This window comes from Novipirellula galeiformis, assembly GCF_007860095.1.
Classification (GTDB): Bacteria; Planctomycetota; Planctomycetia; order Pirellulales; family Pirellulaceae; genus Novipirellula; species Novipirellula galeiformis.
Genome location: NZ_SJPT01000001.1, coordinates 200,212 through 315,554 on the forward strand (window position 1 = coordinate 200,212; position 115,343 = coordinate 315,554).

Here is a 115,343-nt window from a genome sequence, read left to right on the forward strand (position 1 = left end):
CTGCCGATGTACCACCGGTGCTCAGGCGTTTGGGACTGGACACCAAGACATGGTGCGAACTGGTCGGCGACTTTGGCCGGTTATTTTGCCTGGTCGCGGGGCGCCCCGAGTCTGTCGATCCGCTGCGTAGCCACCGGACGCACCGCCGCTATCACTTGCGGCGACGAGCTCGAGAGCTGCTCACCCGCGCGGATTAGCTTGCCCGCGTCCCTCTTTTTAGCTCTCGAGCGTCGCAAAGAGTCGCCGATAGATGAACATGCGCGGCATTGGCTCGATTTCGCTCGATCTCCGGCGGAATGACTCGCGATCGGCGATGGTTTCGGTCGCGGCAACCGTGAAGCTGTGCCGAGCGTCCACAGCTAGTCCGCTCTCGCTAGTCTCACGTGCCCGTACAAAATGCTCTGTCCCCGCTGGATACGTTGGATAGTTGGCTTGCAAGGTGCTCTGTCCCCGTTGGATGCTCCTCTGTCCCCGTTGGCCGCAACATCGGCCCGATTTCGCTTGATCTCGAGCGAGATCCCCCGCGATCGACGATGGTTTCGGTCGTAGCAACCGTGAAGCTGTGCCGAGCGTCCACAGCTAGTCCGCTCTCGCTAGTCTCACGTGCCCGTACAAAATGCTCTGTCCCCGTTGGATACTACTCACGCGTACCCGCACAAGGTGCTCTGTCCCCGTTGGCTACTCACGCGTACCCGCACAAGGTGCTCTGTCCCCGTTGGCTCCGTTGGCTCAAGGTGCTCTGTCCCCGTTGGCTCTCTCAAGGTGCTCTGTCCCCGTTGGCTGCTCCGTTGGCTGTTGGCTCCGTTGGCTTGCTCGCTGCGCTGCCAGCACTCTCGCGTTTAGCAGTACGGGGACGTAAAGCCGTCAGCGGGCCGGCTCCACCACTGCGAACCGAGCCAAGCGAAGTTTTTTCTCGAGACGTGATGGATCCGAGTTAACGTCGCTGGGTGAATGCGGTTTAGATCGGGATCAGCAACCGGCGATAGAGCGAATGAGCGGTTGCCGTGAGACATCGCCCCCGCTGCGGCGGGAAGCCTGAAGTATCGCCTGGAATGCGGTTTGCATCCGCTCCGGTTTGTCGATCCGCTTCTGTTTTTGTGATCCGATCGCCCTCGCGGAAGTCAGCGGCGAAGAGGTCATTGCGGAGGAGCTGGTCGTTTGAGTGAATTGAATAAAGCAAAGGGTTTTGATGGATGTCCGCGCCAAATTGGCCATTCTTGCCGATGCCGCCAAATACGATGCGTCCTGCGCCAGCAGCGGTGCGAAGAGTACCCGTGCGGGCAGCCAGATCGGTAGCACCGAAGGCATGGGGATCTGTCATAGCTATAGCCCCGACGGAAGATGCATCTCGCTGCTGAAGATTCTGCTGACAAACTACTGCATCTACGATTGCCAGTACTGCATTAACCGCATTTCAAGCGACACCCCGCGTGCTCGATTTACGGTCGATGAAGTGGTCTCGCTGACGATGGAATTCTACAAACGCAACTATGTCGAAGGATTGTTTCTCAGCTCGGGGATCATTCAGAATTCAGACTACACGATGGAGCAATTGATCGCGGTCGCGAAGCAATTGCGCACTGTGCATGGTTACGGCGGCTACCTCCATTTGAAAACGATTCCCAATGCAGCCCAGTCCTTGATCGAAGAAGCGGGTAAGTGGGCTGATCGGTTGAGCGTTAATATTGAATTGCCCAGCGAAGGGGATCTGTATCAATTGGCGCCGGAGAAAAAGAAGCCGCAAATCGTGGGCGCAATGCAGGGCATTCGGCAAAAAATCGACGAAGCCCAACAGGAACAGGCCGCCGGTTACAAGCCGCCGCGGTTTGCGCCGGCCGGTCAGAGCACGCAAATGATCGTGGGGGCAACGCCGACATCGGACGTCGAAGTTTTGAAGACCGCGAGCGAACTGTATACGGGGCAACGTCTGCGCCGAGTCTATTATTCGGCGTACAGTCCGATTCCTCACGCTGATGCCCGGTTGCCCGGTCAAGCACCGCCGTTGATCCGCGAACATCGACTGTATCAAGCGGATTGGCTGATGCGATTCTACGGTTTCGAGGCCGATGAGATCGTCACCGAACCTGATCGAAATCTGTCCTTGGACATCGACCCCAAATTGGCGTGGGCGTTGGCCAACCGGCACTTCTTTCCCGTCGATGTCAATCGAGCGAGCCGAGAGGAATTGCTGCGGATTCCCGGCATCGGTGTTCGCAACGTGAAACGGTTGTTGGCGATCCGAAAGCATAAGAATTTACGCAGCGAAGATTTGAAGAAGCTGCGTGTGGCTTGGAACCGAGCCAAGGTGTTTGTGTTGACCGCGGATCACAATCCGAATTTAAGTGATTTGGACAAGTTAGATCTAGGCAAGCGGATGCGTCCAAAGTCGCAGCAATTGATGTTGTTCGATGCAGCCGGTTCCGCACGGTCGGGAGAAGTTTGAATGCACTTTGTTCGGATCGATACTTTTGATCAATGGCGCAGTGAAGCGAGGAGATTGTTGCTGGCGGAAACGGCGCCTAGCGAGGTGAGTTTTTCTACTACCGATGATCAACTCTCTCTCTTCGCGTCGGAACCCAATGTGCCGACGAGCTCCGGCCAGCGTGGTGCAGCTGCGGCGAGCGTTTTGAAAGTGCCGCGAGAGTTTTTGGCGTTGGCCGAAACGGTGGCATGCCACCGCGGAACGCATCGCTGGGAATTGCTGTATCGAACCGTGTGGCGATTGACGCATGGTGAGCCGCAATTGCTGCAGATTAGCATGGATGACGATGTCCACTCGCTACAGCAAATGCTCAAAGCGGTGACTCGTGACGTCCACAAGATGAAGGCATTCGTTCGTTTCCGCAAGCTTGAAGAGGCGTCGTCACCGCAAGCCTCCTACGTCGCTTGGCACCGTCCCGATCACAGAATCGTGCGGTTAGCGGCACCCTTCTTCGCTCGCCGTTTCAAGGCGATGCACTGGACGATCCTGACCCCCGATGAATCGGCGACTTGGGATCAAACACAGCTGCGGTATGGTGCGGGCGTACCGGCAAGCGAATCGCCCGACGGCGATGCTTTGGAAGCACTTTGGAAAACCTATTACGCATCGATCTTCAATCCCGCACGCGTCAACGTCGCGATGATGAAACGAGAGATGCCCGTGCGACACTGGCAAACCCTGCCCGAGACCGAGTTGATCCCGGAATTGTTGGCTGCCGCGCCCGCTCGCGTCGCGGAAATGATCGAAAACAACGAAGGGTTTGCTCAGACCGCAGCCCACTACATGCCGGCCGACACCGGGTTGGACTCGTTGCGAGCGGCAGCAGCCAGTTGCCGTGCGTGTGATTTGCATCACTGTGCAACTCAAACGGTGTTCGGCGAAGGACCGCCTCGTGCCCGCATCGTGATCGTCGGTGAACAACCGGGCGATAACGAAGACATTGCCGGAAAACCGTTCGTCGGTCCGGCCGGCCAACTGCTGGACCAATCCTTGGCTCGAGCCGGGATCCAGCGTGATGAGGTGTATGTCACAAACGTGGTCAAGCACTTCAAATTCACGACCCGTGGTAAACGTCGCTTGCATCGCAAGCCCGACTCTCGTGAAATCTTTGCCTGTCGCCCTTGGTTGGAAGCGGAACTTGCGGCCGTGAAGCCTAGTTCGATCCTCTGTTTAGGAGCAACGTCGTCCCAGGCTTTGTTTGGACGTGATTTTCGCATCACCCTCAGTCGCGGACAAACATTCGAAACGGAGTGGAGTCGGCGAACGATCGCGACGTGGCATCCCGCCGCCATTTTGCGAATGCCCGACGCGGCAAGATCTCAACAGATGGAACAACAATTGGTAGACGATTTAGTCTTGGCTGCTGCGAGACCGGGCAAGACGTGATGCAAGAACTGCTTCAGACGACCGATCGCGGATTGTACTGCGCAGCCGGCGACTTCTACATCGATCCCCAGCGGCCGGTGGATCGTGCGGTGGTCACGCATGCGCATAGCGACCACGCACGATGGGGATGCCGGCGGTACTTGGCGGTCAGCGAAAGCGAACATTTATTGCGGATGAGGATGAGCAGCGATGCGGAGTTTCAATTTCTCCGTTACGGTGAATCGGTCACCATCGGCGGCGTGAACCTTCGTTTTCATCCGGCGGGACACATGCTGGGCTCCGCCCAAGTCCGGCTGGAGTATCGCGGTAAAGTGGCCGTGGCGATGGGCGATCATAAGTTGGGTCGCGATCCAACCTGCAAGAGCTGGGAACCGGTCAAGTGTCATTTGTTGGTGACCGAGTCGACGTTTGGGTTACCGGTGTATCGTTGGCAGCCCGAGCAAGTCACGACGGACGTGATTAACCAATGGTGGCGAGAGAGCCGGGACGACGGAAAATGCAGTGTGCTTTACGGTTACGCGGTGGGAAAGAGTCAGCGATTGCTGGCGGGACTTGATCCTAGCATCGGTCCGATCTTTACTCACGGTGCTGTGGAAAAGGGGACGGAGGCTTATCGCAAGACAGGCGTCGATCTGCCCAACACGACTTACGTTGGCTCGGTAACCGGTAAACGTGATTGGAGTGGCGCGATGGTCGTCGCGGTGCCGAGCGCCCACGGTTCGACTTGGATGCGAAAATTCGGCCGGATCAGTACCGCGATGGCTAGCGGTTGGATGGCCGTCCGCGGGGCCCGTCGACGACGCTCGGTCGATCGGGGCTTTGTTGTCAGCGACCATGTCGATTGGCCCACCTTGATTGAAGCCGTCGAGGCTTGCGATCCCGACACATTGTGGGTCACTCATGGCTACTCGGCGGTGGTCGCTCGTTACTTTCAAGAACGTGGGCGTGATGCTCATGTGGTCAACTCACCGGTTCGTGGAGAAGCCGAAGCCGACGCGGCGGCAGATCAGGACTCTGGCGATGAACAGGCATCCGATGATCAGAGCACTGGGGGTACTGAATCATGATGCGTTTTGCCGCCCTGTACCACTCGCTTGACTCGACGACCAAGACCAATGCAAAGATCGTCGCCATGGCGGACTACTTCTCGGCCGTTGCCGCCTCCGACGCGGCCTGGGCGACGTACTTTTTATCGGGTAATAAACTGCGCCGCTTGGTGCCCACCAAGTTGCTGCGAAGCTGGGCCGCCGAGGAAGCCGGGATCGCCTCGTGGTTGTTTGAAGAGTCGTACCATGCGGTCGGGGATTTAGCGGAAACCCTTTCGCTGATCGTGCCGCCTGGGCAAGTCGTAGACGACCTTTCGCTGACTCAGTGGGTCGAAGAGCGGCTGTTGCCGCTGCGCGGGTGTGATGAGGACGAGCTGCGGACGGCCGTCGTGGACATTTGGCGTCAGACGTCCACACCGGTGCGGTTTGTGATCATGAAGTTGATCACCGGAGCGTTTCGCGTGGGAGTTAGCAAGCGATTGGTGACGCGTGCGATCGCCGAACAATCGGCGGTCACCGCCGACGTGGTTTCGCATCGCTTGATGGGAAATTGGGAGCCAACGAGCACGTTTTTTCAACAGCTAATCGACCCCGACACACGCGACACGCAGGCCAGCCAGCCGTATCCGTTCTGTTTGGCCCATCCGATTGAGATTGAGCACGGCCCCGCGGTGCTTGGCGATGCAGCGGACTATGTGGCGGAATGGAAATGGGATGGCATTCGCGGACAAGTGATTCGTCGTCAACAGCAGTCCTTCATATGGTCGCGTGGGGAAGAGTTGATGGAAAACCGCTGGCCTGAGATCGAAGCGGCCGCCGCGGCGCTGCCCAACGGCACCGTTTTGGACGGCGAGATATTGGCCTGTCGCTCCAGCGGGGAGGTGTTGCCGTTCGCACAGCTACAGCGCCGAATCGGCCGCAAGTCGGTGGGCAAAAAATTGAGACGCGAAGTGCCAGTGGTGTTCCACGCCTTTGACTTGTTGGAGCACGCTGGGGTCGACATCCGCGAGTTGCCGCTAATCGATCGCCGAGCGCGTCTAGAAAACTTGTTGGCGTCCCTAGAGCATCCCAATCTAGCCATTAGCGACCGGATTGCCGGAGCATCCTGGGATGACTGGGCCGCGATTCGTGAACACAGCCGCGAACACCGTGCCGAAGGGTTGATGCTCAAACGCAATGACTCGGTCTACGACGTCGGCCGAGTGCGCGGAACGTGGTGGAAATGGAAGGTCGCCCCGTACACGATCGATGCGGTGTTGATCTATGCGCAAAAAGGGCACGGCCGGCGAGCCAGTTTGTTCACCGATTATACGTTCGCCTTGTGGGACGAAGGTGTGCTGGTCCCGTTTGCCAAGGCCTATAGTGGTTTGCAAGACAAAGAGATCCGCGAGGTCGATCGATTTGTGCGGAAGAACACCAAGGACTCGTTTGGTCCGGTCCGTAGTGTGACCCCGGCGTTGGTGATGGAATTGGCGTTTGAGGGTTTGCAGCGCTCGCCGCGTCACAAGAGCGGCGTCGCGACGAGATTCCCGCGAATCCTCCGCTGGCGTCACGACAAACGACCGCAAGACGCCAACCAGTTGAGCGACTTGCTAAAACTAGCGCCTCCGGAGTCGTGATGCGGCAAGTCTCTATCAAACCTCCCACGCCGTCCGCTCGCGTCGATGGTTACTTCGCTAATATCGGTTGGAAGCCGTTCCGTTTTCAGCGGTCGGTTTGGAAGGCCTACATGCAAGGTTGCAGCGGCTTGGTGCACTCGGCGACGGGAACCGGCAAGACGTTGGCCGTTTGGATGGGACCGATTCAAAAATGGCTGAAAGAGAACCCCGATGACGCGTGCTGGAATCCGAAACGCCCACCATCCCTCCGCGTGCTTTGGATCACTCCGCTGCGGGCGCTTGCCGGTGACACCGAAGCATCGTTGCGGGCACCACTCGACTCGCTCGGCTTGCCTTGGCGATTGGAGTCGCGGACCGGGGACAGCAAATCGAGTGCGAAGGCACGCCAATTGAAACGTTTGCCAACCGCGCTGGTCACCACTCCGGAAAGCCTCTCGTTGATGTTGACTCACGAGAGACTGCTAGAACAACTGGCGGGCCTCGAAGCCGTAATCGTCGATGAATGGCACGAACTCTTAGGTACTAAACGTGGCATTCAAACGGAGCTCGCACTCGCTCGCCTACGCAAATTGAATCCACAATTACGCACCTGGGGTGTCTCGGCGACGCTGGGAAATCTTGAGCAGGCCGAGTCCTCGCTGCTGGGGGTCGACCCGGCCGGTGAAGCGCGCATGATTCAGGGCTATCGCAAGAAGCGACTGAAATTTCAATCGTTGATTCCTGCTCAAATGGAACGCTTTCCCTGGTCCGGCCACATCGGTACCAAAATGGTGCCTCAGGTAGCCTCGCTGCTGGACCAAGTGACCAGTGCGTTGGTGTTCGCCAACACTCGCTCTCAAACGGAACGGTGGTACCAACATTTATTAAAACAGCGACCGGATTGGGCCGGCAAGGTTGCACTGCATCACGGCTCGTTGGACACGTCGGTTCGTCGCTGGGTCGAAGACGCACTGCGCGATGGAAAGCTGCGTGCGGTGGTCTGCACGAGCAGCTTGGATCTCGGAGTCGACTTTACCGCCGTTGACCTCGTCATCCAGATCGGCAGCCCCAAGGGGGCCGCTCGTTTGCTGCAGCGTGCCGGTCGTAGCGGACATCAACCGGACGCGGAGAGTCGTTTGGCCTTTGTCCCGACCAACGCGATCGAATTGATCGAGCTGGCCGCGGCGCAGGATGCGATCCGCAGCGGACGTCTCGAAGCCCGCCCGTTGCTGAACAAACCGCTCGACGTTTTAGCGCAACATGCGGTGACGATCGCGGTAGGCGGTGGTTTTGATCCCGACGAACTCCTGCAAGAGATCCGTTCGAGTCACGCCTATCAATCGTTAACTCAACGTGAATGGCAATGGGTGTTGGACTTCGTTGTCCGCGGTGGCAGTTCACTCGCAGCCTATCCCGATTTTCACCGTGTCGAGATCGTCGATGGTCGATACCAGGTGACGCAGCGGCGAACGATCTCGCTGCATCGCATGAACATCGGCACGATCGTGTCCGATGCATCGATGCAAGTGAAGTACTTGAAAGGCAAAACGCTAGGGACTGCGGAAGAGCATTTCTTGTCAAAGCTGCAGCCCGGCGATCGTTTTCTGTTTGCGGGGAGATTGGTTTCGTTGTCACGAATCAAAGAGAATGTGGCTTACGTGCGAAGGGCCACGGGGCAACCCGACAGCGTGCCGCGGTGGACGGGAGGACGCATGCCATTGTCGAGCGAATTGAGCGCTGCGCTGCGGGAAAAGATGGAACAGGCTGCCGATGGACAGCTTGTCGGAGCGGAGATGAAGTCGCTCAAACGGTTGTTTGCGATTCAGCAGCGTTGGAGCGTGTTGCCACGTCGCGAGCAACTATTGATCGAGCGGATCGAAACACGCCGCGGCCATCAATTGTTTGTTTTCCCGTTCGAAGGTCGGCTGGTTCATGAAGGCTTGGCAGCGCTTTTGGCGTATCGTATCTCACGCGTCCAGAAAACCACATTCACGATGGCCTGCAATGATTATGGTTTGGTGTTGCAGAGCCCCCACAAGATCGCGATCAAGCAGTGGATTGCGGACGGCTTGTTCAATACCGAGGCACTTGTTCCGGACATCCTCCGCAGTATGAATTCGACGGAAATGGCAAAACGCCAATTTCGCCAGATCGCGCGTGTCGCAGGCTTGATTCATCCCGGTTACCCAGGGCAACGCAAGAACACCAGCCACGTACAAGCCAGTTCCAATTTGTTCTTTGATGTGTTCTGTCAATACGATCCTGATAACCTGCTGTTGGAACAGGCACGTCGTGAGGTCTTGGAACTGCAGTTGGAATCGTCACGCATGATCACTGCGTTAGACCGACTTGAGGACAGTGAAATCATCGTCACCGATCCACCCAAAGTGACGCCGCTTGCGTTTCCTTTGTTGGTGGACAAGCTACGAGAACGGGTGAGCAGCGAAACGCTGGCCGACCGCATTCGGCGAATGCAAACGCAACTCGAAAAAGCGGCGGACCAATAGAGATGCATGTCGATATCACGGTCGGTCAAACCCGTTTGCGTCTGCTTGCTCGGCGCGCCATTTATTGGTCGCAACTACAAACCTTGTTCGTCGCCGATACGCACTTCGGCAAAGATGCGACCTTTCGGCGTCATGGGATTCCGGTTCCCACTGGCAGCACGGCGGCAACGCTGAGTATCCTTTCGCAGATGCTCGCCACGACGTCGGCTAAACACCTCGTCATCTTGGGCGACATGTTCCATGCTCGGTCGTCGCTTTCGGAGGAGGTGTGTGACGCGCTGTCATCGTTCTTTGCTCGACATGCGGAGCTGCGGCGTACCTTGGTTCGGGGAAACCATGATGCGCATCTGGGGCCGTTGCCGGAAGCTTGGTCCTTGGAAGTGGTTGAGCCAGGCACGCGAATGGGCAACGTGGCCCTCGGTCACCAACCGACTACGGTTCCCGAAGACGCGGATCTGTTGCTCTGTGGGCATCTCCATCCAGCACTTTCGATCGGCCGGGGAAAGGACAAACTCGGGAAACTGCCCTGTTTTTGGCTTTCAAAACGCTGCCTTGTGTTACCCGCGCTGGGGCAATTCACCGGAACCTATGCTATTGAGATGGCCGCGAATGATCGTGCTTGGGTCGTCGCCGACGAGCAACTGATCGAACTGGCTCCGCCACTCGATGACATTCGCTGATCGCGTTGGGGCGAATCGGTCGGATCGAAATGGGAAGCCGTACCGAAATGGAAGTTGCCAAACGATGGCGGCACGAGAGTTGCGTGAATGAGCTAGAAATAAGAGTCGCAAACAAGGGTGGTCGCTAAGGTGGCTTGCTGCCGAAGAATGATCGCGGCGTTTTGACAATGCAGGAATTTGAATGCGCAGGTCACAGCTAGAAGCTTGGATGAGTGTCGCGGTTTCCGAGTGCCGCAAGGGCCTCGAGCAAGGCGAAAGCCCCTTTGGTGCCGCGATCTTTGATCCCGGCGGCGAGTTGGTGGCAGCGCAGTTCAATGTGGTCAATACCCAGCAGGATCCCACGGCCCACGCCGAAGTGATGGCGATCCGTGCGGCGTGTCAAACGCTGGGCGTCATGACACTGGAGGAACACTGGTTGGTTTCCACGGGGGAGCCCTGTTTGATGTGTGCGTCGGTCGCCGTGACAGCGGGCATCCGCAAATTGGCGTACGGCGCAGATTGCCGGTTTATCGACGCGGTCGGGTTCGAGACATGGGGTGTCACCAGTGAGCACATTTTTCGAGACGCTGGTATCGAGGTTGAAGTCGAAGGTGGGATTCTTAAGGACCAGTGCGAAACGCTGCTGCGTGAATCGCAAGCAAGTCGGTCGATTTGACTTCACGTCTAGAACCATTCGGAGACGCGATTCGTTCGTCCTTCGTCGCCTGACCGATCGGAATTCGCACACGTAATGAACGTAACGAAGCTTAGGGAACTACGAATCAGGATATTTTAACTTGATTGAAAAATGGCTTGCTGCCGAGTGGAGCTCAATCGCACTGGTGGGACTGTCGTCTCTCGTTTGCTATGCGGCAATCTTGCTGTACACGCGAATCGTCGGCCTTCGCAGTTTTTCCAAATTGTCTGCTGCCGATTTTGCCATGACGATCGCGGTGGGCTCGTTGTTCGCATCGACAATCTCCGCCCCCAGCCCGACACTCGTCTTAGGCATCGTAGCGATTGGCTGTTTGTACGCGATGCAGTGGGGAGTGGCGGTGGCGCGACGCCAGTCCAAGATGTTCGGCAAGGCGTTGGACAACCAGCCCTTGCTATTGATGCGTGGCCCGGTTTTCCTGGACGACAATTTAAAGCAAGCGAATGTCACACGTGAGGACGTCTACGGCAAGCTTCGGGCTGCGAACGTGTTTAGCTATGACCAAATATTGGCCGTGGTGTTCGAAACCACCGGAGACATTTCAGTGATCCACTCCAGCGACGATGCAGCCAAACTGGATCCCGATTTTTTTCACGATGTCATCGGCGCGGAGCACCTGAGCGAACCAATTCGGTAACCAACTCACTAGCTCCTATTTTGAAACTCGACCAGAACGACCGATATGTCGAAGCGACTCTTCCGGGGGCTTACCAGTCCCAGCAGAGTTCGTGCTGGCACGTCGGGCGTCTGCCCTCCACGCTGCAATCCCTTTAGCAACTCCAGGAGGAGCGTCGATTTTGCGTTTGCTAACCCATCGAGAGATTGAACGCCTTTATCGGATCTTGTCACAATCCATGCCGGGGCGCAGTTCGTCGGCCAAGGGGCCCAAGGGCCAACCCGATCCGTTTCGAACCTGCCTTGCTTGCATCCTTTCGGCTCAATCATTGGACCAAAACACCGCAGTCGCCACGAAGGCTCTGTTCAAGTTGGCACGCACCCCGAGGACGATGCTAAAACTCTCGGTGGAGCAAGTTGCTGCCGCGATCAAGCCATGTGGCCTTTACAACGTGAAGGCTCGGAGCATTCAAGGATTCTGTGCGACGTTGATCGACGAATTCGACGGGATCGTTCCACAAACTCGCGACGAGTTATTGCGTTTGCCGGGGATTGGACGCAAGTGTGCAGACATCGTGTTGCAGTTCGCGTTTGGGCAACCCACGATTGCGGTCGACACCCACGTCTTTCGAGTCTGCAATCGCACCGGACTCGCGCCCGGAAAGACGGCCGATAAAACCGCCGACGCCTTGTTAGCCCGAACGCCCGAGTGGGCAGTGGAGCAAGCCCATTTTTGGCTGATTCAATTCGGCAAACGCATCTGTGTGGCTCGCACACCACGTTGCGATGTCTGTCCGCTCAATCAGATGTGCCGAGATTACATCGATCGTCAGCCGGTCCCGATGATCCGGTGACGATGCCCCATCGTCACCGGACAACGGCTCTTACCTCTAGGTTTTGTAGTTCAAAAAAACGCCTCAGCCTCGCTCGAGAGCATTTTGGAAAATCGAGTTTGATTTGCAGGGTTTCTTCAAGTCGTCGACTCGATCGCACGCCCCGCATCAATCCGTACAAAACGATCCCACTGACGATTCATAGGTGCATCGGCGGTCGGCCAGTTCCGTCGTGTTTGTGCTTAACTTCCCTGCTTTCCGGTTGGGTTGATCAAGGATTTCAACCATGCGTCTGAGCAAATGGTCCGCAGGTAAGACGTCGTCCAACCGCTCCGAGAAGAGAACGAGTTGATCACGTTGAATTTGGGGTGGGTCCCGCGGCATATCAAGACTCCTGACCGCGAACAGCCCCAACTTAGCGCGAGCCAGCCTCCAAAGCAATCCGCAAAACAACCAACATCAAGTGACAAGTTCGCCGAAGCCCGGTTGCCACCAAAATCTCCCACCGCACGCTCTCTTTGCGCCGCTCCCACCGCTCCAGCGATTCCGGTGGATGGAAGGGGAAGTAACTGTTCAAATTCTTCAGCGGTTGATGCCGGACATCTTCGGCAAAAGCTGTCAGAGAGAAGCATCGTAAAACGGCAGTCGTGACAATATGTTGCGCAATATTATGTTTCGTGGGCTGCGGCGCAGAGAACGAACGCGTCATGAGGGGATCCATTGGTCGAGAGGGGGCTCCCTCGCGCTCGTGTCCGCAAGTCAATCGGCGTCCGCTATTCGCGGCTCTAGCAAACTTCGCTTCGTAATCAAGGTGCCCGGCCCAGTGCTGCGTTGAGTTCTCGCAAGCTCGTTCCCTTTGCTTACGGATCTGTAGTCGTCTTTAAGATTCGAGCTGGGAATTCGGCTCGTTGCGAGCCGGATGGGTTGCGCTGGTTCGCACCATGGCCGCGTTTGAAGCCTAAGGGAATCGCCAATCCGCCAGTGCTTTGTAATCGTTCGTGCAGTTGTTTCCGCATGCGGCGAACGCGTTGTTGGTGATCGGGGTTGTGGATCAGATTCGCCGTTTCCTGAGGGTCAGCAACGATGTCATAGAGCTCGTCGGTGTCCCAGATGCCGTGATACTGGATCAGTTTGTAATGCTTCGTTCGTAGGGCGTACGTGGTTGGCGTTTGGGGAAAACTGGGCTCCCAATAATATTCGTAAAGAAGGCTGCTGCGAGTCGATTTCGTGGCGTCGGGACGCTGCAGTAGCGGGGCGAAACTTTGCCCATCGATGTCGTTCGGTACGCTCACGCCGGCCAATTCCAGGAGCGTGGGCGCCACATCAATGTTAGCCACTAACGCATCACATCGTGATGATGCTTGAGTCCGGCCGGGACCGTAGACCAACAACGGAATTCGCATCGACTCCTCGTAGGCACAACGTTTGTCGATCAATCCATGCTCACCCCATAGATGCCCACCATCACTGGTGAAAATTACGAGCGTATCTTTTTCAAGCCCACTGGTGCGCAGTGCCTGCATGACCCGGCCCACGCTGTCGTCAATTGAGAGGATCATTTCGCAGTAATGCCGATACATCTCTGCGACGGTTTGCTCGGCTCGTCCGTGGTAGGGAAATTCAATTCCGTGCCAACTGTTGCGTTGATCGTGGACCCACATCGGCTTGTTGCCATCGTCCTCGTTGCTGATCGGCGGTTGATGCGGTAGCGGTTCGTCCTTATAGCGGTCCAGATGCCGTGTTGCTGGATCATACAAGCCGTGCACGCCCTTGTGCGACAGATACATCAGGAACGGCTTGTCGCCGCGGCGTGTCTGTAGCCACTCGGTGGCGTAGTCGGTCAACTCATCGGTCATGTACTTTTTCCGCGGCACCTGACGACCGTCGATGTTGAGCGTTTGTTGATCGGGCCAGTAGGTACCCTGCCCACGGAAGCTGATCCAGTGGTCGAACCCTGGTCTGATCGCATCACTGGAGCCGCCCATGTGCCATTTCCCTATGAACGCCGTTTCATAGCCGGCTGACTGAAGCTGTTGGGGGAAGGTGACGGTATCGGCCGGCATCAAGTCTTGGTTGTCGACGACCTTGTGATTGTGCGTATATTTTCCGGTCAGAAACGAAGCCCTTGCCGGCGAACAGAGCGAAGTTGTGACGAATGCGTTGGTGAACTGCATGCCGTCCTTGGCCAGTCGATCGATGTGAGGCGTTTCCAGGAACGGATGGCCCATAAAGCCGAAGGTATCGTGTCGAAGGTCGTCGATCAAAATGAAAACGACGTTCGGCTTCTCATCCGCGACCGCTTGAGGGATGAGGCCCAACAACCCCAAGCTGAAGGCCAGCAACGGAATGTAGCGATGAGCAAACGTTGTCATGTCGTCTCCAATGAAAGGCTTAAAAAATGGGGCGAAGCCCAATCGTAAAGGGTGTCAGCGGGACGGGGAATCGGGGACGGAGTCCTCGTCTCGCCGTTGCAAAACTTTCCGGTCATGGGCTGCTTGATCTGTTGCCCTGGTGGTCGAATTTTGATCAACGAGATCAGCAAATGATGAGCACGCGTGCCCCGCTGGTTTGCCGGCTGTATAGCGTTGCTATGGTCAAAGCAGCAGAATTCCAATTCAAAGGAGGGTTTTCGTCGAGGGGGAACGCCAATTGCTTAAACGCTTGTCTCATTCCGATCGCCGTGAGTTCCCTGTCAAACGTGGGAGGGCGTGCTAGCAGAACGCGTCCCCACACGCCCCTGCTCATTTCTTTCGGTCACGGCGACGGCAACTTTTTTCGTTTTCCTCCGAAGCCAAATATCACTTTTTTGAGATTGCTGTGACCTCCATCAAACACCTCCGCAATCGTCTTCGTGAGGATTTCGGGTTTCAAACGTTTCGTCCTGGGCAATCCGAAGCATGCCGAGCTGCGATGGAGGGACGCGACACGCTAATTTTGATGCCCACCGGCTCCGGCAAAAGCTTGTGCTACCAGCTTCCTGGACTTGCGCTCGAGGGGGTGACCGTGGTGGTCAGCCCGCTCATCTCGTTGGCCGAAGACCAAGCGAAACACATTCGCGAACTCGGATGCCAAGCCGCCATTCTCAATAGTTCCAAGTCAGCCAAACAGCTTCGCGAGTTTCATCAAGACATCCAGTCAGGAAAAGCGGAGTTTGTCTTCACGACTCCCGAGCGTCTTCAGCAATCGGATTTATGCCAATTGTTAAGCGAGGTAGGAGTTGATCTGTTTGTGATCGACGAGGCGCATTGCGTTTGCCAATGGGGGCACGACTTCCGGCCGGACTACCTGTGTTTGCATTATGCTCGCGAACGACTTGGCAATCCGCCGACACTCGCGATGACGGCCACCGCCTCGCCCCAAGCGATCGACCAGATCGTCCGTAGCCTCAAACTTTGCGACCCGGCGATTGTCGCGACCGGAACGCTCCGGCCAAATTTGCGTTTGTCGGTGATGCCGTCTTCGGGAGACGTGGAAAAGGAACGTCAGCTCCGTGCATTGCTTTGTGACGGATCCGATTTGATCGCCAATGAACCCGCGATCGTTTATTGTGCCACCATCAATACCGTCGAACGTCTTCACAGCCAACTCGCCAACCTTCGTATGCCGACGCTAGCCTATCATGGCAGGATGAAAAAGGCCGCCCGAATCGCCTCTCAAGAGGCGTTTACAAATGGTCCACCTGCGGTAATGTTCGCGACCAATGCGTTCGGATTGGGCATCGATAAACCCAACATCCGCCGAGTGATTCACCATGACATCCCCGGCTCGCTCGAAGCTTATTACCAAGAGTTCGGTAGGGCCGGTCGCGATGGAGAGCTCGCTGCATGCACGTTGTTGTACGATCGTGAAGACTTGCGATTACAGAAACTATTCGCTGGCGGCAGCCTCGATTCCTCCCAATTGCGAACGGCCCATCACACGTTGATTCAAGGCGCCCACCGCTATGGTGACGAGACCGGATCGGTCGCACTGAAGGACTTAAAGCCGATCAGTCCACTCGGGACGCAAACGTTAAAAAACTGCTTTCAACATTTGGCGTCAGCCGGTTTGATGGCGCCTTCGGGACGTGGTCGATGGACCTGTCTTGCCGACAAAATCGACCACGAAGCGACCGACCGCTTGGCGGACGAGTCTCGTTTGCGGAGCGAGCACCGCCGCATCGCTTTGGACCAAATTGTTCAATACGCTGAGTCGACAGAATGTCGCTGGTGGCGAATTGCGAATCATTTCGCGACGCAGGATGAGCAAGTTGCATCGGCTTGCTGTTGTGACAATTGCCAAACCCATGCAATCAATGTGGCGTGAAAATCGCTTTGCTCGTTTGACTACGTCGCTGCAGTGGCTGCTTTTAACGTTCGCGGAGCGTCCTGAAATGCTTGAACCGTCGCGTTGCATCCGCTTCACGCGGAGCGGATGTAACCGGCGATTCGGAGAGGAGCCGTCACTCCCGTGCTCATGGCTATCGCATGAGCATGGGGACCGAACGCTCTCTATAGTTTATCGGCCATTTCGCGTGCTTTTGCCTGGATGGCGGCAGTGTCCGAGAGTGAGGTTAACTGCTCGTATTCGCCTAGCAGTTCTTGCGACATCTCTGGATCGCTCTCTCCAAGTCCTTGCAACTCATCGTGAAGCTGGGTTTTGTGGGCGGACAGATTTCCTGTGTCCGCCACCTTTTCCAGAGTAAACTTCGCGTCGGGCGGAGGCGGTTGGACCACCTGTCCCGTTTCACGTCCCCCGCCACAGCCGATGACTGCAACCACAAACAACATCACCCCAACGAACCGCACTGCCGACGTCATGCGTCACTCCTAGAAAGGAAACCTGTCAACTTAGATTTTAGCGAACTTGATTTGACCAATTGCGATACCCGCAACTGGTAACGTCCAAGGCTTACGGAGCTGTGACGGATTCTCCGCCGTTTCTACTTCCTAAGCCGTGGTAGAGTTGCAGGTCAATGCTGTCGGAAATGAAACGCACCGATGCATCCGCTAGTGCGTGGTTAACTCCGCCGGGGTGACGGCTGCGTGAAGGATAAATGCCGCGGCTACTGCCGTGATCCCCGCTGGAAGTACTGGTGAAGCAACCGGGGTATTTCCAGTTTGGCGTCGCGACGGTGTTAAACACGGTGTACATGAAAATACCCCGACTATAGCGTGAGCCCGACACGCTGCTGTGGTTGCTAGGATTAGCGTCACAGGCCGCTCCGGCAGTGTCAACTTGCGATTGGGTGATCACGCCTTGCTGAGTCGAATCGTTGCCGCTCCACGAAAGGCCACGAACGACATCCGTCTCGCGGCGATAAGTTCCGTTGTCATTGTCACCGGTCAACTGCTCTGCGAGCATGATCGTATTCGAGGTGCCATCGATAATGAACGCCATGTTCGTTTCCGCGGAGGGCTGGAAGACACCGTTGTGTCGGGACTCCGAAAGATTCCATCCGAGGTTGGAACCCGCAGACACAGGATAGTTGCAGTAGCCCAGGCGACCGGCGGTGGGGTACGGCACATCCGACGGACAGACAAAGGCAGGCACCTGAACGCCTTGCGTCACGCTATCCGCACCGGCATTAATGTAGAAATCGCGAGTGGTTGTCTTGATCTGGTCGTACAGCGCGGTTTGCTCCATGAAAGGCAGGAGCTTGATTTGTACGGGGTAGCTGTACATCGAAATCACGCTACTGGCGCCAGGAATTTGCGAGTAGCGGGGAAAGTTCAGGTACGTGTCGTGGTAGTTGTGCAGGGACAGGGCAAGTTGCTTTAAGTTGTTCGTGCATTGCATGCGGCGGGCCGCTTCACGGGCCGCTTGCACCGCGGGCAATAACAGCCCAACCAAAACCCCGATGATGGCAATCACAACTAAAAGTTCCACGAGGGTAAAACCTCGTTTTGTACGCAGCGTTTTCATTTCGTTACACCATGACGTGTCATGCCGACCACAACAACTCATTGCAGACGCGTAGCCCGGTGAAGACTACGTCGGGTCGGGAAGAGGTGGGAAGTAGAAGGTGGGAAGTAAAAAGGTAGGCCCGCGGTCTGAATCGATAATTCGCTTCGTCGACCAATCGGGTAGTAAGGGGGCTAGAATACCAGGAGGATTTTAGATGTCAACGCTCGGGCTAACGCTGGGTAGCCCTGGTCGTTTTTGGAGAAGCGATGTCGCAAATCCCTTCGCATTCCGAGGGAATTACTGCCAGTCTCAAGTCGATCGATCTCGCAAAAAAAGAGAAGTCAGGGACGAGTAGTCAAGAAGTCGGGGACAGTCATCGCGAGAGAAGGGGTATCGCGAGAGAAGGGGGGACAGTCATCGAAAGTCGGTGGCCCAACGTTGGGCCACAGAGCATTCACCCTCGCATTATTTTCTTGCCGTTTTGGATCTTGCTAAAAATCCTTCGAGCGATGCTGCCTTTGGGCGTGCTCGTTGCGACGGGGCGTGAAGCCACGCCCACTACCGGGATCGACTCAATGTAGGGGCGATGGATCGGCTCTTTAGGTGGGGGAGTGAAGACGCAGGAGTGAAGCGACTCCGAGAAGTTTTGCAATCTTACGTCCGCACTAGGACTCGTCTTTGTCACGCCAAGAGGGGCGTTTCTTTCGCGCATTGGGGTGGTGTTTGACGATCAGATGGGGGGCGTCGCGTCCGGAGAGTCGCTTACCCTCGGGGCGATTACTGCGGCGGACCAGTTTAGCGCGTAAGCGATTTTCTTTGTCGTAATACTCGTCGTCCAACTCGTACTCGACCCACATGTACTCGTAAGGGAGGACTTCACGCTCGTAGGGGCGGCGTGGAGGGGCTCCTTCGATGGTGCCGTCGAACACGCTGCGGTGAAAGAAGACGTCCTCGCGGAAATCTTCCGCATCTATAAATCCAAACTCACCATCGGGACTGACGAAGCGAATGGCACCGAGGCGCCGCTTCTGGATCCGATAGGGGCGTTTGATTTCCTCGTCGTCGTCGTGTCGCCCCATGCGATTGCAATCTCTAAATACGTTAGTGGTGAATGAACATGGCACCGATCGGTGCACAATGGTGGCGGAAGCTTGCGTCAATGAAAACAAGCGGGTCGGCAATGATACGAATTATCGTTTCCGTTGGAAGTCCATGATACAAACAACCGCTTCGACGCGACACTTAGTTTAGTTCCGCGTTTCCAACGAAGTCAGGGAATCCGATCCAGCGTGCGACGGACTGGGAGGTCGCGCGACGAATCAGCCGTGGCCACATTTCGTCGGCGTTTTCAAAGACGATGTCCGCTGTGGCGGGAACAAGGTGCCAGAGCCCCGATTCCAGCTCGGCGTTGAGCCGCTCGGTTTCCCAGCCAAGGTGCCCGATGATCAAGCGATAGGGGCCTGGTTGTTTATTGACTAATCCCTCGAGGTGCTGCTTTTGAGCGGCAACGTAGATGCCGTGCCCCGTTTCTGCCTCGGCGTATTCGCTAAGCTGATGAATCGCGACCACGGGGCCCGAGAGGGGGCCTCCGAAATGCACCATGCCAACGGGTGAATAGGCCGTTGAAGGCCCCTGAATCGCCGCTGCGGCGTTGTGTGGAATGAGTCCCGGCAAGCGGTGCTTGGTTTCGTCATCGGCGTCATCGGTCGCCGACTCGTCCGACGCGTCGATTTGCTCGCCGAGCAACGCCATCAATGCTTGCGGATTGGGGTGCATCGGACGGTTCAGCATCACTCCAATCACATTTTCCTGGTCATCATGCACAAGTAGACAAACCCCTCGAGCTAGGATTGGGTCGGTCGTTAAGGTGGAAGCGACAAGAAGGTTACCGGTCAATGATTCCATCGTGATTATTCCGAAACAGGAGTGAGATGTCTGTCATCTTGGCAGTAGGCGTGTGACGGCCTTAAATGGAGGCAAGCGGCGCGCCAAAGCGAGTGTTTCTCGCTGAAAGCAACTTTTTGATGGCGTATTCCCCGAAATCGCTTCAAAATTGCCATTTTTGAACGGTAGTGAACCACCACGTATTGAAACATCACGTTTGTGAACTTGGAGAGCCCCCCGTATGTCGATCGAAAAGATGCGACGAACTTACTCGCTTAGCGGCCTCGATAAAAAGGACGTTGATCCCGACCCGATGGTTCAGTTCGACCGCTGGTTTAAGCAAGCCACCGAGTCACGTCCGGCGGAGTGGTTCGAGCCCAACGCGATGACACTCTCTACGGCTGATCCCAGCGGAAGGGTGAGTTCGCGAATTGTGCTGCTGAAACAAGTGAAGGAAGGTGAGTTCTATTTTTTCACGAACTACGACTCAATCAAGGGAAAACAATTAGCGAGCAATCCCCATGCCGCCCTCTGTTTCTTTTGGCCCCACTTGGAACGCCAAGTCCGCCTGGAGGGTTCGGTTCGCAAAGCGCATCGTGACGAAGCCGTTGAGTATTTCCACAGTCGGCCGCGCGCGAGCCAATTGGGGGCGCTCGTTAGCCAGCAATCGAGTGAGGTCGCTTCGCGTATGGAATTGGAAACACGAATGGAAGCCTTGGTCGTCGAGCACGAAGGACGCGAAATTCCTTGTCCCGAGAATTGGGGCGGGTACGCGGTGAAGCCGACTTGGATCGAGTTTTGGCAAGGGCGTCCCAGCCGCCTGCATGACCGCATCGCCTACCAGCCACAAAGCGATCTTGGCTGGCAAGTGATACGGTTATCGCCGTAATGCTGGGCTGCTAAACGTTTGGAGTTGACATTGAATTTGGCGGGCTGTTTTGCACCCAGCTCATTCCGCAGTTACCGTCCGCCCGGCTTGTGGGGTGAGCGATGGCAGAGCTGATTGCAACAAACATACACGACTAATCCCAACGATTTAGCAGCCTAGGCTACAGCATATCGATGGGGTCGATATCCACGACAAATTGCACGTCATCTTTCTCAGGGATCGTGAACGAGTCGGTGGCCCGGCGAATTGTTTCGCCCAATTGGGCGCTGTCGGTGGATTGCAACAGCAGGTGAAAACGATATTTGCCACGCAATTTGGGGATCGGTGGTGGAGCCGGGCCGAGGATGCGGACCTCTGATCCGAGCGCTTGCCGCGATGCTTCAAGGCGGCCTAGTAATGCATCGGCAACGGCTTCGGTCACCTCTTCGACAACCCCGCGGATGATGATACGAGCAACCGAGCCGAGCGGTGGGTAATTGAACTTGCGTCGATTGACCATTTCATCGGTTGCGAATTGCAGGTAATCGTGCCGCGATGCCGCTTGGATCGCGGGATGCTCGGGCGAGAAAGTTTGCACGACAACGCGGCCGCCTCGATCGCCACGACCGGTTCGGCCGGCGACTTGAGTCACCAATTGGAAGGTTCGCTCGGCCGCACGGAAATCGGGGAAGTGAAGCGCGCTATCCGCGTTGATGACGCCGACCAGCAAGACATTGGGGAAATCGAGCCCTTTGGCAATCATTTGTGTACCGAGCAGGATGTTCACTTCGCCGTTACGAAAAGCTGAAAGCACGCGTTGGTGGCTGCCCGGTCGTTTCATGGTGTCGCTATCCATCCGCGCGATCGTTGCGCTGGGGAAGCGGGCTTTGACTTCGACTTCCAACCGTTGAGTTCCCAGCCCGCCATAACGAATTCCATCGAAGCGGCACGCCGGGCACCAGGGCGGGGTCGCGATCGTATAGTCGCAATAGTGACAACATGCTTTGCCTCCATCGCGATGATGCGTTAGCGGCATGTCACAGTCCGGGCATGCGACCACATGGCCACACGAAGGGCATTGGATCGTGGTGGCAAAACCACGGCGATTTAACAGCAGGATGACTTGCCCTTGGTCTCTCAGCGTTTCTTGAACGGCGAGATGCAATGGGCGGCTTATCGCGCCACGCGTTCGGTCGTCGCGAATTCGCAGGTCAACCAATTCCACGCTCGGCATCGGACGGTTATTGATTCGCTCGTGCATCGGAATTAATTCGGCGTGCCCGGTGGAGGTGGCGTGCCATGTCTCCATCGACGGCGTCGCACTTCCGAGGATCAAGGGAATGCCAAGTGACATCGCTCGTGCGTGGGCGACCTTGCGCGCGTGGTAACGAGGTTGTTCGTTTTGTTTGAAGGACGCATCGTGTTCTTCGTCCATCACGATCAGCCCCAGACGCGGCATCGGCGCAAAGACGGCGCTGCGCGGTCCGACGACGACTTGGACTTCACCCCGGCGAATCCGTTGCCATTGAAAATGACGTTCCGCCGGGGTCATTTGGCTGTGCAGCACGGCGACCGAATCAAATCGACGTTCGAAGCGGCCTCGCGTTTGCGGGGTCAAGCTGATCTCAGGCACCATCACGATTGCGCTGCGACCAAACTGAACGATGTACTCAATCGCTTTGATGTAGACTTCCGTTTTTCCACTGCCGGTGACGCCGTGTAGCAGCAATGTTTTTCCTGTGCCCGAGTCGATCGCGTTTTCGATTCGCTCGAGTGCGTGAGTTTGCTCGTCGTTGAGGGTGTGTGTGTGCTGGCTTTCGCCGTCATTTTTTTGCCAACGCATCGGTGTGCCCGTCGTCATTTCGCGGCGGCGTGTGACTTCGATGTAGCCTTTCGACTGTAATCCGCTAATGGGACCGCGCGTGCACTGGGCGTGGACCATCAATTCGGACGCGGTCATCGGGCGTGCCGCTGCGATCAGAAATCGAAATACCGCCTGCTGTTTCTTGGGCAGTAATTCAATCGATTTTTCGTCCGTGCGATGCGGATCCGGCGTCAGGTAGGCTCGCTCTCGCGTACCCGCGTTGGAACGCACACTCGAGGGAATCAAGGTGTCGAAGACTTGCCCGGTCGGGGCCTGGTAGTAATGGCTGATCCACAGCACCAAGCGGACCAGAGCGGCATCACAGAGAGGTTCGTCGTCAAGGATTTCGACAATGGGACGAAGGGAACCACGTCGTCCTTTGAAGCCAATGCGGGTCTCAATACACCATCCGGTCATCGGATGACGTCGTTTACCCAAGGGGACACGCACCCGCATTCCCGGTTTTAAATGTTCGCGTTCCTCTTCGGGGATCTGGTAATCATAGGGGCCGTAGGGAGCTTCGCTAAACACGATTCGGCCGACCGCGATGTCGTCCTCGACGGCGAGTTCCCAAGGCGGAGGTTCGGTTTCGAACAGTTCGGCTTGTTGAGCTCCCGAGCGTTCTTCCGGTTTCTCGTCAGCGGTGTCCACGGGTAGGCCGATGCTCAATTCCGCCGAGAGGTCGAAGGCCTCGGATTTTGGCGGCGGGTCGAGCCGCTTGCCTTCGTCGACTCGCTCGCTTGGGGCATCCGCGGAGGCTGCACGAGCGTTTGGATTTGTCTCGGCATCGCGATTCGATGGGAGTCGGGAATCGGGCTTGGACATGGTCGGGGGGCCGACAATTGGTGGAATTGGATTGGATGGTGTGCTGGTTAGCATAGTGTATGTTGGGAGAAATGAAGATGAGGGAGTTCACGTCCAGGCACAACGAGCACACGCCAGCAGACGTCACTCCTCTATCCTCGCGATTCGCTGGACAAGTCTGGTCCATCGTGAGCGTCTGGTCTCCCAACGACTCGGAAATTGCCCGCGTTTGGCACTGCAGAAAACAAGGTTTTATTGATGAGAATTGGACTTTTCGGTGGCTCGTTCGACCCCGTCCACCTGGGCCATTTGTGGATTGCCGAGGCGGCGCGAGAATCGCTTGAGTTGGATCAGGTGCGTTGGATCCCGACGGCAACTTCGCCGCTAAAGCTCCACGGTGCGATTGCCTCGGATCAAGACCGTGTGCAGATGTTGAAATTGGCTCTTTCTGGGGACACGCATCACGAAGTGGACGAACGTGAAATCGAGCGCGCGGATGTCAGCTATACGGTGGAGACCGTTTCACAATTTTTAGCGGAGATGCCCGGCACGCAATTCTTTCTGATCATCGGCAGCGATTCGTTGGCAACCATTCGCAAATGGCGCGAGCCACAGCGGTTGCTCGAATTGATTACGCTTGCGGTGGTTCAGCGAGGAGGAGAAGCCGAGATCGACTTTTCCGTGCTACAGGGCTTGGTAGATTCCGATCGAATCGATGCGATTGCCTCGCAGGTGATCAAGATGCCCGTCATTGAACTTTCGAGCAGTGAGCTTCGCGACCGCATCGCTGCGGGACGAAGTATTCGTTATCGAACCCCACGGAGCGTCGAAGCATTGATTCGAGCTCGCGGATTGTATCGCGGTGAAGGGAATCGAAAATCGCAGCGGCGTTAGGCTGCGGCTAATCGGGATGACACCGAATCATTCTTGCCGATGGGCTTAGAGCGTTCGGTTCAGGGCGTCGGCAAGTTTCATGGTTTCGCTGACCAGCGTGGTGACGCGTCCCTGGATTTCTTCATCGGCGAGCCCGTCGCCTTCGAATGCATCCCCGGTCGCGTAAATGAAGCGGGGAACGATGATACAGCGAAAGTCGAGCATCAAACTGTTGGCCAAGCCCATCGCGGACATGTAGCTTCCTTGGCCGCCAGCCGCCAGCATCAGACTGACCACTTTGCCCGTCCAAGCTCGACCGGTCAATTCCACGGCATTTTTGACTGCGGCATTGACGTCATAGTTATAGACGGGCGAGGCGACGAAAATGCCTTCGGCCGCATGGATCAACCCCGACAATTCCTTGACGTTCGCGTCCGCGTAAGCCGAAGCCCCGTCGCAGGCCGGGAGTATTTTTATCGCGAGATCAAATAGCGTTACTTCACGGCCGATTTCTTGGAGCTGTTCCGTGCATGCACGAGCCAGGATACGGCTACGGCTATTGGGATGAAGGCTTGAGCTGATCACGAGAAACATTGAATTGAGCTATCGTTGGCGACACGTTCGTAGAGTGTGAGACCAAGAATACTCTCAGACCGGCGGCCATTTGTCGAGTCAGAAAAGCGTGCTGCGTTTGAATCATCGAAGGTTCGCTTGCGAAGGTGAACGCTCGATAGGACTTGCGATCGCCGTGCCATTGGGGATGACCGCCCCTTTGGGAACGCCGAAATTTCGCCTGCGCTCGTTCGCTGCGGGGGGGCGGAAACTCCATCACCCCCGCCCGTTCGCTTGAGCCTACGCTTAGGCGTATTCTTCGAAGTCGTCCGAATAGATTTCGCCGTCCATCCCAAGACGATGCTTGAGTTGCTGGAATTGGTTGGCGAATCGTTCGCTACTGCTATGGACGTGTTCGGCTTCGGTAATGAATCGAATTTCATCGTCCGGGTAGACATCGCCCCGGATTAGGGTTTGCGAGAACGAGTCAAGTGGATCGCCATAGGCGATCAGCAGCTTGTGTTCGTCGAGTTGGACTTCTTGGCGTTTGGCCGGATTGATCACCGCGATGCCGGTGCAACCGTCATTGAGCAGCAGGTCTTCAAACTCCCACAGCATGCTTTTCAACACCGGGGCGTCGATATGTTCGCGGTACAGGTCTTCGGGATGCGGGTTGCCCTGGTGGCTTGTTTCCAAAACCACATCGACCACGGGACCGAGTTGATCGACCAATTCAATGAACAGGTCCATCAGTCGATGGCGGGTCGCCGACGCCAGGATCACGGGTGTGCTTGAACCCGTTCTCTCGTCGACATATTGGTCGTAGCGGAAGCCTTGTTGAGGCATGATTTGAAGGTCATAGGAAGGCCGAATCGCATCGGTGAGTTCGAACACTCCGTAGGAACGAATGCCCATGTGAGCTTGTAGTTCGTCGTCGGTGAGGGTTTCGAAGCTTCCGTTGGAAGCGGCTCGATTTGCCTCGTCGCTAATGCTGTTTCGAAGAATGCGTTTGAGAAAACCCATGTCGGTTTCCGAGCCCGTTCGCTACGAGAAATTATAAATGTGAAATGACGGAGGACGCACCTACCTCGTTGTGAGATCAGTACACCCAACGCTAGGTCACGTTCTTACCGGGATCATGCAAAGACGACCTAAGCGGAAAAGACGACGAGCATTTGCGACCCCATATTCAGCAATACCCCGCGATTCGTTACAACCGGCACCTTGGTGGTTGACTAGACCGGTCCCCGCATGGGTGGCATTGCCTGCTGTTCTCCGCCGCCGGTTGGCCAAACATTGTGATGCAACGGTCTGTTGCCAATCCAACAAATGAATTCCAGTGACCTCAGCGAATGCTTGAGTATGGCGCGGAGCGTTTGCGTATAATGTGCGGAGCTTGGCCGCAGCGGGACGCGTTACCCTCCGGTGAGAGCGTTTCCGGAGTCCCGCAGCGAGTCCTCAAGTTCCTGTGTTCCATCTTCTGTTCCATCATCGTCCGTTGCCTTGGTAGACAAATTCATGCACCGATCGAAAGCGCTCTGTGTCGAATCGACCCATTCCCTCGTGAACGTTTGCTCACCGAGTCGACGGCCTGGGGTAATCGGTCTGCGAGGGGTGATCGGTTTGCGAGGCCCTTGGGGCCGAGGAAGCATCGTGTTGCTGATTGGGTTGGTGGTTTGCAGCGGATGCGATATTCCCGAGCGAGCGCCGAGAGATCCTGGCTCGAGTGGCTACCAGGCTCCGAATGCGGGAGGCGATCAGGAGGGGAAAAAAGACGGTAACCCGGCGGTTGCCGCGAATCAAAAAGCGGAAAATCGAGAATTCCAAAGTGATTTCGAAGCGTGGGATGCTTATTTTGTCGGTGACAAGCATGTGGGGTATCGGCACACGACCGCAAAGGGCCAAGGAGATCCCGCAGAGCGGCGGGTGGAGGTTGCGGTCGAAGATTGTTTTCTGATTGAGCGTGGACCGTCGTCCGCCTTCGTACAGCGTCATTCGCATCAGTTGGTCGAGCAAACCGACGGGCAATTGTTGCATTTCAAGAGCCGCTTGAATGTGGGGCCGTTGATGACGACCTCCGAGGGAACGGTGGATGAGACCGAGCTTGCGATCGTCAAGACTCGCGGGGTTGCGGCGACGACGCAAACGTTGGCATGGTCCGACGAGCATCGTAGCTTGCTCGCGGTTGAGGAGTCGATTCGTCGATCTCCGCTGCAGCTTGGTGAGGTGCGCACGTTCCCCTCGGTTGCGCCCATCCAGCAAATTGCTACGACGGTACGTTTGACGGCGGTTGCGAAAGCGACCGTTCCGTTATTGGACGGAAAACCGCATGAGTTGTTGGAGATCGAGGTCGAAACCGAAATGGGCGAGGGGCGTACGAGCCATTATGTGATTTGGGCCGAATCCGATGGCTCCATTCGCCGCGTGTTGGATCCCTTGTCGAAGCTTCTGATCTATCGAACGGACAAGCCGGACGCCACCAAAGGAATCGAAGCGGAAGCGAAGGGAATCGCGATTGCGTCCATTTTGACGAAGGGCAAACTCGAGCGTTCCGAAGAGTGCCGACGTGTCGGTTTTAAGTTGGTCCGCACGTCATTGCCGGTGGCGAAAGACAAATTGATTCTTCAGCCGCACCCCACTCAGTTTCTACGAACGTTGAGCGAATCGTCACTGTTGGTGTTGGTGTCGACGTTGGGCCAGTCGCCTCCGGATGGTTTCTTGCAAGGCCGTTTTCCGGTTACCGATGAAGATCGTAAGCCAAGTGCAATCATCGACTCGGGAGAGGCAATGGTACGGCGAATCGCCCAAGCTGCTGTCGGCGCGGCGAAGCCCGAAGGCCGCGAACTCGCACTCGAACTTGCTCGCTCGGTCAATCGGTTGACGCAACTGAATCCCGAGAGTGTGGTATTCCAACGGGCTTCGGAAGTGGCTCAGAGCGCTCAAGGCGATGCGGCGGCTTATGCTGTTTTCTTGGCCGCGTTGTTGCGTGCCAAGGGAGTCGCCTCGCGAGTCGCGTTCGGTTTTCGTTATCAGGAAACGCCAGAGCCGCGGATGGTCTACCACGCCTGGACGCTTGCCCATGTCGATGATCATTGGTTGCCGCTCGATGCGACAACCGGAGGAGTGGCCGCCGCGGACCGTTTGACGATGTCGACCAGTAGTTTAAGCGAGGAGGATATTCACGACGCGGTGATGCCGGTGCTCGATTTCCTTGGCGCCTACGAAATCGAGATCGTCGCGTCAACCATTCGCTATTAAGCGGCCCAATATAATCGGGGGGCCGAAACGTGATGCGAGATCGATCGCGACGGATCATCCAACGCAGTCGAGGTGGCTTTGGACGGCGGCCAGCAGCGGATCAATCGTTTGCGATTGAATGCAGTGGGGAGGAGCCCAAGCGAACCACTGTGCCGATTCATGCTCGGTTAACACCAGCAACGGTTTTTTGCTTAGGTAGCCCAGAAAATACTGGACCGTTTTCTCAAAGATCTGGTCCCCCGTATTCTTGTACGACACCGGATAACGAATCTCGAAGCAAAAGGCTTCGTCGAGTTGAATTTCAGCAGCGGCGATGCCGGTTTCTTCCTCTGTCTCGCGAAGGGCCGTTTCGCGGAACGACTCGTTCGCTTCACAGTGTCCCTTGGGGAGATCCCAACGCTGGGGATGTCGCATGAGCAGGAACTCAGGTGCGGGATCTTGGGTCATCAGTAGGATGCCCGCAGCGCGAACGCTTCCGTCGGTGGGCACTTGCATCACGTCTTCCATTGCTTTGGCTACTTTCGATTCTTCATCGTAATCTTATCTCTTTATCCTAATCTTCTCTGGTTGTCTCGGGGCGAACGCGGTTGCGCAGACGGGACATCCGATGATCAGTAGGATGAAGATGATAAGTTGGTGGTGCGTGACGGGGGCTCAAACAAGTGAGTCTTTTGAAGAAAAAGGGCTCGGAGCCTGTGATGCACAGGGTATGTTGTTGATTTGCCTACGTCATTGTTTGGGGGGAGTCTAGCAAAATGAAGATCTACACGCGTACCGGGGATGCTGGTAGCACTGGTTTATTTGGGGGACCTCGAGTCGCCAAGGATGATGACCGCATTGAAGCGTATGGAACGGTCGACGAGGTCAATGCGTGCATCGGGATGGTGCGTTCGGCGGGAGTTTCCGATGAGATCGATGCTCAATTGTGCGAAATTCAACATGCGTTGTTTTCCATCGGAGCGGAGTTGGCGACACCGAACCCCGACGAGCATGGCATGCGGATCATTGATTCCGCGGCGGTGAAGCGACTCGAGGATTGGATCGATACTCATGAAGCCCAACTCACGCCGCTGAAAAACTTTATACTTCCCGCTGGGGGGGCTGCGGCAACACATTTACATTTAGCGCGGGCGATTTGTCGACGTGCCGAACGGCGTGTGGTCACACTTGTACGACGTCACGAAGTGAGTGTTTCGGAAGCGTTGATCGTCTACCTCAATCGTTTAAGCGATTTGTTGTTCGTACTCTCGCGGGTGGCGAATTTGGATGCGAATGTGGACGACGATCACTGGCAACGGCCGAGCTAACGTGCCGTGGTCGAGATGGCGAGCAGTGGTTCGGCAAACCGGTTGCGGGCCTCACTTTCTTGCCTCGTCAGACCGCTGGTGGGGTGTGTTTGCCAGTGTACAATGGGGCCAGAGCGCTCGGAGGCCGTTGTAGGTTCGGGATTCAAGTATTTGCGAGGTAGCATTGTGAAAAAAGTCGAAGCAATCGTCCGTCACTTCAAGCTCGAGGACGTTAAAAACGCCTTAACTGACCATGGCGTTCACGGCATGACCGTGAGTGAGGTGCGCGGATTTGGACGCCAGAAAGGGCATACCGAGATTTACCGTGGTACGGAGTATGCAATCGACTTTGTACCGAAGGTAAAGATCGAAGTGATTTGCACCGACGAGAATCTACAAATGGTGGTTGACACCATTTTGCAGACCGCTCAAACGGGACAAATTGGGGATGGGAAAATCTTCGTCACCAATCTTGAAGAGTCGATTCGAATTCGTACCGGTGAACGGGGCGAAGACGCGCTGTAGTTTCCCAACCGCCCGCTCAAGGGCAAGACTCGATGGTCGACACCGAGGCGGAAGGTGTGCGACACGATCGGTCTTTTAAGATGCCGACTTTAATAACGCCGGCATTGCGTCGCAGCGTCGATCGAGGTCGCACCGCGATCTTGAATATTTCTTCATTGGATTTTGTAATCCATGACGAAGGGGGCGAATTCCGTCGCAGCGATCCCAGACACGTTTTGCTCGGGAAGTCGCTTCGTTTCTTTGGCTGCTATGTCTGCAAGTACTTCATTACGCCCGGTTGTCATTCGCTCTCGCCAACGTCTTCGTGAGGGGCGAGCGAAGGCTCAGGTGCAACACGAATCCGGTTCGCAGGGGATTCTTGTCTCGGCCAAGCTTGCCGACCTCTATGATGACATCGTGCTAGATGTCTGGAGCGATGCGATTGAGCCCTGGGAAAATGATCGCGCCGTAAGCGGATTAGCGCTCGTCGCCCATGGTGGGTTTGGACGACGTGATTTGGCGCCCTACTCGGACGCGGACTTGATGTTGCTCGCCACGCGGGGTTCGGAACACCTTGCCAAGCGAGTCGCGGCGGATTTGACTCGCGATCTTGTGGACGCAGGCATCGTCGTCGGATTTTCGATTCGGTTGATCAACGAAGCGTGCCAGTTGGCGTGGCAGGATCCCGTCATTTTTACCTCCTTGACGGAATCGCGATTGTTGTCGGGAAGCTTGCATGTCTACAGCAAGTATTTCAATGCGCTGCGTCATGGAGCGATGCGGCGCCAGAATCGATTGATCCGTGATTGTGTGGCAGCTCGCCGAGAGGAACGGCGAAAATGGGGCGAAACAAACTATTTGTTGCGCCCCAATGTCAAACGCTCACGCGGCGGGTTACGCGACATTCAACTGATCCGCTGGATGGGCTTTGCACGCTACGGCGAGACTGATTTGGAAAAATTGGTCAAGCTTGGAGGGTTGCCTGAAGAGGATTATCGGGTGCTACGGAAGGCGGCGGAGTTCCTGATGCGCGTGCGTAACGAGTTGCACTTTCGTGAAAAGAAGAGCCAAGATGTCTTGGATCGTTCGCTGCAGATGGAGATTGCCAAAGCGTGGGGGTATCCCGGCGAAGAAGGCAAGTTGCCGGTCGAGCAGTTCATGCAAGACTATTTTGAAAACACGCGTAGCGTTCGCTATGCCTCGGCGTTTTTCGCCGAAGATTCTCTTACGCAACCATGGATCCATCATCTCTTAGAACGAGTTTTTTCTCGTACGATCTCCGAGCAAATTCGCATGGGGCCGACCCACATCTGGGTTCCCGATGCTCATTTGGAGACATTTGTTTCGAGTCTAGCCGATGTGTTGCGTTTGATGTTTTTGGCGAATCAGCATCGACGTCGGATCACTCATCGCACTTGGCAAGCGATTCGCCAAGCGATGCAGGAGCGTCCGCCGTCGATCCCGAGCGCCAATTCGATTGGTGCGTTTTTGTCACTCATGAGTTCACCGGGACGGCTCGCTGAATTGCTCCGTCGGCTGCATGAACTGAAAATCATCGAGCAGTTCATTCCGGCATTTGAGCGGACGCGTGGCTTGCTTCAATTCAACGCTTATCATAAGTATACGGTCGATGTGCATTGCATTCGGTCGGTCGAAGCGGCAACCGATTTAGAAGAGCAACCGACCGCGATGGGGCGGCGTTATCGACGTTTGAAAGATAAGGGGTTGTTGCATCTTGCGCTGCTGATTCATGACGTTGGCAAAGGCTACGAAGAGGATCATTGTGTTGTCGGCGCACGCATTGCGTTGGAAACGGCCGAGCGTCTCGGCCTGGATCGCGCCTCGACTGAGACGCTTCATTGGCTTGTGCAACAACATTTGCTTGTCAATGTCATTGCGTTCCGACATGACCTGAGTGATCCGCAGATCGTGTTGTCGTTTGCCGCCGAAGTCGGTTCGATTCGGCGGCTCGAATTGTTGATCGTGCACGCGGTCGCAGACCTGCAAGCGGTCGGCCCCGATGTGTTGACGGATTGGAAGCTCAATTTGATCGAAGAATTATACGTGCGGACTCGCCGTTACTTCGACACTGGGAATTTGCCTGGCAGCGAAGATGATCCCGAAATTGACCTGATTCGAGCGGATGTGCAAAAGCGATTGAGGAAGAAGAAGGCTCCGGAGAGTTGTTTTGATTTACTGCAGTCGTTGCCGCTATCGCTAATGACGCGAAGTGAGCCCGAACCGCTTGCCGATCAGTTGCGCGATGTCATTGAGCAGCTGAGTTCGAAGAACGAGTCGATTTGTTTGGCTTGTTTTGATCCCGTGTTCTCGGCGATGCGTTATACCGTCGTGCGTCGAGAATCTCATCAATCGATTGGCACGTTTGCGCGTGCCACGGGCGCGTTTACCACCGCGGGGCTTTCGATTCTGCGCGCTCAAATCGAAACGGTGGGCGAGGATTTAGCCTGGGATGACTTTTGGGTCAGCGATCCCCTCTATCCCGAGTGCCCTCCGGCCGGCCGTGTGGAAGAGATTCGAGAACGCGTTCGCACGCTGCTGGATTCGCCCGATCAACCTTTGCCGGCCCATCCGCGAAGATGGTCGACGCGAAATCGTGAGGGAGATCAAGTCAATGTGTTGCCCACGAAGGTGAGGTTCGACAATGATACGGTGGACCGGTTTACCATCGTTTCGGTGTTTGCCTATGACGAAGTGGGATTGCTGTACCGTGTGGCATCCGCGTTCGCGGATCAGAACGTTGTTTTGCATTTTGCCAAGATTGATACCCATCTCGATCAAGTGGCAGATGTCTTTTATGTTTCGGAACGCGATGGCAGCAAGGTGCTCGATCCCGATCGAATGGCCCGGATCGAAAACGCGTTGCTCACCGAAACTCGCTAAATCCACTCTGGAAACGACCCGCGAGTGAGGTGTGGCTTGTTAACTTGTTGCCATTAGGCAGACTTCGCTGCTTGGGAAAACACTTTGTTCTCTAGCGAATAAAGTACCCCTCTCGAGTTCTTTTACAGCGAAAACAAAGCGTTGCATTTGCAAACCTCTTGACGCGCGGTCATGGTTGTTTAAGTCACCGCATGCCCAGGATGCATGGCGGTAGCTCGCAACTCGGATCGACTCACTTTGATGGGTGTGAACGGGATGCGAATCGTTTGCGGAAGAGGATTTCTCTTCGTTGCTTCCCTTTCCCTTCAACATGGAAGTTTATTCTATGCAAAAGCGTACCCCCATCGCATTGTTCGCGGCCGTTGTGATTGCTTGTTCAAATGGTTACGTTGCGACCGTGAGTGCTGAAAGCGATTTAGATTTTTTACTTGACCGCATGACGTTTGCCGATGCGCCGAAAGAGATCGATAAATTTGGTAAAGATCGGTCCACGCAACTGGTTTCGGACGTTGACGAGGACGCCGTCAAGAGTCTGAGCGATGTGGACGCGCCCGCTCCCCTTGCGGACGCTCCCGCTGCAAAATCAGCGGGAAAACCTCAACCGGCTGCTCCGCTCGTCGACGCTCCGATTGATCGCGAGTTTGCCGATCCGTTGGAGCGTTCTGTTCCCATGGCTTCGACCGAACCGCCGCCACCACTTCATTTCCAGCCGGTCGATCAACATCAACCTAGCGGCATCTCACCGGCATGCGACTGTGCTCAGCACGGATGCCGCAATGGATGTGCGGCGGGGGCGGCATGTGATCCAGGCTACATTTGCCAACCCCATGTGACGCCAAACTTGCCTTCGTCGACGCTTCGCCAATACTTCCGCGGCAATCCCTGTAACGCCCACCTGTGGGACGGGTATGCTCAAGAACGCCAGCAGTATTGTGACAAGTATCACAAGCACATTCACGACCGTTGTGAGTGCGGTCATCGCGGCCAATGCGAAAGTTGTGTCTTAGGGCGGCGCCCTCTCGATTCCGCGCTGCTAAGAGCATCGGGGCGTCACGCTTGCAAAAGCGGTGATGGCGGGTGCGATGGACATCGTCGCTAGGGCAGGGCGGTGATGCACGCAGAATCGCTGATGTTTTGTGCTGCCAAGGGGACTACTCTCTTGGCGGCTCCCTTAGCTTGAGTGCCAAGCTCCACAAAAAAAATCGTGATCGACGATGAATCGGGTTTAGTTCCGCCCTCTCGGCTGCCGATAGTATTAGCACCATGGATTGGGAGGGTGGAACGATCGGTGTCATCGTTCCATTTTTGATGGGCCATGGTGAGGCAGGGAGGGCTTCACCATGGCCCTTCTTTTGCGCGCTACGAGAACAGCTTCTCGATCACGGTTCCGTTGCGAACGAGCGTAATCGGACGCCCCGTGCTGGTGTCATATTCGAGCGTCGGATCAATCCCCAGGTTGTAATAGAAGCTAGCGGCTACATCGTCGGGCGAAATCGCTTCGTGACGAGGCCCCGCCGCGGTGTCATCGCTCTCGCCGATGACTTGGCCCCCACGCACCGCTCCTCCGGCCATCAGCATGAACATGCATCGTGGATAATGGTCTCGTCCCCCTTCGGCGCTGCGCTCGTTGATCTTCGGGGTGCGGCCAAATTCCCCCGTCACAAAGACCGCGGTTCGCTCCAGCAATCCACGTTGCTCCAAGCCCACAAGCAACCCGCTTAAACCGGCATCGAGCTTGGGCAGGTTATTCTCTTTGAGTCTGGTGAAGTTGTCTTGGTGGGTGTCCCAGCCGCCGAGTTGAAGATTCACCAGTCGGACGCCCGATTCCACCAACCGCAGGGCTAATAGGCAGCTTTGACCAAACGATTCTTCGCCGAATTGTTTAGAGAAACTCGCCGGTTCTTGGCTGATGTCAAACGCCTCACGGGCACGCGAGGAGGTGATCATTGTGTAGGCTTGTTCACCAAACTGGTCGAGTCCTTCGAGCAATTGGTCATTCGCTTCCAGTTCCGAGAAGCGACGGTCGAGTTTTTTGAGCAGTAATTGGCGACGTTTGACTTCGTCGACATGGATGCCGGCGGTGAGCGAGATGCCGCGCACGGAATAAGGTTGACCAAACACGGGGGTCGAGTTGGTTTCCAAAGCGGCATAGCGAATTCCGAGGAAGCCAGGACCATGGCTGCCGCGTGGGATCGCGACTTGGCTGGGGATGTCCGCGTCGGCGGGGTTCTCTTTACTCACCACCGCGCCGTAGCTTGGGTAGTCGAGCGATGGAATCGGTTTGCTACCGGTGTTGACGTATTTGCGACCGAGTTCATGAGCCGCCAAAGTGTGGCTGACCCCACGCAGGATTGCGTACTTGTCGGCACAATTTGCCAGTTTGGGTAAGTGTTCCGAAATATGGATCCCCGGCACGTTGGTGGCAATCGGCTTGAAACTTCCCCGCACGGTGTCGGGGGCCTCGGGTTTGAGATCAAAGGTATCCAGATGTGAGGGACCGCCATTGAGTTCGATAAAGATCGCTCGATCGGCCCGCCCCGAATCCACTTGCCCCGCACTCGCCATCCGCATGTAGTTTGCCAGCGTGAAGCCGCCGAGTGAAAGCACCCCTGCTTTGAGCATGTCACGACGCTGCATGCCATCACAGGTAGAATGAATTTCCATGATTATCGACTCAACGAAGGGAGAAATAAGTAAACAGGTGAAACGGTCACTTTGTCGCGTTGGAGATCAGTGGGTGATGATGAATTCTTTGGTGTTGACCAAGGCCCATAGGATCGATTCCATGCCGGCGGCTGGTGTGGGAGAATCGTGGATGAACGCTTCGGAAATTTCGCGTTCTTGGTCATCGGGGAACCGGCTTAACGTCCGTAGGTAAGCGTCTTCAACGAGCCCAGCGACGGTCATGGTTGACGTTCCCGAGGCCTGGGGTTTTGGGTCCAGCTCTTGCCATGATTTGGGATTTTCGATCAGTACATCGAGTGCGGGGATCTGAAAATCATATTGCTTGAACCGGTTGGCCATCCGGCGGTATTCACGCTCGAGTTGGCTGCGAGTCTTGGTTTGTCGATTGACCGATTGAGCATTGAATTGGGTGACGCGTTGAATCATTTGTTTGCGAAAACTGTCGGCAGCACGCGCTGCGGCAACCTGTTTGGGATCGACGCGTTTGTTCGGTCCGGGAACTCCTAGGGATTCACACGCTTGGGCGACCCAACCGTCTTTGTCGGCGAGTCGCTTGTGCATGTCGGCATCATTGCGCAGGTAGATGGATTGCAGCAGGCTCGGTGAGTCGCTGCGGTCACAATCGCAATTCGATTCACGTGAGGATTGTCCAAATACCTCCAGTGCAAAGTTTTTCTGATTGCGGTTTTGCACAATGCCTTCGCCAATCGCCATTTCGCTGACCTCGCCGCGAAGTCGACTCACTTTTTCATCTGAGCCCGTGGCCAAGACGACGGCGTCATAAACCACTTCGGCGGGAAGTCGACGCGGCACGTGACGTGAGAAATTGACGCGGTCCAAAGCGTTCGTCGTGTTGGTTTCGGATGATCGGGCGTAGGTTTCGCTGCGGGTGATCTCGCGATGTAGCCACTTTAGATCGAAGTCGTGGGCGATAAATTCCGTAGCCAAGTACTCGAGCAGCGGTGCGTTGCTCGGTGGATTCGCCAGGTTCATGTCGTCCGCGGGATCCACAATCCCGCTGCCGAAGTAGTTGCTCCAAATCCGGTTGACGATCGCTTTGGCAAAGTAGGGGTTGTTTTGATCACGCAGCCACTGCATCAGCGCGGTCCGGGGGTCTTTGTCGAGCGTCGTGGGTTCGGCTTGGCCCAGGATCGTACCCGAGGGGATTTGAATCGCGGGGATTTGGCGTCCCTTCTTCTTAGCAGCGGCCCGAGCCTTTTTCGCTTTGTCGGAAATGCCTCGCGTGTTGACGATCAGCTCGCCAAAGGGAACCACCTCTCCCTTTCGTGCCGCGCTGTAGACGGCTTTGCGAAGATCGCCGTTGGCAAGTTTCTTGCCCTGCGTGATCTCTTTCAACAACGCGTCACGAACCTCCTTGGCATCCGCTCGGACGAGGTTCTGGTTCATTCGGATCGGAGTGAACAACCGCGAGAATTTTTCAAAGTCATCCTTGGACCATTGGTCAAATGGGTGTTTGTGGCACTGGGCACACTCGATACGAACGCCGAGAAATGCGTAGGCGAACCCAATCGCTCGCTCTTCGGGCTTTTGAAAGTTGCGGCGTCCCCAGAACAGTGGCATGCCATCGCGTTTGGCAAAGATCGCTTCATTGCCGGGCGTACACGCTTTCGTCATTTGTTCACAATAATCACGATAGCTTTCGCCTTCCTGGCGATTGTTGGCTTCAACCATTCCCGCCACGATCTCGTCATAAGGAACATTGGCTTCGAGCCGGTGACGCAGCCATTCGTGCCACAGCCGCGAGCCCGCGTTGCGGATCGGAAGGACGTTGTTGAGTTGGGTTTCGCTGTTTCCGGTCCAATCGGACATGCGCGTTGCCCACCACGCAGCATAGGCGGGAGAGTCGAGCAAATCTTCGATCAATTTTTCCCGTTTATCGGTCGCCGTGTCGGCTAAGAATTCGCGGACCGTGTCGCCGGCTGGAAGCATGCCGGTCATGTCGAGTGAAACGCGGCGAATGAACTCAGCGTCCGTACAGGGGCCCGAGGGAACCACGCCCAGCTTATCAAGCTTCGCTTGAACAAGCCGGTCAATCGGTTGAGCCATTGGGGCTGCGGAGGGACGTGGCTCGCCAAGCGGACGAATGACGGGGACGGGAACGACCGCATTGTCGTAATAGACCACGATGTGTGTGTCTCCGGGGTCCCCCGAATCGATGTGCCCGTGTTCGTTGATCGTGGCGATCGCATCGTTATTGGAGCTAAAACGGCACAGTTCTGTGACCTCTTCGATGCTGCCGTCCTGCCAATGAGCAAACGCTTTCACGTCAACGGATTCGCCCGCTTGATGGAACTGGATTTCGGTGGGAGTGACCTCGAGACGTTGCAATAATTGCACCCTTTTCGAATTGAATTTGGCTCCGGATTCGATCCAGCGACGGAGCACGTGGTGTTCCCAGCTGCCTTTTTCAAATCGTTTACCCCCTTCGTGCATTTCGGCATCGAGTGGTTTCGTTAGGATCAGACTCTCGTCCACCTCCGCGGTATCGACACGTCCCCTATGCTCAGCTAACAACGCGTCATGATCCGCTTTAAAGTCATAGCCAAACAATGACAATGCAAAGCCCCCGCGACCTTGGAACGACCCGTGGCAGGCGCGTCCGTTGCATCCGAGTCGGCCCAGCAGCGGCGTGATATGTTTTTGAAAGTCGGGGGCCTCTGGCGTATCGGCGCTCGCAAATCGCTCACTCAGCGGGGCGATCGTTTTCGCAGGGGAGGTTGGTTGTGGCTTCCCGATTGCGGGCTCGGCAATTCCGATCATGGGCCATCCGCCTAGCAAACAGGCCAATGCAGCGGACGCGATCCAGGGAGACGTTTTCACGGGGATTCGATTCATCGAAAATACCAAAGGCCCAAGGAAGGGAGGAAGCGGACGTTTCAGGAAACTGCGATGAGATTGCCTCACGCGTTACTTGGTCTCTTTTCGCTTCTCGCTGTTTTGGCCTGCGCCACGGAGAAGCTGCTGATAGGTTTTTTTGAGATGGTTGTCGAGGTTTTGTTGTTTCTCCTTCAGTCTCTCTTCGGCGGTATTCAATTGCCGTTGAGCACGTTCGATTCGTTGTTTCGTGAAGTGAATTTCGGCTTCGCTTCGTTTGATTTCCGCTTGGACGAGCTTGCGGATCGCGTCACGAAGCGCTTCGCGATCCTCGTCCCGCTTTCGGACTTTAAACTTTGCGGCAAGCAATTTTGCCTGCATTTGTGCTCGCAGTAGCTCCGATTCGATCTGGTAGATTTCTTCGTTTCGATTTTTCGCCGTTTCAAGTCGTTTCGCGGACTTGGCGAGATCTCGGATCGCATCTTTGTATTGATGCGGTTTTTTCAAGCGGAGTTGATCGAGTACCGGTTTAAGCTCAGGCAGGTGAGTGGCAACCAATTCCATCGCCTTGGATTCAAGTTTGGGATCCACTTCGTTGGCTGTCTTGGACTGTGCGTTTTTGGCTGGCGAGGGCATCTCCTCAGCAAATAAAGACGCGGGCGTGCAAGGCGTTGCCCACAACACGGTGATCGTGAACAGCAGGCCAACGAAGGCAGTCCGCCCGTGAAACTTAACCATCAATTTGTTCTCCTGCGTCGATGCCCGCGACGAGCCATGCGAGTGTCGAATCATCCTCGACCCCATCGGCTTCCGCACTGAAAATCTCTTCACTTGATTCGAGTGCAAAATCCCCTGTTGCGAATTCGGGTAAGCGGTCATTGTTAAATTCGAACGTCGATTCCGATTGCACCCAAGCTTGAGCGACAAGCGTTACTTCGTTCGAGAGCGGTTGGGGGTTGGATGCGTCGTCCGAGCGATCGCGGAGCGGATTGCCGATGATGAATGCAAACATGACTGACGCTGCCAACGTCATTGCCGCCAATCCCCATCGCCACCCATTGGAAGGGCGTGAGAGGGACACGTGGTTGGGTTGCCGTAGTGTGACCGAAGGCAGATCGGTTTTGACTTCGGCAACCCGATGAAGCATCTCGGCCATCAATGCCAACTCGTCTCCCAGCGATTCATGCTCGCGGAGTTGGTTTTGAAATTCGGGCAATTCATCGGCGGGGAGCTCACCGAGCAGATACAGGAGGCATTGGTCGCTCCAAGCAGTGTTGGGGTGGCGGTTCATGGTTGTTTGCCTTTTTTGCGGTCGCGCTGAACGGTATCACGCTGAACGCAATCACTCATTTCGCTGTCGTTCTTTTCAATCTCGCCCTTATCGATCTCGCCGCGCAGCCGTTGTAGTGCTCGTCTCATGTGGGTCAGCGCAGTTCCGAGTGGGATTTCGAGATGGTCAGCGATTTGTTGAAACGTGAGGTTTTCGTTGATTCGAAGCCGGATGATTTGCTGCCAGTTCGTAGGCAGATTTTTGATCGCTTGGCCGAGTTGTTGGGCGGTTTCATCGGCGACGAGGTGTTCGAGATGGTTAGGGGCCGGGGCGTGGGGGAGCGAGGTGGCTTGCTTTTCGAGGATTCGCTTGGTGGTGGATTGATCGCGCCAATGGCGTGCGGACTCATTTGCAGCGACCCGAAACAACCATGCTCGGCGAGCGATCCGAGGGACCTCGTCTCGCTGTTGAACCGTCTTGATAAAGATCGTTTGCAGGCAATCCTCGACATCGGCTTCTTGAGCGAGTCGGCGGCGCAAGAAGGCGCGAAGCGTCGGCTCGGATTCCAAGAAAACCCGTTGCCACGCTCCGTCGGAGTCCTCGCTTTCCGCGTTGTCGGGAGTCTTCGTGCTCATAGTTCCGTCGTTACGCTAAACAAGATGCGCCACGCGGACCGATTATTTCACGTCCGACAGAATTTTAGCGAAAAACTATTTCCAGCATTCGACAATCGCGTATTGCTTGCCTGGCGTGACGGTGATGTCGTGCCATTGGGTGACAAGGTTTTCCTCGTACCAAGAGGCTTGTTTGGTGACGACAAATAGTCGTCCCCCCGGCCGCAGGGCCTGTTTCGCTGCCTCGACAAACAGGCGTGCGATACGAAAGTTGGCGTAGTACGGCGGGTTGCATACCGCAACATCGTAGCTACCCGGCGCATCGCACTGGCCGTCACAGGTCAGCCGAGCGTGGAAGTCGTTGAGCTCGTTCTTCAACGCCCCTCGTCGTGTGCACTGAATCGCCCGAGCGTTGCTGTCGATTGCCAACGTATGGATTCCCTTGGCTTGTTTGGCTAACGAGAGTGAAACCGATCCACAGCCACATCCAATGTCGATCACGCGTTCGCCCGCCTCGATTGTGACCGCTTCCATTAACGCTTTGGCGCCCCCGTCGAGTCGTCGATGCGAGAAGACTCCGGGACGAGTGGTTGCAGTGATCGATACTCCGCGACTGCGAAAGCTGAATTCACAATCGAACTGGCGTTGTCGTTTCAATTCACCCTCTTTACGAAGCACGTAGACGACCGCCGCATCAGATCGGATCACGGTCACCTTGGTTCCGAAGGCTTTGAGTTGATCGTGCAGCCAGGTATCGTTGGGATTGTCCACCGATGTAACCAATCGTCCTCCCATGACGAGATTCGAATAGGCTTGCTGAAGCAAATCGCGTTGCAGTTCGGCTTCACCTCGAATCGAACAGGGGATCAACGCGAGGTCGAATTCTTCGTTTGGTAAATCGGTGTCGCACAGGATCGCCAGTTGATGATCGGCTTTGGGCGTGGTCGTCGGAGTCCATGAGGGTTCATCCGCGTGATGATCGGCGATCGCCAAATGCTGTTGAAATTGATCGAGATACCACAGGGATACCGAGGCATCGCTGCGTTCTCGGTAGAGCGTACGGGCGGCTTGTCCGCGGCCCATCGATGTGCTGAGGATGCGTTTGCCGGGTAAGTCCTTGGCCACGTCCAACAGTGCGGATTCGGCGATTCTCGCTGGTAAGCGTGGCGGAGTTGCGTTGGGGGTGTCGTTCATTATCTTATTAGCCAAGGAATTTTTCCACGACGGTCCATGTCCCGGTGACCAGCATTGCGGTGGCGGAGAGCCACAGCATGATGTCCCACAGGGTTCCCGGCGTCAGTTCGGGTCGAGAGCGATGGTAGCGAAAGTACAGTGCCGCACCGGCCAGCATGGGAAGCATGATGCCTTGAGCCACACCGCTAAGTAAAACCAATTGAGCCGGTGCGGGGAACGCGAGGTAAATCAAGAGGCATAAGATCGGAAAGCCTCCGCTAAGCCAGCGGATCCACTTTTCTCGTGTTTGCGGATCGTCAGCGATTAGCCCGACGACGCACATTGCGTCGGAGAAGGTTCTCGCGTGGCTGGCGTTGGCAACAAAGAACGTCGAGTAGAGGACCGCGAAGGCACCAAACAAGAAGATTGCCGATGCCCATTGGGAAAACACCGGGACGAACATCACTGCCAACGTTCGGACCATGTTGTCTTTTTCAGGGTTCAGTCCCACGCGATGCAAGATCGCCGCGCCAAGCAAATAAAAGGTGATCGTTGCAAACGTATAGACCACCATTGCGCCCCAGGCGTCGACTTGCATGACCCGCATCCAGCCCGTCGCTCGGCGCAGCCAAGCGGTCGATCCGTCATCGCGGCCGACAAATCGAGCGTACCCTTTTTCCAGGCACCAATAGGGATAGACGACAAGCTCCGCAGCACCGACGCCGATGATGCCAAACGTCGCCAGCGCGGTTCCGATCGGACGTGCATTTCCACTCGCTCCGTCACCCGGTTCCGAGGGCAGTCGGAATTGCAACCCGTGGATGAATTCCGCAAGGCTGACACGGAAATCGGGCTGGTCTTGCAGGAAATAGAGATTGGTGATCGTCAGCAAGGTGAACGAGGCGACCAGGATCGTCGCCAACGATTGAATCAATCCGTAGCGGCCCACCCAGAGCACCGCACTGGTGAACAGGGCCACGACGATGGCCCAGATCGCGGCATCGTTGGCCGCCGTGATGTTTTCGGCCGTGACGGTTTCGCTGGGGATGGTTTCGCTGGTGGGGGGCTGATGTTGGTCGCGGTAATTTTTTTTACTCGCGGCAATTTGTTGCTCTGCTTGGGAGACGTCGACGGTGATGTCGTCCGGCGCGTAGCGTTGGAACTGCAACAGCGTTTCCGCATCGGCGATTTCGTTGTAATCAGCGCCACGCTGTGTCAACGGCACGCTGATCGCCAAGGATTGGCCGACCCCGCCGACAATACCGCCGAGTTGACTAATGCTGGCGATCCACATCAGTACCCAGTACCAGACCAACCAATTGCCTCGTCCACGAATCCGTGGTCCAGGAACCTCATCGAGGGCACGGAGCGTGGTTTTGCCGCTGACGATCGCATAGCGACCGAACTCGATTTGTGCGAATACCTTTACGACGCAGCCCAGGATGATGAGCCACAGTAGACTGAATCCCGCTTCGGCACCGGTCTTGGTGGTCGCGATCAGTTCTCCGCTGCCCACAATTGATCCCGCGACGATCAACCCTGGGCCGATACAGCGAATGATCGGGAGCATCCGTGTCGGCGGCTCCAACGTCGAGGCGGAGTCATCATGACGGATCGCGTCCTTGGGGTGTGTCATGAGTGATTTTGGGTATCAGGTTCGTTGGGGTAGGGCGGTCTTGCCTCCTGCCGCTACCGTACACAATCGACGTAGTATTGGCGTTGTCCGTTGACGTTTTCTTCGACCAAGCCATGGATGTCCGCGTGGAATCCAGGGAATTGTTGATTGAACGCTCTGGCAAATTGTAGGTACTTGACGATGGTTTTGTTGAACCTTTCTCCAGGAATTAAGAGCGGAATTCCAGGCGGATAGGGCGTTAATAGCACGGCCGTCGCACGCCCTTCGAGCTCATCGATCTCCACGCGATCAATCTCACGATGCGTCATCATCGCATAAGCATCCGAGGGCTTCATTGCCGGTTGCATTGGCGACAAATACATTTCGGTGGTCACGCGAGCGATGTCATGGTGCTTGTAGGTGTCGTGAATCTGTTGGCAAAGGTTTTTCAGCCCGATGGATTCATAGCTTGGGAACGCTTGACAGAATTCCGGCAAGATCTTCCACATGGGTACATTTTTGTCGTAGTCATCCTTGAACTGTTGCAACGCGCTGAGCAGCGTGTTCCAGCGTCCTTTGGTGATCCCGATCGTGAACATGATGAAAAATGAATAGAGTCCCGTCTTCTCGACGACCACTCCATGTTCAGCCAGATAGCGAGTGACGATCGAAGCGGGGATGCCGGTTTCGGCAAACTGGCCATTCACGCTCAGCCCCGGAGTGACGAGCGTGGCTTTAATGGGGTCGAGCATGTTGAAGCCCGCGGCTAGGTTGCCGAACCCGTGCCAATTATCATCGGGACGCAAGATCCAATCTTCTTGGTTGCCAATTCCTTCTTCGTTGATCTCGTCGGGACCCCAAACTTGGAACCACCAATCGTCGCCCCATTCCGCGTCGACCTTGCGCATCGCACGTCGGAAGTTTAGCGCTTCGGCGATCGATTCTTCGACCAACGCGGTCCCGCCGGGCGGTTCCATCATCGCGGCGGCGACGTCGCATGAGGCAATGATGGCGTATTGAGGTGAGGTCGAGGAGTGCATCAAATAGGCTTCGTTGAAGACGTGCCGATCGAGTTTCTGTGTCTCCGATTCTTTGACCAAGATCTGTGACGCCTGCGAGATGCCGGCGAGCAGTTTGTGGGTCGAATGGGTCGCGAAGACCATCGAGTCTTTGCATCGGGGGCGATCGCGTCCTAACGCATGCATGTTTTGATAGAAATCGTGGAACGTGGCATGAGGCAGCCAAGCTTCATCGAAATGCAGTGTGTCGATTTGGCCATCGAGTAGTTCTTTGAGCATTTCAACGTTGTAGACCACACCGTCGTAGGTGCTTTGCGTGATCGTCAAAATTCGCGGTTTGCGATCGGGATGGGCCGCTTGGGCTTCGCGTGCAAACGGATTGGCTTCAATTTTCTTCTGGATGTTCTCGGGGCGAAACTCATCCAACGCAATCGGCCCGATCAAGCCCAGATTGTTGCGGGTGGGTGTCAAGAAGACGGGAACGGCACCCGTCATGATGATCGCGTGCAAAATCGATTTGTGGCAATTGCGGTCCACCACGACAATGTCACCCGAAGCGACGGTCGAATGCCAAACCATCTTGTTGGAGGTCGACGTGCCGTTGGTCACAAAGAAACAATGATCCGCATTGAAAATTCTGGCGGCGTTGTGCTCCGACGCCGCAACCGGTCCGGTGTGGTCCAAGAGTTGTCCCAGTTCTTCGACCGCGTTACAGACATCGGCACGGAGCATGTTTTCGCCGAAGAACTGGTGAAACATTTGCCCCACAGGACTCTTCAAGAAGGCGACGCCTCCGGAGTGACCGGGGCAATGCCAGGAATACGATCCGTCGTTGGCATAATCCACCAAGGCGCGGAAAAACGGCGGAGCCAAACCATCGGTGTAGGAGCGTGCTTCACGCAGGATATGCCGAGCGACGAACTCCGGTGTGTCTTCGAACATGTGAATGAAACCGTGCAGCTCTCGCAGGATGTCATTCGGGATGTGGCTCGACGTCCGCGTCTCGCCATACAAAAAGATTGGAATGTCGTTGTTCTTAAAGCGTATCTCTTGAATGAAGGCACGCAGATTCGCGATCGCCGCTTCTTCGGTGTCCGGGGTCAAGAATTCTTCGTCATCGATCGATAGAATGAACGCGGAGGCACGGGATTGTTGCTGCGCGAATTGCGACAGATCGCCGTAGCTGGTTGCACCGATCACCTCGGCCCCTTCGCCCTCCATCGCCTGGGCGAGCGCACGGATGCCCAAACCGGAGGTGTTCTCGGAGCGAAAGTCTTCGTCAATGATTAGAACGGGAAAGCGAAATTTCATTAGGTTACTCTAAAGGGAACGAGACGCCACGATTCTACAAGCCGATCGTCAAGGTGTCGCGGCGCCTTCGGGAGGAATCGTGGCGAAGCAGAATGGTAGAGTGGGCGGCAGCGGATCGGGGGTGCTTTGCTGGCATTCGTTCCGGTTCGCGTCTCGGGGGGCGGCTGCTTTGTTGCCGGCAAATCCTCGAAGTGAACCGTCTCGAAAAGGTCGTTAATCGCAGGGCGGTCGCGGCAGTGAACTGCACCTGAGCTGGGGCCGTCACGCCGGTTCAGGCCGCCACGCCCGTTTGGTTCGTCCCTCCCGCGAAAATTCGTCACAGGCGATCGATTGGATGAGGGAGAGTGGATTGAGTATCGCGTCTTGCTCATCGCCGCTCACCACGATGCGGGGCGGAACCAAGGCGGGGCGGAACCAAGGCGGGTTGATTGCCGGGGTAAGTTTCGCTCTTATTTTGTCTGCATCCCTGGTGGAAATGGACACCGTTTTTTGTATCGCCGATTGTCTTCCTCACGCACAACTGAAACATCCATGGCATCGTCTGAAAAAAATATTTGGATTGGGTTTGACCTTGGTGGCACCAAGATGTTGGCGATTGCGTATGACGAAAATTGGAAGCCCCTCGGACGGCGGAGACGAAAGACACGAGGTCGAGATGGATCCGATAGCGGTATCGAACGCGTGGCCACGACGATCGAACGCTTGCTCGTCGAAAATGAGATCCCCCCAAGCCGCATTGCTGGGATCGGAATTGGCTGCCCGGGGCCGATTGATCTTACCAAGGGCCGCATCCTGACGACTCCGAATCTCGGTTGGGATGACATCGATGTCGCGGGTTTTTTGAAGCAGCGCTTTGATTGTGGTGTCACCGTTCTCAACGATGTCGATGCGGGGGTGTATGGCGAGTACAAATTTGGCGCGGCCCAGAAAGCTCGCTGTGTGGTCGGGATTTTCCCCGGTACCGGGGTCGGAGGCGGATGTGTGTACGAGGACAAAATTCTGCAGGGAGCTCACTTTTCTTGCATGGAGATCGGTCATACGCGGATCTCTTCGGATACCCGCGTTTCGGGTTCGGCAAGCCCTGGAACGCTCGAGGCCGAGGCCAGTCGCTTGACCATCGCTGCGGAAGCGGCAAAGGCCGCGTTTCGTGGTAATGCCCCGAATCTGATGAAAAATGCCGGGACCAATTTGAGTGAAATTCGTAGCGGTGCGCTTGCCGATGCGATTGAAAAGGGGGACAAGATTGTTGGAGAAATCGTCGAAGAGGCGGCCCGCAGCATTGGCATCGCGGTTGCCAATGTCGTGCATATCTTGTCGCCCGATAAAATTGTTTTGGGCGGCGGATTGGTCGAAGCGATGGAGGAGTTGTTCGTCAAAACGGTTCGGAAATCGGCCCGAGACAATGTGATGTCGGTCTACAAAGACACCTTTGACGTGGTGGCCGCAACGCTCGGGGATGATGCCGGCGCGATGGGGGCTGCCGCTTGGGCGAAGCGGCAATTGACGTCCGAACGTCGTTGATTGCTGGAGCGGCCAAAGGAATCACCCGCCGCACGCTGCGTTCCTAGCAACGAGCGACAAGTTCATTCTTTGGATGAAGTGAATTTCAGCAGCAGCCAATCTCCCAGTCGCGGCGAGATGTGTCCCACCGCGATCAAGAGTCGGAGGTAGCGTGGCAGCACCATATCGGCCCGCCGGTAGCGAACACAGTTCAGGACGGCGATTGCAACCGTTTCCGGAGCGAGCCCCTTGATCTTGGTTCCACCGCCTGGCTTGGCCGCTTCGGCCGGCACGTTTTCATCCACACGCGACTGGTAGCGTGATCCGGCGTCGTCGCGTCGAATGGGGCCGGGATTGACGAGCCCGACGTGAACCCCGCGTGGTTTCAGTTCGAGTCGCATTTGCTGGCTCAGCCCCGCCAAAGCATGCTTGGCGATCCCATAGCCTCCGAGGTATCGCGCACCGACCTTGGACGCGAGCGAGCCAATGTTGACGATGACGCCTTGGCGATTTTCAAGTTCGGGGATCGCGGCGGCGGAGCAGAGCAGGGTGCTGTGGACGTTTTGGCGAATCAGTTCGTCGAGTCGTTGGATCGTCAGCTGATGGGCCAGTCCTCGGTCACTGGTGCCGACACAGTTAATCAGCACATCGAGCCGGTTGAACGCCACCATGGCGGTCTGGATGGCTTGTTTCGCTCCCGTTTCCTCAGACACGTCCGCGCATGCCGTCGCCACGTAGGGAGCGTGTTGCAGGCTCGTTTGGGCCGCCTCGAGTCGGGTCGCATCACGGCCAGCGATGACAATGCGGTATCCCGCTTTGAGAAACGTGCTGGCGATCACGAGCCCTAAACCGCCTGAGCCTCCGGTTATCAACGCGACCGGTGATTTATCCGAAATGATCACGTGAGTTTGCGTCCACCAAAGCGAGTGAAGAAGCGAAAGACCCGATAAAAAAGGGTGGTTTGAACGGCTACGGGTGACGTGCCCTACTTTTTCATGCCGCAAAGCCTTAGATTCAGGTTTGGCATGGAGTGAGGTTTTTCACCCTTTTCAGCCCAGCCAACCACACCATTAGCTAGGAAGCATCGTATGTCTAGGCCCACGCTCGAAGAATCATGTACGAAAATTGTCGCCACGGTCGGACCCGCCTGTGGAACAGTGGAAAAATTGGTGGAGTTGATTGAAGCGGGGGTCGACGTGTTCCGTATCAATACGGCTCACGGATCGCGCAGCGAGCACGAAGCATCCCTGGGGAATATTCGTCAAGCATCCAAGCGATGTGGATTTGATGTCGGAGTCTTGCTGGATCTGGCCGGCCCTAAAATGCGTCTCGGCCAACTGGTGACGGATCCGCTGGTTTGCGAAGTCGGGGCGACCCTGAGCTTTATCCGAGGCGATTCGTCGACGGAGGCTTCCGAATTGACCAGCACGTACGCGCGGTTGATCGATGAACTCGCCCCCGGCGACCGCGTCATGTTGGCCGATGGCTTGGTAGCTCTTAAAGTCGAGAAGGTCACGGCCAAGCGTGCCGAGTGCCGTGTCACGGCTGGCGGAATCGTCCGCAGCCGTCAAGGGATCAATCTGCCCGGAGTCAAGCTTTCCGTCTCCGCGATGCGTCCCAAGGACGTCGACAATGCGATTTGGGCCGCCCAACAGGGGATCGACTTTATTAGTCTCTCCTTCGTACGGTCACCCGAGGATGTGCAGTCGCTGAAGAATTTGTTGGTCAGTTACGAATCCAACGCGATGGTGATCGCCAAGATCGAAAAGCCCGAAGCGTTGGACCAGCTCGAAGCGATCGTCGAGGCTTCCGACGGTGTGATGGTGGCGCGAGGTGACCTCGGGGTCGAAATCGATGTCGCCGAAACACCGGTTGCTCAGAAACGCATCATCCGCGTCTGTAAAGAGAAAATGAAGCCGGTGATCGTGGCGACGCAAATGCTCGAGTCGATGCACACCAGTAGTCGTCCGACGCGTGCCGAGGCGAGTGATGTTGCCAATGCGATTCTCGATGGTGCCGATGCCTGCATGCTCAGCGGCGAAACGGCGATCGGAGATCATCCCGTCAAAGCGGTCGAAATGATGAACCGGATTATGGTTTGTACCGAGCGAGAAATGTTGTCGCACAATATTTCAGAGCGAATCCCGAATACGCGAGTCCATCCGATCACCACCGCCGTGACGATCGCGGCGACCAATATTGCCGAAGCGATTCGGGCCAAGTTGATTGTGATTGGGACGCGGAGCGGTGGTACGGCTTGGGTGAAAAGTAAGAGCCGAAGCCGAATTCCAACCCTGGGAGCGAGCAATTCCCACGACACTCTGAGACGCATGAACCTGCTCTGGGGCATCAAGCCGGTCGAAGCTTCACACCTCGACCACACCCCGGAATTCATTGATGAAATCTGCCTGTGGGGACGCGAAAACGCTCACCTGCAAAAAGGAGATCAAGTGGTTTTTGTGACTGGCAGCGGTGTGGTCGAAAAGGCCCACAACGTAGTGATTGTGCATACCGTCGAATAGCTCCTACAGGCTACCTCCGAGCGTCATGCTTCCCATTGGTCGCTAGTGCGGATTTCCAAAGTGACTTCGCCGTCCAACCGCACCGGGACGCCACCGCTAGGATCCAATTGCAACTCGATTTGGTTGTGAAGATCCCATTGCTCGGTCAGTTCGATTTCCAACGGCGGCGGCCCCGTGGGCTGTTCCTTGCCGTTGAGCCGAATCGACGTCAGCTGGCCCTGCCAGTTCGTAATCCGCAGCGCAACTCGGTCCCCCGATTCAATTCCCGTGGGACGGTTGAAGTGGCGCGTGTAGGTGGTCGAATGCCGTTGCTCCGCCGAGCTGAGGTCTTCATCCCGTTCAGGAACGTTGACACGTCTGGCATCCGATTCACCGTCGTGAAGTTGTTTGGACCAAGGATAGCGAAGTCGAATCGTGTGCATGTCGAGGAAGGGTTTCCTAGGAAGGTCCAAATGAGGGTCAGCTGTCGCTACATCAATGATGAAAATGCTCTAGACGCCGACCAGCGCGGCCACCACGCCGAGTCCAATCAGCCCCAAAAGTAACGCCAACAGGATCCAAACGATGATGGAGGTTTTGTACTTGATATGGGGCGTTTGGGCGACGACCTGTTGATAGCCCGGCGAGAAGACAAATTGTCCTTTCTCGCTGAGCAGCAAGTAGAGGAAATAGGCGGAAATCAACGTGCCAATCGGAAATGCGAGTAGCCCAATCACGCTGAGCACGCTCGCGACAATGCGAGCCCAGGGACGTAGCTTCCAAAGATTTAATGCCGTGAAACCTTGCAGCAGTCCTAACGTCAGGTAAACCAAGCCAATCACCGCCATCAAAATCGCTTCGGCGGGGGCGACCTTCTCTGCAATCCCAGCAACCACGGGCATGGCAATCATCGCCAACCCGATCGGTACCATCAGGATCGCCCCAAGCAAATAGAGCGTGCCGATCGATTTCACCGAGGCCTCATGGCTGAGGTAATAACGCCGCACCGCTTCGACATCGTCCCCCAGGGCATGCGAAACCGGGCCGACCTGTGACGTGGGGGTGTATGGGTTGGCAATCGATCTCGGGGCTTCGTCCCGGTTGGGTAGGGCAGTGGAGCCTTGGGCTTCGGGCCGGCCGGAAGCTTCGGGCTGGCCTTGACCTTCGGGCCGGCCTGAGTTCGCGGGCCGGGCAAAGGGATTGACTTCGTCTTGGTTCGGCATGGGGAGGCTCGCGAAAGGGGAAAGGGGGGGGAACGAACAGGCAAATCTCGCTTGATAACGCATCGGCCCAGTTAATGCATGAGCCCCCGCGGGAAAGGGGGCTGAGGCCAAATTTTACCATGCGACGCGAACCGCTGGGGGGGCTTGGATGGAAACGAGTCTGGGCGGGGCTTCCGCGGGCCGCCGGTGGGGGCGAAGCCACCGACGCAAATGCAACGCCATGGAAAACGTCCCGATAACGAAACAAAGCCCTGATTGGAAGAAACCAATCAGGGCTTTGTGGAAACTAATTACGAGGTCGTCACCGTCTAGATGTTGTCTACAAACTGTGCCGCACGGCTGAACAGGTCATCGATGGAAGCTTGGCTAAATCCGAGAGAAGCCGAGGGAGAGCTGGAAAAATCAAGCTCATCCACTCCACCAAAGAATTGCAGTGACAAGCCATCGCGGCTGATCACGAAGTCTTCCTTGTTTAACATCGCGGTCTTCACTTGGGTGCCTTGGACGATCGAGATGATCGCGGCGTCTTTGGCGCTGTTCAGTAGCAGCTCGCCATAGTTGACGTTTTCAAAGCCTTCGGAGGCCATGAAGAAGATTTGGTGGCCGGCGGCATCCAGTGCCACGGATCCACCGCGACGTCCATTGTCCGAAGCCGACGCAGCCTCCGAATTGCCTCGCAGGTAACTCGATGCCAAAATGTCAAGGTTGGACATGGCCGCGGAGAGCCCCAGGACAGGAAGGTCGCCAGCGACAGGGGTGCTGCTGCTCGGGCCTACCGATACCGGGACGACGTTGCTGCCGGACAGGAACACGTTCGTGCTCGAGACGCCGAAGACAACCCCATACGATCCTTGGCTCACCCCTGTGAATCGGTAGTGTCCATCCATGTCTGTGTACACGGTGGCAACCAATTCGCCGGAAGCTTTGCGAAGTTCCACTTGAACTCCTGCCAAGCCTTTTTCGTTGGTGTCCTTCATACCATTGCGGTACGGTACAACGGTTCCACCGGAGCTTGCCACTTCCGAAAGATTCTCGACTTTATCGACGAAGATCGAACCCTCGACGGTCGAGCCGCTACCGGGGTCGGTTGGGTCGTTGTCGATGATCGTAACCGCCGTGGCTTTGGCACCCAGTGCGGCGCCTCCGGTCGGATTCGCGATCGTCACGTTGAAGGTCTCGTTGGGCTCATCGATGGTGTCTTCGAGGATTGCCACGGTGACCGTCTTGGCGGTGGTATCGCCATCGGCGAACGTTACCGTTTGGGTCTTTTCGGTGTAATCGACTCCTGCGGTGGCGGTGACACCGGAAGTGGCGAATACCACCGATACCACTCCGTCGCTTCCGCCGGTTCGCGTGATCGTGAACGTCGCAACCGATCCGTTTTCATTGACCGAGACGGTTGCGGGCGAGAGCGAAATCGTACCTGGGTTCACCACGGTCGTGTCATCGTCGTTGATGGTAACGATGGATTGTGCAGCTCCTAGCGTTGCACCCCCGGTGGCACTGCTGAGTTTGACAGTGAAGGTTTCGTTGTTTTCATCCGCGAGATCGCCAATGATGTCAACGGTGATGGTTTTCGAGACTCCATCGCCGTCGGCGAAGGTGACGGTTTGAGTCTTGGCGGTGTAGTCCGATCCGGCAGTCGCCGTATCGGCCGCAGCGCCGGTCGCGAATTGAACGGATACGGCGCCATCGGTGCCACCGCTGCGCGAGATGGTAAAGGTGGCTTGCTTGGTTCCGCTGTCGCCTTCGTCGATGGAAATCGTTGCGGGCGAGAGCGAAATCGTACCTGGGTTCACCACGGTCGTATCATCGTCGTTGATGGTAACGATGGATTGTGCAACTCCTAGCGTTGCACCCCCGGTGGCACTGCTGAGATTGACCGTGAAGGTTTCGTTGTTTTCATCCGCGAGATCGCCAATGATGTCAACGGTGATGGTTTTCGAGGCTCCATCGCCGTCGGCGAAGGTGACGGTTTGAGTCTTGGCGGTGTAGTCCGATCCGGCAGTCGCCGTATCGGCCGCAGCACCGGTCGTGAATTGAACGGATACGGCGCCATCGGTGCCTCCGCTGCGCGAGATGGTAAAGGTGGCTTGCTTGGTTCCGCTGTCACCTTCGTCGATGGAAATCGTTGCGGGCGAGAGCGAAATCGTACCTGGGTTCACCACGGTCGTGTCATCGTCGTTGATGGTAACGATGGATTGTGCAGCTCCTAGCGTTGCACCCCCGGTGGCACTGCTGAGATTGACCGTGAAGGTTTCGTTGTTTTCGTCCGCGAGATCGCCAATGATGTCAACGGTGATGGTTTTCGAGACTCCATCGCCGTCGGCGAAGGTGACGGTTTGCGTCTTGGCGGTGTAGTCCGATCCGGCAGTCGCCGTATCGGCCGCAGCACCGGTCGTGAATTGAACGGATACGGCGCCATCGGTGCCACCGCTACGCGAGATGGTAAAGGTGGCTTGCTTGGTTCCGCTGTCGCCTTCGTCGATGGAAATCGTTGCGGGCGAGAGCGAAATCGTACCTGGGTTCACTACCGCCGTGTCATCGTTGGTGATGGTCACTGTCGACGTCGTCGTCCCAAGCGATGCTCCGCCCGTCACCGCACTGATCGTAGCGGTGAAGGTTTCGTTGGGTTCGACATCGGTGTCGCCGTTAATATCAACGGTGATGGTTTTAGAGGCTCCATCTCCTGCGACGAAGGTGACGGTTTGCATCTTCGCAACGTAGTCTTGTCCGGCAGTCGCCGTATCGGTCACAGCGCCGGTCGCGAATTGAACCGAAACTTCGCCATCGGTGCCGCCGGTTCGCGTCACCGTGAAGGTCGCCGTTGTGGTGCCGCTATCGCCTTCGGCTAGCGAGACGGTTGCTGGTGTAATGGCGATCGTGCCCGGTTGCACCGCGCCGCCATCAGCGGTTGCGTTGATGATAAACTTAGCGTCGCTATCAAAGCGAACTTGGTCTACCGGTACCGGACGTGAGTTGTCGTTGCCGGCTGCGTTAGGTTCTTCGAGGAATCCGTAGACCAGGAATGATTCGCCATTGTCATCTTCACCCGGGGTTACTTCAAAGGTCAAACCTTGAACCGGTGCATTGATGAAGACAGGGATGCTGAGCGCGTCAAAGACGGTGTCCAGAGTGTCTCCGTCGCCACCGCTTGACTCCGGCACGCCGCCTGCGACGACGGGGCCGAGGCCACCCACGTTGTCAAAGACTTCGGCTGGGTTAGCAGGGTCGGGAACAAACGAGCCGATCACGGAGCGGTTGCCCAAAAAGCTGAACGTGCCACCGTCTGGGTTCGGTAGTGTGCGGCTGGCGTAATCAATATCGTAACGCTCGCCGATTGGAAGGCCGCCGTTGTCACGGCCTTGTAGAATATTGTCCGTGCGGAATTCTTTATTTGACGCGGGATCACCGACGGGGAATTCGGCAACGTCGGGAATGATCCGCATCCGTTGGATATTGATGGTCGGCTGGTTCACACCGATCGAGTCTGCGCCACCAAAGCGAACTTGCAAGAAGAAGTCATCGGGGTCCGCCGATGGCAAGCGAGTCACTTGCACGGTTGTGCCCGAATCGAGGAACGCACCATTGGCATCTTCAAGGGTTCCTAGAGCCGCAGCCACGCTGCCGGTCGGGTCCGCCAAGAAATCGGCGGCTTCAATGCGAGCGGTGTTTGTGCTGACGGTGTTGCCGCCCGACTTCAGCGAAATATCCAACGCCAAAGTGAATTCCGAGTTATCGATCTCCTTGCTAACGGTGATTTGCTGAGTCTCGGAAATGATCGGCTGGATCAAGCTGCCGCCATTATCACCATTGCTTTGCGTAACGCCAATGTCCGCAACCAGCTGGAAAACCCCTTGGCGGTATCGCACATCGACGGTTTGCCCGTTACCCGTTGGCACCTGGAAAATCCGATCGCCGTCACGTAGGTCGAGGTAGCCCACCTCGAGTTCGAAGACTTGGCCAACGGCGACGTTGTAGGCGCCGTTGTCGTCTTTTGGCAATTCGGTACTGTCGCCGTCTCGAGCACTTAGCTGGACTTCGAGTAACGGCTCGCCGGCCCCTTCGCCCATGCGATTGAGGGTGTTGATGACCGACAATGCATCGGCTGCGGTCACGCGATTGTCGCCGTTGACATCGACAAACGACGTGATCTGCTCCCCTTGCCCGACTTCCGTGGATTGCCCGCCGTTGCGATTCAAGTGATTGATGACCGCCAACGCATCCATCGGGGTGACCCGCATGTTGTTGTCGACGTCATGAGCCAAAAAGTAGTTATGAGCGGAAGCAAAGTCGCCTGCGAGAAGCTCCCGTCGCTCAAGCGCTTCACTGCTCAAACGTCGCGAAGTCGTTTGACCTCGTTGGACTTGATCGTTGGAACGTTGGTTGGCCCTCAGCCATCCGGAGCGACGGAGCAATTGACGCAGATGTTTCATCTGTTTTTCTCAGGAAGATGAAGGAGATTTTCGGGTAAAACTCAATGCCGAATATGACTGACTCTGTTCAATTGATTCGGTAAGAGCTTGGGTTTGGATCGACATAGTGTGACCAGGTCGAAAAAATATGCGAGACTGCTTATTTTACCTAGTCTTTCTAGCTTATCAACGTCTGGGGGCAATCTGTGCGGACTAGCGACAACATGTTGTTGGTTTAGATAGCGAACTATGCAAAAAGTTCCGATATTTCCGCCAAAAAATGTTATGCGTCGTTAGTTCGCCGCGTTGGATAAAGGTTGGTTACTCTCAGCCAAGCCAGCGGTTGCGATCGACTCGGACTCCATTGTGCTTAGCAACAATTCGTTGACAACTAAATTTTCAGGGAACTTTTCAGAGATTTGCTCTGATAAGGGCAGCTTTTCTGGTAATAGCGTGCCGATTGTAGTGAGGGTCGGGGTTTTCAGCTTCGCATCGACAATCGGCTCGATGTAATCCGTTGATGCATGCTGAGGGGCAAAATCGCCAAGCACCGCACGCGGCCATTGCGTGAGCACGGCATCATGTGAAGAGGCGTCGTTGCCAGACGCGTCGTTTCGAAGAGCCAGGCCGCGGGACGCGAGCGTCTCGCCTCCGATTCCCAAATCGCTTTCGTCGGGCGGACTCGATTGGGCCACCGGAGCCTCTCCGAGCACAGGATCGTTTTGCGGTGATTCCCCTTCACCACCACTGGTTTGCTTCATCAATGTGTTGATGACCAGCAAGGCGTCCAAGGCGGTGACAGTGCCGTCATTGTTGACGTCAATGAATTCGCCGTGAATCTCGTTTGCCGTCAACAATCGTGGTTGGTTGACATTCAAGTCGTTGATGATGATCAAGGCGTCATTGGCAGTGACGATTTGATCTTGATTGACATCGCCGGCGATGAGGGGGTTGTGCCGTGGGCTGGTCACCCGGTGGGCGATCGCGACCAAACCCTCGCTCGTTCCATCCACAATGTTGACGATCGGATTGGGTTGCTCGAATGCATGGATCAAATTTTCTGGGGAAAGCTCGATCATGTACTGGCCATCGGCGAGGTGGTTGAACTTCAACGCTCCCGATTCGTCGATGGTGTATTGATCTTCGATCCCAAACTCAACCGCGGAGATCGCAATCGAGGTTTCGGCGTGTCCGAACGCACGAATCTCGGCAATCCTCCCACGATCGTCTTGGATCGTTAGCTGTGTTGACATGCCATAAGCAATGCCTTCACTCGTGACTCGCTTGATCAATTGCCCTGCGGAGTCGTAGGCTTCGATTCGTCCATAGCTTAGCGCCTGGTGATCCGCGCCCCAGATTTGCAAACGGACTTCGCCGACGTTTTCGTCGAATTCTGCGACAAAGCCTTGCCGTTTATTCCATCGTTCGCTCAACACGATGAGTTGCGAGTTGAATGATTGAAAGAATTTCTGGTTGCTGGCAATCGGTGAACTGGCGACCTCTAATTGTCGGTTTAACGAATAACCTTGATTCGTCAGACTCACTCCACTGAGGCTGTCGCTGGCGATCGTTCCGTTGGGCAACTCGTTAGCCTCAACGCGACCGGAGAACAGCGGTGAGCCATCCGCATGCCGAATCGTTGCGGAAGCGTTGGTCAAGAATGGTTCCGACCCCGCTCGGACCGAGTTGTTGTCTTGGTCAAGAAAGGCAAAGCCGGTGATGTTGTTCGCGGAGATCGCGGGAGCGCCGATGGTGCCGTGGACTACGTTGCTGGTGATCCCGGTGCTCCCATCGACTGCGCGCCAATCAATGCGGCTGAATCCTTGGTCGATGACCACCTCAAGTTCAAAATCGACGACCTGCTGATCGGGTTGGGATGCGACGATCCACGGACCGTCATCCAACCGGTATTGAATTTCGCTGACGCGATTGAGCGTGATATCGCTTTGGGGACCTTGGGAGTTCTTGTTGGGGAGCGCCACGGCAGTGGCATGGCCATCGAAATGGTAGGTGGTGGTGGCGAGGTCAAAGTGGCCGATCCCTTGGAGATCCAACGGCACATCGAGAACATCAAAGATGCCATTGTCGTCGCTGTCTTGCCAACCAATCATTGCCAAGGTCGCTGTCGGGCTGACGTGTTGGTTATAGGCTTCGGTCAGGGGGAACCCACTGCGCATGATGCTGTTTTCGTGCACAAAGCCGGGGGTCGGATTGTCGGCTGCGTTGAGGTTCTGAGCGTTGTAGTAACCGCGGCGGTCGGTCCATGAGGAGGCACCTTTGCCGTCGTACTCGTCGCGAGCCCAGAAAATGTGTCCCATTTCGTGGGTGATCGTGGATGCCGGACGCGTCGATGGGGTGACCATAAACAGTCCCCCGGAAAACGCGAACGCGCCTTGGAACAATCCTCCCTTGGCAAACAATCCATCGTGCTCACCGGTCGTTGGATTGACGTCATCGGACGAGTCGACGACGAAGAGGGTGAACGCCCAATCGGTCCCGAGAGCGATGCGTTGATCGTGATTGAATGACATCACTGCGTTTTGAAGCGCCGATGACCCTGGATAGCCGAGCGAGTCCATAAATGCGCCAGCCGCCAATTGATAGCCTTCGCTATTGCGATCGATCAATTCGTAAGGCGTTTGCACCGGCGTTTTGGCATACTCGTCATTGATCACGAATTCAAGCGAGTGAACGGTGTCCAATGTATCAAGTGTCTCGCTCCACCAATTTACCCCTTCACGGATCTTTGCGAGCACTTCATCGATTTCGTCCGCGGTCCAATTCTGGGACTCTGGATCAATGCTGCCGTTGCTTTCAAAGAAGACGGGGGTGATCGCAACTCGGCCGAGCATGAACTCAGCGGTATCCATTTCGGTCGCCCCGAGCGGAGCGGCGGCGAGCAGATTTCGCTTTTCAAGCATCTCCATGCGAGCGTGTCGGCGATTTGCCGAACGAGTTCGTTGTCGCTTTGAAGGAGAGCGAAGCATGAAAACCGAAAAAAATGGAGGAAAACGAAGGACCACCCCGAGGACTTATCGGCATTAACTGCCCCCTCGGTTCTCAACTTAGACGCGACAAATCAGGATTTGTCGCACCAAATTGTTGTAAGCGTTGCCATCCGACTACTTGCCTTAACCGGTACAGCTTAAGGCGACGTTTCTTCAGGTGACTCAGGCGATCCGGATCAAAGGCTCGCGAAGATTTGGTCGAGCACGGATGTCTCTTCTTTCTCTTCACTCGCCGCCGTCGTGTCCGCAGCCAACGTGTCGACGATCGAATCGAGTTGTCCGACCGCGACGTGATCGAAGACGCTCGCCTTGGTTGACTCACCTTCAGGAGCGATTCCGGTACCCGAATTGTGGTTCACCGTGTTGGAGGGGCTCGCGTCGGCCACCAACAGGTCACCGACCGCGGTCGCTCCAGAGGCGTAAACGCCGTTAGCGGTGGGCACGTAGTTCGTGACCACTTGCTCACCCGATGCCCCGAACGTATTTCGGTTCAGGTTGAGTTCGTTAATCACGTTGAGTGCATCGGAAACCGTCACCACACCATCGCTGTTGGTATCAGGGAACGGTGGCAAGTCGGTCGGGGTTGCTTGATCCAAACGGATGCTCGAGGCTCCCGCACGATTGAGCGAGTTGATGATCTGTAACGCATCGAGTGGAGTGACGACGCCGCTGTTGTTGACATCGTTACGGTGGATCGGATTGCGGAACGGATTGCTCGAGACGAAGATTTTGAAGTCTTCGACTTCGCCATTAGGCGCGAACCCGAGTGGTCCTAGGTTGCTGTCCCCGCTGGTTCCAGCGTTGTCGCCGTTGATTCGGAAGCGAGCATAGATCTCGCCGACCTTTGCATTGCCCGGGACGGCCACGTTGAGCGTGTTGCCAGCACCCACTCCGACGATCGAACGGCCGCTGCCGACCGAACCAAAGCGTTGCACTTCGCTTTCTTCGAAGACTCCGTTGCCGTTCCAATCGAACCATGCGTCGAGGTAGAACACCCCCGGTGCTTGTAGTGGTGTCGTCTCCGACGGATCGGATGGCAAGTTGATGTCGACCAAGAAGGTGGTCGTGAATCCAGGGCGTACTGCACCGTTGACGCGAACGCCATCGTCGAATCGATCCCCGTCGGGAAGTTGAGCGTCCGAGTCCGGAGTCACTCCACGTCCGAGGTACAGGTTCGAGATGACATTGTGCCGTGGTCCACCGTCCACTTGAAGCGATTTGTAAGGCGCGGGAGCATCGCCGTAATCGACTCCGTTTCCAGTGGAATCGTCTCCGCCACCGACAAACACGACCAATTCGGTGGTTCCGGACGCGGTGTTGCTTTGCAGCAAGTTGCCGACATCGTCGCGGATGATCGGTTGAGCGACCGATCCGTTACCGGTGACTGCTCCGACGCCATCGATGATCAAGCGGTTGCCAACGATCGAGACTGTCACATTGGGAAGTCCGATGCTTTGGATCGCCGCGCGATAAAGCTCGGCGACCTCTTGGATCGTCGCATCGATCGGGATGACCACGGGGGTCGTGGCTTTTTGTCCCGCCGATGAAAGCAGTTTCAGAGTCGTGTTGCTCAGGTCGACTGCATAGTTTGCATCGCCGCCAAGCGTGACGCGACCGTCACCGATATTTTCAGGGGCCAATCCCAGACCCGCACCGGCGATGGCTCGTACGAGTGCATCGGCAATGCTATTGAGTGTTGCGTTGGCACCGATTTCAACGGCGATGGCACCCGGAGTGCTCACCCCGCCACCGAAGTCCAATTCAAAGGTTCGGATCAGGGAAGCACCGCGTTGGATGACAAACGTTTGCCCATCGGTAAGGTCATCACTCACGGCGGCCAAGTCGTTCGGAACTTGCAACCCGAATCCTACCGAGGTGCCGATCGAAGGACCGCTAATCGTGTTGCTCACGCGGATCGACGCGGATTGAGTCGTTCCATTGGCCAGCGGTGAATCGGCCAGGATCACGACGCGATTGTTCAGCACCGACGAGGTGACGTTCAATCCCGACAATTGAATCTGAGCGTTGAGGGCTTCGGCCAATTGTTGTGTCGAGTCGGTGGCCACCACGGGAACGAGAATGCTGTTGATGTCGTTTTGAGTGGCATCGGAGTCAAACTCGAATGTCAGCGAAGTGGTGCCGTCAAAGACCGTCACGGTTTCGCCATCTGCCGCACCGAACAGCGCGGACGTCATGGTGAAGGTCGTGTTGGTCACCGTCACGGTGAACGCATCGCTCAGCGGGGTGGCCGTTGCCAGCGTTGAACCCCCAAGCAATTGAATTCGATTTTGCAATGCGGTGGCGTCCAGATTTAGCACGGACGCATTGATCGCATCGGCAAGTGCCGCGGTGAGTTGCTCGACGCTCAGCGAGGTTGCAACCGGAATCGCAACGGAGTTGTTTAACCCACCGTTGCCGTTGAGTTGACCGTCGGTGTCATATTCGAAGGTGATTTCTCGTTGTCCGTCGAAGATGGTGATCGATTGCCCGTCAATGTTGTTGCCGAACAAGGCTGGCGATACCACTACGCTGATGCCGGTATCGGCTTCGAGCGTTGTGAACGAGCCATCCAAGCCAATCACGGTTGTCAACGCACGATCGGTGTAGGCCGATCCCGTTTGCACGCGAAGCACCGCATCGCTCGAGTCGAGCAAGCGAATCACGTAGACCGAGTTTTCTTGCCAAACGCCTGCCAGCGGGGTCAAGCGAATGACATTGTTCGATGGATCGTAGCCGAATCGATAGTCGATCCCTTCGACAAGCGTTTGCTCGGACTCTTCGCCAAGCGTTTGATCGAATCGAGTGACCAGGATGGCATCGCCTGTGACGCTGTCGTCATCAATGCCCACACCTGGGGTTGGATCCGCACCGGCGATGCCGTCGATCAATTGAATATCGAATGCATCGAGAATGTCTCCGCGGCCGGTGACCACTTGGCCACCATCGAGTCCGAGATCTGGAGCTCGTGGTGCGACCAAAACGGCACGTGGCCCCACTTTGTCGGCGCGATCTTCGGCACCACGGTCCTTGAAGACGCGTTCGCCGATACCGGAGGGAGTTTCGGCCGTCGGATCATCCACTCGCAATTGACCATTGACGTCGAGGGTCGGAGCAATGATCGGGCTGGGGGGCAATCCAATCGCACCGCGTACCGTTTTCAGCGAAGGTCGGTCTTCCAACGAATCGATCGAGCTGTCGATAATCGGGGTGCCGGCTCGAGGCGTAAACACCAATTGAACGGGATCGACAAAGAGTTCCTGTGAATTAGGAATCTGTTGCGCGAACGTACCGCGTGAATTCGTTTGACTGCTACGAGCATCGGTTGCGTTGCGGTAATAACTCGTTCCACCAATCACGGTTTGTAAGCTGCTGTTGTCCACCGCGATCGCGGTTTGCGAGTTTGCGATCACATTGTTTAACAGCGTTGGAGCGGCGCCTTGTTGGACGACGATCCCTTGGCTTCCAGGAACATAGATGTCCGCAGCCACCGTCGACAATGCGCCGATGGCATCGATGTCGGCACCCACGGCACCGGTGGTTGAGGTGCCTTGGCCGAGATCGGTCAAACGCACAAATCCAAAGCGATCTTGTGCATTGAAGCCGTACGCATCCAAGTCGATCGTGGCATCAATGCCTGCAACAATGCCGACATTGATAAAGTTGACGCCATCGCGGCTGACCGCAACGGAAACCCCTTCGATCGAACCGGTTTCGAAAATGATCAAGTCCGGGCGTGCGTCGCCGCTGCCGGTCAAGAAGTTGTCGGTGAAGCCCACGGTGAGCTGGCCGCGACGACCTAACGATGTCGTGAATTCGCCGTCGACAGGTTCTAAACCACGGCCGACGACATCGGGAGCTCCGAGTGCCTTGAGCGGGTTGTCAAAGCCAGCCGATACATTGGTACCCGCGGTGTAGCTGACGACCACATCGGCAAAGGAAATGTCTCCCTTGTCAAACAAGATGTCGTTGAAGACATCCGGGAACGTCTCGTCCGCTCGGTTGACGTTTCCGCCCACGATCGTGTTGTTCAAAATGCGATCGAAGGCAATCGGATTGCTTTGCGTACCACCGTTGGGACCGAGTCCCGTGATGCGAACGCCCGCGTTTGCATTGAACGCGAGCACATTGCTCTGCACCACAACACCCGGAAGCAAGTCGTTGGTGTTGAGCTCGACAAGGTTGCGAGGGTAGACGATCGCTGCTGGGAATTGGTCAGTTTGATCCACACCTTGGACACGCGATTCCGCACCCCGGTTCAACTCGATGCCGGCATCGGCGTTGAACAGGAAGCGGCTGTTTTCAATGATGATCACCCCTTGGTCGTTGCGATCACGATTGGAATCGCCGCGGTGGTCAAAGAGTTGGATCGTTTGGAATGCCGTTCCACGATCGGTAATCGTGACGTCACCGTAAACGTTGATGCGGCTATCGATATTGCTACCGTTGGCACCCGTGGCGGTGATGTTCAGGATTTGACGCACCGTCGTTGCGCGAAGTGCATTGATGATGGCCGTGCCGACTTCCACTGCGGTGGCGGATTGGCTGACCACGATCGGGATCTGTGAAGTCGGCGAATTGAGCCCGTTGCTGACCCCATTGGCGTCCAACAAGTCGAACTCGAACTTCAGCTCGGCACCGGCGGCACCAATCGAGAAGGTGGCACCATCGATGAGATCGTTTCCGGAAAAGGCGGTCAACGAGTAACCATTGGTCAAACGGTCATTGGTATCAAAGGTGCGGAATTGCTCACTCTCTTCGCTCGAAACGTACTCGCTGGCATCGCGGATCTCGAGCTGGTAAGCGCCCGTGACGGTCGGTTGAGCCGGTCGTGGTGTCGAGGTAAAGAATCGCGTTCCATCTTCAACGAAGGTTTCGTTGGTTCCGACGGCACGAGAGTTTGTGGCGATTTCACCACGCTCGGCGAATCCGATAATGATGTCGTCGATGAAGACGCCTTCGTGATTATTGTCGGCGGTTCCCGGAAGGAATCCAGCGGCAAAGCGATCGCCGTAGCGAAGTTGGTCGTTCACGAAGGGGCCGAAGTCGTCGATCGACAGGATGCCGGTGCGTACCGATGCTCCCGAGGCAGGGACGAACGAGGTGTCGTTTCCACTGAATCGCTCGGCAAGTGATTGCGAGATCGACTCGGCCACTTGGGACGCGGTGTCGAATCGGCTGACCCGAATCGGCGAGCCGGTCAACACGTCTTGGCCGCTCGTCACTAGCAAGGTCGGCGACGAGGTGGTGATCGAGGCGGTACCGTCGACTTCGATCAAGCTGCCGTCGGTTCGTGCGGAGATCGGAGATAGGAATTGCACCGAGACCGTGTACGAGTCGATTTGGCCCGTGGTCGCGGTTCCCGCGATGCGGGGGTCGTAGCTTTCGTTACCGATTCCGCTGATGCCAATGAAAATCGGCCCGTTGACGGTCGCTGTTAATTGAACCGTGTCGCGTTCGAGATTGACGATCCCCGACAATTCGTTGCCATTGGCGTCGAAGAATCGAACCGCTGCGTTGAGGGTCGGGTTGGTCACCAAGTCCACATCCACGAACAACGTGGTGCCTGCGGTGACGTCCGCTCGCACGAGGTCGACATCGTTCAAGTTCGATGGAACTCCGAAGGCGTCGACCGATCCGATGCGGCCGCTGCCATTGATCGTGGCGTTGCCGCCTGAGTATGGCAGTGGGGTCGCTTGGTAAAGCAAGTCGTTGCGTTCCCCGATGCCACCCGGGATGTCCGAAGGATCCGAGAAATTGAAGTTGTTCGTCACGTTGTACTGAGGCAGTGGCAATCCCGCTGCCAACGAGAACGCCGCAGCGATCTCCAATTGAGTCAATTGGCTTAGCGTCACGTTCGATTGGGGGTTCAGCAGGTTGACGCTGATTTCATTCGTCGCGACGGGACGGGTTCCATCATTGAGGATGAACGTTTGTCCGGCATACTCAATGACTTCTCGGTAATCGGGGTCGGCGTAACGAGCCGCCAAAACGGTGCCCGAAGGAACCAATCGTTTCAAGTCGACCGTGTCGGCAATCAACGTCGCAATCTGGCTCGCACTGAGATCAGCGAGCGTGGTTCCCGTTGGTTGGCTCGACAACAGGTCGATGCGGATTTGGCCTGCGGCCACCGGGCGAATGCCATCATCGAGTACGTAAGCTTGTCCATCAACGGTCAATACCGCGACCGCATTCGGGTCGGCGTCATACAACGCCGCGAGTTGTTGGCCGGTAGGTGCGTTGACCGCAGGAGCCAAGTCGATGGCAAACGCTTCGCCGTTGACGACGAGTTGCGAATTTTCGACAAGCACATTTCCAGCGACTGCGCGAAGCGAGGGAGTGCCCGTGGACGTTTTACCCGCCGTCGAGAACTCGATTCGCATGCTCAGACCCGATTGTCCTGCGAACGCCTTGAGGGGGACGCGTGCTTGACGCCATGTTCCCGTGTTATCAAAGAGGCGTTGGACTTCCGTATCGATATCGTCGTCATACAACGAGCCTGAGAGGAAGTCGTTCGGCAACGGATCATCGAATTCATCGTCGCTGGAGAAGTTTTCGCGATCTCCCGGACGGAGGGTATTGCTATTGGTTGCGACCAGATGCTCGACTCCGTTTGCGTCGACAATGTAGACACGTAGCGAATCGCGAGCTCCGTTGATGTCATCGACATCGTCGGTGTCCAAGAAGTAACTGAAGTACAGCGTGGGCAAATCGGTTGACGAATAACCGGCTAGGTCAAACGTATTACTTTGCACCTCGCCCTTCGCTCCGCCAGGCATGTTGTAGGTATTAACAATGCTGGATCCATCCAATCGCGTTCCGTTGGGATACTCTTGGAAATTAGCGTAGTTTTGGTTGAATTGGTCGATGTTTTCATAGTTAAAGGCAAGGCTGTTGCCGCCTTCGGTGCTTGGGCGCGTGCCACTGAAAATGTCTCCAATGCCGTGCCCAGCATCCAAACCGCGTCGTTCGGTGACGTGCCACAGGTTGTAGTCAAGGATGCTGAAGTCCAAGCCCAGGGCACCGCCGATGCCCGTGGAGATCATCGAGCGACCGCCCGCGAAGACGGGTTGCAATTCGCCACGCGTGTTGAAGGCGTAGATTTCGCCGGCGCCGGTCACGCCGAACAAAATTTGACGTAGTTCGCCATCTTCGACGCTCGCCGGACCTGCACGTAGTCCCGTGAAGTTGATGCCGACCAAGTCCGTTGCCGAGAGCACATATTGTCCGACGGTACGGTTTCCGACCGCACTGCCTAACTCGCCGCCCGAAACAACAAACAATCCGCCGGTATCGGTAACCGCGTAGAGGTTGTTGTTGACCAATTCGATTCCGGTCACGGTGCCGCCGGTGGGCAAGCCTCCCGCACTTAGATTCCCGGTGGGCTGGCTGCCTAAGCTACTGGCCGGATCGCCGATGAAGCCGCCGACGATACGAACCGAGTGAGCATCGGTGGCTCCCGCATCAATGAATGCGTTCACATTGGGCAGGTCGCCAGCCGTATTGGCTTGGGCGACCGCGAGCACGATGCGTTGTGCTACGGTGCCCGCGGTGTCGGTTGGGAACAACGGAATGCGGAAGTTGCCGCTTTCGACCCCTGGGGTTCCGCTCAAAACCAAGCTCGTCGTGCTGGTCGTCGGATTGGTTTGGATCGAAACCGTTTCGGCGGTTGGTAGGGAAAGCTGGGAACCGGCAGCAGAAACCGAGATGCCCGCGTTGCGAATGGCCGAAGCCAAGCGATCGATTAGCGCCTCGGGACCGAGGTTCGGAGAGATCACCACTGGAATGTTGGTGCCCGTGACATTCGCGGGGTCACTGACAAACTCAAACAACTTCGCGGTTTGTCCGGGCAACTTGACCAAGACGGTATCGCCAAACGGAATCGTTCGAGCGACTGGCAATCCATCGGGACCAATGACGGTCGAATTGTCAATGCTGAGGGTGAAACCTTGGTCGAATTCGAAGGTGACCGTTTCTAATTGGTTGGTCAGTGTGAAACGGTCGCCATCAAACAGACTCGCAACGGCGACGCCAGACGAGTTCACCTCGGTGGCCGCAGTGAAACCGAGTTGCAACGGTCGAGCCCCCGTTGGAGCGGCGGTGTCGATTTGACCGATTTCGCGACGGCTGGTTCCTGCACCAGGGATGCCCGCATCGAGATTGAAGTTACCGCCGTTGATCAGACCGGTGTTCTCATCAAATCCGTACAGAATGTTGGTGGTGTAGGAGAGTCCCGCACGCGGGAACGGTCGGTTGCCAACCAAGAAACCGGTTTCCGCATTTCGGAATTCTCGGATCGTGATCGCTTCGACTTCCAAACCATCATCACTGTCGACATCGAGTACCGTGATCGGGTCGGGTGCCGGAGTGCTGAGGTGATGGGTGGTGATGCCGCCACCGACCGTGATTGGAGTTCCCAATGCGGCGGTCGAGGTATCGATGCTGTAGTAGCTCCAAGCGGTATCCGATGGGGGACGATTGCTAAATCCAGTATAGGCAAACAGTTCGCCGTTACTACCGAAGGCAACGTCACGAACTTCGTCGCCGAAGCCGCCGAGGAAACCACCGCTTTGGGTGTTTGAGTTGTAAGTCGCTCCGGTGTAAGGGTTGACCAGGAACAATCCGGTTCCAGTATTGACGTACAACATGACGTCATCGAACGTGTAGTCGATGATCGAATTTTGATCAAACAGGACCGGGACCTCCGGCGCGCTCGCCGTGCCGTAGACCACGGGGAAGTCGAAATGCTCTTCGACGACTCGCTTGACCGAATCGATCGGCTCGAGTCGCAACAGAGGGTTGGTCGAGTTGGGATCAAAGAATTGATCCATCGGTTGAGGAACGCGTTGTTGGTTCGATACCGCAACGTAATAAACCCCTTCGGACAACTCGGCCGAGCCGATGAACGGGTCGCCTGTGCCAAACGATCCACGCGATAGGTCTTCGGCGTTGGCGCTACCGAGCGGTTGGTCGTCAGCGATATTGCTATCGGTTCCTACCAGGACCAATTGGCCCGCTTCGTTGAAGACGTAGATCGCGGTGTCGGTGCGTGCCAAGCCGTCGGCGTAGTCGAGGTCGAATGCCGTGGCCAGATACATCGCGGCATTGTCGCGTGTCAAATTCTCGTATTGGATGTCGAATTGATACCAATCCACATCGGTTAAACTCTCGATCACTCCACCGATCGTTTTGGACAACCGGTCACTCGACAATGGACCGTTATTTCGAGCGGCAACGAGCACGGGATTTCCCGCGGCATCCACCACGGGGTTCCCTGCGGCATCCAGCAACGGCACGTCTTGATTGTCGATCGCAACCGAGTACAAACCGAGCCGCTGAGCCGCTCCCAAGGTCTCGTTGGCGGTATCGACTTCATACTCGTCACCCGCCAATGGGCTGTGAATTGGGCCGCCAATCACTTGGATCCCATTCACGGCGAAACGCACATCGCTGAATCGCACTTGGGTGCCCGCATGTTCATCGGTTTCTTGCAATCGCACCTGCAACTGGTATGCACCGGCAGTCAAACCGCGACGCAAACTCGATGGTACCGAAGCGGCTGATTGCCCCGAAACGACTAGCGATTGATTCGAACCCGATTCCACGCTGCTGCTGCGGACTCGCACGTGGTACAGGTTGCGTTGTCCCGCTTCGCCCGGCAATACGATCCGCATGCCGGCGTCGCGTGGGTTCGTTGAAAATAGATCCTGGTGATCTTGGGTGGTCACATTCGGATCATTCGGTGCGATCAAGTTCAGCGACCGCGCGTTGGCGGTCGGGAAACGTCCATCCGGTGCAACCAGTCGGCTTTGTGTGCCTAGGGACTCGGCCATGGAGTTGTCCGACAGCACCAAGGTGTTGCCGTTGGCATCGATTAACTCAATGATCGTGTCGAGTCGCAAGTCGGTGCGGTCAATGTCGAGCCAAACTTGAGTTCCCGCTTCGCCAATGAACGAGTACACGTCGATGTCGCTCGGTTGGCTGATCGCACCATCCACGATGAAGCCAAGTCGGCGATTTTCGTCGCCGGAACGTTCGTTCGGTGCCAATTCCCCGAGGTATTGGGATTGGCCCGGAGTGGGGTTGGTGTCTGAAACCCCGACGTTGCGAGGCTCGTTTTCGCTGGTGATCGCAACGTTTCGGTCGGCTGCCGCTTCGCGAATCGTGATCCCGTTCCAATCGCCACTCCCTTCGATGTTCACCGGCAATTGGATCGCAAACGGATTGGATGGGTCGCTGGGGATCCATTCAATAAAGCTAGTCACCTTGGCGCGATCTTGAGCGGCATCGAGCGTCCAAGCAAAGCTGGTGCCAATGTCGGCGATCCCGCCAGCCACGGTGGCATTCGGGAACAACGGGCTGTTGGGAACCGGTAGCAGCGATTGATCGACGTCACCAATCACGGTGAAGTCTGTGTTTTCGGTGTCGATCGCGTTCAACAATCGACCTGCACCATCGGCCATCCAACCATCGTATTGGGCGTTGAATTGGTTCGTGCCATCGTTGCTGTAAATACCCCCATGGCTGAATCCAACTCGCGACGTGCCATCGATCACCGCCGCTCGGAAGTCTTGCTCGCCCGGAACGCCAACACGATACAGGGTGTCTTGAGTTCCGGTCCCGACGTCCCCGTCGAGATAGTTGATCACTTGGATATTCTCGATGATGTTGTCACCGAAGTCACGATTGTCCGGGGTAAAGAATTCCACGGTCGTGTACATCACCGCCCGGTTGTCCAGGAAGAACGTCGTCGCAACCCAGTTCACCGGCCGTGGATCGGATCCAGCGACCGATACTAGCATGTCAAACGTGCCTTCACTGACGACCACGTCGGGTGAAATCAGTTGGGCAGGACGCGTGATCGTTGTTTGGCTCAAACGGAAAGTGGTGTCCGCGAGATATCTCGCTGCAGCTCCGACCGGCGCCGGGACGACATAATCAATGTCGACAATGGTCGTTTCAAGAAACGTATAGTTCTGTTGCTGTAGTCGAGTGCCGGTGTTTTGGTCGATGCCCGATACTGAGATGTTCGTGACTTCGTTTCCGTCTTGGACCGTGCCTTCGAAGAACCCGATCACATTAGGATCGATATCGTTGTCGATTCGCGTTCCGTTGTTGACTTCGCGATCGGTGCGGTCGTACTCAGGTCCGACGGGAAGCCCAGGAGGGGTTGCGGCAGAGCTTGTTTCGGACGACAGAATCGACGTGCGAATGCCATTCGAATCGGTATCGAGCGAAGGTAAACCGTCCGGTCGGAAGCCTGCTCCGATCGTATCGTCGACCAATGCGGTGAGCACCACGGGGAAGTCGGGGTGACCGACAATTTGCAAGCTGCCGCCGATGCGATCGGCAATGTCTTGGAATTGGTCTTCGGAAGTTTGTAGACTGCCTCCCGCGACGATGCCGGCGGTGACGCCATCGAATTTAACCACCAAACTTCCGCGTGCATCGCTTTCAAGTCGCATGCCGCCGTAGATATGCTGATTGGGAATCTCGATGGTGTCGCGAACGATGTGCACCATATCGACATCATCAAACACGACTTCGGTGGCGACAGCGCCGCCCCGAACTTCGATGCCATTGAGGCCAAATTTGTCGGCGGCATCGGGATCGTCCATCGCTTGTGCCGAGCGGTTGCCTTGGATCAAGGGACCGCTGTTACCGGTCGAGCGAACGACATCGATCTTACCGGTGCTGCGGCCGGGATCGGTGACTTCGTTGAACGAAAAACTGTTGACGTCAAACGTGCCAACCGGTCCATATCCGTCGACGAAGGTGTTGTTAACGATCACCGGCTGCGATGCTCGTACGAACACGGTTCCGCTGGCATTGTCGCTGCGGCCACCGCGATCGGGGTCATTGGGATTGACGAACTCACGTCCATCTTCGTTGAGCTCCAAGCGACTGTTCGCCAGGCGAAGATCCCCTTGATGTACTTCGATCGCGTTAAAGCTTGCGAAGCCACCAGGGATACGTGCGATCCCGCCCGCACCCGCGATCACCGCGTGGTCAATGGAGGCGGCGCCGCCAAATCCGACGTAAATGCCCGCCCAATCACCCCGGTTGAGCGTGGTGTTCGTATTGGTGCTGTTGGTGTCAAACGAGCCTCCGGCACCGTAACGATTGTCCGACAAACCGGTCATAACGATCGGACGTTCGGTCGTGCCTTCCGCGTAGAAATTGGCGCCAAAGGTGACGTCGATTCGAGCGCCTTCAAGCTTAATGATGGTGCCTGGGTCGACCGTCAAACCGGCATCTGGACGTGCGGTCCGTTGGCCGGTCATCGTCGGCAACGCGGTCGTGCCGGCTACCGCGGTGTCGATATAAGCGGTGTCGCTCGCGTTCAACGTTGCGACGAGCAAGTACGGTCCATCGCTGCCGTCGGCTTGAACGGTGGCTCGGTACAAAAGGCGTGAGTTGAAGGAGGAGGTGCTGGGGACCGTAGGCAAACCGGTCAATTGCAAACCGCCATCATCGGCCAGGGTAAATGCCGCAGTCGGTTGGCTGGGGTCGCTTTGACCGCCGCTAGAATCGGCGAAGGTCATGCGGTAGCGATACGATCCCGCAACGAGATTGCCGTCCAATGGGTCGCCTGCGGCGTCGGTGGCCGATCCACGAATCAGTAAACTGATTGGCGCGTCGACCGTTTGCAATAAACCACCCGCTGAGCCGGCGATTTGCAGATTCTCCGTCAAAACGTGCACCACATCGGTGTCGTCAAACCGTGCATTGACCGTTAGCGGTTGCAATTGGTCGCCGCTGCGCGTGGTCACGCGAACAAACAAACCATTGATCGAGTTTTCGACGATTTGGTTGCCGCGAATGTGAGGACCCACTCGCTTGTAATCGGGAGTGAAGGCCATCCCGGCAACCGTCGGGATCATGAAGCGTGATTCGGCAAACGTGTCGGGCGTCGCCGACATGGCGGCGTCCGCCGACTGACTAATCACGCTGTTGATGATCGTTGGACGCGTGACGGCCATGTCGATCGGGCTGACCACCACTTGGCGACCGTCAACGGAGACTTGACCACCTCCGTAGCGAAGGTCGGCGAATTGAATGTGATTGAGGAAGATACCGGCATCTTCGCTAAACACACGCGACTCATCGGCGGAATCGATTTCGCCGCGGAAATCGATGCCTCCCCAATCCCCCTTCGTAGCGCTATCGGGAACTGCAGGGTTAAGGTCGTCATTGAAACTGGTAAAGACAACGCTACCGGGAACCTCTTCACCGTTGGCGTCAACGATCACTTGTCCATTGGAGCCGACCAAGGTTGGTGTTCCTAAGATTTGCAGCGAAGATTGGCTTTGGTCGACCAACGGAGCGGTGCTGCCAACGCTGACTCGGCTGCGTCGCATCTTGAAAACCGCCCCCGCGTCGATCACCACATTGACGCCCTTGGGCACAATGATCGAATCGCCGTCGGGTAGGGTGACGCCGCGATTGTCTTGACCCACTTGATAAGCAAAGTTGTCCGCCAACGTGCTGACATCACCGTCCACGCCACCGTTACCGACCACGCGAATCGTGTCTCCCGGTAATGCGGCCGCCAACGCATCCTTCAAGTTGACGTAAGGATTCGGCGTCGAGCGGATCAAGTCGGGGTTGGATGCCGCTTTATCGACGAACAAGGTGGTGTTCGGATCGTTGGGGACGAACCAGAAATCAAACAATCCACCGGGGGTGCCGTCGAGATCGCCATCCAACGCGTTGCCCGAGTTGTCCGTAATGCCATCGGCACCCGCGGCTCGGAACGCCAGCGACAATTCGTACGCACCTTCGCTCTTGCCACCAAATCCACTGTCCGCGATCGTGGGGTCGTAAGTGGTGTTGCCCGATGCACTCACGCCAACCGCGTAGGTGCCCTTGGTTAAGTCCAGTTCGATCAGCGAGTCTGCGCTGAAGTAATCATCATTTGCGGCAATCTCGCTGTATTTGCCTGTCGCCGGGTCTTGCTTGTACAAACGCAGCGCGGTGTCCAGCATGCTGGCGTTGGGAAGCCGCTCGGCCATCGTTTCGATGCTGATCCGGCCGGCTTGATTGAGCGTGAATTTGTAAACATCGACATCATTGCTCTCGGGACGATACAGGAATTGTCCGTTGACAATGTCCGCAACGCTCGGGAATGCAGGTTCATTGTCCGTGCCGGGATTCAAGACCGACGCCGTGCTTTGGGTCACCGGTTGGGCCAGGTGATCGGCATAGCCGTAGCCTAGCAATTGGCCAATCGCCAGGAATGCACCGCGGAAGAATTGACCGCCGAGTTGGTCGTCCGTGGATTGGTCAAAGTCTTGGAAGTCCAAGACCACCAAATCATCGATACCGTCCAGGTTGCGGTCACGTGTGGCCGCTACCACCGATTCAGGCCCTGTCGTGAGCACCGAGCCATCGGGATTGCGGATCGCCGACGCGCTGTTTACGCGAGGATCCGCTCCATACAACTCACCGACCGCGATCGAGAACGATGCTTGGTCCGTTAAGCCTCCATCGGTTTCGACAAACTGAACCCCAAGGTACTCGCTGAACAACGACAGCACTTCGCGAACGCGAGACTTCTGTTGCTCGGTGATCAGATTGAAGTATTCGCGAGACTCATCGATGCCCGCTTTGTTGGGGTCATCCCCCAACCAACTATTCACAAAATTGTATTGGAATACCGCGATCCCCGAGTCGGAATCGGCGCCACGACGAAAGACGTCCAACGGAATCGTGCGGTCCAAACGCGATGGATCCTCAGGACGCAGATTGCGTATTCCCGGAGCCCCAGCACCAGGAAGATTCAAGTTGTAGTCGGTCGTGTTTCGGATCTCGCTCGTCAAACGCGCCGATTGGATGCCCGCGTTTGCGTTGCTGTTGATCGTCCAGGTGTTGGTTAAGTTCAGCGCCTGAGAGAAGCTGTCCTTGGGATCCGAGTTGACCGGGATCTGCGTTGGGGTGACGTTGATCGGTTCACTCGACCCGATTCGCAGCCGTGCTGCTCCCTGGAGGAACGTATTCCCATTGGTAAGTGGATCGGGCACGCGCGACAGTGCATTGGGGAACTCCAGCCGGACGATTTTCGTCAAGGGATTATAAACCGCGGATGTCGGCGTCACCGAAAAATCATCGTTGCTGGTCAACGTATCGCGAGTGTAGATCAAGCGATAAAACTCTTCACGCTCAAGTTGAACTCGGTTGACGTCGCCACCGTCGACATGAACCTCGATCACGTTCGGAGCCGAATTCAGCGTGCCATCCGCCGCCCGAGTGACCGGTTGAGGAACCACGGCAAGGACTTGGGGACCCCCGTTAACGGTGAACTGGCCGGTGACACTCATGCCATCGTTAAAGTACTCGCCATCCTCGTTTCGCAATCCCAAAGCGCCGGCGGCGTTGATGTCGATGCGGTAGGTGTCATCGGGAAGGGTTTCCGCAAATCGGAATACAACTTCGCGTGGGGAATCGCCCAGTCCAACGTAACCAGGTTGGATCACCGAGTCGCTCGCACCACTTAATGTCAACGGCGAGTAAAACGGATTGCGATTGCCCATCAATGTCGAACCGCTGCCGACCTCAAGCGATGCCGTCACCAAACTTGACGCTTCTTCGTTGCTGTTGAGCGACGTCAAAAATTGGTCGACGGTGGTTTGGAAACCCGGCGTCGAGTTGACTTGAATCTCCACCGTGTTTCCATTGACCAACACCAATGGCAATGCGGCGCCACCAAAATTACGCTGCTTGACGATGATCTGGGTTCCCGTACCGGCAGCGCCCGTTTGCGTTGCCGTCACGCGTATCCGAGTCGCCCCTTCGGTTCCCAAGTCGGTGATCGCCTGAGCCGCATTGGCCCCTGTCAAAACGACGTTGCGACTGGTGTCGACACTCAACCCAACTTTGGCCAACGACGGACCGCTGACTTGTTGAACGTTGATGAATTGACTGACCGAGGCCGCGTTGTTGACCGCACTGACCAAATCAGCCACCGTGGCAGGACGCCCCGGCGCACTGTTCAAATCGATCGTGATCACCGGCTGAGCCCCCGATGCATTGACCGAGGTCAAGACGGGGAGCCCGTTGGAGCCGCGGTCGGTTTTCGCGAAGATGATTCGCGTCCCGTTTCCGGACATGCCGCTCGCCTCGGCACGAAATTCAAGTAACACCGAACCGTTGGTGCCCAAGTCGGTCGTCGCACTGGCCGAGTCAAAGAAACCATCGCTTCCCGCGCGAGTAATCGTGATGCCTCCCAAGCTTTCAGGAGAAATCACCGCGTCATCATTGAACCGGAATACCAGTTCACGCGGCGACACCTTCAGCTCAGGCATGCTGTTGGGCAGCGTATTGGTGACCTGGGTTTCGAAGTCACGAAACAGATCGCCCTCGTTACTCTGCACCCCGATTAACTCGGGACCGGCAAGTAATTGTCGCGTTTCTAAGGTTTCCGACAACAGTCGACGTTCTTTTCGTCGACGCTTGCTGCGCAGACGATCCGACAGATTGCGAACTCGTTTCTCGATACCGTCTCGAACACTCGATTTACGGTTGGTCATCAAACAGCCTCTTATTCAGTGCCAATGGCAATGGCAAAAATGTGTTTTGGTAATCTGCGCAAAACTTTCCAACTGCTGGCACACGACGTTTCGCGGTCAATTCAAACCAAAACGTCGTTTTGCAGTGCCAAATTCTTCGTCTCGCAAGGGAAGACGGTTCCAATTGGCACGAATTGGTCGGAATGGCAATGTGGGAAAGTTGGCGAATCTGGGGTGGCTTTACGCAGAGCCTGTCCTGAATTCTAGTTGTGGATTAGCGTCAAGCAACGAAAATCGTCTGCGGTACGGGGTTTAGGTGAGGTTAGCGCAGTTGTAACCCGACCTAAGTTGCCCTCGATTCTCGGCGATGTTGGACGATTCGTTAGAACCGAAAGTTCCGCTATTGCCTTTCGAATCCTTGCGTTGCTAATGTTCAGCCTAAATCGCACCGTTAATCCAGAAATTCACCGTTATTGGAGGGGTTTTCGGGGCATGCCAGTCGAACATCGCTTCGCTACCCACGTCAGGATGACTTATCTCATGACTGGACAAACGTATCCTGTCGCTCCTCCGTTTTGTTTCGCCAATCGTCGGGTAGCGTTCGCGCCGCTTGCCGCAATCGCCCTGTTTTGCTGCTCGGGTTGCCAATGGGCCGCCAGTGGCAAGAACGCGATGGGGGCTCGGCTCTACGAGCAGGGCCAGTACACCGCCGCGCTACAGCAGTTCCAGCAGGTGATCGAAACCGACCCTCAAAACGCGGACGGTTACTACAACTTGGCTGCCACCACTCACCGCTTGGGGAATCAGCGTGGCGAGACTGAATTGATCCAACAGGCGGAGTCGCTTTACAACCAATGCCTGGATTACGACCCTAATCATGTCGATTGCCATCGCGGACTTGGCGTGTTGTTGGTCGACACCGGCCGTGCTGATCGCGCGTTCGCGCTATTGAAGAATTGGGCCGCTCGAAACCCATCGTTTGCCGAACCGCGGATCGAATTGGCTCGCTTGTATGAAGAGTATGGTGAGCCGCAAACGGCGCTGAAGTACCTTGAGGATTCCGTCCAATTGGATGCAAATAACGCTCGGGCTTGGTTGGCACTGGGACGATTGCGTGAACAATCCGGTGACCTGCGTCAAGCGCTCCAGAACTACCAACGCAGTTTGGCCTTGAACAATACGCAAACGGCCGCCGCAGAGCGCATCGCTTCGCTGAGCCAACATCTCAACGCGGCTCCGGCTCAGAATCTACAGAACGGGGGAACTCAAATTGCTTCCCCCGTGGGCTACGACAGCGGGTTTATCCGCCGCTAGGGTTCGTGCCATTCTTTGCTCTTGTGCCACAATGCCACCTCGGGCAACCGCTTGCGGAGTTCGCAGCCCGAGGACCCAGGCGAATCGTCTGGGGGTTGGAGGGTCGTCGACATCGAATTTCGATACCGGGCCTTGTTTGATACCGGGTCTTGAACGGGCGCCGCCGCCCGAGTCCCGATTCGAGTCGGTTATTCGCCTCAGAAGACTCAGGAATGCTCGCCTTGGGTGCCGCCGTCGCTCGCACGCCCGCGAATCAGCGAGTTGAGTGCGTGGTGCACAGCGTCCGCGAGGAAAAAGGCTTGGCCGCCTTCAAATCCCTCGCGAGCGTATTCGGGCTAGGATACTCAGGCAATTCTCGCCTGGACAATGAAAATCCAAAGGCCCGAACATAGCGGCTCGGGCAAGTGAGAACCGCTTCGTTCGCCTACTCTCGTCTAAACCGCCAAAAAGTCCTACGATTGGCAATTCGTTTTGAACAGACTCCCTTTCCCCCCAAATTAATTAACGCATCATGAAGTCGATGGACAAAATCGTTTCGCTGTGCAAGCGACGTGGCTACCTGTTTCAATCCAGCGAAATTTATGGTGGTATCCAAGGATTTTGGGATTACGGTCCGCTTGGCGTCGAGCTCAAGCGAAATTTGAAAGACGCTTGGTGGCACGACATGATCGGCGGCCACAACGAGTTGATCCAACCGCAGACGGCGCCCTCGACCTTCGAGATGGTGGGGCTCGATAGCACGATCATCATGCATCCCCAAGTATGGAAGTGTAGCGGTCACTATGACCTGTTTCACGACCATATGGTCGATTGTCGCGAGTCAAAGAAACGCTATCGCTTTGATCAAATTCGCGGTCGTTGGGTCGAGTACCAGGACAAAAAGGTGTTTGTGACCACGTTGGCCGAAGCCGAGCAAGAGCTTGATGAGGTCCGTCGCCGAGGCATGAAGTTCTTCAAGCTGCGCAACAAGGACGCGGACAAGATCGCTGTTGGCAATGAATCGCTCACGCTCGACAAGCTCGATTCGACCGTTGACGTTCTCGCGCCCGATGCCAAGAGCTTGGATACATTAACGGAGCCGCGCGAGTTCAATTTGATGTTCAAGACGACGCTCGGAGCCCTCGGCGGGGCGGACGACACCACCTTCCTTCGTCCCGAAACCGCCCAGGGGATTTTTGTCAATTTCAAGAACGTGCTCGACAGCAGCCGCATCAGCCTTCCCTTTGGGATCGGTCAAGTCGGCAAGAGTTTTCGCAACGAGATTACGCCGCGCAACTTTACCTTCCGCTCGCGAGAATTCGAGCAGATGGAGATTGAGTTCTTTTGTCACCCCGACCAGTCTCAAGAGTGGTACCGTTATTGGCGTGATCGCCGCTTAGAGTGGTACAAGAGTTTGGGACTTTCGGATGAATCGCTGATCATGCGCGAGCATCATCAAGAGGAGTTGGCGCATTACAGCGTGGGCACGGCGGATATCGAATACGCGTTTCCGTTCTTGCCCGAAGGCGAATACGGGGAATTGGAAGGGATCGCCCATCGAGGCGACTTTGATTTACGCAGCCACATGGAGGGCAAACTCGATCCCTCGACGCGTCCGATGCAAGTCGAGTTGGGCGAAGATGGCAAACCCAAGTACCGCGGCAGCGGTCGCGACCTGACCTATCGTGATGAAGCGACCAACGAAAAGTTTGTGCCGCATGTGGTCGAGCCTTCTGCAGGAGCGGATCGTGCCGTGTTGGCCTTCCTCTGCGAGGCTTTCACCGAAGACGAAGCTCCCGACGAGAACGGCAAACTGCAAAGCCGTACGGTGATGAAATTGCACCCTCGTTTGGCTCCGATCAAAGCTGCCGTTTTTCCGTTGGTCAAAAAGGATGGCATGCCCGAGGTGGCTCACGAGATTTACGGCGAACTGAAACGGCACATGAACGTCTTCTACGATGAAAAGGGCGCGGTCGGACGACGTTATCGTCGTCAAGACGAAGCGGGCACGCCGTACTGTATCACCGTGGATACCGAAACGTTGACCGACAAAACGGTGACGATTCGTGATCGTGACACGTTGGAACAAAGCCGCGTCAAAATCGACGACGTGGTCGCCGAGTTGCAATCGCGTATCAACGCCTAGCGTCGGCGTTTAGTGTCCAACGCTTAGTGTCAACGCTTAGTGCGTTGTCACCGCGGGCCATATGAGAATGTGCTCGGTGGAACTTCCACCGAGCGTGAAGTGATGGCCCGAGTGATTGTACCAAGCCGATGCGATTAGCTGACTTGCGACATTTTTGCCGCGGGAGCTTTGGCCAGGATCGCGTTGATCTTCTCGTGTTCTAAATCCTCGATTGTCACCGAGGGCCGCATTTGCATTTGAGCGATGCTGATCCAGTGGCGGAAGCTGCATGTCGCTAGATTTCGATACTCGTCATTCTCGCTGAGCGCGTGATTTTCGTGATAGTTGTACTTGGGCCAAAAGAAGCCAAGCGACGAACGGTCGAGGGTGATGAAACGATCGGCCAACAATTGCCACCATTGTTCGAGCGTTCCGTCAAGCGTGACGCCAAGTTGCTCGAGAAAGTGACGGCAAAGCCAAACTTCCGAAACCCAGACCTCGGAGCTTGGTTCTTGGATCAGTTCCCCAAAGTTCTGAGGTGCCAGCACAACCTGATTGTCAATACACAGGGGGGCGGACCAATAACGCAGCAAGTCTTCCGTGCGACCGAACATCAGGATGTCCGAAGGGTGATAGGGGATGTAGAGACGGGTGGCGTGGTCGAGTACCGCAATCCGTTCTTGCTGCATGTCGTTACTGCGGATTGGGAACGACTTTAGTAGCCCCGTTAGAAAATCGCCGAGGTGGGGTGAGTGTAAACGCGTGTCGGTTCGCGTTTTCAACGTGTACTTCGCCCCGAGCTGCTCAGCTTTTTCGATTCCGCGTCGCGTGGACACGATTTGCATGTTCAAATTCGCGGGGCCGAAGTGCTCCGGCGGAGGGCCCGTGACGATATGAATGCCCATTTGCTCGGCAGTGGAAAGGCAGTCTGGCGATGCGTCTTCCCAGGTAGACAGGATAATGGGTTGGTTTGCGAACAGCCCGCGATAGAGTTTTAGCGTCTCGAGGGTTAGGTTGTCGCGGCAGACCACGGGGCCTTGAACGACGATGGCCATGTTGCTGGTGGTGTGAGATTCAAACGGCACCGGCGGGCACGTTTTAGAATATTGCGTGGCTACCTTCCAAGCCTCGTCATACTGATCGAGCTCGACACTCACTCGCTTGCTTAATCGCTCGAAATGATGACGTCGCTTCCTTGGCTTTCGCGTCAGGAAATTGATGAGCCAACATAGAAAATTCCACTTCCACATCTTGCTGAGTCTTTGCCTAGAGGAGTTAAGCGGGAGTCCGTAGTTTTCGATTCGAACTCTGGATGCGGCTGGCAAAACCAAGCGTTAAGAAACGCTCCAAGTCTTCGGGGGTGCCCAGTCCGTACATCACGTTTCCTGCGTCGCCGACATTGTCCGTCGCGATCTTAGCTCCGTTGCGAATCAATCGTGAGTAGACCGGAGCGACATAAAATTCATTCTTCGATCGTTCGTTCGCCTCGATCATCTCAAATGCCGCTGCCACAAATGCGTTGCCTCGGGCAAAGTTGTAGATTCCCACGGTCGCTTCGTCGGAAACGACTTCCTTCTCCACAATGCATTGCATCTCTCCTTGGGCATCGCGTTGGACATACGACCATTTGGGCGAATCGTCTTTCATCGTCATGACCAAGCCCTCAACGCCATCGGCATCGCCCATCGATAGATAGTCATCGATCGAATAGTCAATCCACTGATCGCAATTGGCGATCATCAGCGGTTGTTCGTTGTCAATCCATTCTTTCGCCAACAATACGGTGCAGGCGGCTCCCTGGGTGACTCCCTCGACGGAGACAATTTCACAGTCAGGGGAGGATTGCTTCAGCGTCTTCTCAAGCTCGTAAGATTCCAGATGTTGGGCTTGGCAGATAAAAATGAATCGATGCTCTCGTTGGGGACGAACATTTTCGATCACCGTTTGGATCATCGGTACCCCATGGACGGGGATCAACGGTTTAGGGATGTCGTAGCCAGCTTGTTGGAATCGTGAACCACGTCCGGCCATGGGAATGACGATGTTAAGCATTCCGGTTCTCTGGGTAAAAGATTTTGAAATGGGAAGGTCGGCGGAAGGTCTTAATCCAGGTATTTGTCGTCCGCAACGCTGGGGAATTTTAGGACGACCGTGATCGTTTCTTCTAACGCCGTAAAGTCGGTCGACGTGCCAGGCGGGATTTCGACAATTTGTCCCGCTTCGTACTCCTGGCCGAGCATGCGTACACGACCACTTGCCACAACGGTGTATTCGGTTGCAATACGGTGATGGTGACTTGCTTCATAGTCGCCAGCAGCATATCGCTTGATCGCCACTTCCACTGCGTCTTGACGAAGAAGGGCGGGTTCAAAGTGGCCGGTCAACCAACCGCCAACGAAGTCATCGAGATGTAAGGGTTTGGACATTCGCTGTGTTCCTCTGAGCAAGTTATGCGGCGTAGCGGTTGTGAGTGAGGTTGCGGTCAATTCGCATCGTGCCGTGTTCAAAATTCAACAAGATGTCGGCCATGTCAAGCATCGTGGATCGATGGGTAATGAAGATGACGGTGCAGTTTTGACAGGACTCTTGCAAGGTTTGATAGATCAATTGCTCGCTCTTGGCATCCACTTGGCTCGTCGCTTCATCGAGAATTAATATCTCAGGCTTCCGCAATAAAGCTCGGGCCAGGGCAATGCGTTGGCGTTGCCCGCCGCTCAATCGCAAACCGTTGTGTCCGATCCGCGTGTCATACTGATCGGGTAGTTCCGTGGTGATGAAATGGTCTGCGTGAGCCAGTTTCGCCGCTTCGACAATCTCTTCTTGTGTGGCGTTTTCACTACCATAGGCAATGTTGTAGGCAATCGTTTCGTTGAACAATTCCGTGGTTTGCGTCACCAGGGCGATGCTGCGGCGAAGATCGTGCAACCGTAGCGATCGAACGTCGACATCGTCCAAACACACACTGCCTTGCTGGGGGTCATAGAACCGGCACAACAGACTGATCAGCGACGACTTGCCGGCGCCGTTAGGGCCGACGATTGCCACCTTGGATTGAAACGGGATGGTCAATGAAATGTTGTTGAGGACATTGTGGACCCCATCGTAAGCAAACGTGACTCCCTTCAATTCGATCGCCGAGTGAGGTTTCGGAATGTCTACCGGATCGGCGGGGTCGGTGATCAAGCATTGGCGGTCAAGCATCGGGTAGAGCATGTCCGCAGCGACCACGCCCGTGTTGATGCCGTCAATGATTTGAGCCATCTTGCGAACCGGATCGGTCGCCCCGACCAGCAATCCGAAGAAGACCAACATGGACGCCACGCTGAGCGGGCGTTCGGTTATCGGAATGCCCCAAATCATCGTCGCTTGATTCATGACAAGGTAAGATCCCGCGATGATCGCGGTGCCCATCATGCCCAACGCGAGGACTTCGGTGACCGGACGATTTAATGCGTTTAGGAACACGATGCGGACCGAAAAACGCTGCATATCCAGGGTCGCTTTGTCAAAGCGTTTCTGCTCGTGGGGTTCACTCGTATACGCTTGCACGGTGCGGATGTTGCCAAGGGACTCGAGCATCACGTGGTGTAGCCCCATCGATTTTTCCAGCAAGCTGTGGCAAATCTTTTTGAGGGCCCGGCTGAGCACCCAAATCAGCAACGCCACGACCGGCACAATAATCAAGCTCAGTAGCATCAGTCGCCAACAAATCAGACTTGCCCCGATCAAGCACGAGAGCAATTTCAAGGGTTCGCGAATGGCGCCTCCATAAACGCTGACGATGCCGTTGGTCAACATGTCGGTGGTGTGAGTGATGTGGGCAACGAACCCGCTGTTGCCATAACCTGCAAATCCGGCTTGGTCCATCATCAACGCTTTGGCAAAGATTTTTTGGCGAATTTGTCGTCCAATTCTCGCCGCCACCAGAGCGACGGTGTAAGTGTTGATGAGCTGGAAAATGTGTTTCAGCACGGTGCCAATCAATAACATCACCATCACCAGAACCACCGTCTGGAATGGGCTTGTGGGAAGATAGTCGTCAACCCAGGGTTTCAGTTTCTGGGATGAAGCAAGCGATGCCTTTTCCGTCATCAACTGCGTTTGTAACATCTCAAGTTGAAGTGCATCGCGACGCTCCAGCGGTGTTGACTTGGCTTTAATCTCCGCGACTTGTAGCTGAACGTCCGAAATTCGGCTATGCGCTGAATCGATTTCTCGGTCGATCCAATCCTGCAGTGGCTCGCCCGCGATGGTGACCTCAATGACGGGAAATAATGCGCCAATGTTGATGCCCCACAGCGCGCCGGTTCCAACGGAACACAGGGTTGCTAGAACAAGCAATGGCCAGAAGCGAAACGCGTCGCGTAGAGAACGTTGGAAATTCTTCATCCTATAAGCCTGTTGGCGTCCGTGCCTTTTCGCGAGATTCTGTCGTTCCATCCCGCTCAACAGCCTCACTAACCGGTCAGCCTGGAAAGAAGCGTCGCGCAATGGCGTCAAGTTGCAAGCGGATTTTCCGAGGATCATGGCACAGCGGTTTCGGATTTGGCAACCCCAATCGCTTGTGGTTGCAACCGATCCGCCGCATCCGGATAAAAACGCGTGCTTGATGTAAAAGATTATCGGGCCAACACCAACATCCTCTGTGGAGGAGGTGCAATCGCGGTTGCAGCACGAAGCGTGGATTTGCTATTCCTCGGGTTGAGGATAGGTTTGCCGCGTGGCTGCGTCATCTGGGGTACATGGTCATCTGGGGTGCATGATGTGCAGCCTATGGCAAAATGAAACGCTGTTCGCTAGCAAAAACGAAGTGGTTTCGATATCAGCGATGATGGATGTGGAATTGTTGGCCCACCGAGGCCTGTGGAACGATGCCAGTGAGAAGAATCAACGGCGCGCTTTGCGTTGCGCGTTAGATTCAGGTTTTGGGCTGGAAACCGATCTACGAGATTTTCAAGGCCAAGTCGTAATCGCACATGATTGTCCCATCGCCGATCACAATGAAAAAATCACGCTGGATGATTTATGCCAGCTTTATCGCAAATCCGCTTCTCATGCTTGCTTGGCATTGAATATCAAAGCGGATGGACTCGCCGACATCGTTCATTCAACGCTGTTGAAGCACAAAATTGACAATTACTTTGTCTTTGACATGTCGGTTCCCGACCTGCTCGCCCACCTTCGCCAATCGCAACACTGCTTCACTCGTCAAAGCGAATACGAATCGGTTCCCTCGCTGCTCCAACGCTGCGAAGGCGTTTGGCTCGATGCGTTTGAGTCACGTTGGTATGGTGAAGAGGTGATCGAGGCACATCTTTGCAGCGGTAAAAGTGTTTGCATCGTTTCATCGGAGCTTCACGGGCGTTCTGCTCACGAAGTGTGGCCTCTCGTTCGGCGTGTCGCCAAACGAAATCTCCATGATGCACGATTGTTGTTGTGTACGGACAACCCTAATGAGTTTAAAGGATTCATGAATGACCAAGATTAAGGCAGTCATTTTCGACATGGATGGCGTTCTGGTTGACGCGAAAGAGTGGCACTTCGATGCGCTAAATCGTGCCTTGGCTCTGTTTGGATTCCACATCAGCCAATTGGAGCATGTACGAGATTATGATGGGCTTCCCACTCGGCATAAGCTTGAAATGCTGACACAGAAGCAAGGGTTACCGTCGTCGCTTCATCGGTTTATCAACCAGATGAAGCAGACATACTTGTATGAGATTGTTGAGCAGCAATGTGTTCCTAACCCGCAGCATATCGAGACGCTTCATCGATTGCGTGAGGAAGGTTTCTCGGTTGCACTTGCATCGAATTCGATTCGTCGCAGTGTCGACCTCTTAATGGAACGCACCGACCTCGGGCAGTTTATGCAGTGTACGTTTAGCAACGAAGATGTTGCGTTACCCAAACCGCATCCTGAGATCTACCAATTGACCATGCAGCGACTCGGGTTTCTTCCCGAAGAGTGTTTGGTCGTTGAGGATGGTTTGTACGGGATACAAGCCGCCCAGCAGGCAGGCGCCCATGTCCACCGGGTCGATACGGTTCACGACGTTCACTACGCTGGCATTTGTCAGACGATTCAACAGCTCGAATCGCAGACGCCATTACGCCGGGCCGTTTGATCGCGTCGAACGGGTTTGCGGGGTGAACGACAATACGTCCCGCTTTGGGTTTGAGTGCTCCGGTTGAAGGACTCTGTCTCGTCCCGTTTAGTAACCCTTCGGAATCAACTTCGTTGTTAGCGGAGCGAGTCGCCCCATTGTGTCACCAGAGGGCTGCGCCCTGCCGCTATTATTTAGCAATGCCGAAGTTGATTCCGAACGGTTCCTTAGGAGGGCAGGCCAGGACCGGACATTGGCGACTGATAGCCGTTGCGAGTTGGAGACCACCCCGGTTTATGACGTTGCGGGGGGAGGCATCTGAGGTCACGATGTGGCACCTTGCAACCCTTCACTGAATTGGTGAGGGCATGGTCAAGGGGATTGCACGCGGCGATCTTTTTCTAACTCGGATGCGGTTCGGCAGGGGGACGCTAGGCGGTTTGGCGAATGGTCAATTCTTGATAGCGTGTCAGTGCGGAGGTGTCGATTCCGCGGCAGAGAAAGACGACTTGGTTACGTGTCCTCAGTGTAATGCGTGGCACCGACAACTTGGCACACGCGAAGTGAACCGCTTTGGCGACCGCCTCGCACTGGGTGTCATGAAACGCCATCACAAATCGATTGGGATTCAATCGTCCCAGGATGGATTCCACGTCTTTGACGGGCTGTTCCCCGAAATGCCCGCCATCAATAAACGCAAAGTCAAATTCTCGCCCTTGCGTCAGCTCGTCCACATGAAGCGGGCTGAAACCGACTTGGTAATCAATGATGTTTGCAATCCCGAGCTGCTCGGCGCCCCATCGGGCAAACCGCAATCCTTCGGGAATGTCGCTCTCAGTGCCGTTTTTCAAAGCGGCGCGAAGTGACTCCGCGTGCTCACGAGCGCGCTCTTCGGTGTACTGGAAATCTTCCTCGGCTTCCTCGATATAGGCGTCCACGCTTAGCAACGATCCGCCTGTCGCCTGGAACGCCATGCCAAGATAAAAGCTGCTGTAGCCAAACGCTGTCGCGATCTCATATCCGCTCTTCAGTTGGTTGTCCGCGATCACCTTGTACAGCATCAACCCTTCTTCGTCAGTGAGCGAATAGGGAAACGCTTTGTTTTTAAGTTTGTGCATCCAATCGAGATCGTCGAGGGGCTGCTCATGTGGGAATAGCACTCGATCCAATTGTTCGTGAATGGGAGTCATTCGAGTGAGCACCTCGTCGGACAATCTCAGCCGCTCGGGATGGTACTTGGCAAACACCGAAGGCTTACGTGCCTCATGTTCAAGGCAATCGAGACGTTGCATGCAGGTCTGCAACGTCGGGGCTGAGGATTGGTTTTCCACTCGATGCGACAATTGCGATACCGCTTCGCGTAATTCGGTTCGATCCGCTTCGAGGTCTCTCAGCCTCCCTTTCCATTGGCGAGATTTGCGCTGCAATGCGACTCCGACTACGACAGAAAGAATCGTGCCTGTTATTGCAAAAATGGTTGTCAGCATAGTGGGGGGGGGAATATCGAAGGGAGGAGTGGCTGCGGAATAGACGCGTTAAAGGTTTAGTGCTGAATTTGCGCCAGCGTCAAGTGAAGATAGTGGTTGGCTCGAAGGGCGCAGGCGATTCGGAAGCTTAGTGAGCGATCATGCAGTTGGCCAACCAGCCGCGTTTCAGTCCCGGGTCGGGGGCGATACTCGGTAACCCGGCGTTTTCAAAAACACCGCCCGCGGCTTGGATGCCGCTGATTACGGCGCCTTCCATCGTCGCGGGCCAACCGGTGCGTGTCCAGTCGCCTGCGAGGCAAAGCCAGGGTAATTTCTCCGGGGCAGGGGAGGGTGACGGACGAAGTTGCTCGACCGTTGGCCGGACGGAGAACACCGAGTTGGGGTCGGTGACGACGCGGTGCCGCAGTAGCGTTGCGGACTTGGTCGGTGGAAACACGGCCCCTAATTCCGACAACACTTGCCGGACGATCTCATCCTTTGACGATCCGCTCATCGGATGCGATCCGCTGATCACCACTTGGTAGTAGTGCTCCGAGCTGTTTTTCGCAGCTTGGAATTGGCCACACGGCTGGCGAAACAACCACTGCGTCAACGTGTCGACCAACACCGCGTGGGGACGCTCGGTGATGGGGCGATCGAACCACAAGTGCAGCCCGCTGATCGGGGAGGATGGAAAGTGTTCAAACGAACTCAAGCGAGGCAGGATCCGAGCGATTTCGGGATCATCAAACAGCCGTGCAACGGTGTGCCATGGGACGGCGCTGATCACGTGGTCCGCTGCGATCCGTTGTCCGTCACTGGTGAGTACGGCTTGAAGGTTTCCCTGGTGCGTTTGGATTTTTTGGGCTGGGGTTGCACAGCGTACCTTGACCCCAAGTTGCGTGAGCACGCCCACGACGTCACGCCCAAAGAGCGTCGAGAGCGGGCGATCGGGAACTAGCACATCCGAAGCGCCGCGTGCCGCCGCAAAGCCATCGACAAAGACCTTTCGCGCTGCCGTCATCGAGGCGTGTTGGCTGGATTCTCCTAACGCACTGGTCAAAATCACGTCCCAGAACAATCGAATCGTCTCGGCGCTTTGCCCATGGGATTGCAGCCACTCGGATGCGATCGCGTGATCGAGTTGGTGATGTGAGCTGCGAATCAGTTTCCACAGCCCGCGACGGATTTCATTTTTCTGCTTTCGATTCAAGTAATTTAGCTTCCCAATCACGCTGGCGAGATGCAGCGGTGCGGGCAGCCATGTCGAAGGGGTGAATTTGCTGGGAGGAAAATGAGGGTGGAAGAACGTCAGTGACTTGTAACGTCGCAGTGCATCGGTAAGCCCACATCGCGACAACAGCCCAATCAGGTTTGTGCAACAGCCCATCGCCACATGTTGGCAATAATCGAGCGTTTCGCCGCTATCGGGGTCCGTGAACGATCCCGCTCGTCCGCCAGCGACGCGTTTGGCTTCGAGCACGCTCACACGGAAGTGCTCGGGATGATGACGGACGATGCATTCCGCGGCAGCTAAACCGGCTACCCCGCCACCGACGATCACGACATGACGCCGATCCTCACTGCCGCTCATCGATGATTCACTTCCGCTTGGGCGTTGCCACGCAGTGGAGCGGTCACTTCGAGAGGCGGGACCGGCAATCGTCGAAAACTAGGAGGCCAAAAATGTTGTGAAACCAGGCCAATTCGATCGCTCGGGGAAAGCGTGATTCGGCACACGGCAATGCGGGTCGGATCTTCCTCGATTCGCGTCAACAACCGTCGATAGGTCCGCCACATCATGCTGAAAATTGGCTGTCCGTCGGGGTGAATGCTGTCCCAAATTTTCCATCCCGAATCGAACAGACGCTTGGCACGCAGAATCTCGTCTTGGAGCAAGCAGCGAAGTCGGTTGTCCCGTCGGAGCGTTAAAATATCGTCTTCGCACAAGCCATGTTGTTCGTAATGTTGTCGCGGCAGATAGATGCGTCCCCGTTTCGCATCTTCAACCACGTCGCGGAGGACGTTGGTCAATTGGAAAGCGAGTCCACAATCGACCGCCGATTCGAGCGGCAACGGTTCCTCGAATTCCCAGATATGTAAACACGCCAAGCCGACCGCAGAAGCAACAAGGTAGCAATAGTGTTCGAGTTGTTCGTAGGTTTCAAAGCGGGTCTTCTGTTGGTCGGCGAGCACGCCGTCAATGATTTCGAGTAGGTACCGCGACGGAATTTTGTATTGTGCCGATGTGTGTCGCAGCGCCGGCAAGATTTCTCGAGCCTGTTGATACAACTGGCTGGCCCATGCTGGCTCTTCTCCCACCGGGCCTTCGGGAAGGATGATTTTTGAATGCGAACTGTCGCTAATCAAGTTGATTGCGGTCGTTTGACGCCACCACTCTAGCCACCGGCCACGAATCGCCGCAGGCTCATTGCAATCTCCCAAATCGTCGGTGATCCGCGCAAACGCATAGAGCGCGCACATCGCTTCGCGTTTGGGCCGCGGAAGCAACCAAAACGAACGATAAAAGTTGCTTCCACTTCGTCGCGACAAACGACGAGCAAAGTGATAGCTAGTGGCAACGGGGATTTCCTCGGGCATACGATGATGATACTCAGGTGCCAAGTGGAGTTGGAGGCCCCCCCATTCTAGAGCATGGAGGTCGATCGCGTTGCCGCGATCGCAGAGAAGCACATCGACCGGAATCGTTTCAGTGTAGGCGAACGTTCCATGGCTACGGCCGCTTACAGCGGATCATTCCTGGCCCGATGTTTAACGCCTCGCGATCAGGGATCGCAGGACCAAGCGAGCCTGAGTCGTCTTGCTGACCTTGGGGCGTTTTCGCATCACATCGAAATCAATCGCCCGGATGGCGTCGAGCGTTGCTAGGCCTCCGCCGGCAAACAACCGCAGACTTCGTCCAAGCCAATGCGGGACTCGGTCGCACAGCGGCATCCCGCGATGGAAAAAGGCCTCGGTTTGGTTGCATTGATGCTGGATCAGTCGTTTGAGTGCCTTGTCGGTCGACCGGTTGCTCGCCATGGAATCGAATTGCGACTCGGAAATGCCAAAGGAACGCAATTCGGATTGAGGGATATAAATTCGCCCGATCGCATAATCTCGCGCCACGTCTTGCCAAAAATTGGCCAATTGAAGTCCCGTGCAAATTTGATCCGACAATGCTAAATCGGTCTCGTTGTCGTCCGCTTCCGCCATTCTCAGCACGATCCGGCCGACCGGATTGGCGCTGCGGCGACAGTAGTTATTCAGTTCGTCAACCGTTTCGTAGCGAGTTTGATGTTGGTCTTGGCGGAAGGCGTCCAATAAATCGTCAAACGGGGTTTGGTCCAGACGAAACGGGGGGATCGTTTTAGCCAGTGCAAGGAAGATTCCGTCTGCCGGGTGCCCCTGGAACGTGGCGTCGAGCGAAGCTTGGAATTCGGAAAGGGCACGCAGGGCTGCCTCGGGCGTCGCCGATTCATCGGCCAAATCGTCCGCCGTGCGGCAAAATGCATAGATGTTATAGAATGGCTGCCGCAATCGGTGGGGCAACAGCACGCTGGCGACCAGGAAATTTTCGTAATGCGAACGGGCAAGCCGTCGGCACTCTCGCTCGGCTTGTCGGACAGGGTCGCCTTTCATTGTCGGTGTATCGCGATTTTTTTGGGGGCGTCCATCGAGGAAAACCGGAGGCAATGATGCGTTGGGTCAAGGCCGGCGACACGTTGGGGCAAGCCCGGCGAGGAAGGGAAGCGTGCATGCATCTAGGGAGATAGCAAAGTGATTTCTGCCCTTCCCAAACGCGAATTGTAGAGGGGCTTTCCAGATGCTGCCATGATGCGACAATTGACAGCGGGAGTTCACCCCCGAAGTCTCCACTTTCCTCACGTTATTGGCATCCCATGAAGATCATTTTGGCAGCACCGCGAGGATTTTGTGCGGGCGTAAATATGGCGATCGATTCCCTCGATTTGACGCTCCAGAAATTTGGGCCGCCCGTTTATGTCTATCACGAAATCGTTCACAACCAATACGTGGTCAATACGTTTCGCGATAAGGGAGCCGTCTTCGTTAACGAGATTGACGAGGTACCCGAAGGCAGCGTGTTGCTCTTTTCCGCTCACGGCGTCTCTCCGCAAGTCCGTGAGGCGGCCAAAGCCCGCAGCTTGAACGCCCTCGATGCCACCTGTCCCTTGGTCACCAAGGTGCACCTCGAAGCGATCAAGTACGCCAAGGCGGGGTACACGATTATCTTGATCGGTCACGATGGCCATGATGAAGTGATCGGCACGATGGGGGAGGCGCCCGAGGCGATTCTGTTGGTCGAAGATGAAGCGGATGTTGCCGAGTTGCAGGTCAAGGATGAGTCCAAGCTCGCTTATTTGACCCAGACAACATTGAGTGTCGATGATGCTAATCGAGTGATCAACAAGCTTCGCGAGCGATTCCCCCATATCGAAAGTCCTCCCAAAGGCGACATTTGCTACGCAACTCAGAATCGCCAGGAAGCGGTGCGAGTGCTATCGGATGACGTCGATGTGGTAGTGGTATTGGGCAGCCAAAATAGTAGCAACAGCCAGCGTCTTCGTGAGCTTGCGGCCGAAGGTGGGAAGCAAGCCTATTTGATCGATGGCCCGGACGACCTCGATTTGGATTACTTTACAGCCGCCTCGACCGTTCTGATTACGGCCGGAGCGAGTGCCCCCGAATCGGTGGTGCAAGCGACGATCGATTGGTTGATCAAGCATTTTGATGCGACCGTGGAAGTGAAGCAGATTCGCGAGGAATCGGTCCACTTTCCGTTGCCCAAGCCACTCCGGGCGTTCGCCGCGGAAGTGCAAGCTCAATAGAAGTCGAAATCCGGTCGGTTTGGAACCTTGAGCGGACCGGGCTCGATCTTATTTTCACACACTCACCCACTCTGCGAATAAAGGAATAGGTAGTCATGTCGACTAAAGAGCAGCGACGGCAGAAAAAACTCGCGAAGAAACGTTCCAAAGAGATTGTGAAACGAAAGGAACTCGCGCGTGAGAGGAATTCACTTCAATCGCTCGCTGGGCAGATGAAGGCCGCCTCGGCTGGTCCGCTCGACCAATGTTTGATGAGTGCGGGGTTGTTCCAACCCGACACCAAATTTGGGTCCGTTTTCATCAGTCGGCGAATGCGTGATGGGCGTGTTGCGATTGTCAAGATTCTGGTCGATGGGCTTTGTTTAGGCGTCAAAAATGTCGCTGCATTTGTCTGCTATCCTGCAGATCAAAACCAAATCTTGGAGGACATGTCGCAGTCGGAGTTGATGCAAGAGGTGCCGCTGGCCAAGGCTCGCAAGTTTGTCGAGGGGGCGATCGCCTTTGCCGAGCAATTCAAGTTCGATCCCCATGCGGATTATCGTAAAGTCGAGGTGATGTGGGGCGACACCGATCCAAACGAATGCAGCGAAGCGTTCGCTTTCGGAGACCACGAAGGCAAGCCACGCTTCGTCAACGGACCTTATGATTCGCTGGTGCTTCAGCAACAGATCCGTGAGAAATTGCAAACGCATGCCGGCGAAGGCAATTACAGCATTGTCGTGATGATGGATCCGGTGGACTCAGCATCGGGCGGCGATTGGAGTGACGGTCCTGAATTGGATGCGGACATCGACGAGGACGTGATCGATGGCCGAGCGGTCCCGCGGATTCGTTAGAGTCACCTCTTCGCTAGGGCAACTTCATTGAGGTGAGGTATCACGCGGCATGCGGCAATGGCACGGTGGAGAGCACCGTGCCATTTTTTTGCTGCCGTCAATTTACTTGGCTGGTTGCTCCGCGGAGGCTGCGAGGCTGGCGATTTCAAATTTTTTGAACTGAGCGTCGGTCGTGGGATCGTGGCCTTGGATCATGATCGTGCCCGCTTCGAGACGTTTGCCTTTGCGCGGGTTTTCGTGCGGTTCCCGATCGTCTTGCCAATTGCTGACTTGCACTCCGCCTACCCAAGCGGCGATCTTGGCGCCGTGGGCGGCCAGCACAACGGTGGCCCATTTGCCCGATTCGCCCGCGACGAATCGAGCGTCTTGGCGGCGAAAGATGCCCCCAGTTCCGCAATCGCCCGGCGTCAATGGTGATCCGTCCTTCATCGCGTTACTGACTTGGCACTCGTATCCCATCATCTCCAGCCCAGGGATACAGCGGAAGAAAATGCCTGAGTTGATCTCGGGTTGAGGCAGCTTGTATTCGGCGAGCAAGACAAAGTCATCATACGTTTGTTTGGTTTCGATTTGCCCTTTGCCCCCTTTGACTTGCAGCACCCCTTCGTCGTTGACCGTGTATTCGGTCTTCATTTCGGGGTACTTTTTCCACTGCGAAAGGTCTTGGTCGAGCAGCGAATTCAAACCGAGCGGGCGAAGGCGGATGTTGCGAAACGCGATACGGCCCCCGTTATGTTGCAGCCCGATTCGGCCCGCCGCTAAGGTTGTTTCGTCAGTGTATTCGCATACCAATTGGTCATCGACGGTGATTTGCAAACGTTTGCCATCGAGTTGGATTTGCATCGTTCGCCATTGGCCGTACGTTTGCTTGGGGGCTTTGTCCGAAGCCTTTTGGCGTTTGACCACACCACCGGTAGGAAAGGGATTGTCGTCCCCAGCGATGTTGACTTCGTAACACTCGGTCGCAGGATCGTCGACTTCTAGCGGAGTGCGAAGGAACACGCCGCTATTGGTTTGTTCGTCGGCGTTGAACTCGAGCGTCAATTCATAGTTCGTCCACGGCATCGACGTGCAGAGCAGCGAAGGTTCGCCTTGATCGACGGTGATCGTTTCGTCTTCGATTCGCCAATTGGCGTTGCCCGCGATTTCCCAGCCAAAGAAGGTGTGTCCGTCGAACAAACGAATCCAACCCGCCGAGGCATCGGCTTCATCCAAGCGGGCGGCGAGCAATTCGTCTGCGGTGGCTTCGTACGCTTGCCGATCGAAGCTCGTTTGTGAATCGGTTGCGGTTTCACTTGCTGTGGCGTTTTCGGTTGGGTCGCCCGCGGGCGGCGTTTTGGAACTGCATCCCGATGCGAGCAGCGCCAGCAGCGAAAGGGTTGCTAGGGGCAGTGAAAACGCGGCACAGGGGAAATCACGGCGTTGGTTGGTAAACAAGTCAAGCATATCCATAGCGTTCAAAATAAGACGCCCAACGTGACCGAATGAGTTCGTCGGCTGCGGGGGCGAGTTGGTGTTGGTTGGTTTTGTAGTCTTTGTGCTCGGTTTCCGCCCAAGCTTGGATCGTTGGTTCCACCGCGTCAAAGTCGCTTAAGCGTAGCGTTTGGTAGATGTTCCTTAAGGTTCCAACGGGATCGGCAGTCAGATCTTCGTAGCGAATATCGATCAAGCGGTCTGCGGGGATCGATTCGCGTTGCTGGTGAAACGCATCGTACATCTTTTCGAGGCATTCGATCACGTAGGGCTCGATGGTTTCTTGGTCGGGCTTCTGTAACGCTTGGACTTCATCGAGTCCTTTCCACAGTCGGCAAGTCGATGGGAAAAGCGAACGTGGATCGCGGCTGATGTGAATGAATTTGGCTTCGGGGAATTCACGGGCCAAGTAGGCGATTCGGCCGGTATGCGTCGGGCTTTTGATCACCAATGGACGACCCGTCGCGACGCTGACGTTCAATAAGAAACGGCGCAGCGATTTCAGCCAATGGTCCACTGCGGCATCATCGACTCCATCAAAACTGAGGTAGTCGAGATGCACCGGACCTTCGTTTGGAAACGCAATCCGTCGATAGGGCGAAGGCAATCCCATCGTCAACAGGGCAAACTCGTCCTCTTGAGGGCGGTCCCAGCCTGCGGCCATGTTGTCCATGGGGCGTTTTCCAGGCAGTAACCAATTGGCAAACCGTCTGAAAAACCACTCCGTCGCCAAAAAATGAGCCGGCGCAAAGCACTGGTAGGTCGATGGACTGCTCAGCCGTTCGTCACGGACCATTAACTCGTGCAACAGTGTCGTCCCGCTCCGCCAATGGCCGATGATGAACACGGGGGTGCCGTGTAGTTCTGCTTCACGCAGTTGGCGGCGGAATAAGAGCTTCTGTATGCCCCCCATGATGGTGTTGAAGGGGGTCGCGATCGAGACCCCGATCACGATACCGACTCGGCTGGCTGAGACACGAAAGCGGCCTTCGCGTAGCAGCCGGTACCATACGGTCGGCTTCATTCCGTGCCAAAAGCGGGGGGAGTAGAACGGATATTGATGGAAGGGAGTCTCGGACAACGCAATCGCTATGAATAAATGAGGAAAGCAGCGGAACCAAATCACCTCTAACACTGTAATTGGTTGGTGTTAGCCCGTGCAGTCGTGGGGCCGGATCCCTGCGATGCTTTGTGACATTTTTCAACACTGGGGGCATTCTCCCCTACATTGCTTCGTTTAGCTCCCTCACTCATTTCTTGGTTTTAGTTACAATCGCGGCTCCCTTCGTCCGATTCACTGCCGCAATTTTCACCTCCTTACGGTTTCATTCCTTTGTCCGAAAGCCCTGAATCAACCAATCCCGAGTCTGCGGACTCTCCCCTTCGCGAGTTATCGATCGTCGATCTGCAGCGGCACATCCACCAGATGTACTATGAAAAAGACGTCGCTCGGGGGGTCGAAGGCACCTTTATGTGGTTGATGGAGGAGGTGGGGGAATTATCGTCGGCGCTCCGCGGCAACGATCGCGAAAACTTGGCCGAAGAGTTTGCTGACGTGATCGCTTGGTTGGCAACGATCGCCAATGTGGCTGAAATCGACCTCAACGCGGCGCTGGTTGCTAAGTACGGTCACGGTTGTCCCGGTTGTCGTCGCTTGGTTTGCGAATGCCCCGATTCCGAGAAACCGTGATTTCTATCAAGTTAAGTTCTGATCCCATGATTCAGTCGAACCTTTTCCGGTCGCTAGTGTTACTGCTCTGCGGGGTGGGCGCCTTAGCGCATGTCGTTTCCCCAAGTTGCGGGCGAGCTCAGGATCAGGCGGCTTTGCCAACGCGCGGCGCGGTCGATACCGGCGATTCCGAGTTCGTCACGCTACCCCAGCAAATCTCGCCCCAACCCACTTCGCCTGCGGCCTCCGGCGCGGAGGTGCTCTTTGGAATCGAAGGTCTGTTTCGCGTAGGATGTTGGACGGGGGTTCGCGTCGAAGGCGATTCGCAGCCACCGCCGCGCGTCGTAACCGAGGACGGCGATGGCGTTTCGGTCGCTTATGTTCAAGCCAATGGGCCAGCAAACGGGCCCACGAACGAGCGTCCACACGGTTCGGCATGGACCTATGTGATCCCGGGCAGCGAAGCTGCACCGCTGGTGATCCAACGCGCGGTTTCCCAGCCCGAAGACGCCACAACGAACCCCCAGGCCGCGGAGCGCCAAGCAACGGAACGCCAGGCCGCGGGGAATGATGGCGCAACGGGGAATGATGACGCAACGGGGAATGATGACGCCACGATTGTGACGCGATTTCCGCCGATTGGATCTCCGACGCGTGAATCTTCGCAAGTTCCACTGGGGATGCCTTGGGTCGTCTGTTTTGGTGACCCACTCGGTGTCGAACAAATCGGGGCGAATGCACTTTTGAAGCGAGATGCCACGGTGGCTGTCTCGCGACCTAGCGCTCCGGAGCATTTGCCCGATTCGGTGATTGGTTATGACGGCGTCGATTTGATCATGGTCGAGGCGAGCGGGATTGAGTTGCTCTCGGCATTAAATCCCGCTCAGCAAGAGGCGATCACCCAATGGGTGCATTCCGGGGGTCGACTGCTTTTAATGCTGGGCAAATCGTTGCCGCAATGGAAGTCGGCAGCCCCGTGGTTGCTCGATTTTTTACCCGCGTCGCCCGATTCCGATTGGATGCGGGTGGAGCTGGAACCGGCGGCGATCGAGGCATTCACTTCGACGCAAACACCGCTGACACCCTTCATGGGCATCAAGCTTCCCCGAGGCGTTGGCGAGGTGATCATCACGGGACGCACGACTCGCCGCGTCAGTACGCCGATTGCAGCGGAGTACGTCGCTGGGCTTGGCAAGGTCACCGTGATCACGGCCGATCTAAATGAAGCTCCCTTTGTGGATTGGCCTCAGCGTTTGGACTTGGTGACCAGTTTGACAGGATCGCTTTTGCAATCCGATAATACTCCCTTTACGAAAACGAATCGTGCGACCGCATACGATGATTTGGCGGGCCAGATGCGGTCGGCGCTCGATCAATTCCAATCCCAAAGCCGACTCGGATTTTCGCTCGTCTCGTTGATCTTGATTGGCTTGATCGCTTTGATCGGTCCGCTTGACTACTTGCTTGTGAATCGTGTGCTCGGCAAGCCGATTCTCGGCTGGTTTACGTTTCCGTTGATGGCGATCGCGATTTCAGTCCTGCTCGTGCTCCAGGCCCGACCCGTAGCGGTTGCCGATTCGGAGGACGCCTCTGGTTCGTCAGCGAATTCGGCTGCCCCAGCCCCTGCTGATCCCCAGGCCAATTCAGGGTTGCACAGCAACCGGGTTGAGATTGTGGATCTAGACGTCGAAAGTCGTTTGGGGACGGTGTTCACTTGGAATACGCTCTACACGCACGAGGCTTGCCAACTCGATCTCAGCGTCACCCCGAGTGCCGCCTTCGCAGGGTTCTCCAAACGGATCGATTCTAACTTGACGTTTCCCTTTGGTTTCCCAGGACGCTCGTTCGGAGCGATCCAAGTGACCGGTGAAAGTGCTCGCTTGCCCGGTTACGAGGTGTTGCTCGATACCACCTCGAGTGCGTGGACAAGCAAATTGAGCGACTTGCCACTCGCGCCACGCAGCAGCAAGTCGTTCGCGAGCCAGCTTCGTTTTGTCGTCAACATTGCCGATGATTTGTCGATGCAATCCCGCAGTGGTACGGAGTTGCTCGAAGGTTCGTTGTCCAACCCGTTGCCCGTCGACGTGCTCAACGGAATGTTGATCTATCGCAATTGGATTTATTTCTTGCCGACTCGGTTCCCGGCGGGGGCCCGGATTGCCTCGGTCGATTCGCTTCGGCAAAAGAATTTTCGCTGGCAACTTTCTCGGCAAAAGGCACTCGAAAGCGCCACCGAGACCGAGTCTTGGGACCCTGCGGCGACCGCCAGCCTCGAGCGGATTGCTGAAATCATGATGTTTCATGATGCGGTGGGTGCGGCTCGCTACACCGGTTTGAAAAACGAGGTGCTTTCGGGCTTGGACTTCAGCGATGTGTTGACCAGCGAGCGTTGCATTTTGATCGGAAAACTTGCCAAGCCGGTGACTCAGTTCCGTGGCGAGAATGGTTTCGATGACACGATTGAGGTCGACAAAAGCCTGTCCATGATGCGGCTGGTGATTCCCGTCACAAGCAAACAAAGATAACGTTACTGACCGGCGTCCTGGGGGGCGTCGATCCATCGACGATGGTAAACCTTTACATCGAAAGCGAAGACAACGCGTGATTAAGACAGTTGACTTAACGAAAAAGTATGGCGACGCGTTCGCGATCAAAGGCATCGACTTGGATCTCCAGGCCGGAGACTTGTTCGGGTTTATCGGTCCCAACGGAGCGGGCAAGACGACGACGATGCGGATCATCGCGACGCTGCTTGAACCGACCTGGGGCGAAGCCTACGTGTGCGGCCATAGTGTGCATACCCAACCCAAAGAAATTCGCCGTCTGGTGGGATACATGCCCGATTTTTTCGGGGTTTATGACGACATGACCGTGGTGGAGTATCTCGAATTCTTTGCCGCGGCGTATCGTATCAACGGCCAAAAACGGACGGACCGCGTTGACGAAATGTTGGATGTGGTCGACTTGGAATTCAAACGCGATGCTTACGCCAACACGCTCTCCCGAGGGCAAACCCAGCGTCTCGGTTTGGCTCGCACGTTGTTGCATGATCCGCAAGTGTTGTTGCTGGACGAACCGCTTTCAGGGCTCGATCCGCGAGCTCGTATCGAGATGCGGAATCTGCTTCGCAAGCTCGGAGAAATGGGCAAGACGGTGATCGTTAGCAGTCATATTTTGCCGGAGCTCGCCGATGTTTGTAACAAGGTCGGAATCATCGATCGCGGCGAATTGAAACAGAACGCCAAGGTGACCGAGGTGATCCGCATGGTGCGCGAGCATACCGTGTTGGTGATTCAAACCGCGGAGCGCGAGCAGATGGACGAGGTCGCAAAATTGTTGCAAGGGCACGAAAAGGTGCAAGCGACCGAACCCGGCGATGATGCGATTCGCATCATCCTAAAGGCTGGCGTGGATGAGTACAGCGATCTGCCGAAGTGGTTGATCGAAAACGGAATCAATTTGAAACGGTTCAGCGAAGAGGAACTCGATCTCGAGTCCGCGTTCATGGCGTTGACTCAAGGCACCAGCCGCCGCATGTAGCATGTCACAGTGTGATTTGGATCGTCGTCCTTTGCTCCGGCAAAAATCGAGTTTGCCGGCGCTACGTTTGCCGGCGCTATTTTTTCGGTGCGGCTTTGGCCAATCGCATCACCAGATGTTCGAGCAAGAATCGATCGCGGCCCTCGGCGCTGTGCGTTCCTTTGAGTCGTAGGTCGGCATCGAGCAGCCATGGCAAAAGCTGTTTGCCTCGGGCCCGGCCGAGGCCTCGTAGTTGAGCCTTGGATTGTTGAATGTCCGAGGGCCGGTTGATGCCTGCCGCCGCCAATGCATCTTCCAATTGCACCGTGCGACCTTCACGCTCACGATGCTCGACCACGGCGGTCGCCATCCCTAATCGCCGCAGCGACCATGCGATTTGAGGCAACAAGGCGATCGGTCGCTGACCCCCACTCATCAATTTGTCGAGCTGCAATAGTGCCTCCGCAGCGTTGCCCGTGGCGATGGCTTCGGTGATCTGCCAGACCGTTTTGCCTTGCCATCCTGCAACCACTTCACGAACCAAAGGTTCGTCGATCGTTTCGCCTGGCGCCTTGTAGAGGGCCAGCTTGGCAATCTCGGTCTCGAGCATGCCGATCTCTTCGCCCAGCATTTCAATCAGCGCGTCGGCCGCTTCGCCCGACAAGGTCGCGCCATGCTGTCGGGCGACGTAGCCGGTCAAGAATTTTCGCCGCGTCGCAGCGGTGATCCCCAGCTTTTTATCCGAGCTCGATGTGCAGGCGACGGCGAGATGGTCACCGGCGATCGCCTTGTACAATTTGGTGTTCGACGCCAACGACGACAGCTCAATGATGAACCGATTGGATGTCCCCGGGGTGGCGACGTACTTTTCCAGTTCCGGGCGATGTTGGGAGACAAATTTGTCGGCATCACGAATCACGATGCTTCGTTTGCCGTCAAAATCGAATAGCGAAGCGGTGGCCAAATCGTCGCGCAAGTCGGACCAGCGGACCGATTCGCCATCGAACGAAGTCACATCGCCATCCGACGAAAGCGCCGCAATCACCCACGTTCGCAGCGTCGTGTCGGGACCAAATACGGCAGCCACCGACGGCAAGTCCGCTGGCGGTTTTGACAACATTTCAAAGGCGTTTAAGATCGCCATTGTTTACTTCTTAGCGAGAGTTCGAGTGGAGACTGCGAAGGCTCAAGCCTAAAGTTTGTGCCGCAGAAACGCCAGATGGTGTGCGGTGACCGTCATGCTGCTCTGCGAAACAGGGCATGGTCGACGTCCGCTCGCAGCTATTTGAATGCGGCGTTCGGACGCGCCGCGGTCTGCTCATTTTTCGTTGGCATCGGGAATCCACTAATCGGCTGGAAACCTCGGATGCGTGCTCGCGGAGCGAGACCCTGGGTGTCAATCGGTTGGTCCAAAATGTAACTGCCCATGTTGCCCGCGTTGTCGGTCGCGTCGATTCGCAAATACAGTTCACGCGGTAATTGCGGGTCGGCGGGCCAAACGTAGTCGCCGTCGTTGCGAAGTCCTGCGGCGATCGTGGTCCAGGGACCATCGACTTCATTGCTGAAGGACAACGTGATCGGACGTGTCGCCAAATTCGCATCATCGCATTCGTAACGAATCACCAACGAACCGGTCCGATCGGCTTCTCCATATTGAGCTCCCGTGATTCTTACTTCCGGCTTGCTCTGATCGACCACGACGACAATATCGGGGCTCTCACTCGCTTGAGGTCGAGGGCTGGCAAGCCCATTGGAACTGACCACGACGATGCGGAATCCGAACACCCCTTCCTCTTTCGTCTCAATGTCGAAGGGGCTCGCTTTATCAGGGTCTTGCCCCCAAAACTTCCAACTCTTGCCGCCATCGGTGCTGCCGTAAAGCTCGACTGATTCGACGCCCACCATACCCACCGCCTCGAGTTCGTATTCCAAACTAAAGCGATTCGAATCACTGAATCGGGTTGGGATGCGTCCCCCAAAGGTGGCTGCATCGATACGCGATTCCAGCGCACGCCGGGCGCTGTAGCGATCGGTTTCTGGCGTGGCGGAGGGAGCTGAATTGGTTGTAGCTGGACTCGTTGTAGCTGGACTCGTTTGAGCTGGGACACTGTTCACAGGGGGGCGGTTCATAGGGGCGGATGCCGCGCGACGTTCTGGTTCCGCCGGACGTTTGGGGCGGGCGTTCGAGTCCAATGGCCGCATCGCTTCCGCCAGCGTGCGCGGGCGAGTCGGTTGCGGTGAGGTGGTTTCTGGATTCGCAGCGGGCTGAGTGCTGGGCATGTTACTAGGCATGCTGAACGGCCCCGCCGAGGAAGTGGTCGGTGGCGTCGCCGGCGAACCGGTGGTGGGGGCGAACAACGCTGGGCCACGTGAGCCGGTGGGGGCGAGCGGGCCAAATCCGCTGCTCACTTGCTCCGGCGTTGCCGGTGGCGGTAATTCAATCATCCCTTGCCGCTGAGCATAGCGTGGCACGAAACTCGGATTGCCGATCTGGCCGACCACTTGGCCCGTCGCGTTCGGGTGGAGCGTCGTCAGGCCTGAATCCGATTGCAAACTGGGCGGCGTTGTGATTTGCCGGGGTGGCATTCCTGACGCTTGGCCCGCCGCGTTGGACGGAGGAATGAAGCTCATGGGCGGAATCGCAGAGGCTGGGGGAATGGCCTGCCGCGGTGGGATCGCGATCGCGTTTCTCGGAGGAACGCCAGTTAACGGCGATTGTGCGATCGCACGTTGGGTTTGTCCGTGCAAGGTGTCGCCCCGAAGTTGGTTCATCTGAACATCCTTGCGGTACGATCCAAAGTTTGTAGCGACGCTGAGGTGCCCTGGGGCCGGGGAAACCTCGGACTTTTTGCGATCGAGCTTAATGACCGGGTTCGATGCGTCCTCGGGATGATTCTCCGCAGGATGAATATACAATTCCGTGGTCGTCGATTCTGTGGTCGTGTCGGTGCGGAAGCGAACCGGTCGTGCCTCGAACCGATTGCGGTGCGTTGCATCGAGATAGGGCTGTTCGCGGACGTTCTCCGACGGAACCGTCCCCGTTTCGGGAACGGGTTGTTTGTGTTCACCGGCGATCGTGTTGGCGGCAAAGCGGTTCGTTGCCAGCGACGCTAAGCGAGGGCGATGCAATCGCTTCATCGTTACCGTTTGGTTTCCGGCGGCATCAACCACGGTGACGTGAATCGAAAGTTGGCGCCAGTCTTCTTTGGGTTGAAACGAAAACGAGCGATCATCGCCTACAGGGGTGATCGAAAGCGGTTGCCATTTATTCTCAACGTCGCTCGCGTAATAGAAGCGTGTGTCGGAGATCGCGGTTGCGTCTTCGATGTTGAGCTTTCCGCGCACGGTGCCGTCGGAATCGCCGTCCGCTTCTAAACTCAACAACGGTCCCGTGGTGTCAACCACGACTTGCAATTGAGGTCGGATGGGCCCCGCAGGATACGCGGTGCCTTTGGAATCGAGCGTTTGAGTGGCGAACAAGAAGACGCCGTCTTCTTCGCTCGTGAACGTAAACTCACGGGTGCTCGGCGGTTTGGAATCAAAGTGTTCCCACGTCGATTGGCCACCGCGATTGACGTACAACCGTACCTCCACGGGATGCGATTCGGCCGAGTCCACATTGAAGGGGATTTTGAACGAGCGAGAGCTCAAGATCGCCACAGGGTCTGTTGCGGGCGGCACCTTGGCGGGCACCGAGCCAGTGGCTTTGGCAAGTGAAGTTGCCGCGGCAGTCACGTCGCTGGACGATTTCGGGCGACGAGGCACCGAGGCGCTAGCGGTGGGGCTGGCTGAGCCTTCGCTTGATAAGATGGGACGGGGGTGAACGGTGCCGGAGGCCGGCGAATCGTCGCGAGGCTGGGGGGTTGCAATCGCAAATCCACATCCGCTGAGAGCGAATACCGCAGCGACGATGGCTTTCTTGGCGGTACGCATCTTGTTAATCAGGCCTCAAAGACGGAAAACAGTATCTTCATCCCTAGATCGGGTTCGTCCTACTTCACTTCGATTCTTGAAATAATTACCCCAGCGACGCGATTCCATGGCAAAGTCTTGTTATCTCTATGACGTTATTGTCATTGGTGCCGGTCATGCGGGCACCGAGGCGGCCGCCGCTGCGGCGCGGTTGGGAGCCAAAACCGCGTTATTGACCACGAATTTGGACACCGTGGGACAAATGTCGTGTAACCCGGCCATCGGGGGTGTCGCAAAAGGGCAGATCGTCCGCGAAGTCGACGCCTTGGGGGGATTGATGGGCCGCGCGATCGATGCCAGCGGGATTCAGTTTCGCTTGCTCAATTGCCGCAAAGGCCCGGCGATGCACAGCCCGCGGGCTCAGGCCGACAAAAAGGCCTATCAAAATCACATCAAATGCCAGATCGAGCAGCAAGACAATTTACATCTGCGGCAAGAAACCGTCGTCGACCTGATGACCGAAACCATCGACGGTAAAACGCGAGTTGTCGGGATCAGCGTGGTGGGTGACGCCGAGTACCGCGCGCCCACGGTGATTCTGACGACCGGTACGTTTCTCAAAGCGATCATGCATACCGGCGACGCCAAGACCTCCGGGGGCAGGGCAGGGGAGGGGACGACGACCGGGATTAGCGGGGCGCTAAACCGCTTGGGATTCGAGGTCGAGCGGTTCAAAACCGGCACTCCGCCTCGGCTCAACGCCCGTTCGATCGATTATTCGCAGTTGGAATTGCAGCCCGGCGACGACAACCCGCAACCCTTTTCGTTCATGACCGGCGCACTCGATCCGCTCGATCAATTGCCTTGTCATATCGCCTACACCAACGATGCCGTGCATGAATTGATCCGAGCCAATTTGGATCGAGCGCCGATGTACAGCGGCCAAATCAATTCCCGCGGTCCTCGCTACTGTCCTTCGATCGAAGACAAAGTGGTCCGCTTTGCTGACAAAGATTCGCACCAATTGTTTCTCGAACCCGAAGGTCGCCAAACCGAAGAGGTCTACGTCAATGGGATCTCGACCAGCCTGCCTCGCGATGTCCAAGATCAAATGTTCCGCATGATCAAGGGACTCGAGAAGGCACAAATCATGCGTTATGGCTACGCGGTGGAGTATGACTTTTGTCCCCCCACCCAGCTGTGGCCCCACTTGGAAAGCAAGTCGGTGGACGGCTTGTTCCTGGCGGGCCAAATCAATGGCACCACCGGCTATGAAGAAGCGGCCGGACAAGGTTTGATCGCCGGACTGAACGCGGCCCGCAAAGTGGCCTCCCAATCCCCTTGGACCCCGACTCGCGATCAAGCCTATATCGGGGTCCTCGTGGACGACCTTGTGACCGCCGGAACGGACGAACCCTACCGCATGTTCACCAGCCGTGCGGAGTATCGGTTACTGTTGCGACAAGACAATGCCGATCGGCGATTGACCGCCGCGGCCGACGAGCTGGGCTTGATCGACGCCGATCGTCGCCAACGCTTTGCCGATAAAATGACGCAAATCGAGCGTGCGATGGAGTGCCTCAAACAGGCTCGCGTCGATGGCACCCCCGGTGACGTTTACTTGCGACGACCCGAAGTCGACTGGGAGACGATGTGTGGCCACGTCGAAGGCCTGCGAGAAATCGATCAAGAGGCTGCCACGCAGTGCTTGTACGACATCAAATACGAAGGCTACATCAACCGCCAAAAAATGGAGGTTGAGAAACACCTTCGTTTGGCCGGCAAACGAATCCCACAAACGTTCTCTTACGATGCGATTGGGCCGTTGCGTCAGGAGGCACGTGAAAAATTGAATCGCGTTCGTCCACTGAATCTGGACCAAGCAAAGCGGATCAGCGGCGTCACGCCCGCTGACTTGGCCTTGGTGTTGGCCCACCTTGAACGCAAGAAGTCAACGTAAACCTAGGGAACGCTCGCCCTGATGTCCGGTTCAATGAATCAGGCTTTGGGAATGAGCTGTCGTGGGGGTTTGCGTTGATTTTGTAACAAGAAAATGCGGCCGAATTCTCTTAAGTTGCGATCAATACGTGACTTAAGGGAATTAAATCGATCTTGACCCCATATGTTAACTCGATAGAATTCGTCGGTGAGGCAGGCTTGGTAAAGCAGGGGGACTCGGAGTTTCTTGCTGTTTGCGTTTTTCGCACACTTTGGCGTGGAAACGTGCTAGTGCGGGGGACGGGAAGTTTGTTAAACAAAGACTCGTGGTGAACGGTTGGGTGACTTGTGCATTGGATTGCACAACGAATCATTAACTTACATTTGCTAGCAAGTGACATCATGATGGTCTGTCTTTGGACTTAAGCTCGTTGCGGTTGGCTTGGCGTCGATCTCAGTGGAGATATTTCCAGAGCTCCAGGATTCACAATGTAACGGCTCGTCATGCAGGGAGGATGGTTTCTGCCATGACCAATAAAACGGTCTTCACGACAGGCGAAGCGGCCAAAATTTGTAAGGTCAGCCAGCAAACGATTATCCGTTGTTTCGACAACGGTTCGTTGAAGGGGTTTCGTGTCCCCGGAAGTAAGTTCCGACGCATTCCACGTGAACAGCTTTTTCTGTTCATGAAGGAGAACGGAATTCCCACCGATGCGCTCGAAAGCGGCAAAAAGAAGCTGCTGATCGTTGACGACGACCAAGATTTGGTCGAGTTGATCAGCGAAGGATTTGCCCGCGATGGGCGATTTGAGATCCGCACGGCGAACAATGGGTTTGACGCCGGAATGGGGGTCAAAGAGTTTCGTCCCGATTTGGTAATCTTGGATGTGATGTTACCTGACATCAACGGAAAAGAGGTTTGCCAACGCGTGCGGAGCGATCCCGCCTTAGATATGGTCAAAATTCTATGCATTTCCGGCATGGTCGAGCATAGCAAGGTGGACGCGCTGAAAGTCGCTGGCGCAAATGATTTCATGCAGAAGCCGTTCTCGATCGATGATTTGATCAATCGTTCGTGCGACCTGTTGGAAATCGAACGTGGCGTGATTGGGTAACCACGCGTTGGGTCACCCGAAACCGCTGGCCACCTTGTGGGGGCGGTTTGATTCAAGTGACCCAGGTTCCAGGCGACCCAGTTTCCAAGCGAACTAGTTTCCAAGCGACCCAGGTTCGTCGCAGCGGCATGCGACGTTAGGGATAAAACGACGAGTGTTCTCCGGATGGTTCTAGCAATCGTTCGGAAATCACTTCGTCCTTTGTCTCCTCATTCCTCATCGCAAAGCGAGATCCCACTCCCCAAAACGGATTTGTCGAACGCGGGACTAGGTGCAGAGGCCCAGTGAACAACGGCGAAGTTATTTCGGAACGATTCCTGAGCATGATCCCCACGACTCCCTTGTTACCCAATCTGCGTTTCCAATCCTTTCGATGGTGGTTGCCGCGTTCGCTCGTCGCGACTGAAACATTGATGCGGTTGCTGCTTCGCAGTGCGGATGCGTCAAGCGACCGACATGTCGACCCGGTAACGCTTCAGCAAACGGTGCAGTGCTTGCGCGCCGACCCGCCATTGTTGATCTTTGCTGTGGCTTCGTTTCCCGGCGACCCGACTTCCGGCGACCCGACTTCCGGTGACCCGACGTCAGGTGACCCGACTTCCGGTGACCCGACTTCCGGTGACTCGACGTCGCTCTCGAATTTGGCCACTTGGCTGGCCAACAACGCGGTCACGCTGTTTGCCAACGGGGATGCGTTTTTGGCGGCGCCGACGATTACCTCCCAAACTCGCGCTCGCTGGTCCGAGCTGGACGCTTATTTTCAAACCATTCCGCTGGACCGCTGGATTAGCGAAGCGTCATTGTGGCTGGAAGCGACCGGACCTTCTCTGCCGTCGGCATGGCAACAACGATGGGCGAATGTTTGCGTCCAAGACGAAGCGGTCTCATCCTCTCGAGTCGTTGCCGATGCGAGTGGGACTGCGGGCGATTCTCTGCAGCAATTGGCGCGTCAAATCGAGCACACCGGAGTGCTGGAGCGTTCGTTTGATCAACAAATTCACCAGCGTAAGTTGGCGTCATTAAAGCAATTCGCCTACGGGCTCTCTCATGAAATCAACAATCCGTTAGCGAACATCTCGACGCGGGCTCAGCAGTTGAAGCAGGGGGAAGCGGATCCGCAGCGCAACGCATCGTTACAAAAGATCGTCGATCAAGTTTATCGAGCGCACGAGATGATTGCGGATTTGATGTTTTACGCAAATCCATCGCTGCCGGAGCCATCGCCGTGTGACCTCGGGCAGTTGCTATTACAGATTGCTGATGAATTCGTCGTGGAGGTTGATTCGCTCTCGATCCGCTTGGAGACGGAGGTTCCGTTGGACGCGGTATTGCTCGATGTCGATTCCACGATGATCGGCGAGGTGATGCGGGTGTTGTTGCGAAATGCGATCGAAGCGATCGGTTCGAGTGGCGCGATCATGATTTCGATCGTGGATCAGTCCGATCGTGTGTTGATTGATGTGGCGGATAGTGGCCCAGGGCTGTCGCGTGGTGCACGCGAACATGCCTTTGATCCTTACTTTAGTGGTCGCGAAGCGGGCCGAGGACTCGGGTTGGGGCTTTGCCGAGCCTATCGGGTGATCAAGCTGCATGACGGCGAGATCACGCTCTCGGGCGGCCCGAGCGGTTGTGTCGCAACGATCTCACTTCCTCGCTAGCTCAATGTCATCTACCCCGACACCAAACGGGTGGGCTTTCTAGCGATGCGTCCAGTGTTTTTTGAACGTTTTTTCTGGCTGTGACCGGGCGGCATGCGCCGCACCGCGACTAAAGCCGATGTCGTTGAATAAGCGGATGTCATTGAACGCTGGGTCGGTCGGCGGTGTGATCTTTTCTCCCGCCCTCCATTTCCACTAGATAACCTTCCATTGACGCCGTTGTGGCCGTTCCGCATTTCTGTTGTCCGTCATTTCACAAAAAAGATAGCCCGGTAGTCGGCTGCCCCCGGATCTCCAATAATTCCTCTCTATTGAAACCGTTTCCACCACACGATTGATGCAGAAACCATGCTAGATTCCGCCCTGGAATTGGTTCGATTGCAAGAAAATGGCGATTTGACCGCAGTTGAAATTGTTGAGAAAGCGTTGTCGTCGATCCAAGACACCCAGGCTTCGATCAACGCGTTCACCCACGTTGCGGCGGAACAGGCCATTGACGCTGCCAAGCGGGTCGATGCGAAACGCGCCGCCGGTCAGCCGCTGGGGCGTTTGGCGGGCGTTCCCGTGGCGGTCAAGGACGTGCTTTGCACCTCGGACATGCCGACCACCTGTTCCTCACGCATGCTCGAAAACTTTCGTCCTCCCTACGACGCCACCGTCGTCAGCAAGCTGCGCGCTGCTGATGCGGTGATCATTGGCAAAACGAACATGGACGAATTCGCGATGGGTGCCAGCACCGAAACGAGTGCGTTCGGCGTGACGCGAAATCCCTGGAATACCGACTGCACGCCGGGGGGCAGCAGCGGTGGAGCGGCCGCCTGTGTCGCCGCCGGTTCGGTGCCGCTTAGCCTAGGGACCGACACTGGAGGCTCGATCCGGCAGCCCGCTGCGTTTTGTGGGATTACGGGGATGAAGCCCACCTATGGGCGCGTCAGCCGCTATGGGTTGGTCGCCTTCGCCAGCAGTTTGGATCAAGTTGGACCGATGGCATGGTCGGTTCCCGATGTTGCTCTGTTGCTCGAAGCGATTGCCGGATTCGAGCCGCGTGATTCAACTTCGCTGAATCAATTCGTACCAAACTATTCCGATGTCTTGCAATCGGCGGATCTGCGTGGGCTGCGGATCGGTGTTTTGAATGAGGCCGCAGAGACCGCGGGAATCGATCCTGCGATCATTGCTGCGGTCAACGAAGCGGCCAAGGTGTTTCAGTCCCAAGGCGCTGAGATTGTCGAAATCCAACTGCCGCACAGTAAGTATTGGGTGCCGACGTACTACGTGATCGCGCCCTGTGAAGCGAGTAGCAATCTGTCGCGATATGACGGAGCTCATTATGGTCACCGCACCGATTCGATCGATTTGACCAGCGAGCATGGGCCCTTGGTTTCGGCGTACTGTCGCAGTCGCGCCGAAGGATTTGGATCCGAGGTGAAACGCCGCATCATGGTCGGCACGTACGCCTTGAGTGAGGGATATGCCGACAAGTACTACAGTCAAGCGCTCAAGGTGCGTCGTTTGATCAAAGGCGATTTTGACGCCGCGTTTGGGCAAGCTGATTTGTTGCTCGGCCCGGTCACCCCTTCGACCGCGTTTCGGCTTGGCGACAAGATCGAGGATCCCATTCAAATGTATCTTTGCGATTTGTTTACTGTCGGAGCGAATCTCGCCGGCTTGCCCGCGATTTCATTGCCCGCAGGAAACGATGCCAATGGATTGCCCATTGGGATCCAATTGCAAGCACCGGCGCTCGAAGAGTCGCGTTTGCTGTTTGCCGCAAACGCCTTTCAAACGGCCACGGATCACCACCACCAACGTCCCTCCCACTGATCACACGTCACGTTGTCTCTCAACGAATTTTGGGGGGCAACGTTTTACGAGTCTTCCCTGGGCTCGTTTTCGTGACCATCGCAACCACTCATAACGCCATGTCAACTCAGCAAGTCACCACCATCATCGGGCTGGAAGTCCACGTTCAACTCAAGACAAAAACAAAATTGTTTTGTGGGTGTCGCACCGAGTTTGGCGCACCGCCAAACACGCAAGTTTGCCCCACGTGTTTGGGGTTACCCGGCGCGCTTCCGGTGATCAACGAGGCGGCGATCGATTTGGCGATCCGCACTGGGTTGGCGATCCATTGCTCCATTCCCGAGATGACCAAGTGGGATCGTAAGCAATACTTTTATCCCGACTTGCCCAAGGGGTATCAAATCAGCCAATTCGATTTGCCGATTTGTGCCGATGGGTATCTTGAGATCGTCGATCCCGCGGACGAGAACAACACGCGTCATATCGGCATCATTCGCGCGCACCTTGAAGAGGATGCGGGCAAGAGTATGCATGACGAGGTCGCTGGCAAAAGCGACACGCGAATTGACTTGAACCGCTGTGGCACGCCGCTACTGGAGATCGTCAGTCAGCCGGATCTGCGTTCTGCTGCGGAGGTCCGCGAGTACTTAACCCAATTGAAATTGATCCTGATGCATCTCGATGTTTCAGATTGCGAGATGCAAGAGGGCAGTTTGCGTGTCGACGCGAATGTGAACTTGCACATCGAGATCGATGGACAAAAAATCGCGACTCCGATTGTCGAAGTCAAGAACATGAATAGCTTCCGCGCGGTCGAGCGGGCGCTCGAGTTTGAAATCGAGCGTCAATACATCGACTGGGAAGCGGATGGGTTGACGATCGAGGATCGCGCCAAGACCACACGTGGTTGGGATGACTCCAAGGGCTGCACGTTCATTCAGCGTGAAAAGGAAGAGTCGGCCGACTATCGTTACTTCCCCGATCCCGACCTGTTGCCGATCCGAATCCCAGCCGAACGAATTGAACAGGCACGTGCATCGCTGGGTGAGTTGCCGCAAGTGACGATCGCGCGACTGCAAAATCAGTATGGCTTGAACGTGTACGATTCCAATGTGATCGTCAATCAAGGGCCCGCGATGATCGCCTATTTTGAAACTGCAGCAGAGATCTCAGGCGATGCAAAGCGTTCGAGCTCGTGGATCCAGCAAGATGTGATGCGGACGCTCAAAGAGCAAGAGTCGACGATTGACGCGTTCGCAGTTTCAAGCGACCAACTCGGCGCGTTGCTGAAACGAGTCGCGGCAGGCGAGATCGATAACACGCGAGCAAGAGACGTGTTTGCGTATCTGCTTGAAAATAATGTCACGGTCGAAGCGGCGATGAAGACGCTCGGTATCGAGCAGGTCGATAGCGGCGAACTCGATTCGTTGTGCCAAGAATTGCTCGACGCCAACCCGCAAGTGGTGGCCGACGTGCAAGGCGGCAAGGTGCAAGCGTTGGGCGCATTGATTGGGCAAGCCAAGAAGAAGAATCCTAATGCCAATCCCGGCAAAGTCCGCGAAACCCTGCTGCGTTTGATCCAGTCGTAGGCCAAACCAAGCCGATGGAAATAGGCGGATACCATCCACTTCGTTAGCAACACGGCGCAACGACGTGCGGTTTAATGCTTTCGTAGCTACGCTCGCCAGAGCGTGGATTTCCGCCGCGATCGCGACGGCAGCGACGCCGGTACCCTCGAGTTGTTTTTACGTCTCCCAAGCCGTCCGGTTGCAGCGAGCAAAACGTTCAAATCAAACCGCGTGGCCCCTCGCCGCGCCGACTCCTCCTTCTCATGTCCTGACGACTCCCTGGTCCTATCTGCACACTTCTGTGCGTCGACGCGCGGTTGACAATGAAGAGATAGGATATCCGTTGGAATTTTTTGTTCAGCGTTCATTTTGCGGTTGTCGTCTCCGAGCGTTGACTAGATGCTTAGCACCGCCTGCAGGGCCATAAAGGGTTGTTGATCGCGCGGCGATTCAGCGGCTCGATTTACACAATCAGCGACAACGTGTTGTAGCCTCCTTATCTGAAAGTAGTCTCGCGGCGGATGGAACCATCAATACCGCAATCATTCGATAGCGTCGCTCCATCACGAACCGGGTGGCGGCGTTTCGGACGTGCCACCCTCATCTTTGTCGTCTTGATCGGCGTGCTCGCCGGGCTTGGCACCTTTACGTTTGGTTACGGCAAAGGAGCGAGCTATTTGAGCAACGACCCGCTGACGTGCATTAATTGTCATGCCATGCAGGGGCAATACGATTCTTGGCAGCACTCGAGCCACCATCACGTCGCCGTTTGTAACGATTGTCATCTGCCACATGATGCAATCGGGAAATGGGTGACCAAGGCCGACAATGGTTTCTTCCACTCGTTGGCGTTCACGCTGGGCAACTACAAAGATCCGATTCAGATCAAACCGCGTAACAAGCGTGTGACTCAGAGCACGTGTGTGGATTGCCACAAAGATTTCGTGCACTCGATGTTGCCCGCGGTCAAGGGCGAAGACATGCAGTCGTGCGTGCACTGTCACGCCGATGTGGGCCATGCGCAACGTTAGTTATTGGTTTTGCTTTTTTACTCTCTCCTCTTTGGGCATGGTTTTCGCTAAATGGAATCCAAGAAATCACGCGGTTTTGGCTTGTTGATTGTGCTAACGGCATTGGTGGCGATGGCGACCGTCGGTGTCGTTGGATTGCTGGTCAATATTTTTGAACGCAAACAAGAGGCGCGGAAGCCCTTTGTGAGACTCGTCGAAGTCAATGAGGTGAGCACGGACCCCGAGCCGTGGGGCGTCAACTTTCCGCTGCAATACGAAAGCTATCTGAGAACCGCCGATACCGAGCGTACCGAGTACGGCGGCAATCATGCGTTCACGCCAAGCAAGCTCAAGCAGGATCCTTGGCTGACGCGTTTGTACGACGGCTACGCCTTTAGCGTCGACTATCGCGAGGCTCGCGGGCACGCCTATATGCTGCACGATCAAGAGGTGACCAAACGGGTGACCGATTTCAAGCAGGCCGGTGCCTGTTTGCATTGCCATGCCTCGATTATCCCGACCTATCGCCGGATTGGACTCGAGCAAGCGGGCGAGGAGGTCAGTGAAGCGAAATTGGCCGAAGGGTTCAACCAAGAAGCGGTGATGGCGGGATTCCGAGCGGTTAGCCGCAAGCCGTACGAAGAGGTTTACGCTGAATTGTTAAAGACCCATGACGGCGTCACCAAGGCCGCCGACGGCGATCCGCACATGGGCAGCGCCCACCCGGTGTCGTGCATCGATTGTCACGATCCTGACTCGATGAAGATCCGTGTCACCCGTCCTGGATTCATTGATGGAATCGCAAAGCTTGCCCGCAGCGACGATCCCGTTCCCCATTTGCCAAGTATTCAAAAGTGGCGTGATTCGGGCTCAGAGACTCCTTACGACCCCAACACCGATGCGACGCGTCAAGAGCTCCGCTCGTTCGTTTGTGGGCAATGCCATGTCGAGTATTACTGTGCCAACAAAATGACGTTGACCTTCCCCTGGGGCAACGGGCTGAAGGTCGAGGATCTTGAACAGGAATGGGATGAAACTGAATTCCCCGATGACGGCGGCGAGTTCTATGACTTCGTTCACAAAGAAACCGGAACCAAGGTCTACAAGGCTCAGCATCCTGAGTTCGAATTGTGGAGCCAAGGGATTCATGCTCGTGCCGGAGTCAGCTGCAGTGATTGTCACATGCCGTATGAGAAGCAAGGAGCGACGAAGGTCAGCAGCCACTGGGTTCGCAGCCCGATGCTGAATATCAACAAGGCATGTCAGACGTGTCACAATGTTTCCGAGACCGAACTGCAAGCACGCGTTGATACGATCCAGGATCGCACGCGAGCTCTCATCGATCGCGCGGCGATCGCGATGACCGAGATGCTCGATGCAATCGTGATGGCACAAGAAAACGGTGCAACCGAAGCTCAACTAAAACCGATCCGTGATCTGCAACGCAAAGCGATGTGGCGGTTGGACTACATCAGCAGCGAAAACTCCAAAGGTTTTCATGCCGATCAGGAAGCCGCACGGATTTTGGGCGAATCGATTGATTACAGTCGCCAAGCCCAAGCGGCCGCCTACAAGCTGGGGTGGAAAGCCAACGACTCGGAATCCAACGAAGTGGCCACGAAGTAACTGTTACTGCAGCGGAAGTCGTCAAGACTTTCGGTGGGTTATCGGCACGGTCAGGACTCGTGTCACGCTGCCAGAATTCGGCATTCCGTGGTAACTTCGTTTACGCAAGTTGTGGTTCGATTCTTAGTCGCGATAGCGACGGCAGGCAGTAGCCTCGGACGTGAGTCCGGGGAACAGGTCAACCTTGCGAACCCCCAGTCGCGAAGCGACGACAGGTGCCGATTCCTGGTTGTTTATTCGTGCATATATCCGGGTTTCCTGTCGTCGCGTTGCGACTCGGCTTCGCTTTGTTTTCCCAAACCACGGACTCACGTCCGTGGCAATTGCATATCGTCACTTGGTGACTAACGAATCGCGAATGACGGGAACAAAAAAAATACCGAAATGGACTGTCAGAACGTCGTGTTAATACCGAGTTTTTAGCAGCCCTGGCTAATGCCGGCTAACGCCGTCGGCTCACAATATGATATTGAATGACTCATGTTGGCCCGTTTAGCTGGCGTCTCGCTCGAATCCGGGCTTGGTGGCTCGCAAGATTTCCAGGATGTCGCGTCGCATATCTGTGGTCAAATGAGCGTAGGTTTCCGACGTGTCTCGTTCTTCGAGTACATCCCGCAATTGGCGGATCACCTCGCCACGCAGTTCCTCGCTCAGCGAATCAAAGGCGTCGGAGTAGATCAGATAGCTGAGCGGGTATTTGAACATCCGTGTCTTCAAGTCGAATTGACGCAGCGAGCGGCCTTGTTCATCGTGCGGCCCGCGGCTTTCGAACTCGTGTGCAAATTCGATCGATCCTTTGACTTCGCTCGTCAATTCGGTCTCATCGCAAAACAACATCGCCTCGACGAGCGGTTTGGCAATCAAGTGCAACTGAGCACGCCACTCGTCCTCGGATTCCTCCGTCGCTTCAGCTTGGGATCGTTCGTGTCGTAGTTGACGTACGGAAAAATCGGCTCGAGTCATCGCGTTATGCGTCTGAGATTGATGCTCCAGTACCACGAGCGCGACGATGTCGCTGTACGGCAACAAGTAGTCGTGGGTGTCAAACTTGTCTCGCAAATGCGTCCGATTGCCGTTGTTGTCGGTATCGAGCTGACCGCCGCGCAGGAACGAATTTCCTAGATGCGTCATCTCGCCATGGTGTCCGGTCACATACCATCCACCCCACCGCTGCGAAAATGGACTGCGATGGTTTGTAATAAACGATTCGAGTTGCGACGCAACGCTGCCGTCGAAGCTCGGTAGCACGCTACGAACGGTATGCCCCGGGACGCCCTGAGTCATCGACGTCAGATGACACGCTAAACAGTCGTACGTCGCCTGCTCGATTTTCGCCCGCCACGGCATCATGTCGACCGTGTAAAAGGCGGCACCGAGCTTGGGGTCGACCGTGGAGATTTCCATCAACGAACTGCCGCGGATCCAGCCCAAGTAGGTGTCGTCATTGAAGTAGATCGCACGCGGGTTGCGTGGCGAGATGTGCCGCACTTGCATGCTGGTCTTGGAAAACACCAATGTTTGAGAGGACTGCGGGATCTCCAGTGCGTCCAGTAGCGAAGCGAGGTAGCCCCGCTCGCGGGTGTATTCCAACTTGAGCTCTTTCGATTTCAGCTTTGCGATCAACCGGCTGACACGATTGTTGGGCTCGGTTTCTGAATATTCAAACGGAGGCTTTTCAACCTCGAAGCGAAGGTTCAATTGCGCCGACGCAACGTTGCTGGCAAGTAAGCCGAGCAGCGTGGCGAGGGCGGAGGCGAGGCTCAGGCGGCAGGTAGGATTCATTGCAGTGCGAACGCAAGGAGGGCGGGGCGTTTGTGCACCCAATGGTATAGGATTGGTGTGTGTCAGTCAATGTCGTTGGGTCGGGGGTGTAGCGGTACCGCGTACTGACGCTGCGTGTACCACCGGCTATTTTCTGAGAATCCCTTCGGGAATCGTCGCGTGGGGTCACCGCGAAGCGGTTTCCGACAATAGCCGGCGGTCGCTGCGCAGCGGCGCACCTCCGGTATCCGAACCCGAGAAAGAAAGCGGACCCTGCATGAGGTCCACGACCGGTCACTCCAAATACTTGGGATCGTAGTCGATACCGGCACCGTCGAGCATTGAAATCAGCTCGTCGTGACGCGATCGTTTTCGATGATGATGTTCTTTGATCCCTCCAGGATCAGCGGTTGGCGTTGCGCTAAATATCCGGTGGTGACGCTGCGCTTACCACCGGCTATTTTCTGAAAATCCCTTCGGGAATCGTTGCGCGGTCACCGCGAAGCGGTTTCCGACAATAGCCGGAGGTCGCTGCGCAGCAGCGCACCTCCGGTATCCGAACTCGAAAAAGAAAGCGGACCCCAGATGGGGTCCACGACCGGTCGCTCCAAATACTTGGGGCGTAGTCTATACCGGCATCGTCGATGCATTGAAATCAGCTCGTCGTGACGCGATCGTTTTCGATGATGATGTTCTTTGATCCCTCCAGGATCAGCGGTTGGCGTTGCGCTGAATATCCGGTGGTGGCGCTGCGCTTACCACTGGCTATTTTCTGAGAATCCCTTCGGGAATCGTCGCGCGGTCACCGCGAAGCGGTTTCAGACAATAGCCGGAGGTCGCTGCGTAGCGGCGCACCTCCGGTATCCGAACTCGAAAAAGAAAGCGGACCCCGGATGGGGTCCAAGACCGGTCACTCCAAATACTTGGGGCGTAGTCGATACCGGCATCGTCGAGCATGGAGCTCAGTTCGTCGTGACGCGATCGTTTTCGATGATGATGTTCTTTGATCCCTCCGGGATCAGCGGTTGGCGTTGCGCTGAATATCCGGTGGTGACGCTGCGCTTACCACCGGCTATTTTCTGAAGATCCTTTCGGGTTAAGGATCTTTGAACCTTGGGCAGACCGCAAGAAATACCCAAAGGTCGCTACGCAGCAGCGAATGCTGCCGCTACGCTAAAATCCATGCTCGACGCTGCGTTAGCGAATTGCAGCTTGGGGCACGCATAGACAGGTGGAGCCAATTTCGGTGTCGGCTCTTCGCCATGCGGTTTGATATCGCTGCATCATTTCGCCGGCTGCCTTTAGCTCGCCTTTGGCTTTCAAGCACTGGGATAAGCCGTACAGCGCCCAGCCGTTCTCGGGCCACTGGACCAAGTCCTCGCGATAGACTTGTTCCGCTTCGTCCCAACGCTCGTCGGCGAC

At 56.0% G+C, this 115,343-nt stretch carries 75 protein-coding genes and 1 pseudogene (1 of these 76 running past the window's edge); 37 read left to right on the plus strand and 39 right to left on the minus strand.

Going from position 1 to position 115,343, the window contains the following annotated elements; translation table 11 throughout:
* The 10 genes and pseudogenes from Pla52o_RS27260 to Pla52o_RS00730 form a co-directional block, all read left to right on the plus strand.
* Positions 1 to 197: pseudogene (locus tag Pla52o_RS27260) on the plus strand (hypothetical protein); the annotation flags it as partial.
* 992 nt (positions 198 to 1,189) lie between these two features.
* Positions 1,190 to 2,443, plus strand: a complete 1,254-nt coding sequence (locus Pla52o_RS00690; protein ID WP_146592673.1) for a putative DNA modification/repair radical SAM protein — start codon at positions 1,190 to 1,192, stop codon at positions 2,441 to 2,443.
* Positions 2,444 to 3,868 (plus strand): UdgX family uracil-DNA binding protein, encoded by a 1,425-nt coding sequence (locus Pla52o_RS00695; RefSeq protein WP_146592674.1) that lies wholly within the window; start codon positions 2,444 to 2,446, stop codon positions 3,866 to 3,868.
* Entirely contained in the window at positions 3,868 to 4,935 is a 1,068-nt protein-coding gene (locus tag Pla52o_RS00700; protein WP_146592675.1) for a ligase-associated DNA damage response exonuclease, read from the plus strand. Before Pla52o_RS00695 ends, Pla52o_RS00700 begins: the two co-directional genes overlap by 1 nt.
* Complete coding sequence (locus Pla52o_RS00705) at positions 4,932 to 6,533, plus strand: ATP-dependent DNA ligase (protein WP_146592676.1); 1,602 nt, start codon at positions 4,932 to 4,934, stop codon at positions 6,531 to 6,533. Before Pla52o_RS00700 ends, Pla52o_RS00705 begins: the two co-directional genes overlap by 4 nt.
* Complete coding sequence (locus Pla52o_RS00710) at positions 6,533 to 9,019, plus strand: ligase-associated DNA damage response DEXH box helicase (protein ID WP_146592677.1); 2,487 nt, start codon at positions 6,533 to 6,535, stop codon at positions 9,017 to 9,019. Before Pla52o_RS00705 ends, Pla52o_RS00710 begins: the two co-directional genes overlap by 1 nt.
* Positions 9,020 to 9,021: 2 nt before the next feature.
* On the plus strand, positions 9,022 to 9,699 hold the full coding sequence (gene pdeM, locus Pla52o_RS00715; RefSeq protein WP_146592678.1) for a ligase-associated DNA damage response endonuclease PdeM: 678 nt from the start codon (positions 9,022 to 9,024) through the stop codon (positions 9,697 to 9,699).
* A gap of 181 nt (positions 9,700 to 9,880) precedes the next feature.
* Positions 9,881 to 10,354: a nucleoside deaminase gene (locus Pla52o_RS00720; protein WP_146592679.1), complete on the plus strand. Its 474-nt coding sequence runs from the start codon at positions 9,881 to 9,883 to the stop codon at positions 10,352 to 10,354.
* A gap of 121 nt (positions 10,355 to 10,475) precedes the next feature.
* A complete protein-coding gene (locus Pla52o_RS00725) occupies positions 10,476 to 11,030 on the plus strand; it encodes a DUF421 domain-containing protein (protein WP_146592680.1) in 555 nt (184 codons plus the stop codon).
* A 160-nt stretch (positions 11,031 to 11,190) separates the two neighbouring features.
* Positions 11,191 to 11,862 (plus strand): endonuclease III domain-containing protein, encoded by a 672-nt coding sequence (locus Pla52o_RS00730; protein ID WP_197168925.1) that lies wholly within the window; start codon positions 11,191 to 11,193, stop codon positions 11,860 to 11,862.
* 394 nt (positions 11,863 to 12,256) lie between these two features.
* Here Pla52o_RS00730 and Pla52o_RS00735 read toward each other — a convergent pair whose 3' ends face one another.
* Positions 12,257 to 12,550 carry a hypothetical protein gene (locus Pla52o_RS00735; protein ID WP_146592681.1) on the minus strand — a complete coding sequence of 98 codons (294 nt, stop codon included), beginning with the start codon at positions 12,548 to 12,550 and terminating at the stop codon, positions 12,257 to 12,259.
* Positions 12,551 to 12,701: 151 nt separating this feature from the next.
* Complete coding sequence (locus Pla52o_RS00740) at positions 12,702 to 14,213, minus strand: sulfatase family protein (RefSeq protein ID WP_146592682.1); 1,512 nt, start codon at positions 14,211 to 14,213, stop codon at positions 12,702 to 12,704.
* Between the two features lie 445 nt (positions 14,214 to 14,658).
* Here Pla52o_RS00740 and Pla52o_RS00745 point away from each other — a divergent pair, with 445 nt between their 5' ends.
* Positions 14,659 to 16,146 carry a RecQ family ATP-dependent DNA helicase gene (locus Pla52o_RS00745; RefSeq protein WP_146592683.1) on the plus strand — a complete coding sequence of 496 codons (1,488 nt, stop codon included), beginning with the start codon at positions 14,659 to 14,661 and terminating at the stop codon, positions 16,144 to 16,146.
* A 185-nt stretch (positions 16,147 to 16,331) separates the two neighbouring features.
* On the opposite strand, the gene Pla52o_RS00750 is transcribed toward Pla52o_RS00745, so the two are convergent.
* From Pla52o_RS00750 to Pla52o_RS00765, 4 genes are all read right to left on the minus strand, one after another.
* The gene (locus Pla52o_RS00750) at positions 16,332 to 16,640 is read right to left on the minus strand and encodes a hypothetical protein (RefSeq protein ID WP_146592684.1); all 309 of its coding nucleotides are present in this window, start codon (positions 16,638 to 16,640) and stop codon (positions 16,332 to 16,334) included.
* A gap of 91 nt (positions 16,641 to 16,731) precedes the next feature.
* Entirely contained in the window at positions 16,732 to 17,709 is a 978-nt protein-coding gene (locus tag Pla52o_RS00755) for a DUF1559 domain-containing protein (RefSeq protein ID WP_197168926.1), read from the minus strand.
* Between the two features lie 683 nt (positions 17,710 to 18,392).
* The gene (locus Pla52o_RS00760; protein WP_146592686.1) at positions 18,393 to 18,806 is read right to left on the minus strand and encodes a cold shock domain-containing protein; all 414 of its coding nucleotides are present in this window, start codon (positions 18,804 to 18,806) and stop codon (positions 18,393 to 18,395) included.
* Positions 18,807 to 18,969: 163 nt separating this feature from the next.
* On the minus strand, positions 18,970 to 19,632 hold the full coding sequence (locus Pla52o_RS00765; RefSeq protein WP_146592687.1) for a YqgE/AlgH family protein: 663 nt from the start codon (positions 19,630 to 19,632) through the stop codon (positions 18,970 to 18,972).
* Between the two features lie 220 nt (positions 19,633 to 19,852).
* Here Pla52o_RS00765 and pdxH point away from each other — a divergent pair, with 220 nt between their 5' ends.
* Positions 19,853 to 20,500, plus strand: a complete 648-nt coding sequence (pdxH, locus tag Pla52o_RS00770) for a pyridoxamine 5'-phosphate oxidase (RefSeq protein ID WP_146592688.1) — start codon at positions 19,853 to 19,855, stop codon at positions 20,498 to 20,500.
* A 160-nt stretch (positions 20,501 to 20,660) separates the two neighbouring features.
* Here the strand turns inward: pdxH and priA are convergent, their stop codons facing one another.
* Positions 20,661 to 23,168 (minus strand): replication restart helicase PriA, encoded by a 2,508-nt coding sequence (priA, locus tag Pla52o_RS00775; protein WP_231611992.1) that lies wholly within the window; start codon positions 23,166 to 23,168, stop codon positions 20,661 to 20,663.
* 237 nt (positions 23,169 to 23,405) lie between these two features.
* Between priA and nadD the strand changes: the two genes are divergently transcribed.
* Positions 23,406 to 24,041, plus strand: a complete 636-nt coding sequence (gene nadD / locus Pla52o_RS00780) for a nicotinate (nicotinamide) nucleotide adenylyltransferase (RefSeq protein ID WP_146592689.1) — start codon at positions 23,406 to 23,408, stop codon at positions 24,039 to 24,041.
* Positions 24,042 to 24,086: 45 nt separating this feature from the next.
* On the opposite strand, the gene Pla52o_RS00785 is transcribed toward nadD, so the two are convergent.
* On the minus strand, positions 24,087 to 24,614 hold the full coding sequence (locus Pla52o_RS00785) for an NADPH-dependent FMN reductase (protein WP_146592690.1): 528 nt from the start codon (positions 24,612 to 24,614) through the stop codon (positions 24,087 to 24,089).
* 264 nt (positions 24,615 to 24,878) lie between these two features.
* Positions 24,879 to 25,595, minus strand: a complete 717-nt coding sequence (locus tag Pla52o_RS00790; RefSeq protein ID WP_146592691.1) for a hypothetical protein — start codon at positions 25,593 to 25,595, stop codon at positions 24,879 to 24,881.
* Between the two features lie 495 nt (positions 25,596 to 26,090).
* Here Pla52o_RS00790 and Pla52o_RS00795 point away from each other — a divergent pair, with 495 nt between their 5' ends.
* The gene (locus tag Pla52o_RS00795; protein WP_146592692.1) at positions 26,091 to 27,830 is read left to right on the plus strand and encodes a transglutaminase domain-containing protein; all 1,740 of its coding nucleotides are present in this window, start codon (positions 26,091 to 26,093) and stop codon (positions 27,828 to 27,830) included.
* A gap of 54 nt (positions 27,831 to 27,884) precedes the next feature.
* Here Pla52o_RS00795 and Pla52o_RS00800 read toward each other — a convergent pair whose 3' ends face one another.
* Positions 27,885 to 28,325, minus strand: coding sequence for a bis(5'-nucleosyl)-tetraphosphatase (locus tag Pla52o_RS00800; RefSeq protein WP_146592693.1), 441 nt, complete (start codon positions 28,323 to 28,325; stop codon positions 27,885 to 27,887).
* A gap of 260 nt (positions 28,326 to 28,585) precedes the next feature.
* On the opposite strand from Pla52o_RS00800, the gene Pla52o_RS00805 reads away from it, so the two are divergent.
* The 5 genes from Pla52o_RS00805 (at position 28,586) to Pla52o_RS00825 (ending at position 33,620) form a co-directional block, all read left to right on the plus strand.
* Entirely contained in the window at positions 28,586 to 29,137 is a 552-nt protein-coding gene (locus Pla52o_RS00805) for a cob(I)yrinic acid a,c-diamide adenosyltransferase (protein WP_146592694.1), read from the plus strand.
* Positions 29,138 to 29,302: 165 nt separating this feature from the next.
* Positions 29,303 to 29,641 (plus strand): P-II family nitrogen regulator, encoded by a 339-nt coding sequence (locus Pla52o_RS00810; RefSeq protein WP_146592695.1) that lies wholly within the window; start codon positions 29,303 to 29,305, stop codon positions 29,639 to 29,641.
* A gap of 80 nt (positions 29,642 to 29,721) precedes the next feature.
* Positions 29,722 to 29,949, plus strand: a complete 228-nt coding sequence (locus Pla52o_RS00815; protein WP_146592696.1) for a hypothetical protein — start codon at positions 29,722 to 29,724, stop codon at positions 29,947 to 29,949.
* Positions 29,891 to 32,521 (plus strand): [protein-PII] uridylyltransferase, encoded by a 2,631-nt coding sequence (glnD, locus tag Pla52o_RS00820; RefSeq protein WP_146592697.1) that lies wholly within the window; start codon positions 29,891 to 29,893, stop codon positions 32,519 to 32,521. Before Pla52o_RS00815 ends, glnD begins: the two co-directional genes overlap by 59 nt.
* 325 nt (positions 32,522 to 32,846) lie before the next feature.
* Positions 32,847 to 33,620 (plus strand): hypothetical protein, encoded by a 774-nt coding sequence (locus Pla52o_RS00825; RefSeq protein ID WP_146592698.1) that lies wholly within the window; start codon positions 32,847 to 32,849, stop codon positions 33,618 to 33,620.
* A gap of 260 nt (positions 33,621 to 33,880) precedes the next feature.
* Here the strand turns inward: Pla52o_RS00825 and Pla52o_RS00830 are convergent, their stop codons facing one another.
* The 8 genes from Pla52o_RS00830 to Pla52o_RS00865 all read right to left on the minus strand — a co-directional run bounded on the left by Pla52o_RS00830 (position 33,881) and on the right by Pla52o_RS00865 (position 45,043).
* Complete coding sequence (locus Pla52o_RS00830) at positions 33,881 to 35,185, minus strand: DUF1501 domain-containing protein (protein WP_146592699.1); 1,305 nt, start codon at positions 35,183 to 35,185, stop codon at positions 33,881 to 33,883.
* Positions 35,186 to 35,251: 66 nt separating this feature from the next.
* A complete protein-coding gene (locus Pla52o_RS00835) occupies positions 35,252 to 38,062 on the minus strand; it encodes a DUF1549 and DUF1553 domain-containing protein (RefSeq protein ID WP_231611994.1) in 2,811 nt (936 codons plus the stop codon).
* A gap of 72 nt (positions 38,063 to 38,134) precedes the next feature.
* Complete coding sequence (locus Pla52o_RS00840; protein ID WP_146592700.1) at positions 38,135 to 38,779, minus strand: hypothetical protein; 645 nt, start codon at positions 38,777 to 38,779, stop codon at positions 38,135 to 38,137.
* Positions 38,772 to 39,332 carry a hypothetical protein gene (locus Pla52o_RS00845; protein WP_146592701.1) on the minus strand — a complete coding sequence of 187 codons (561 nt, stop codon included), beginning with the start codon at positions 39,330 to 39,332 and terminating at the stop codon, positions 38,772 to 38,774. The genes Pla52o_RS00840 and Pla52o_RS00845 overlap by 8 nt, the downstream gene beginning before the upstream one ends.
* Positions 39,329 to 39,946 carry an RNA polymerase sigma factor gene (locus Pla52o_RS00850; RefSeq protein ID WP_146592702.1) on the minus strand — a complete coding sequence of 206 codons (618 nt, stop codon included), beginning with the start codon at positions 39,944 to 39,946 and terminating at the stop codon, positions 39,329 to 39,331. Before Pla52o_RS00850 ends, Pla52o_RS00845 begins: the two co-directional genes overlap by 4 nt.
* A gap of 75 nt (positions 39,947 to 40,021) precedes the next feature.
* Entirely contained in the window at positions 40,022 to 41,134 is a 1,113-nt protein-coding gene (locus Pla52o_RS00855) for a class I SAM-dependent methyltransferase (protein WP_231611995.1), read from the minus strand.
* On the minus strand, positions 41,127 to 42,734 hold the full coding sequence (locus Pla52o_RS00860) for an Nramp family divalent metal transporter (protein WP_146592704.1): 1,608 nt from the start codon (positions 42,732 to 42,734) through the stop codon (positions 41,127 to 41,129). Before Pla52o_RS00860 ends, Pla52o_RS00855 begins: the two co-directional genes overlap by 8 nt.
* A 53-nt stretch (positions 42,735 to 42,787) precedes the next feature.
* Positions 42,788 to 45,043 carry an Orn/Lys/Arg family decarboxylase gene (locus Pla52o_RS00865; RefSeq protein ID WP_146592705.1) on the minus strand — a complete coding sequence of 752 codons (2,256 nt, stop codon included), beginning with the start codon at positions 45,041 to 45,043 and terminating at the stop codon, positions 42,788 to 42,790.
* Positions 45,044 to 45,574: 531 nt separating this feature from the next.
* On the opposite strand from Pla52o_RS00865, the gene Pla52o_RS00870 reads away from it, so the two are divergent.
* Positions 45,575 to 46,564, plus strand: coding sequence for an ROK family protein (locus Pla52o_RS00870; RefSeq protein WP_146592706.1), 990 nt, complete (start codon positions 45,575 to 45,577; stop codon positions 46,562 to 46,564).
* Between the two features lie 62 nt (positions 46,565 to 46,626).
* Here Pla52o_RS00870 and Pla52o_RS00875 read toward each other — a convergent pair whose 3' ends face one another.
* Positions 46,627 to 47,445: an SDR family NAD(P)-dependent oxidoreductase gene (locus Pla52o_RS00875; RefSeq protein ID WP_231611996.1), complete on the minus strand. Its 819-nt coding sequence runs from the start codon at positions 47,443 to 47,445 to the stop codon at positions 46,627 to 46,629.
* A 186-nt stretch (positions 47,446 to 47,631) separates the two neighbouring features.
* Here Pla52o_RS00875 and pyk point away from each other — a divergent pair, with 186 nt between their 5' ends.
* Positions 47,632 to 49,065 (plus strand): pyruvate kinase, encoded by a 1,434-nt coding sequence (gene pyk, locus Pla52o_RS00880; RefSeq protein ID WP_146592707.1) that lies wholly within the window; start codon positions 47,632 to 47,634, stop codon positions 49,063 to 49,065.
* A 23-nt stretch (positions 49,066 to 49,088) separates the two neighbouring features.
* On the opposite strand, the gene Pla52o_RS00885 is transcribed toward pyk, so the two are convergent.
* The 5 genes from Pla52o_RS00885 to Pla52o_RS00905 all read right to left on the minus strand — a co-directional run bounded on the left by Pla52o_RS00885 (position 49,089) and on the right by Pla52o_RS00905 (position 74,216).
* Positions 49,089 to 49,487, minus strand: coding sequence for a hypothetical protein (locus Pla52o_RS00885; protein WP_146592708.1), 399 nt, complete (start codon positions 49,485 to 49,487; stop codon positions 49,089 to 49,091).
* Positions 49,488 to 49,556: 69 nt separating this feature from the next.
* Positions 49,557 to 50,267 (minus strand): hypothetical protein, encoded by a 711-nt coding sequence (locus Pla52o_RS00890; RefSeq protein ID WP_146592709.1) that lies wholly within the window; start codon positions 50,265 to 50,267, stop codon positions 49,557 to 49,559.
* Positions 50,268 to 50,575: 308 nt separating this feature from the next.
* Positions 50,576 to 54,703: a Calx-beta domain-containing protein gene (locus tag Pla52o_RS00895; protein ID WP_146592710.1), complete on the minus strand. Its 4,128-nt coding sequence runs from the start codon at positions 54,701 to 54,703 to the stop codon at positions 50,576 to 50,578.
* Positions 54,704 to 54,975: 272 nt separating this feature from the next.
* Entirely contained in the window at positions 54,976 to 57,669 is a 2,694-nt protein-coding gene (locus Pla52o_RS00900; RefSeq protein ID WP_146592711.1) for a dockerin type I domain-containing protein, read from the minus strand.
* A gap of 197 nt (positions 57,670 to 57,866) precedes the next feature.
* Complete coding sequence (locus tag Pla52o_RS00905) at positions 57,867 to 74,216, minus strand: beta strand repeat-containing protein (protein ID WP_231611997.1); 16,350 nt, start codon at positions 74,214 to 74,216, stop codon at positions 57,867 to 57,869.
* Positions 74,217 to 74,735: 519 nt separating this feature from the next.
* On the opposite strand from Pla52o_RS00905, the gene Pla52o_RS00910 reads away from it, so the two are divergent.
* Together Pla52o_RS00910 and Pla52o_RS00915 are read left to right on the plus strand one after the other, a co-directional pair.
* On the plus strand, positions 74,736 to 75,509 hold the full coding sequence (locus tag Pla52o_RS00910) for a tetratricopeptide repeat protein (protein WP_231611998.1): 774 nt from the start codon (positions 74,736 to 74,738) through the stop codon (positions 75,507 to 75,509).
* A gap of 520 nt (positions 75,510 to 76,029) precedes the next feature.
* The gene (locus Pla52o_RS00915) at positions 76,030 to 77,634 is read left to right on the plus strand and encodes a glycine--tRNA ligase (RefSeq protein WP_146593478.1); all 1,605 of its coding nucleotides are present in this window, start codon (positions 76,030 to 76,032) and stop codon (positions 77,632 to 77,634) included.
* Between the two features lie 134 nt (positions 77,635 to 77,768).
* Here Pla52o_RS00915 and Pla52o_RS00920 read toward each other — a convergent pair whose 3' ends face one another.
* From Pla52o_RS00920 to Pla52o_RS00935, 4 genes are read right to left on the minus strand one after another with little or no spacing between them, the layout of a single operon-like run.
* A complete protein-coding gene (locus Pla52o_RS00920) occupies positions 77,769 to 78,863 on the minus strand; it encodes a WavE lipopolysaccharide synthesis family protein (protein ID WP_146592713.1) in 1,095 nt (364 codons plus the stop codon).
* Between the two features lie 25 nt (positions 78,864 to 78,888).
* Positions 78,889 to 79,665, minus strand: a complete 777-nt coding sequence (locus Pla52o_RS00925) for a glycosyltransferase family 2 protein (RefSeq protein WP_146592714.1) — start codon at positions 79,663 to 79,665, stop codon at positions 78,889 to 78,891.
* A 50-nt stretch (positions 79,666 to 79,715) separates the two neighbouring features.
* Positions 79,716 to 80,039, minus strand: coding sequence for a hypothetical protein (locus Pla52o_RS00930; protein ID WP_146592715.1), 324 nt, complete (start codon positions 80,037 to 80,039; stop codon positions 79,716 to 79,718).
* Between the two features lie 22 nt (positions 80,040 to 80,061).
* Positions 80,062 to 82,002, minus strand: coding sequence for an ABC transporter ATP-binding protein (locus tag Pla52o_RS00935; protein WP_197168928.1), 1,941 nt, complete (start codon positions 82,000 to 82,002; stop codon positions 80,062 to 80,064).
* A 331-nt stretch (positions 82,003 to 82,333) separates the two neighbouring features.
* Between Pla52o_RS00935 and Pla52o_RS00940 the strand changes: the two genes are divergently transcribed.
* The gene (locus tag Pla52o_RS00940; RefSeq protein WP_146592717.1) at positions 82,334 to 83,101 is read left to right on the plus strand and encodes a hypothetical protein; all 768 of its coding nucleotides are present in this window, start codon (positions 82,334 to 82,336) and stop codon (positions 83,099 to 83,101) included.
* On the plus strand, positions 83,088 to 83,738 hold the full coding sequence (locus Pla52o_RS00945; RefSeq protein WP_146592718.1) for an HAD family hydrolase: 651 nt from the start codon (positions 83,088 to 83,090) through the stop codon (positions 83,736 to 83,738). Before Pla52o_RS00940 ends, Pla52o_RS00945 begins: the two co-directional genes overlap by 14 nt.
* A gap of 410 nt (positions 83,739 to 84,148) precedes the next feature.
* On the opposite strand, the gene Pla52o_RS00950 is transcribed toward Pla52o_RS00945, so the two are convergent.
* The 4 genes from Pla52o_RS00950 to hpnC form a co-directional block, all read right to left on the minus strand.
* Positions 84,149 to 85,204, minus strand: coding sequence for a class I SAM-dependent methyltransferase (locus Pla52o_RS00950; protein ID WP_146592719.1), 1,056 nt, complete (start codon positions 85,202 to 85,204; stop codon positions 84,149 to 84,151).
* Positions 85,205 to 85,331: 127 nt separating this feature from the next.
* Positions 85,332 to 86,777, minus strand: coding sequence for a hydroxysqualene dehydroxylase HpnE (gene hpnE, locus Pla52o_RS00955; protein WP_146592720.1), 1,446 nt, complete (start codon positions 86,775 to 86,777; stop codon positions 85,332 to 85,334).
* On the minus strand, positions 86,774 to 87,784 hold the full coding sequence (locus tag Pla52o_RS00960; protein ID WP_146592721.1) for a phytoene/squalene synthase family protein: 1,011 nt from the start codon (positions 87,782 to 87,784) through the stop codon (positions 86,774 to 86,776). The genes hpnE and Pla52o_RS00960 overlap by 4 nt, the downstream gene beginning before the upstream one ends.
* Before the next feature lie 171 nt (positions 87,785 to 87,955).
* Complete coding sequence (gene hpnC / locus Pla52o_RS00965) at positions 87,956 to 88,825, minus strand: squalene synthase HpnC (protein WP_146592722.1); 870 nt, start codon at positions 88,823 to 88,825, stop codon at positions 87,956 to 87,958.
* Positions 88,826 to 89,085: 260 nt separating this feature from the next.
* On the opposite strand from hpnC, the gene ispH reads away from it, so the two are divergent.
* Positions 89,086 to 90,033 (plus strand): 4-hydroxy-3-methylbut-2-enyl diphosphate reductase, encoded by a 948-nt coding sequence (gene ispH / locus Pla52o_RS00970; RefSeq protein WP_146592723.1) that lies wholly within the window; start codon positions 89,086 to 89,088, stop codon positions 90,031 to 90,033.
* Between the two features lie 95 nt (positions 90,034 to 90,128).
* Positions 90,129 to 90,869 (plus strand): hypothetical protein, encoded by a 741-nt coding sequence (locus Pla52o_RS00975; RefSeq protein WP_146592724.1) that lies wholly within the window; start codon positions 90,129 to 90,131, stop codon positions 90,867 to 90,869.
* 102 nt (positions 90,870 to 90,971) lie between these two features.
* Here Pla52o_RS00975 and Pla52o_RS00980 read toward each other — a convergent pair whose 3' ends face one another.
* Entirely contained in the window at positions 90,972 to 92,321 is a 1,350-nt protein-coding gene (locus Pla52o_RS00980) for a 3-keto-disaccharide hydrolase (RefSeq protein ID WP_231611999.1), read from the minus strand.
* The gene (locus tag Pla52o_RS00985; protein ID WP_231612000.1) at positions 92,308 to 93,477 is read right to left on the minus strand and encodes a sulfotransferase family protein; all 1,170 of its coding nucleotides are present in this window, start codon (positions 93,475 to 93,477) and stop codon (positions 92,308 to 92,310) included. The genes Pla52o_RS00980 and Pla52o_RS00985 overlap by 14 nt, the downstream gene beginning before the upstream one ends.
* Positions 93,478 to 93,768: 291 nt before the next feature.
* On the opposite strand from Pla52o_RS00985, the gene Pla52o_RS00990 reads away from it, so the two are divergent.
* From Pla52o_RS00990 to Pla52o_RS01000, 3 genes are all read left to right on the plus strand, one after another.
* Positions 93,769 to 94,032: a MazG nucleotide pyrophosphohydrolase domain-containing protein gene (locus Pla52o_RS00990; protein WP_146593481.1), complete on the plus strand. Its 264-nt coding sequence runs from the start codon at positions 93,769 to 93,771 to the stop codon at positions 94,030 to 94,032.
* Positions 94,033 to 94,058: 26 nt separating this feature from the next.
* On the plus strand, positions 94,059 to 96,536 hold the full coding sequence (locus Pla52o_RS00995) for a hypothetical protein (protein ID WP_146592725.1): 2,478 nt from the start codon (positions 94,059 to 94,061) through the stop codon (positions 96,534 to 96,536).
* A 76-nt stretch (positions 96,537 to 96,612) separates the two neighbouring features.
* A complete protein-coding gene (locus tag Pla52o_RS01000; RefSeq protein WP_146592726.1) occupies positions 96,613 to 97,551 on the plus strand; it encodes an ABC transporter ATP-binding protein in 939 nt (312 codons plus the stop codon).
* A 76-nt stretch (positions 97,552 to 97,627) separates the two neighbouring features.
* On the opposite strand, the gene holA is transcribed toward Pla52o_RS01000, so the two are convergent.
* Positions 97,628 to 98,674 (minus strand): DNA polymerase III subunit delta, encoded by a 1,047-nt coding sequence (gene holA, locus Pla52o_RS01005; RefSeq protein ID WP_146592727.1) that lies wholly within the window; start codon positions 98,672 to 98,674, stop codon positions 97,628 to 97,630.
* Positions 98,675 to 98,811: 137 nt separating this feature from the next.
* Positions 98,812 to 101,463 carry a hypothetical protein gene (locus tag Pla52o_RS01010; RefSeq protein ID WP_146592728.1) on the minus strand — a complete coding sequence of 884 codons (2,652 nt, stop codon included), beginning with the start codon at positions 101,461 to 101,463 and terminating at the stop codon, positions 98,812 to 98,814.
* Between the two features lie 106 nt (positions 101,464 to 101,569).
* On the opposite strand from Pla52o_RS01010, the gene mnmG reads away from it, so the two are divergent.
* From mnmG to Pla52o_RS01045, 7 genes are all read left to right on the plus strand, one after another.
* A complete protein-coding gene (mnmG, locus tag Pla52o_RS01015) occupies positions 101,570 to 103,402 on the plus strand; it encodes a tRNA uridine-5-carboxymethylaminomethyl(34) synthesis enzyme MnmG (protein WP_146592729.1) in 1,833 nt (610 codons plus the stop codon).
* Between the two features lie 505 nt (positions 103,403 to 103,907).
* A complete protein-coding gene (locus Pla52o_RS01020) occupies positions 103,908 to 104,495 on the plus strand; it encodes a response regulator (RefSeq protein ID WP_197168931.1) in 588 nt (195 codons plus the stop codon).
* Between the two features lie 323 nt (positions 104,496 to 104,818).
* A complete protein-coding gene (locus tag Pla52o_RS01025) occupies positions 104,819 to 106,153 on the plus strand; it encodes a sensor histidine kinase (protein ID WP_146592731.1) in 1,335 nt (444 codons plus the stop codon).
* Between the two features lie 348 nt (positions 106,154 to 106,501).
* A complete protein-coding gene (gene gatA / locus Pla52o_RS01030; protein ID WP_146592732.1) occupies positions 106,502 to 107,977 on the plus strand; it encodes an Asp-tRNA(Asn)/Glu-tRNA(Gln) amidotransferase subunit GatA in 1,476 nt (491 codons plus the stop codon).
* Between the two features lie 98 nt (positions 107,978 to 108,075).
* Complete coding sequence (gene gatB / locus Pla52o_RS01035; protein ID WP_146592733.1) at positions 108,076 to 109,545, plus strand: Asp-tRNA(Asn)/Glu-tRNA(Gln) amidotransferase subunit GatB; 1,470 nt, start codon at positions 108,076 to 108,078, stop codon at positions 109,543 to 109,545.
* A 500-nt stretch (positions 109,546 to 110,045) separates the two neighbouring features.
* Complete coding sequence (gene nrfH / locus Pla52o_RS01040; RefSeq protein WP_146592734.1) at positions 110,046 to 110,555, plus strand: cytochrome c nitrite reductase small subunit; 510 nt, start codon at positions 110,046 to 110,048, stop codon at positions 110,553 to 110,555.
* A 51-nt stretch (positions 110,556 to 110,606) separates the two neighbouring features.
* Entirely contained in the window at positions 110,607 to 112,160 is a 1,554-nt protein-coding gene (locus Pla52o_RS01045) for an ammonia-forming cytochrome c nitrite reductase subunit c552 (RefSeq protein ID WP_146592735.1), read from the plus strand.
* Between the two features lie 492 nt (positions 112,161 to 112,652).
* Here Pla52o_RS01045 and Pla52o_RS01050 read toward each other — a convergent pair whose 3' ends face one another.
* The 3 genes from Pla52o_RS01050 to Pla52o_RS01060 form a co-directional block, all read right to left on the minus strand.
* Complete coding sequence (locus tag Pla52o_RS01050; protein ID WP_231612001.1) at positions 112,653 to 113,942, minus strand: hypothetical protein; 1,290 nt, start codon at positions 113,940 to 113,942, stop codon at positions 112,653 to 112,655.
* Positions 113,943 to 114,686: 744 nt separating this feature from the next.
* A complete protein-coding gene (locus Pla52o_RS27265) occupies positions 114,687 to 114,878 on the minus strand; it encodes a hypothetical protein (protein ID WP_146592736.1) in 192 nt (63 codons plus the stop codon).
* 240 nt (positions 114,879 to 115,118) lie between these two features.
* A protein-coding gene (locus Pla52o_RS01060) for a tetratricopeptide repeat protein (RefSeq protein WP_146592737.1) crosses the window boundary here: on the minus strand, positions 115,119 to 115,343 show its end. The gene runs 1,554 nt beyond the window's last position; only the last 225 of its 1,779 coding nucleotides appear in the window; its start codon lies beyond the right edge, outside the window; it ends in the stop codon at positions 115,119 to 115,121.

Excerpts from the sequence above, each read along its gene's own strand:
- Pla52o_RS00690 (WP_146592673.1), top strand. The coding sequence starts at position 1,190 with ATGGATGTCCGCGCCAAATTGGCCATTCTTGCCGATGCCGCCAAATAC.
- Pla52o_RS00695 (WP_146592674.1), top strand. The coding sequence starts at position 2,444 with ATGCACTTTGTTCGGATCGATACTTTTGATCAATGGCGCAGTGAAGCG.
- Pla52o_RS00700 (WP_146592675.1), top strand. The coding sequence starts at position 3,868 with ATGCAAGAACTGCTTCAGACGACCGATCGCGGATTGTACTGCGCAGCC.
- Pla52o_RS00705 (WP_146592676.1), top strand. The coding sequence starts at position 4,932 with ATGATGCGTTTTGCCGCCCTGTACCACTCGCTTGACTCGACGACCAAG.
- Pla52o_RS00710 (WP_146592677.1), top strand. The coding sequence starts at position 6,533 with ATGCGGCAAGTCTCTATCAAACCTCCCACGCCGTCCGCTCGCGTCGAT.
- pdeM (WP_146592678.1), top strand. The coding sequence starts at position 9,022 with ATGCATGTCGATATCACGGTCGGTCAAACCCGTTTGCGTCTGCTTGCT.
- Pla52o_RS00720 (WP_146592679.1), top strand. The coding sequence starts at position 9,881 with ATGCGCAGGTCACAGCTAGAAGCTTGGATGAGTGTCGCGGTTTCCGAG.
- Pla52o_RS00735 (WP_146592681.1), bottom strand. The coding sequence starts at position 12,550 with ATGACGCGTTCGTTCTCTGCGCCGCAGCCCACGAAACATAATATTGCG.
- Pla52o_RS00740 (WP_146592682.1), bottom strand. The coding sequence starts at position 14,213 with ATGACAACGTTTGCTCATCGCTACATTCCGTTGCTGGCCTTCAGCTTG.
- Pla52o_RS00750 (WP_146592684.1), bottom strand. The coding sequence starts at position 16,640 with ATGACGTCGGCAGTGCGGTTCGTTGGGGTGATGTTGTTTGTGGTTGCA.
- Pla52o_RS00760 (WP_146592686.1), bottom strand. The coding sequence starts at position 18,806 with ATGGGGCGACACGACGACGACGAGGAAATCAAACGCCCCTATCGGATC.
- Pla52o_RS00765 (WP_146592687.1), bottom strand. The coding sequence starts at position 19,632 with ATGGAATCATTGACCGGTAACCTTCTTGTCGCTTCCACCTTAACGACC.
- pdxH (WP_146592688.1), top strand. The coding sequence starts at position 19,853 with ATGTCGATCGAAAAGATGCGACGAACTTACTCGCTTAGCGGCCTCGAT.
- priA (WP_231611992.1), bottom strand. The coding sequence starts at position 23,168 with ATGTCCAAGCCCGATTCCCGACTCCCATCGAATCGCGATGCCGAGACA.
- nadD (WP_146592689.1), top strand. The coding sequence starts at position 23,406 with ATGAGAATTGGACTTTTCGGTGGCTCGTTCGACCCCGTCCACCTGGGC.
- Pla52o_RS00785 (WP_146592690.1), bottom strand. The coding sequence starts at position 24,614 with ATGTTTCTCGTGATCAGCTCAAGCCTTCATCCCAATAGCCGTAGCCGT.
- Pla52o_RS00790 (WP_146592691.1), bottom strand. The coding sequence starts at position 25,595 with ATGGGTTTTCTCAAACGCATTCTTCGAAACAGCATTAGCGACGAGGCA.
- Pla52o_RS00795 (WP_146592692.1), top strand. The coding sequence starts at position 26,091 with ATGCACCGATCGAAAGCGCTCTGTGTCGAATCGACCCATTCCCTCGTG.
- Pla52o_RS00800 (WP_146592693.1), bottom strand. The coding sequence starts at position 28,325 with ATGCAAGTGCCCACCGACGGAAGCGTTCGCGCTGCGGGCATCCTACTG.
- Pla52o_RS00805 (WP_146592694.1), top strand. The coding sequence starts at position 28,586 with ATGAAGATCTACACGCGTACCGGGGATGCTGGTAGCACTGGTTTATTT.
- Pla52o_RS00815 (WP_146592696.1), top strand. The coding sequence starts at position 29,722 with ATGCCGACTTTAATAACGCCGGCATTGCGTCGCAGCGTCGATCGAGGT.
- glnD (WP_146592697.1), top strand. The coding sequence starts at position 29,891 with ATGTCTGCAAGTACTTCATTACGCCCGGTTGTCATTCGCTCTCGCCAA.
- Pla52o_RS00825 (WP_146592698.1), top strand. The coding sequence starts at position 32,847 with ATGCAAAAGCGTACCCCCATCGCATTGTTCGCGGCCGTTGTGATTGCT.
- Pla52o_RS00830 (WP_146592699.1), bottom strand. The coding sequence starts at position 35,185 with ATGGAAATTCATTCTACCTGTGATGGCATGCAGCGTCGTGACATGCTC.
- Pla52o_RS00835 (WP_231611994.1), bottom strand. The coding sequence starts at position 38,062 with ATGAATCGAATCCCCGTGAAAACGTCTCCCTGGATCGCGTCCGCTGCA.
- Pla52o_RS00840 (WP_146592700.1), bottom strand. The coding sequence starts at position 38,779 with ATGGTTAAGTTTCACGGGCGGACTGCCTTCGTTGGCCTGCTGTTCACG.
- Pla52o_RS00845 (WP_146592701.1), bottom strand. The coding sequence starts at position 39,332 with ATGAACCGCCACCCCAACACTGCTTGGAGCGACCAATGCCTCCTGTAT.
- Pla52o_RS00850 (WP_146592702.1), bottom strand. The coding sequence starts at position 39,946 with ATGAGCACGAAGACTCCCGACAACGCGGAAAGCGAGGACTCCGACGGA.
- Pla52o_RS00860 (WP_146592704.1), bottom strand. The coding sequence starts at position 42,734 with ATGACACACCCCAAGGACGCGATCCGTCATGATGACTCCGCCTCGACG.
- Pla52o_RS00865 (WP_146592705.1), bottom strand. The coding sequence starts at position 45,043 with ATGAAATTTCGCTTTCCCGTTCTAATCATTGACGAAGACTTTCGCTCC.
- Pla52o_RS00870 (WP_146592706.1), top strand. The coding sequence starts at position 45,575 with ATGGCATCGTCTGAAAAAAATATTTGGATTGGGTTTGACCTTGGTGGC.
- pyk (WP_146592707.1), top strand. The coding sequence starts at position 47,632 with ATGTCTAGGCCCACGCTCGAAGAATCATGTACGAAAATTGTCGCCACG.
- Pla52o_RS00885 (WP_146592708.1), bottom strand. The coding sequence starts at position 49,487 with ATGCACACGATTCGACTTCGCTATCCTTGGTCCAAACAACTTCACGAC.
- Pla52o_RS00890 (WP_146592709.1), bottom strand. The coding sequence starts at position 50,267 with ATGCCGAACCAAGACGAAGTCAATCCCTTTGCCCGGCCCGCGAACTCA.
- Pla52o_RS00895 (WP_146592710.1), bottom strand. The coding sequence starts at position 54,703 with ATGAAACATCTGCGTCAATTGCTCCGTCGCTCCGGATGGCTGAGGGCC.
- Pla52o_RS00900 (WP_146592711.1), bottom strand. The coding sequence starts at position 57,669 with ATGCTTCGCTCTCCTTCAAAGCGACAACGAACTCGTTCGGCAAATCGC.
- Pla52o_RS00905 (WP_231611997.1), bottom strand. The coding sequence starts at position 74,216 with ATGACCAACCGTAAATCGAGTGTTCGAGACGGTATCGAGAAACGAGTT.
- Pla52o_RS00910 (WP_231611998.1), top strand. The coding sequence starts at position 74,736 with ATGACTGGACAAACGTATCCTGTCGCTCCTCCGTTTTGTTTCGCCAAT.
- Pla52o_RS00915 (WP_146593478.1), top strand. The coding sequence starts at position 76,030 with ATGGACAAAATCGTTTCGCTGTGCAAGCGACGTGGCTACCTGTTTCAA.
- Pla52o_RS00920 (WP_146592713.1), bottom strand. The coding sequence starts at position 78,863 with ATGTGGAAGTGGAATTTTCTATGTTGGCTCATCAATTTCCTGACGCGA.
- Pla52o_RS00925 (WP_146592714.1), bottom strand. The coding sequence starts at position 79,665 with ATGCTTAACATCGTCATTCCCATGGCCGGACGTGGTTCACGATTCCAA.
- Pla52o_RS00930 (WP_146592715.1), bottom strand. The coding sequence starts at position 80,039 with ATGTCCAAACCCTTACATCTCGATGACTTCGTTGGCGGTTGGTTGACC.
- Pla52o_RS00935 (WP_197168928.1), bottom strand. The coding sequence starts at position 82,002 with ATGAAGAATTTCCAACGTTCTCTACGCGACGCGTTTCGCTTCTGGCCA.
- Pla52o_RS00945 (WP_146592718.1), top strand. The coding sequence starts at position 83,088 with ATGACCAAGATTAAGGCAGTCATTTTCGACATGGATGGCGTTCTGGTT.
- Pla52o_RS00950 (WP_146592719.1), bottom strand. The coding sequence starts at position 85,204 with ATGCTGACAACCATTTTTGCAATAACAGGCACGATTCTTTCTGTCGTA.
- hpnE (WP_146592720.1), bottom strand. The coding sequence starts at position 86,777 with ATGAGCGGCAGTGAGGATCGGCGTCATGTCGTGATCGTCGGTGGCGGG.
- Pla52o_RS00960 (WP_146592721.1), bottom strand. The coding sequence starts at position 87,784 with ATGCCCGAGGAAATCCCCGTTGCCACTAGCTATCACTTTGCTCGTCGT.
- hpnC (WP_146592722.1), bottom strand. The coding sequence starts at position 88,825 with ATGAAAGGCGACCCTGTCCGACAAGCCGAGCGAGAGTGCCGACGGCTT.
- ispH (WP_146592723.1), top strand. The coding sequence starts at position 89,086 with ATGAAGATCATTTTGGCAGCACCGCGAGGATTTTGTGCGGGCGTAAAT.
- Pla52o_RS00975 (WP_146592724.1), top strand. The coding sequence starts at position 90,129 with ATGTCGACTAAAGAGCAGCGACGGCAGAAAAAACTCGCGAAGAAACGT.
- Pla52o_RS00980 (WP_231611999.1), bottom strand. The coding sequence starts at position 92,321 with ATGGATATGCTTGACTTGTTTACCAACCAACGCCGTGATTTCCCCTGT.
- Pla52o_RS00990 (WP_146593481.1), top strand. The coding sequence starts at position 93,769 with ATGTACTATGAAAAAGACGTCGCTCGGGGGGTCGAAGGCACCTTTATG.
- Pla52o_RS00995 (WP_146592725.1), top strand. The coding sequence starts at position 94,059 with ATGATTCAGTCGAACCTTTTCCGGTCGCTAGTGTTACTGCTCTGCGGG.
- holA (WP_146592727.1), bottom strand. The coding sequence starts at position 98,674 with ATGGCGATCTTAAACGCCTTTGAAATGTTGTCAAAACCGCCAGCGGAC.
- Pla52o_RS01010 (WP_146592728.1), bottom strand. The coding sequence starts at position 101,463 with ATGCGTACCGCCAAGAAAGCCATCGTCGCTGCGGTATTCGCTCTCAGC.
- mnmG (WP_146592729.1), top strand. The coding sequence starts at position 101,570 with ATGGCAAAGTCTTGTTATCTCTATGACGTTATTGTCATTGGTGCCGGT.
- Pla52o_RS01020 (WP_197168931.1), top strand. The coding sequence starts at position 103,908 with ATGACCAATAAAACGGTCTTCACGACAGGCGAAGCGGCCAAAATTTGT.
- Pla52o_RS01025 (WP_146592731.1), top strand. The coding sequence starts at position 104,819 with ATGATCCCCACGACTCCCTTGTTACCCAATCTGCGTTTCCAATCCTTT.
- gatA (WP_146592732.1), top strand. The coding sequence starts at position 106,502 with ATGCTAGATTCCGCCCTGGAATTGGTTCGATTGCAAGAAAATGGCGAT.
- gatB (WP_146592733.1), top strand. The coding sequence starts at position 108,076 with ATGTCAACTCAGCAAGTCACCACCATCATCGGGCTGGAAGTCCACGTT.
- nrfH (WP_146592734.1), top strand. The coding sequence starts at position 110,046 with ATGGAACCATCAATACCGCAATCATTCGATAGCGTCGCTCCATCACGA.
- Pla52o_RS01045 (WP_146592735.1), top strand. The coding sequence starts at position 110,607 with ATGGAATCCAAGAAATCACGCGGTTTTGGCTTGTTGATTGTGCTAACG.
- Pla52o_RS01050 (WP_231612001.1), bottom strand. The coding sequence starts at position 113,942 with ATGAATCCTACCTGCCGCCTGAGCCTCGCCTCCGCCCTCGCCACGCTG.
- Pla52o_RS27265 (WP_146592736.1), bottom strand. The coding sequence starts at position 114,878 with ATGCTCGACGATGCCGGTATCGACTACGCCCCAAGTATTTGGAGTGAC.